101 protein-coding genes (1 of these 101 running past the window's edge) are annotated in these 112583 nt (G+C 73.7%); 44 read left to right on the top strand and 57 right to left on the bottom strand.

All coding sequences use genetic code 11. From position 1 onward, the window contains the following. Both ABWI07_RS32085 and ABWI07_RS32080 read left to right on the top strand, forming a co-directional pair. Positions 1 to 346, top strand: partial view of an ArsR/SmtB family transcription factor gene (locus ABWI07_RS32085; protein WP_149263675.1) — the 3' portion only. The gene continues 44 nt to the left of window position 1, outside the view; 346 of the gene's 390 nt are visible here — the last part of the coding sequence; the start codon falls outside the window, past its left edge; its stop codon occupies positions 344 to 346. After that, on the top strand, positions 343 to 1380 hold the full coding sequence (locus ABWI07_RS32080; RefSeq protein WP_149263676.1) for a cation diffusion facilitator family transporter: 1038 nt from the start codon (positions 343 to 345) through the stop codon (positions 1378 to 1380). The genes ABWI07_RS32085 and ABWI07_RS32080 overlap by 4 nt, the downstream gene beginning before the upstream one ends. A 124-nt stretch (positions 1381 to 1504) precedes the next feature. On the opposite strand, the gene ABWI07_RS32075 is transcribed toward ABWI07_RS32080, so the two are convergent. The 4 genes from ABWI07_RS32075 to ABWI07_RS32060 all read right to left on the bottom strand — a co-directional run bounded on the left by ABWI07_RS32075 (position 1505) and on the right by ABWI07_RS32060 (position 7051). Next, entirely contained in the window at positions 1505 to 3496 is a 1992-nt protein-coding gene (locus tag ABWI07_RS32075) for a glycoside hydrolase family 44 protein (RefSeq protein ID WP_353820861.1), read from the bottom strand. A gap of 1 nt (position 3497) precedes the next feature. Next, positions 3498 to 5000 (bottom strand): cellulase family glycosylhydrolase, encoded by a 1503-nt coding sequence (locus ABWI07_RS32070; protein WP_353820860.1) that lies wholly within the window; start codon positions 4998 to 5000, stop codon positions 3498 to 3500. A 144-nt stretch (positions 5001 to 5144) separates the two neighbouring features. Further along, positions 5145 to 6032: an amidohydrolase family protein gene (locus tag ABWI07_RS32065; RefSeq protein ID WP_353820859.1), complete on the bottom strand. Its 888-nt coding sequence runs from the start codon at positions 6030 to 6032 to the stop codon at positions 5145 to 5147. Positions 6033 to 6052: 20 nt separating this feature from the next. Then, positions 6053 to 7051, bottom strand: coding sequence for an alpha/beta hydrolase (locus ABWI07_RS32060; protein WP_200842322.1), 999 nt, complete (start codon positions 7049 to 7051; stop codon positions 6053 to 6055). Between the two features lie 185 nt (positions 7052 to 7236). Here ABWI07_RS32060 and ABWI07_RS32055 point away from each other — a divergent pair, with 185 nt between their 5' ends. After that, entirely contained in the window at positions 7237 to 8223 is a 987-nt protein-coding gene (locus tag ABWI07_RS32055; protein WP_353820857.1) for a diacylglycerol/lipid kinase family protein, read from the top strand. Positions 8224 to 8251: 28 nt separating this feature from the next. Here ABWI07_RS32055 and ABWI07_RS32050 read toward each other — a convergent pair whose 3' ends face one another. Together ABWI07_RS32050 and ABWI07_RS32045 are read right to left on the bottom strand one after the other, a co-directional pair. Next, positions 8252 to 8848 carry a PadR family transcriptional regulator gene (locus tag ABWI07_RS32050; RefSeq protein ID WP_353820856.1) on the bottom strand — a complete coding sequence of 199 codons (597 nt, stop codon included), beginning with the start codon at positions 8846 to 8848 and terminating at the stop codon, positions 8252 to 8254. Positions 8849 to 8910: 62 nt separating this feature from the next. After that, entirely contained in the window at positions 8911 to 9765 is an 855-nt protein-coding gene (locus tag ABWI07_RS32045) for an aldo/keto reductase (protein ID WP_353820854.1), read from the bottom strand. A gap of 94 nt (positions 9766 to 9859) precedes the next feature. On the opposite strand from ABWI07_RS32045, the gene ABWI07_RS32040 reads away from it, so the two are divergent. Beyond that, on the top strand, positions 9860 to 10528 hold the full coding sequence (locus ABWI07_RS32040) for a DNA-binding response regulator (protein ID WP_353820853.1): 669 nt from the start codon (positions 9860 to 9862) through the stop codon (positions 10526 to 10528). Positions 10529 to 10621: 93 nt separating this feature from the next. Here the strand turns inward: ABWI07_RS32040 and ABWI07_RS32035 are convergent, their stop codons facing one another. From ABWI07_RS32035 to ABWI07_RS32020, 4 genes are read right to left on the bottom strand one after another with little or no spacing between them, the layout of a single operon-like run. Then, positions 10622 to 11014: a hypothetical protein gene (locus ABWI07_RS32035; RefSeq protein WP_149263684.1), complete on the bottom strand. Its 393-nt coding sequence runs from the start codon at positions 11012 to 11014 to the stop codon at positions 10622 to 10624. Next, complete coding sequence (locus ABWI07_RS32030) at positions 11014 to 13344, bottom strand: DUF4132 domain-containing protein (protein ID WP_353820852.1); 2331 nt, start codon at positions 13342 to 13344, stop codon at positions 11014 to 11016. The genes ABWI07_RS32035 and ABWI07_RS32030 overlap by 1 nt, the downstream gene beginning before the upstream one ends. Next, positions 13344 to 14570 carry a DUF4132 domain-containing protein gene (locus ABWI07_RS32025; RefSeq protein ID WP_149263686.1) on the bottom strand — a complete coding sequence of 409 codons (1227 nt, stop codon included), beginning with the start codon at positions 14568 to 14570 and terminating at the stop codon, positions 13344 to 13346. Before ABWI07_RS32025 ends, ABWI07_RS32030 begins: the two co-directional genes overlap by 1 nt. Before the next feature lie 41 nt (positions 14571 to 14611). Next, on the bottom strand, positions 14612 to 16813 hold the full coding sequence (locus ABWI07_RS32020) for a DUF4132 domain-containing protein (protein WP_353820851.1): 2202 nt from the start codon (positions 16811 to 16813) through the stop codon (positions 14612 to 14614). 114 nt (positions 16814 to 16927) lie between these two features. Here ABWI07_RS32020 and ABWI07_RS32015 point away from each other — a divergent pair, with 114 nt between their 5' ends. From ABWI07_RS32015 to ABWI07_RS31995, 5 genes are all read left to right on the top strand, one after another. Beyond that, positions 16928 to 18385, top strand: a complete 1458-nt coding sequence (locus ABWI07_RS32015) for a flavin-containing monooxygenase (protein ID WP_149263688.1) — start codon at positions 16928 to 16930, stop codon at positions 18383 to 18385. A gap of 24 nt (positions 18386 to 18409) precedes the next feature. Beyond that, positions 18410 to 19177 carry an SDR family NAD(P)-dependent oxidoreductase gene (locus ABWI07_RS32010; protein ID WP_149263689.1) on the top strand — a complete coding sequence of 256 codons (768 nt, stop codon included), beginning with the start codon at positions 18410 to 18412 and terminating at the stop codon, positions 19175 to 19177. A gap of 122 nt (positions 19178 to 19299) precedes the next feature. Next, complete coding sequence (locus ABWI07_RS32005; protein ID WP_149263690.1) at positions 19300 to 20244, top strand: DMT family transporter; 945 nt, start codon at positions 19300 to 19302, stop codon at positions 20242 to 20244. A gap of 17 nt (positions 20245 to 20261) precedes the next feature. Then, a complete protein-coding gene (locus tag ABWI07_RS32000; protein ID WP_149263691.1) occupies positions 20262 to 21020 on the top strand; it encodes a serine protease in 759 nt (252 codons plus the stop codon). 73 nt (positions 21021 to 21093) lie between these two features. Next, complete coding sequence (locus tag ABWI07_RS31995; RefSeq protein WP_149263692.1) at positions 21094 to 21414, top strand: GroES family chaperonin; 321 nt, start codon at positions 21094 to 21096, stop codon at positions 21412 to 21414. Positions 21415 to 21762: 348 nt separating this feature from the next. Here the strand turns inward: ABWI07_RS31995 and ABWI07_RS31990 are convergent, their stop codons facing one another. Next, positions 21763 to 22086: a histone-like nucleoid-structuring protein Lsr2 gene (locus ABWI07_RS31990; protein WP_149263693.1), complete on the bottom strand. Its 324-nt coding sequence runs from the start codon at positions 22084 to 22086 to the stop codon at positions 21763 to 21765. Between the two features lie 408 nt (positions 22087 to 22494). Continuing rightward, on the bottom strand, positions 22495 to 23790 hold the full coding sequence (locus tag ABWI07_RS31985) for an FAD-binding oxidoreductase (protein WP_353820849.1): 1296 nt from the start codon (positions 23788 to 23790) through the stop codon (positions 22495 to 22497). A 93-nt stretch (positions 23791 to 23883) separates the two neighbouring features. Here ABWI07_RS31985 and pdxR point away from each other — a divergent pair, with 93 nt between their 5' ends. Then, a complete protein-coding gene (pdxR, locus tag ABWI07_RS31980) occupies positions 23884 to 25329 on the top strand; it encodes a MocR-like pyridoxine biosynthesis transcription factor PdxR (protein ID WP_353820848.1) in 1446 nt (481 codons plus the stop codon). On the opposite strand, the gene ABWI07_RS31975 is transcribed toward pdxR, so the two are convergent. Then, positions 25298 to 25456 carry an MFS transporter small subunit gene (locus ABWI07_RS31975; protein ID WP_160161157.1) on the bottom strand — a complete coding sequence of 53 codons (159 nt, stop codon included), beginning with the start codon at positions 25454 to 25456 and terminating at the stop codon, positions 25298 to 25300. The genes pdxR and ABWI07_RS31975 overlap by 32 nt on opposite strands. Before the next feature lie 24 nt (positions 25457 to 25480). Next, positions 25481 to 26863, bottom strand: a complete 1383-nt coding sequence (locus ABWI07_RS31970) for an OFA family MFS transporter (RefSeq protein WP_353820847.1) — start codon at positions 26861 to 26863, stop codon at positions 25481 to 25483. A gap of 138 nt (positions 26864 to 27001) precedes the next feature. Here ABWI07_RS31970 and ABWI07_RS31965 point away from each other — a divergent pair, with 138 nt between their 5' ends. After that, positions 27002 to 27619 carry a TetR/AcrR family transcriptional regulator gene (locus ABWI07_RS31965; RefSeq protein WP_149263697.1) on the top strand — a complete coding sequence of 206 codons (618 nt, stop codon included), beginning with the start codon at positions 27002 to 27004 and terminating at the stop codon, positions 27617 to 27619. Between the two features lie 10 nt (positions 27620 to 27629). Here ABWI07_RS31965 and paaE read toward each other — a convergent pair whose 3' ends face one another. The 6 genes from paaE to ABWI07_RS31935 all read right to left on the bottom strand — a co-directional run bounded on the left by paaE (position 27630) and on the right by ABWI07_RS31935 (position 32033). After that, positions 27630 to 28688: a 1,2-phenylacetyl-CoA epoxidase subunit PaaE gene (paaE, locus tag ABWI07_RS31960; protein WP_149263698.1), complete on the bottom strand. Its 1059-nt coding sequence runs from the start codon at positions 28686 to 28688 to the stop codon at positions 27630 to 27632. A 2-nt stretch (positions 28689 to 28690) separates the two neighbouring features. Further along, positions 28691 to 29194 carry a 1,2-phenylacetyl-CoA epoxidase subunit PaaD gene (paaD, locus tag ABWI07_RS31955; RefSeq protein WP_500208948.1) on the bottom strand — a complete coding sequence of 168 codons (504 nt, stop codon included), beginning with the start codon at positions 29192 to 29194 and terminating at the stop codon, positions 28691 to 28693. Further along, the gene (gene paaC, locus ABWI07_RS31950; protein WP_353820845.1) at positions 29188 to 30117 is read right to left on the bottom strand and encodes a 1,2-phenylacetyl-CoA epoxidase subunit PaaC; all 930 of its coding nucleotides are present in this window, start codon (positions 30115 to 30117) and stop codon (positions 29188 to 29190) included. The genes paaD and paaC overlap by 7 nt, the downstream gene beginning before the upstream one ends. A gap of 8 nt (positions 30118 to 30125) precedes the next feature. Continuing rightward, entirely contained in the window at positions 30126 to 30407 is a 282-nt protein-coding gene (gene paaB, locus ABWI07_RS31945) for a 1,2-phenylacetyl-CoA epoxidase subunit PaaB (protein WP_089315753.1), read from the bottom strand. Next, entirely contained in the window at positions 30404 to 31393 is a 990-nt protein-coding gene (gene paaA, locus ABWI07_RS31940; protein ID WP_149263700.1) for a 1,2-phenylacetyl-CoA epoxidase subunit PaaA, read from the bottom strand. The genes paaB and paaA overlap by 4 nt, the downstream gene beginning before the upstream one ends. 130 nt (positions 31394 to 31523) lie before the next feature. Continuing rightward, on the bottom strand, positions 31524 to 32033 hold the full coding sequence (locus ABWI07_RS31935) for an Lrp/AsnC family transcriptional regulator (protein WP_353820844.1): 510 nt from the start codon (positions 32031 to 32033) through the stop codon (positions 31524 to 31526). A 120-nt stretch (positions 32034 to 32153) separates the two neighbouring features. Here ABWI07_RS31935 and pdhA point away from each other — a divergent pair, with 120 nt between their 5' ends. Genes pdhA through ABWI07_RS31920 form a run of 3 tightly spaced genes read left to right on the top strand, consistent with a single transcriptional unit; the run spans position 32154 to position 35657 of the window. Continuing rightward, positions 32154 to 33260, top strand: a complete 1107-nt coding sequence (gene pdhA / locus ABWI07_RS31930) for a pyruvate dehydrogenase (acetyl-transferring) E1 component subunit alpha (protein ID WP_353820843.1) — start codon at positions 32154 to 32156, stop codon at positions 33258 to 33260. A 1-nt stretch (position 33261) separates the two neighbouring features. Further along, positions 33262 to 34278 carry an alpha-ketoacid dehydrogenase subunit beta gene (locus tag ABWI07_RS31925; RefSeq protein WP_353820842.1) on the top strand — a complete coding sequence of 339 codons (1017 nt, stop codon included), beginning with the start codon at positions 33262 to 33264 and terminating at the stop codon, positions 34276 to 34278. Then, positions 34275 to 35657, top strand: coding sequence for a dihydrolipoamide acetyltransferase family protein (locus ABWI07_RS31920; protein ID WP_353820841.1), 1383 nt, complete (start codon positions 34275 to 34277; stop codon positions 35655 to 35657). The genes ABWI07_RS31925 and ABWI07_RS31920 overlap by 4 nt, the downstream gene beginning before the upstream one ends. Positions 35658 to 35680: 23 nt before the next feature. Here the strand turns inward: ABWI07_RS31920 and ABWI07_RS31915 are convergent, their stop codons facing one another. Beyond that, positions 35681 to 36682, bottom strand: a complete 1002-nt coding sequence (locus ABWI07_RS31915) for an SMP-30/gluconolactonase/LRE family protein (RefSeq protein ID WP_353820840.1) — start codon at positions 36680 to 36682, stop codon at positions 35681 to 35683. A 112-nt stretch (positions 36683 to 36794) separates the two neighbouring features. On the opposite strand from ABWI07_RS31915, the gene ABWI07_RS31910 reads away from it, so the two are divergent. Then, complete coding sequence (locus tag ABWI07_RS31910; protein ID WP_200842323.1) at positions 36795 to 37247, top strand: MarR family winged helix-turn-helix transcriptional regulator; 453 nt, start codon at positions 36795 to 36797, stop codon at positions 37245 to 37247. A gap of 47 nt (positions 37248 to 37294) precedes the next feature. Then, positions 37295 to 37663, top strand: a complete 369-nt coding sequence (locus ABWI07_RS31905; RefSeq protein WP_149263706.1) for a PH domain-containing protein — start codon at positions 37295 to 37297, stop codon at positions 37661 to 37663. Between the two features lie 22 nt (positions 37664 to 37685). On the opposite strand, the gene ABWI07_RS31900 is transcribed toward ABWI07_RS31905, so the two are convergent. Further along, positions 37686 to 40709, bottom strand: a complete 3024-nt coding sequence (locus ABWI07_RS31900; RefSeq protein ID WP_353820838.1) for an AAA family ATPase — start codon at positions 40707 to 40709, stop codon at positions 37686 to 37688. Continuing rightward, positions 40706 to 41833 (bottom strand): exonuclease SbcCD subunit D, encoded by a 1128-nt coding sequence (locus ABWI07_RS31895; protein ID WP_149263708.1) that lies wholly within the window; start codon positions 41831 to 41833, stop codon positions 40706 to 40708. The genes ABWI07_RS31900 and ABWI07_RS31895 overlap by 4 nt, the downstream gene beginning before the upstream one ends. 117 nt (positions 41834 to 41950) lie before the next feature. Between ABWI07_RS31895 and ABWI07_RS31890 the strand changes: the two genes are divergently transcribed. Both ABWI07_RS31890 and ABWI07_RS31885 read left to right on the top strand, forming a co-directional pair. Then, positions 41951 to 42637 carry a RibD family protein gene (locus ABWI07_RS31890; protein ID WP_200842324.1) on the top strand — a complete coding sequence of 229 codons (687 nt, stop codon included), beginning with the start codon at positions 41951 to 41953 and terminating at the stop codon, positions 42635 to 42637. Beyond that, complete coding sequence (locus tag ABWI07_RS31885) at positions 42630 to 43058, top strand: cytidine/deoxycytidylate deaminase family protein (RefSeq protein WP_149263709.1); 429 nt, start codon at positions 42630 to 42632, stop codon at positions 43056 to 43058. Before ABWI07_RS31890 ends, ABWI07_RS31885 begins: the two co-directional genes overlap by 8 nt. Here ABWI07_RS31885 and ABWI07_RS31880 read toward each other — a convergent pair. After that, positions 43055 to 43651: a mycothiol-dependent nitroreductase Rv2466c family protein gene (locus tag ABWI07_RS31880; protein ID WP_149263710.1), complete on the bottom strand. Its 597-nt coding sequence runs from the start codon at positions 43649 to 43651 to the stop codon at positions 43055 to 43057. The two genes, ABWI07_RS31885 and ABWI07_RS31880, sit on opposite strands and share 4 nt — an antisense overlap. 131 nt (positions 43652 to 43782) lie before the next feature. On the opposite strand from ABWI07_RS31880, the gene ABWI07_RS31875 reads away from it, so the two are divergent. The 5 genes from ABWI07_RS31875 to ABWI07_RS31855 all read left to right on the top strand — a co-directional run bounded on the left by ABWI07_RS31875 (position 43783) and on the right by ABWI07_RS31855 (position 50878). Further along, a complete protein-coding gene (locus tag ABWI07_RS31875; RefSeq protein ID WP_149263711.1) occupies positions 43783 to 45225 on the top strand; it encodes an aldehyde dehydrogenase in 1443 nt (480 codons plus the stop codon). Between the two features lie 107 nt (positions 45226 to 45332). Continuing rightward, positions 45333 to 46553, top strand: a complete 1221-nt coding sequence (locus tag ABWI07_RS31870; RefSeq protein ID WP_353820835.1) for a hypothetical protein — start codon at positions 45333 to 45335, stop codon at positions 46551 to 46553. Next, positions 46550 to 47083 (top strand): hypothetical protein, encoded by a 534-nt coding sequence (locus ABWI07_RS31865; RefSeq protein ID WP_149263712.1) that lies wholly within the window; start codon positions 46550 to 46552, stop codon positions 47081 to 47083. Before ABWI07_RS31870 ends, ABWI07_RS31865 begins: the two co-directional genes overlap by 4 nt. Position 47084: 1 nt before the next feature. After that, on the top strand, positions 47085 to 47732 hold the full coding sequence (locus tag ABWI07_RS31860) for a DprA-like winged helix domain-containing protein (protein ID WP_353820869.1): 648 nt from the start codon (positions 47085 to 47087) through the stop codon (positions 47730 to 47732). Next, positions 47729 to 50878: a coiled-coil domain-containing protein gene (locus ABWI07_RS31855; RefSeq protein ID WP_353820834.1), complete on the top strand. Its 3150-nt coding sequence runs from the start codon at positions 47729 to 47731 to the stop codon at positions 50876 to 50878. The genes ABWI07_RS31860 and ABWI07_RS31855 overlap by 4 nt, the downstream gene beginning before the upstream one ends. A gap of 93 nt (positions 50879 to 50971) precedes the next feature. Here ABWI07_RS31855 and ABWI07_RS31850 read toward each other — a convergent pair whose 3' ends face one another. From ABWI07_RS31850 to ABWI07_RS31815, 8 genes are read right to left on the bottom strand one after another with little or no spacing between them, the layout of a single operon-like run. After that, entirely contained in the window at positions 50972 to 51814 is an 843-nt protein-coding gene (locus ABWI07_RS31850) for an ATP-binding cassette domain-containing protein (RefSeq protein WP_149263715.1), read from the bottom strand. Continuing rightward, a complete protein-coding gene (locus ABWI07_RS31845) occupies positions 51811 to 52863 on the bottom strand; it encodes an ABC transporter permease (protein WP_353820833.1) in 1053 nt (350 codons plus the stop codon). The genes ABWI07_RS31850 and ABWI07_RS31845 overlap by 4 nt, the downstream gene beginning before the upstream one ends. Beyond that, on the bottom strand, positions 52860 to 53849 hold the full coding sequence (locus ABWI07_RS31840) for a sugar ABC transporter substrate-binding protein (RefSeq protein WP_149263717.1): 990 nt from the start codon (positions 53847 to 53849) through the stop codon (positions 52860 to 52862). The genes ABWI07_RS31845 and ABWI07_RS31840 overlap by 4 nt, the downstream gene beginning before the upstream one ends. 45 nt (positions 53850 to 53894) lie before the next feature. Next, the gene (iolD, locus tag ABWI07_RS31835) at positions 53895 to 55745 is read right to left on the bottom strand and encodes a 3D-(3,5/4)-trihydroxycyclohexane-1,2-dione acylhydrolase (decyclizing) (protein WP_353820832.1); all 1851 of its coding nucleotides are present in this window, start codon (positions 55743 to 55745) and stop codon (positions 53895 to 53897) included. Beyond that, a complete protein-coding gene (gene iolB / locus ABWI07_RS31830; RefSeq protein WP_353820831.1) occupies positions 55742 to 56599 on the bottom strand; it encodes a 5-deoxy-glucuronate isomerase in 858 nt (285 codons plus the stop codon). Before iolB ends, iolD begins: the two co-directional genes overlap by 4 nt. Beyond that, a complete protein-coding gene (gene iolC / locus ABWI07_RS31825; protein ID WP_353820830.1) occupies positions 56596 to 57531 on the bottom strand; it encodes a 5-dehydro-2-deoxygluconokinase in 936 nt (311 codons plus the stop codon). The genes iolB and iolC overlap by 4 nt, the downstream gene beginning before the upstream one ends. Then, positions 57528 to 58379, bottom strand: a complete 852-nt coding sequence (locus ABWI07_RS31820; protein ID WP_200842476.1) for a TIM barrel protein — start codon at positions 58377 to 58379, stop codon at positions 57528 to 57530. Before ABWI07_RS31820 ends, iolC begins: the two co-directional genes overlap by 4 nt. Next, positions 58376 to 59386 carry a Gfo/Idh/MocA family protein gene (locus ABWI07_RS31815; protein ID WP_353820828.1) on the bottom strand — a complete coding sequence of 337 codons (1011 nt, stop codon included), beginning with the start codon at positions 59384 to 59386 and terminating at the stop codon, positions 58376 to 58378. The genes ABWI07_RS31820 and ABWI07_RS31815 overlap by 4 nt, the downstream gene beginning before the upstream one ends. A gap of 170 nt (positions 59387 to 59556) precedes the next feature. Between ABWI07_RS31815 and ABWI07_RS31810 the strand changes: the two genes are divergently transcribed. After that, entirely contained in the window at positions 59557 to 61104 is a 1548-nt protein-coding gene (locus tag ABWI07_RS31810) for a nitroreductase family deazaflavin-dependent oxidoreductase (RefSeq protein ID WP_353820827.1), read from the top strand. On the opposite strand, the gene ABWI07_RS31805 is transcribed toward ABWI07_RS31810, so the two are convergent. The 3 genes from ABWI07_RS31805 to ABWI07_RS31795 form a co-directional block, all read right to left on the bottom strand. Continuing rightward, positions 61064 to 61537 carry a VanZ family protein gene (locus tag ABWI07_RS31805; protein ID WP_149265037.1) on the bottom strand — a complete coding sequence of 158 codons (474 nt, stop codon included), beginning with the start codon at positions 61535 to 61537 and terminating at the stop codon, positions 61064 to 61066. The two genes, ABWI07_RS31810 and ABWI07_RS31805, sit on opposite strands and share 41 nt — an antisense overlap. A gap of 158 nt (positions 61538 to 61695) precedes the next feature. Then, entirely contained in the window at positions 61696 to 64092 is a 2397-nt protein-coding gene (gene lon, locus ABWI07_RS31800) for an endopeptidase La (RefSeq protein WP_353820825.1), read from the bottom strand. Positions 64093 to 64317: 225 nt separating this feature from the next. After that, positions 64318 to 64848 carry a hypothetical protein gene (locus ABWI07_RS31795; protein WP_353820823.1) on the bottom strand — a complete coding sequence of 177 codons (531 nt, stop codon included), beginning with the start codon at positions 64846 to 64848 and terminating at the stop codon, positions 64318 to 64320. Positions 64849 to 64944: 96 nt separating this feature from the next. On the opposite strand from ABWI07_RS31795, the gene ABWI07_RS31790 reads away from it, so the two are divergent. Continuing rightward, positions 64945 to 65955 (top strand): phosphodiester glycosidase family protein, encoded by a 1011-nt coding sequence (locus ABWI07_RS31790; protein ID WP_353820822.1) that lies wholly within the window; start codon positions 64945 to 64947, stop codon positions 65953 to 65955. Positions 65956 to 66242: 287 nt separating this feature from the next. Continuing rightward, on the top strand, positions 66243 to 67484 hold the full coding sequence (locus ABWI07_RS31785) for an MFS transporter (protein WP_353820821.1): 1242 nt from the start codon (positions 66243 to 66245) through the stop codon (positions 67482 to 67484). A 641-nt stretch (positions 67485 to 68125) separates the two neighbouring features. Here ABWI07_RS31785 and ABWI07_RS31780 read toward each other — a convergent pair. The 4 genes from ABWI07_RS31780 to ABWI07_RS31765 form a co-directional block, all read right to left on the bottom strand. After that, positions 68126 to 69049, bottom strand: coding sequence for a bifunctional helix-turn-helix transcriptional regulator/GNAT family N-acetyltransferase (locus tag ABWI07_RS31780; RefSeq protein ID WP_149265033.1), 924 nt, complete (start codon positions 69047 to 69049; stop codon positions 68126 to 68128). Positions 69050 to 69123: 74 nt separating this feature from the next. Then, positions 69124 to 69447, bottom strand: coding sequence for a DUF3817 domain-containing protein (locus tag ABWI07_RS31775; RefSeq protein ID WP_149265032.1), 324 nt, complete (start codon positions 69445 to 69447; stop codon positions 69124 to 69126). A gap of 55 nt (positions 69448 to 69502) precedes the next feature. Further along, a complete protein-coding gene (locus ABWI07_RS31770) occupies positions 69503 to 69859 on the bottom strand; it encodes a hypothetical protein (RefSeq protein ID WP_149265031.1) in 357 nt (118 codons plus the stop codon). Between the two features lie 63 nt (positions 69860 to 69922). Beyond that, complete coding sequence (locus tag ABWI07_RS31765) at positions 69923 to 71140, bottom strand: citrate/2-methylcitrate synthase (RefSeq protein ID WP_353820820.1); 1218 nt, start codon at positions 71138 to 71140, stop codon at positions 69923 to 69925. 66 nt (positions 71141 to 71206) lie between these two features. On the opposite strand from ABWI07_RS31765, the gene ABWI07_RS31760 reads away from it, so the two are divergent. From ABWI07_RS31760 to ABWI07_RS31745, 4 genes are all read left to right on the top strand, one after another. Further along, positions 71207 to 72445 (top strand): LeuA family protein, encoded by a 1239-nt coding sequence (locus tag ABWI07_RS31760; protein WP_149265029.1) that lies wholly within the window; start codon positions 71207 to 71209, stop codon positions 72443 to 72445. Positions 72446 to 72493: 48 nt separating this feature from the next. Beyond that, positions 72494 to 73867 (top strand): SWIM zinc finger family protein, encoded by a 1374-nt coding sequence (locus tag ABWI07_RS31755; protein WP_353820819.1) that lies wholly within the window; start codon positions 72494 to 72496, stop codon positions 73865 to 73867. Beyond that, entirely contained in the window at positions 73864 to 76506 is a 2643-nt protein-coding gene (locus ABWI07_RS31750; RefSeq protein ID WP_353820818.1) for a DUF6493 family protein, read from the top strand. Before ABWI07_RS31755 ends, ABWI07_RS31750 begins: the two co-directional genes overlap by 4 nt. A gap of 111 nt (positions 76507 to 76617) precedes the next feature. Further along, a complete protein-coding gene (locus ABWI07_RS31745) occupies positions 76618 to 77160 on the top strand; it encodes a methylated-DNA--[protein]-cysteine S-methyltransferase (RefSeq protein ID WP_353820817.1) in 543 nt (180 codons plus the stop codon). Between the two features lie 12 nt (positions 77161 to 77172). On the opposite strand, the gene ABWI07_RS31740 is transcribed toward ABWI07_RS31745, so the two are convergent. The 6 genes from ABWI07_RS31740 to ABWI07_RS31715 form a co-directional block, all read right to left on the bottom strand. After that, a complete protein-coding gene (locus ABWI07_RS31740) occupies positions 77173 to 78087 on the bottom strand; it encodes an oxidoreductase (protein WP_149265025.1) in 915 nt (304 codons plus the stop codon). Positions 78088 to 78371: 284 nt separating this feature from the next. Further along, entirely contained in the window at positions 78372 to 78860 is a 489-nt protein-coding gene (locus ABWI07_RS31735; protein ID WP_149265024.1) for a glutathione peroxidase, read from the bottom strand. 111 nt (positions 78861 to 78971) lie between these two features. Next, complete coding sequence (locus tag ABWI07_RS31730; protein WP_168221308.1) at positions 78972 to 79127, bottom strand: hypothetical protein; 156 nt, start codon at positions 79125 to 79127, stop codon at positions 78972 to 78974. Positions 79128 to 79295: 168 nt separating this feature from the next. Then, a complete protein-coding gene (locus ABWI07_RS31725; RefSeq protein ID WP_200842475.1) occupies positions 79296 to 79454 on the bottom strand; it encodes a hypothetical protein in 159 nt (52 codons plus the stop codon). 85 nt (positions 79455 to 79539) lie between these two features. Continuing rightward, positions 79540 to 79833 carry a hypothetical protein gene (locus ABWI07_RS31720; RefSeq protein WP_149265023.1) on the bottom strand — a complete coding sequence of 98 codons (294 nt, stop codon included), beginning with the start codon at positions 79831 to 79833 and terminating at the stop codon, positions 79540 to 79542. A 53-nt stretch (positions 79834 to 79886) separates the two neighbouring features. Then, on the bottom strand, positions 79887 to 81002 hold the full coding sequence (locus ABWI07_RS31715) for an LCP family protein (protein ID WP_235037458.1): 1116 nt from the start codon (positions 81000 to 81002) through the stop codon (positions 79887 to 79889). Between the two features lie 205 nt (positions 81003 to 81207). On the opposite strand from ABWI07_RS31715, the gene ABWI07_RS31710 reads away from it, so the two are divergent. After that, positions 81208 to 83196 carry an ABC transporter ATP-binding protein gene (locus tag ABWI07_RS31710; RefSeq protein ID WP_353820816.1) on the top strand — a complete coding sequence of 663 codons (1989 nt, stop codon included), beginning with the start codon at positions 81208 to 81210 and terminating at the stop codon, positions 83194 to 83196. Here ABWI07_RS31710 and ABWI07_RS31705 read toward each other — a convergent pair. Beyond that, positions 83193 to 86813, bottom strand: a complete 3621-nt coding sequence (locus ABWI07_RS31705; RefSeq protein ID WP_353820815.1) for an AAA family ATPase — start codon at positions 86811 to 86813, stop codon at positions 83193 to 83195. The two genes, ABWI07_RS31710 and ABWI07_RS31705, sit on opposite strands and share 4 nt — an antisense overlap. A gap of 201 nt (positions 86814 to 87014) precedes the next feature. Between ABWI07_RS31705 and ABWI07_RS31700 the strand changes: the two genes are divergently transcribed. Then, positions 87015 to 87353, top strand: a complete 339-nt coding sequence (locus ABWI07_RS31700) for an STAS domain-containing protein (protein WP_160161241.1) — start codon at positions 87015 to 87017, stop codon at positions 87351 to 87353. Positions 87354 to 87407: 54 nt separating this feature from the next. On the opposite strand, the gene ABWI07_RS31695 is transcribed toward ABWI07_RS31700, so the two are convergent. From ABWI07_RS31695 to ABWI07_RS31675, 5 genes are all read right to left on the bottom strand, one after another. Continuing rightward, positions 87408 to 88181, bottom strand: a complete 774-nt coding sequence (locus ABWI07_RS31695) for an SGNH/GDSL hydrolase family protein (protein ID WP_149265018.1) — start codon at positions 88179 to 88181, stop codon at positions 87408 to 87410. Positions 88182 to 88319: 138 nt separating this feature from the next. After that, positions 88320 to 88934 (bottom strand): GTP-binding protein, encoded by a 615-nt coding sequence (locus ABWI07_RS31690; protein ID WP_149265051.1) that lies wholly within the window; start codon positions 88932 to 88934, stop codon positions 88320 to 88322. Positions 88935 to 88968: 34 nt separating this feature from the next. Beyond that, positions 88969 to 89424 (bottom strand): DUF742 domain-containing protein, encoded by a 456-nt coding sequence (locus tag ABWI07_RS31685; RefSeq protein ID WP_149265017.1) that lies wholly within the window; start codon positions 89422 to 89424, stop codon positions 88969 to 88971. A 30-nt stretch (positions 89425 to 89454) separates the two neighbouring features. Further along, positions 89455 to 89907: a roadblock/LC7 domain-containing protein gene (locus ABWI07_RS31680; RefSeq protein WP_149265016.1), complete on the bottom strand. Its 453-nt coding sequence runs from the start codon at positions 89905 to 89907 to the stop codon at positions 89455 to 89457. Beyond that, positions 89904 to 93122, bottom strand: a complete 3219-nt coding sequence (locus ABWI07_RS31675; RefSeq protein WP_353820814.1) for a sensor histidine kinase — start codon at positions 93120 to 93122, stop codon at positions 89904 to 89906. Before ABWI07_RS31675 ends, ABWI07_RS31680 begins: the two co-directional genes overlap by 4 nt. 734 nt (positions 93123 to 93856) lie before the next feature. Between ABWI07_RS31675 and ABWI07_RS31670 the strand changes: the two genes are divergently transcribed. From ABWI07_RS31670 to ABWI07_RS31625, 10 genes are all read left to right on the top strand, one after another. Beyond that, a complete protein-coding gene (locus tag ABWI07_RS31670; RefSeq protein ID WP_149265015.1) occupies positions 93857 to 94837 on the top strand; it encodes an ABC transporter substrate-binding protein in 981 nt (326 codons plus the stop codon). A 21-nt stretch (positions 94838 to 94858) separates the two neighbouring features. Then, positions 94859 to 95668 (top strand): ABC transporter permease, encoded by an 810-nt coding sequence (locus tag ABWI07_RS31665; RefSeq protein ID WP_149265014.1) that lies wholly within the window; start codon positions 94859 to 94861, stop codon positions 95666 to 95668. After that, positions 95665 to 96513, top strand: coding sequence for an ABC transporter permease (locus tag ABWI07_RS31660; protein ID WP_235037457.1), 849 nt, complete (start codon positions 95665 to 95667; stop codon positions 96511 to 96513). Before ABWI07_RS31665 ends, ABWI07_RS31660 begins: the two co-directional genes overlap by 4 nt. Next, a complete protein-coding gene (gene mdlC, locus ABWI07_RS31655; protein WP_353820811.1) occupies positions 96510 to 98114 on the top strand; it encodes a benzoylformate decarboxylase in 1605 nt (534 codons plus the stop codon). The genes ABWI07_RS31660 and mdlC overlap by 4 nt, the downstream gene beginning before the upstream one ends. Positions 98115 to 98119: 5 nt before the next feature. Continuing rightward, positions 98120 to 98974: an ABC transporter ATP-binding protein gene (locus ABWI07_RS31650; protein WP_149265048.1), complete on the top strand. Its 855-nt coding sequence runs from the start codon at positions 98120 to 98122 to the stop codon at positions 98972 to 98974. Positions 98975 to 99009: 35 nt separating this feature from the next. Then, positions 99010 to 99993 carry an ABC transporter substrate-binding protein gene (locus ABWI07_RS31645; protein WP_149265012.1) on the top strand — a complete coding sequence of 328 codons (984 nt, stop codon included), beginning with the start codon at positions 99010 to 99012 and terminating at the stop codon, positions 99991 to 99993. After that, entirely contained in the window at positions 99990 to 100766 is a 777-nt protein-coding gene (locus ABWI07_RS31640; RefSeq protein ID WP_149265011.1) for an ABC transporter permease, read from the top strand. Before ABWI07_RS31645 ends, ABWI07_RS31640 begins: the two co-directional genes overlap by 4 nt. Further along, positions 100763 to 101623, top strand: a complete 861-nt coding sequence (locus tag ABWI07_RS31635; protein ID WP_353820810.1) for an ABC transporter permease — start codon at positions 100763 to 100765, stop codon at positions 101621 to 101623. Before ABWI07_RS31640 ends, ABWI07_RS31635 begins: the two co-directional genes overlap by 4 nt. Positions 101624 to 101723: 100 nt before the next feature. Beyond that, positions 101724 to 102524 (top strand): ABC transporter ATP-binding protein, encoded by an 801-nt coding sequence (locus ABWI07_RS31630; RefSeq protein WP_149265010.1) that lies wholly within the window; start codon positions 101724 to 101726, stop codon positions 102522 to 102524. Positions 102525 to 102533: 9 nt separating this feature from the next. Beyond that, positions 102534 to 103811, top strand: coding sequence for a flavin-dependent oxidoreductase (locus ABWI07_RS31625; protein ID WP_353820809.1), 1278 nt, complete (start codon positions 102534 to 102536; stop codon positions 103809 to 103811). Between the two features lie 6 nt (positions 103812 to 103817). On the opposite strand, the gene ABWI07_RS31620 is transcribed toward ABWI07_RS31625, so the two are convergent. After that, positions 103818 to 104429, bottom strand: coding sequence for a TetR/AcrR family transcriptional regulator (locus tag ABWI07_RS31620; RefSeq protein ID WP_353820807.1), 612 nt, complete (start codon positions 104427 to 104429; stop codon positions 103818 to 103820). A gap of 115 nt (positions 104430 to 104544) precedes the next feature. Here ABWI07_RS31620 and ABWI07_RS31615 point away from each other — a divergent pair, with 115 nt between their 5' ends. Then, positions 104545 to 105999: an MFS transporter gene (locus ABWI07_RS31615; RefSeq protein ID WP_353820805.1), complete on the top strand. Its 1455-nt coding sequence runs from the start codon at positions 104545 to 104547 to the stop codon at positions 105997 to 105999. A gap of 11 nt (positions 106000 to 106010) precedes the next feature. After that, positions 106011 to 106697, top strand: coding sequence for an SGNH/GDSL hydrolase family protein (locus ABWI07_RS31610; RefSeq protein ID WP_353820804.1), 687 nt, complete (start codon positions 106011 to 106013; stop codon positions 106695 to 106697). Here ABWI07_RS31610 and ABWI07_RS31605 read toward each other — a convergent pair. The 5 genes from ABWI07_RS31605 to ABWI07_RS31585 all read right to left on the bottom strand — a co-directional run. Then, the gene (locus ABWI07_RS31605; RefSeq protein ID WP_353820801.1) at positions 106679 to 108367 is read right to left on the bottom strand and encodes a bifunctional 3'-5' exonuclease/DNA polymerase; all 1689 of its coding nucleotides are present in this window, start codon (positions 108365 to 108367) and stop codon (positions 106679 to 106681) included. The two genes, ABWI07_RS31610 and ABWI07_RS31605, sit on opposite strands and share 19 nt — an antisense overlap. A 313-nt stretch (positions 108368 to 108680) precedes the next feature. After that, on the bottom strand, positions 108681 to 109181 hold the full coding sequence (locus ABWI07_RS31600) for a DUF4234 domain-containing protein (protein ID WP_353820800.1): 501 nt from the start codon (positions 109179 to 109181) through the stop codon (positions 108681 to 108683). Positions 109182 to 109339: 158 nt separating this feature from the next. Continuing rightward, positions 109340 to 110854, bottom strand: a complete 1515-nt coding sequence (locus ABWI07_RS31595; RefSeq protein WP_353820799.1) for a metallophosphoesterase family protein — start codon at positions 110852 to 110854, stop codon at positions 109340 to 109342. A 323-nt stretch (positions 110855 to 111177) separates the two neighbouring features. After that, entirely contained in the window at positions 111178 to 112059 is an 882-nt protein-coding gene (locus ABWI07_RS31590) for a diacylglycerol/lipid kinase family protein (protein WP_149265003.1), read from the bottom strand. A gap of 5 nt (positions 112060 to 112064) precedes the next feature. Then, the coding region (locus ABWI07_RS31585) for an FAD-linked oxidase C-terminal domain-containing protein (protein ID WP_353820798.1) at positions 112065 to 112583 on the bottom strand (519 nt) is incomplete at its 5' end.

The raw sequence follows: 112583 nt of genomic DNA, 5'->3' as shown, positions 1-112583 counted from the left end.
CCGGGTGGTCGACGCCGCGAAGGTCGCCGCCGTCTCGGCGTCCCTGCCGGACGGGGACACGATCACCGAGCTGGCGCAGGTGTTCGGGCTGCTGTCCGACCCCGGACGGCTGCGGGTGATCACCGCGCTGCTCGAAGGAGGGGAGATGTGCGTGTGCGACATCGCGGCGGCCTGCGGGCACTCGGAGTCCGCGGTCTCGCACGCCCTGCGCCTGCTGCGCGCCAACCGCGTGGTCCGGGTCCGCCGCGCCGGCCGGATGGCCTACTACCGGCTGGCCGACTCGCACGTCCGGCTGCTGCTCGATCTCGCCCTCACCCACGTCGGCCACGGGGAGGAAGGCACATGATCGGGGACCGTGAGGACGCGCCCGGCAAGCGGGGGCACGAAGGGCACGGCCACGGGCACGGGCACGGCCACGGGCACGCCGTCTCGGCGGGGGCCGACCGGCGGCTGCTGACCGGCGCGCTGGCGCTGATCGTCGCCTACATGTCGGGCGAGGTGGTCATCGGCCTGCTCGCCGGGTCGCTGGCGCTGATCACCGACGCCGCGCACATGATGACCGACGCGTTCGCGATCGCGCTGGCGCTGGTCGCGATGCGCATCGCCGCGCGCCCGCCGAAGGGCGGGTACACCTTCGGCCTGCGCCGCGCCGAGATCCTGTCCGCGCAGCTCAACGGCCTGACGCTGATCCTGCTCACCGTCTACTTCGTGTACGAGGGCGTCCGGCGGCTGATCGAGCCGCCCGCCGTGGAGGGGCAGTTCGTCTTCTGGACGGCCCTCGCGGGCATCGCCGTCAACGTCGCGGCGACCGTGCTGATCAGCCGGGCCGACCGGCGCAGCCTGAACGTCGAGGGCGCGTTCCAGCACATCCTGAACGACCTGTTCGCGTTCGTCGCCACCGCGGTCGCGGGCCTGGTCGTGTGGACGACCGGCTTCGCCCGCGCGGACGCGATCGCCTCGCTGGTGGTGGCCGCGCTGATGCTCAAGGCCGGGTACCGGCTGCTGCGGGACGCGGGCCGGGTGCTCATGGAGGCCGCGCCCGCCGGCGTCGACCCGTCCGAGCTCGGCGCCCGGCTCGCGGGGCGCCCGTGCGTGGAGGAGGTCCACGACCTGCACGTGTGGGAGGTCAGCTCGGGCTACCCGGCGCTGTCGGCGCACGTGCTCGTCGACACGCAGGGCGACTGCCACGCCGTCCGCCGCGACCTCCAGGAGCTGCTGCGCGACGCCTACGGGATCACGCACACGACGCTGGAGGTCGACCACGTGGACGAGCCCGCCGGCGGCGGGCACGGCCACTGCGACGACGCGCACGGCCCCCGCCATATGGCGGAGGCCGACGAGCCCCACGAGCACGCGGGCACCACCCCGTGCGACCACTAGCCGCGCGGTCGCGAGGGCCGGTCGGCCGCGGGGCCCAGTGGTCGCCGAGCCCTCGGGAAGCGCAGGGCCTACCGCCGGCGGGCCCCGCGGCCGGGGTGATCGGCCGGCCGGCGGGGCCCGGTGGTCAGCGGCGGGTGCAGGGGGCGCCGTTGAGGGTGAAGGCGGTCGGAGGCGGGTTCGTCCCGGCGCTCGATCCGTTGAAGCCGATCGTCACCGAGTCTCCCGGCCGGATCGTCCGGTTCCAGTCGAGATTGCGTGCGGTGACGTCCGGGCCCTTCTGCGCCCAGGCGGCGTTCCAGCCCTGGGTGATGCGCTGGTCCGCGGTGAACGAGAAGCCCAGCGTCCAGCCCGAGACGGGCGAGGCGCCGGTGTTCGCGACGGTGACCTGCGCGGTGAAGCCGCTCCCCCACTGGCTCTGCACCGTGTAGCCGACCTCGCACGCCGACGCGGCCGGGCCGTCGTCCGCGGGGATCTCGACCAGCGTGATCGAGGACGCCGGGAACGTCGAGGTGAAGCCGTCCGCGCCCACGGCCACGTCCGGGGCCCGGACGATCGCGGACTGGTCCGCGCCGCTGTACCGGTAGACGCGTCCGGCTGCGGAACCCGACCGCCCGGCGATCGAGACCGTGCTGGTGAGGTCGTCGGTGAGCGACTTGTTCACGATCATCAGGGTGAGCGCCTTGTCGGACGAGCGCTCCGCCGCGTACACCGCGAGCCTGCCCTGGTCGGCACTCGACGCGCGGACGGACGTCTCGCCGAACGAGGCCCCAGCGCCGTCGTAGTTCCGGTACATGCGGAAGGCGTAGGCGCCCGGGTCGGACGTGCCCGGCGGCGCCCACAGCGTCGCCAGGTCGAGGCCCTCGCGCCCGAAGATCCCGAGTACGTCGGCCTGGGCCAGCGCCCCGTTCAGGTGCCCGAGCGCGCCCCAGTTGTACTCGGTGATCGCCAGCTTGGTGCCCGGGTAGTTCTGCTCGACGAGGTCCCGCATCCGGGGGATGAAGTTGATCGGCTGGTTGATCCAGCTCTCGTCGGTGTAGGAGGGGTCCCACAGCTGCCGGGTCGAGCGCAGCCGCAGCTCCTGGGTCGCCGCGTCGCCGGGGTCGGTGGAGGACACCCCGGCCTGCTGCGGGTAGATGTGCTCGTCGAAGTAGTCGAGGATGCGGGTGCCGTGCTCCTCCTCGTAGGCCTTCATCTGCCGGAGGTACCAGTCCGCGAACGGGAGGCCGCCGTGCGCCGCCCGGTCCGGCGGGTCGGACCAGCAGTCGCCGCCCTCCCGGTCGCAGGTCTGCTTGTCCAGGCCCGACAGGGTGAGCGACTGGAAGCCCCAGCCGACCGGCCCGAGCGTCTCCGCGCCCGGGTCGGCGGCCTTCACGGCGGAGGCGATCGCGTACGTCTGGCGGCGCATCTCGTCGTAGCCGGCGCCGTCCGGGTGGACGTCGCGGTGGGTCGCGTGCCAGAGGTCGGGCTCGTTGTCGAGGTCGTAGAAGCGCACGCCGCCGCCGTCCGCCCGGCCGTACTTGCCGGTCAGGTGGGACAGCCAGTCGGTGACGTACTCGGGGCCCGCCGGGACGCTGGTGTCCGCGGGGTCGTTGCCGGTGACGTTCGTGCCGTCCGGCTTCACGCCGTTGCCGCAGTCGGGCCGCCACTGGGTGTCGGCGCCCTGCTGCGGCCCGTACTTGGCGATGCCGAACCCGCAGGTGTAGTCGCGGCCCTTCGGCGTCCAGCCGATGAGCGGGACGGTGAGGAGCGTGTCGGTGCCGGTCCGGCGGTCCTGCTCGGTGAACTGGTCGGTCTCGGACCCGTCGGGGAGCTTCGCGGGGTCCGGGGCCGGGCCGGGCACGTTCTCGAAGTACCAGTCCGAGCCCCGGTTGGTCTCGTCGTAGAGGTAGTTGTAGCGGGTCGTGGCGTTGCCGCCCCACCGCCGGACGGGGAGCCGCAGTTCCTTGGCGAGGGCCTCGTCGGCGAAGTTCATCCCGTAGACGTAGGGGCTGATCGCGTGCCGGGACGCGGACGGGTCGACGGTCAGCGCGGGGCCGTCCGCGGCCTGCGCCGGGGGCGCCGCCCACGGCAGGAGCGCGGCGGCCGCCACGGCGGCGAGCCAGGCCTTCCGGGTCATGTCACACCTCGCATGCCTTGTCGTTGACCTCGAATGCGGCGGGCGCGCCGCTCGCCGCACCGGTCGCCTGGAACCCGACGGTGACGGAGGCGCCGGGCGCGAGGGAGGCGTTCCAGTCCAGGCTCTTGGCGGTGACCGCGGCGCCGCTCTGCGACCAGGTCGCGCTCCACCCCTGGGTGACCTTCTGGTCGCCGGGGAACGCGAACTCCAGCGTCCAGCCGTTCAGCGCCGAGGACCCGCCGTTGGTGATCGTGACCTGCGCTGTGAAGCCGCCCGACCAGCTGTTCTGCACCGTGTAGGCGACCTTGCAGGACGTCCCCGGCGTGCCCGGGTCACCGGGGTCGCCGCTCGGGTCCCCCGCGCCGAGCAGGTAGGGGTCGAGGTAGGACTGCTTGGCCGTGTTCACGGTCGTCCAGTCGTCGTTGAGGATGCCGCCGGTGTCGCCCGAGTTGGGGTTCCACGACCAGAAGGTGAAGGAGATCCCGCCGGTGCCCTTGCCGAGGTAGGCCATCAGGGTGCGCAGCCAGGTCTGGTCGCGCGGGTCCGAGAGGGTCGTCCCGAACTCGCCGAGCAGGACGGGCGCGACGTTGTTCTTGTACAGGTAGCCCCAGTTCTTGTCCCAGATCCCGGCCAGGTTGGACGGGAAGGACGGGTCGTCGAACCACGGCTGCGGGTACACCGAGGTGGCGTAGTCGTGGGCGGAGTAGACGAGCCGGTTCGGGACGTCCAGCCGCACCGGGTACTGCGCCGCGCCCTGCAGGTTGCCGCCCCACCAGTAGTTGTCGCCGTCATGGTCGTTGACGCCCTCGACGATGATCAGCCAGTTCGGGTTGGCCGCGAGGATCGCGTTCCCGGCCCGCTCGGCGGCGAGGCGCCAGTCCCGCGTCTGGTCGCCGCAGCCCCAGCAGGCCGGCGAGTGCGGCTCGTTGTGCAGGTCGGCGCCGATGACCGTGGTGTCGCCCGCGTAGTGCCGGGCGAGCATCGTCCAGTCGGAGATCCAGCGCGACTCGGGGTAGGCGGCGGTGTACCAGAGCGCGGACTGGCCGCCGGAGTCCGGGCGGTGGCGGTCGAGGACGACCTTCAGCCCGATCCGCCCCGCGTAGGCGATGATCTTGTCGAGGATCTGCAGCCCGTTCAGGCCCTGCAGGTCGGGGTTCTTGGCGTAGTCGATGCTGTTCGGGCTGCTGCCGGAGTCGAACAGCTGGCTGCTGTAGGGCAGCCGCAGCGTGTTGTACTTCAGGCTCTTGATCTGGTCGAGCATGTCCTTGTAGCCGCGCGACCAGAGGCCGTGCGGGGCGTAGTTGGACGTCTCGGCGCCGAACCAGTTGATGCCCGTCATCCGCACCGGCTGCCCGTTCGCGTCGAGCAGCTGCCGGCCGCTGGTGTGCCAGTAGCCGGCGCCCGCCGCCTGCGCCGGGCGCGGCACGGCCTGGACTAGGGCCAGCGCCAGCAGCGCGGCCACGAGGATCGGGACGAGCCGGATCCGCCGGAGTCTCGCGGTCATGGTCGTTCTCATGCGGGGTCCTCGGTCGAGCCAGTGGGAGCGCTCCCAAGGTCGCGACCGGCGACCGGCCTGTCAAGGACGCGGCCGGGCGCCCCGCGGTGACCAGGCGTCCCGCGTGAAAACCCGTGAAACGGCGGCGCGCCTCTACGAGAGCCCGAACAGCTCGGCCGGGCCGCGCCAGCAGACCGACCGCAGCCAGTCGTCGCCGAGGTCGAGCGCGGCCAGCGACTCCAGCTGGTGCGCGTACTCGTAGGGGATGTTCGGGAAGTCGGTGCCGAGCAGAACGCGCCCCTCCAGGCCGAGGTCGCGCAGCCGGGGCAGCAGGGCGTCCGGGAACGGCGCCAGCGCGGCGAAGCGGGTGAAGATCATCGTCGTGTCGAGGTGGACGCGCTCGTAGGCGTCGGCCAGGGCGAAGAAGCCGTCGAACTCCGGCGCGCCCAGGTGGGCGACGATCGCGGTCAGGCCCGGGTGGCGGGCCAGGACCTCGCCGAACGGGCCGGGGCCTGTGTAGCCGTTGGCGACCGGCCCGGACCCGGCGTGCACGAGGGCGGGCACCCCGGCGTCGGCGAGCATCCCCCACACCGCGTCCAGTTCCTTGAGGCGCGGGTCGAAGCCGCCGACCTGGAGGTGGACCTTGAAGACGCGGGCGCCCGCGTCCAGCGCGCGGCGTACGTACTCCTCGACCCCGGGCTCGGGGTAGAACGTCGCGGTCTGGATGCATTCGGGGACGCGGGCGGCGAACTGGGCGGTCCACTCGTTCAGCGACTCGGCCATGCCGGGCTTGTGCGGGTAGGTGAGCGAGGTGAACGCGCGGACGCCGAGCCCGCGCAGGAGGCCCAGCCGCTCCTGCTCGGAGTCGCGGTAGCGGATGGGCCACTCGGTGCCGATCAGCGGACCGGCCTCGTCGAAGTACCCCCACACCGCGCTCATCAGGCGCGGCGGCATGAAGTGGACGTGGACGTCGATGATGCCGGGCAGCCCGAGCGAGCGCCAGAACGCGGGGACAGCTGAATCAGAACGGGGTTCGGCCACGACCCGACCCTAGCCGCCGCTCAGGTGATCTCCGCGAGCAGGGCGGGCAGCGTGGCCCTCAGTTCGCGGCGCCAGTAGGGCCAGGTGTGGGTACCACGGTAGAAGTGCGTGGACACCGGGACGCCGAGCTTCCTCAGCTTGCCCGCGAACTCCCGCGAGACGGTGTGGGCGAGGGCCTCCAGCACGTCGCGGGGGGCGGCCTCCCGGGACGCCGGGCCGTGGTCGAAGGGGCCGGGGGTGCCGTCCCCCGCGCTCACGTGCACGCGGACGCCCGCCAGCCGGCCCGCGAGGTCGTACGGGTTGTGCTGCCGCCACACGACGCGCTGCGCCTCGGGGTCGCCCCACACGTCCGTCCAGTCGAGGGACGGAGCGCCGATCGCGACGCTCAGCTCGACGAGGTCGGCCACGTCGAGCCCGGACGGGTCGCGGTGCAGCGTGTGGACCGGCCCGCTGAACGACGCGGCCGCCCGGAAAAGGCCGCGGTGCCTGGCCGCATACGCCAGCGCGCCGAGCCCGCCCATCGCGTTGCCCGCGACGGCGCGCTCGGCCCCGGCCCGGTATCCGCGCTCCAGGATCTGCCTGAGCTCGGCGAGATGGAAGGTCTCCCACTTCGGCGCCCCGCCGCCGCCGCGGTTCCACCAGTCGGTGTAGTTGCCGCACGGGCCGCCGTCCGGCATGACGACGATCACGTCGGCGTCCTCGGTCAGCTCCTCGATGTCGCTGTGCTCGCTCCACGCGGTGTGGCCGTCCCGGCCCGCGCCAGCTCCGTGCAGGAGCCAGAGCACCGGCCAGGTGCGGGAGGCGTCCCGTGACCAGCCCGGAGGCAGCAGGAGGCGGGCATGGGCGACGCTCTCCAGGACGGGGGAACGGACCGCGAGGTCGAGGACGCGGCGGCGCGGGCGGCGCTCGCCGACCACGGCCGCGCCGTCGTCGGCGGGGGCGCCGGCCGGGGCCGTGCCGCCCGCCGCGATCGACGCGGTCAGCCCGGCGACCGCCGCGATGAGACCCGCACCCGCCAAGCCGCGCATCCACATGTCCACGCCCCGGTCTTCCAGAACTCGCCTTCTGTAAAGGTTCCCTCTGACGGGAATGTTTCAACGCTGTGTAATCGGTTTATAAAATGTCGGGCCGGGAGTTCCGGTCCACGTTCCTTGTAGGGTGACGCGGACGAAGGGGGCGACCGGCGGAGATGCGGAGCGTCCAGATGCGGAGCAAGGCGGAGCTGCAGGCGGCGATCGCGGACGGCGGACGCGCGGTGCTCGTGATCAACTCCCGCTCCCGGCGGGGCCGGCGGCTCTACGGCACGGCCCGCCGCCTGCTGCGCGAGGCGGGGCTGGAGTTCCCGCACGTGTTCCCGGTGACCGACCCCGCCCGGCTGCGGGAGCTGTTCGCCGACGTCCTCGCGCTGGAGCCCGACCTCGTGGTCGTCGGCGGCGGGGACGGCACGGTCGCCGAGGCGGTCGGGCACCTGGCGCACCGCGACATCGCGCTCGGCGTGCTGCCGCTCGGCACCACCAACAACTTCGCCCGCAGCCTGGAGCTGCCGCTCGACCTGCCGGGCGCGGTCGCGACCCTCGCCCTCGGCCGCCCGGACGCCGGCAAGGTCGCCGACGTCGACGTCGGCTGGTTCGAGTCGACGGGCGACCCGCAGGGCGAGGGGCCGGGCGCCGACCGGGAGCACATCTTCGCCAACATGGTGAGCCTCGGCCTGTCGGTCGAGGTCGCCGAGCACGTCCCGCACACGCTCAAGCGCTTCATCGGGCGCCCGGCGTACGCGCTGACGGCGGCGCGGCTGCTGCCCCGGCACGAGGCGTTCACCGCCCGCATCACGATCGACGGCGAGACGCACGAGGTCGCGACGCACCAGCTCAACATCGCCAACGGCGCGCACCACAGCGGGCAGCGGATCGCCCGCGACGCCAGCCCGGACGACCGGCTCCTCGCCGTCTACCGGCTCGGCGACGAGCGGCGGCTGCGGCTGGCGTCGGCCACGGCCCGGCACGTCCTCACCGGTCCGTGGCGGTCCCTCGAGGACGACGCCTTCCTCACCACGGCGCACGTCGAGGTCGAGACCGACCCGCCGATGCAGGTGGACGTGGACGGCGAGGTCCGCGGCCGCACCCCGGTGTCGATCAAGCTGCGCGGCAACGCCCTGCGGGTGATCGTCCCGCAGTCGTTCGTCGACACGTGACCGGCCGGGAAACCCGCGCGGCCGGCCGCTACCGCGCCGTCGCCCCGGGCACCTCGCCGGGCCGGCCCGGCTCGCGCTCGTCGGCCATGACGTAGGCGCCCGCCTCCAGTCGCTCGATCAGGCCGAGCGTCCAGGCCGTGGCGGAGTCGGCGGAGTGGACCCACCAGCCGAGCAGCTCGCGCAGGTGGTCGGAGGGGTTCAGCTCGTCCAGGTGCGGGGCGACGGAGGCGCGCCAGCCGGCCAGGCCGTCGAGGCGCTCGCGCAGCAGGGCCAGCGCCTCGGCGCGCGGCAGCTCGGTGAGGAACCCGAGGCCCGCGGTGAGCATCTCCGGGTGCCGGACGTCGACCGCGGCGAGGGCGCAGCGCAGCAGCCGGTGGAACTCCTCCCGGCCGGCCTCGGTGATCTCGTAGTCGGTGTGCGGCGGCCCGGCCTCGCTCTCCTCCACCTCGTGGGCGTGCAGCAGGCCCTCCTTGGCCAGCTGCCTGAGCGCGTGGTAGATCGAGCCCGGGTTGACGTGGGCCCACTCGTCCGAGCCCCAGGAGAGCAGCTCGCGGCGGACCTCGTAGCCGTGCGCCCGCCCGAACCGCCGCACCCCGCCGAGCACCAGCAGCCGCGTCGTCGACATCCTCTCCCCCTGATCGCAAACCTGTTCAGGGTAGAGGGTCCCGCGCGCGCCGCGCGCGCGGGTCACCGCTTCAGGGCGTCGAGATCCTCGGGGGCGAGCGCCAGGTCCGCGGCGGCGACGTTCTCCTCCAGGTGGGCCGGGGAGCCGGTGCCGGGGATCGCGAGCATCACGGGCGAGAGCGCGAGCAGGCCCGCGAGGAGCACCTGCGGCACGGTGGCGCCGTGCCGGGCGGCGACCGCGTTCACGCGCGCGTCGTCCGGGATGCCGAACCCGCCGAGCGGGAAGTAGGGCGCGTAGGCGATCCGGTCGCGCTCGCAGGCGGCCAGCAGCTCGGTGTCCTGCGGGAGCGTCACGTCGAACCGGTTCTGGACGGCCGCGACGGGCGCGATCCGCCGCGCCTCCTCCAGCTGGGCGTGGCTCACGTGGCTGAGCCCGAGGTGCCGGATCAGACCCTCCTCGCGGAGCCCGGCCAGGACGGCGAAGCGCTCCCCGACCGGCTCCTCCGACGGGGCCTCCAGGCCGCCGGGCCGCAGGTAGACGAGGTCGAGCCGGTCGAGCCCGAGCTCGGTGAGGTTGCGCTCCACCTCGGCGCGCAGCCCGGACGCCGGGACCTGCCCGGTCGGCATCGGGTCGCCCGGCCCCCGGTACGGTCCCACCTTCGTGGCGATGACGAGGCCGGGCGGGTAGGGGGCGAGCGCGGCGCGGATCATCTCGTTGGCCGCCAGGCCGTCCTGGTGGTAGTAGAACGCGGCCGTGTCGACGTGGTCCACGCCCAGCTCGACGGCCCGCTGGAGGATCTTGATCCCGATGTCCCGGTCGTTCGGCGGCCCGCCGAGGGTGCTCACGGGCAGCCGCATCGCGCCGAAGCCCATCCGGGAGATCCGCAGATCGCCGCCGAGATCGAAGTGTCGTGTCATGCGGTCCACTGTGCTGCGCCCGCCCGCCGGGGGCGAACGGCTGGCAGCTTGCTGCCACGGCGGCGCGGGGCGGGCCGCGTGGCAGACTGGATCCGTGAGCGTCGACCTTGACCGGAACGTCGTGCTGCGCGGCGAGGCGGAGCTGGTCGAGCGCGCCGGACCGCTGTTCCTCGCGTGCGAGGAGTTCGCCTGCGCGGCGACCGACCAGAACACGTGGGCGCTGCCGGGCCTGCGGGAGCGGATCGTCGCCGAGCGGCGCCGGATCCGGCCCGCGCCCGCCGTCCGCAAGCTGTACACCCCGGCGGCCCTCGCCGATGAGGAGTCCGAGCGGCGGCTCCTGGAGGTCGCCGCCGCGGGGGTCCTCGTGCGGATCTGCCCGACGCCGCTCCCGCACGAGACGATCATCGTGGACCGCAGGGTCGCCATCCTCGCCGGACCGCCCGAGGGCGGCGTCCGCGAGTACACCGTCGTCCGGTCACCGGGCGTGGTGAAGGGCGTCGTCTCGCTGTACCAGGCGACGTGGGAGACGTCGGCGGAGCTGGTCGACCACCGGCGCGGCCGGCCGCCCGCGCTGGGCGAGGAGAGCCTGCGCATCCTGCGGCTGCTCGCCGGCGGGCTGAAGGACGAGGCGGCCGCGCGGCGGCTCGGCATGTCGCTGCGCACCTACCGGCGTCGCGTCGCGGAGATCCTCGTCCTCCTGGACGCCGACTCCCGCTTCCAGGCGGGCCTGCGCGCCCACGAGTTCGGACTCATGCGGCGGTGAGATTGGGGGCGTGGGGGCACCCCCCCACAATGACTCGCCTGACCCCTCAGCCGGTCAGGCCCTCGGCCGGGCAGGGCCGCAGCCGGGCAGGGCTCAGCCGCCGACGAGCGGGACGAGCCTGATGAAGACCAGGTCGGGGTCGCCGGTGAGGTCGATCTCCTCGTCGAGGTCCTCGACCTGCCGGTCGCCGGCGAGCACGAAGAAGCCGTTGCCGAGGAAGGCCCGCTCGGCGATGTCGGCCTGCCGCTCCCAGTCGAGGCGGCGGGGCTCGCGGAGCCGGTAGCCGTTCAGCTCCGCCTCGGCGCCGTCCGGGCGGACCAGGCCGTTGAACCGGTCGGACGGGCGGGCGTTGTGCCGGGCGACCTCCTCGCGGACCCGGAGCCTGATCAGCTCCCGTACGGTCATCCGGTCGGGCAGCCCGGCCACCTGGAACCCGGCGACGGGCGCGCCCGCCGCCGTCTCGTCGCGGAAGGTCACCGCGGGCATCAGGCACCTCTCTTGATCTGCGCCAGGATGGACTCGTCCTCGATCGCACCGTCGGCGGCGAGGAGGAACGCCTTGCTGAGGATGAGGGAGAGCCGCTCGTCCTCGAACGGCAGGAAGACCTTGGCGCCCGTCTTGCGGCGCTCGGGAACGATGCAGAGGTACGTGTCGTCCGGTTCCATCGCGATGTTGGCCGAACCGAGGTGGATCCTGTAGGTGCGCAGGTCGCCGCGGACGACCAGGTGGCGGCCGTCGATCGTGCAGCGGTCGGCGATCTTCGTGCGCGGCAGGACGCGCTCCAGGGCGTCCCTGCGGGTCCGGGTCGACTCGGCCAGGTCGGCGTGCCACTCGCGCACCCAGTACTCGTGCGCCTCGCCGTCCTCCCACATGGGGTCGGCGGCGATGGAGGTGACGCCGACGAACAGGTCCACGTCCCGCATCGCCTCGCTGAACACCAGCGGGGGGACGTCGGCGAGCGCCGCCTCCCGCCAGCCGCCGCCGTCGGCGCGGCGGTCGAACATGACGCGGTTCGTGCCGGCGATCTCGTGCTCGCCCTGCCAGTCGGCCAGGACGTGGGAGAACCTGACCCGCCACTCCCCCGCCGCGAGCGTCCGGGCCGCCTCGTCGGAGCCTCCGCCGTCCCAGGGGCCGAGCAGCGCGCTCGTCCAGCCGCGGGCCCGGAAGAGCGCGAACATCCGCCGGTAGTGGACGAGGTGGGCCGCGAACCGGTTGGAGTACGTCCCAGTGCCCTCTTCCGCCGGGGTGAGCAGGTAGATCTCGCGGAACGCCTGCTTGAACGGCTGCCGGATCCGCCGGTCGACGAGCAGGTCGCGCCACGCGCGCACCTCGTCCGGCCGCGACCTGATCGGGTGCCACAGCCGGACGGCCGCGTCGTCGGCGGCATCGGGCATCTCGTCCGTCTCGGGCAGGATGGTGCGCCGGTCGCCGGGGGCGACCTCGATCTCCCAGAGGAGCACGCGTACCGTCGGCCCGGCGATCGGATGGAGCAGGAGCGTGTCGCGCCAGTGGCCGAACGGATGGACTGCGTCGACGGTGAATCCGGCCTCCAGCGCCCGTGCGAGCGTGACGAGCTGGGCGTTGACGCGCGCGACGAGGTCGCGGAGCTCCTTGAGCTCGTCCTTGTGGTCGCGGCGGGCGGCGGCGGGGACGCCTTTCAGGGCCTTGCCGTCCTTCTCGAAGGCCAGCTCGGCCTTGCCTGCGACGGTGACGACGGCGGTGTGGCCGCCGAGCTCCCGGCGCAGGACGCCGCCGGGCCCGAACCCGTGGTCGGGGAGGCGCAGCGCGACCTCGGTCCGCTCGGCGAGGGCGGCCTCGACCTTCTTGAGCATCTTGTCGAGCTGCTTGGGCACCCCGGCGTGCCGGACGTTCCGGCGGACGTTCCGGACGGCGGTGACCAGCTCGGGCGTCGGGAACTCCTGCGCGGCCCGGACGATCTCGTAGAGCAGCGCCTGCGACGGCAGCGTCTTCGCCTGCGTCGGCGCCACGGAGATGTCGGGCAGGAGGCGGTCGAACAGGGCGGGCAGCCACGGCTCGTCACGCAGCAGCGCGATGCGCGCGGCGAGCCCGACGGCGGCGACCTCGTCCCCGGTGAACGCGCTGTCCGCGCGGAACGGGATCTCACCCTCCTGGACGGCGCGGGCGCGGGCGGCGGCGGCCTCCAGGGCCCGGCGGGCGAACTCGGCGCAGGCGGGGACGGCGGCGACCCGCTCCCACACCTCCGGCGGGACAGGCGGAGCGTTGAACGACCGGTTCTCGGCCACCTGGGCCAGCAGGACCCGTTCCACCGGGGCGAGGCGCAGGACGGCGTCCAGTTCATCGTGCACGATCGGCCCTTTCCAGACCTGGTGGAGGCGCCCGGCGACCGCGCGCAGAACGTCGTCGCCCGCGAGGCCGCCGATCGCGAGCAGCGCGAAGGGCTGGTCGAGGCGCTTGCGGCTCAGGAGGTACTCGACCAGCGTCCGGGCCGGGCCCGAGACGTCGGGCCAGGGCCCGGTGCAGCGGACCAGCGCGCCCGCACCGAGCTGGATGTCGGCCCACTTGCGCTGGGCCAGCCCGCCGACGAGCGCCTGGAACATCCGCTCGCACGCCTCCGGCGTGTAGCGCGGCTGCCTGTTCTTGGCCTCGTCCTCGATCCTGAGCCGGACGGACATCGACACGAACGGGGCCTCACGGCCCACCGCGTAGGCGGCGGGCACGAGAGCGCCGAGGTCCTGGTCGGACAGGACCGACAGGTCGGGATACCAGGTGCGGAACTCCTCGTCCTCCGGCGCCGGGTCGGTCATGGCGCGCAGCAGCCGCGCGGGCAGGTCCATCAGGCGCCCCTCTTGATCTGCCGGAGGACGGACTCGTCGGTGATCCGGTGGTCGGCGGCGAGCAGGAACGCGGTGCCGAGGATGCGCGTGAGCCGCTCGTCCTCGACCGGCAGGAACAGGCCCTTCTGCCGGGCCCGCCGGACCGGCTCGACCAGCAGCCGGTCGTTGCCCGGCTCCATCAGCACGCCGCCGGAGCCGAGGTGGACGCGGTAGGTGCGCAGCCCGCCGCGGACCACGAGGAACCGCCCGTCCACCGAGCAGCGGTCGGCGATCTTCGTGCCGGGCAGGACGCGGCGCAGCACGTCCCCGCGGATCTCGGCACTCGCGGACGGCTCGCCGAACGGGTCCTCGTCCGCGGCCGGGGCGGCGCGCAGGAACAGGTCGGCCTCCCGCATGCCCTCGCTGAACACCAGCGGCGGGACCTCCCGCGGCGGCACGTCCCGCCAGCGGCCGGCGATCCGCCGCTCGAACGCCACCCGCGCCGGCCCTCCCCCGCGGCCGACCCGCCACGCGCCCCCGGCGATGACGTGCCGCAGCCGCGCGTCGAGGCGGCCGCGGCGCAGGTCCGCCCCGGCGCCGGACGGGCCGGGGCGGTAGGTCTCGCGGAACGCCTGCCGGAACGACTGCGTCATCCGGTTGCCGGTCACGAAGGCCCGCCAGGCCCGGACGGCGCCCGGGAACGCCCGCGCCGGATGCCACAGCCGCACCCGCGCGCCGCGCGGCGGGACGGGCAGGGCGCGGCCGTCCACGGTGACCAGCACGTCCTCGCCCGGGGTGGCGGCGTGCCAGTGCCCGTCCGGCGTCTCGAACTCCCAGACCAGGCCGGACGCGACCGCGCCGGTGACCGGATGGTCGCGGTAGTGCCGGCACCACTGGCCGTACGGCCAGGTCCGCTCCAGCGCCATCAGCGCCTCGACCCGCGCCCGCTCGGCGGCCAGCGTCTCCCGGACCTGCTTCACCAAGGCCTTCGTCTCCTTGACCTGGGCGGCGAACGGCACCCTGAGCGCGCCCGGGACGGTCGGCAGCGGGCGGCCGTCCGCGCCGATGAAGGTGAGCCGCACGGTCAGCGGGTCGGTGATGGCGAGGACCGCCTGGTAGCCGCCGATGTCGCGGGCGAGCGAGCCGTCCCTGCCGAGGCCGTGCGCGGGCACGGCGGGCTCGTCGGGGCCGGACGGGCGGTCCAGGAGGGCGAGCGCGGCCGGCGGCGCGTGAAGGTCGTCGGACATGAGGTGATCTTTCCAGATGGAAGCTCCGGTTCCGGGGCGTTTCAGGTGATCACACCCCCGATCTGGCGGCGGATCGAGGCGTCGGTGATCTTGTGGTCGGCGGCCAGCAGGAACGCCTTGCTGAGGATGAGCGAGAGCCGCTCGTCCTCGAACGGCAGGTACAGCGTGCCGGGCGGCCGGCGGCCCTGGACGATGCACAGGTAGGCGCCGTCCGGTTCCATCAGCACGTTGGCGGACCCGAGATGGATCCGGTAGGTGCGCAGCTCGCCGCGCACCACCAGGTGGCGGCCGTCGAGGGCGCAGCGGCCGGCGATCCGCGTGCGCGGCAGGATGCGCTCCAGCGCGGCGCGGCGGACCTCGGCGCTCGCGGTCAGCGCGCCGAAGGCCGCCGCGCGCCGGTAGGCGGCGTGGCGGTCCTCGCCCCGGTCGGCCCAGTCCGGGTCGGCGGCGATGGAGGTGACGCCGACGAACAGGTCCACGTCCCGCATCGCCTCGCTGAACACCAGCGGCGGGACGTCGGCGAGCGGCGCCTCACACCAGCGCCGGCCGTGCCTGCGCTCGAAGCGGACCTGGTCGGTCGCGGCGTGCTCGACCGTCCAGTCGCCGCCGTCGTCGACCGGCTCGTGGTAGAAGCACGCCCGCCATTCGCCGCCGCCGAACTCGCCGCGCGCCTCGCCGTTGTAGCCGCCGTCGTGCGGGCCGAGGAAATTGGCCTGCCAGCCCCTCTCCTTGAACAGGGCGTACAGCCGCCGGTAGTGGACGATGTGCGCCGCGTACCGGTTGGAGTAGGTCGCGGTCTCCTCTTCCGCGGGGGTGAGGAGGTAGATCTCGCGGAACGCCTGCTTGAACGGCTGCCGGATCTCCTCCTCGACGACGCGCTCCCGCCATGCCCGCACCTCGTCCACGGCCGCCCGGATGGGATGCCAGAGCCGCACCCGCGCGGCACCGCCGCCGGCGGCGCCGGAACCGACCGGCAGGGACGCGCGCCAGACGCCGTCCTCGCCCTGGAACTCCCAGATGAGGCCGCGGACGACGGCGCCGGTGATCGGGTGGTCGCGGTAGTGCTCGCACCATTCGGCGTAGGGCCAGACGCGGTCCTCGGACATGAGGCCCTCGACGCGCGCCCGCTCGCTCGACAGCGTCGCCCGCACCTCCTTGGCGAGCGCCTTGAGCCGCCTCAGCTCCTCGGGGAAGCCGTCCTTGACCGCGGCCGGGGCCGTCCGGGAGGCGCGGCCGTCCGCGCCGGTGAAGGTCATCCGGACGGTCGCCGCGCCTTCGACCGCGACGCGCGCCCGGTGGCCGCCGAGCGTCCGCTCCACCGCGCCGTCCGGGCCCAGGCCGTGGGCGGGGACGGTGCGCTCGACGAGCTGCGCCCGCGTGATGCCCTGCCGCTCGGCCGCCGCCTGGAGCGCCGTGTCGAGCTGCTTGCGCAGCGCGCGGTCCCTGATCGGCGCGCGGAGCCGCCACAGCGCCTCCAGCGCGCGCGGATCGTCGATCGCGCCCAGCGCGTTGATCGCGGCGCCCGCGACCTTGAGATCCCTGACGACGTCGCCGGACACGCTCGCGCGCAGGGCGAGCGAGCGCAGGCGAAGCACGGCCTCCGCGCCGCCGGTGAGGGCCCCCGCCCAGACGATTCCGCGCGCGACGTCCCCATGGTGCGGTTCGACCAGGTGGTGGTACCAGCAGGACCGGTCGGTGCCCGGGGCGTCGTCGTGGGGGCAGTACGGCGCGTCCTCGGCGAGGGCGCGGAGGCACTCGGCGACGTCCTCGCGCGCGGCCGCCTCGTCCATGAGGGCGACGCACGCGCGGTGCCACTTCAGCGTGGGGCGCGGCGCCGAAAGGCTCGCCAGGTGCCGGACGAACCGGGCCAGCTCGGCCGACGGCGCCGCCCGCGCACGCTCCCGGAGCGGGGCGGCCCACGTGCCGTGGACGGGGAGCACCCCTTCGGGCAGGTACGCCTCGTCCACGATCGCCAGCAGCGCCTGGAGGCGGCGGTCGACCCGCTGCCGGTACCCGATCGGGACGTCGGCCCGCGCGAAGCTGCCCTCGACCCGCTTCAGCAGCGGCGCCAGCCCGCGCAGAGCCCCGGCGTCGAGGCGCTCGGCGGCGGGGAGGACTTCTTGGAGGAGCAGGGCGAACCGGTAGCCGTCCTCCCCGGACTCGCAGGCGCGCGCCAGCAGCGCCTGGACCGTTTCGAGGCCGTCGCGCGTGCGCGCTTCCGTGGCGGGGGTGGCGTCGGGCATGCCGGGATGCTGGCAGATCCGACCGACAAAACGCGCCGCGGCGACACCTGTTCAGTGACTTCGTGGTCACCTACGCTCGGGGGGTACCGAGACAGAATGAGGTTCGGGGCGGCCATGGCGCACAGCGTTGTGATCATCGGGAGCGGGTTCGGCGGGATCGGGATGGCGATCCGGCTGCGGCAGGCCGGCGTCCACGACGTGGTGGTCCTGGAGAAGGCCGGCGACCTCGGCGGGACCTGGCGCGACAACACCTACCCGGGCGCGGCCTGCGACGTCCCCTCCCACCTGTACTCCTTCTCGTTCGAGCGCAAGACCGACTGGTCGCGCCGATTCCCGCCGCAGGCGGAGATCCTGGAGTACCTGCGGCACTGCGCCCGCGAGTACGGCGTGCTGGAGAAGATCCGGTTCGGCGCCGAGGTGACCGAGGCGCGCTTCGACGAGGACGCGGCGCTCTGGCGGATCTCCACGACGACCGGTGACCTGGAGGCGCGGGTCCTGGTCTCGGCGTGCGGGCAGCTCAACCGGCCCGAGCTGCCGCCGATCGAGGGGCGCGAGTCGTTCGCCGGCCCGTCCTTCCACTCCTCCCGCTGGGACCACGGCACCGACCTGCGGGGCAGGCGCGTGGCGGTGGTCGGGACCGGGGCGAGCGCGATCCAGATCGTCCCGGAGGTCGCCGCGCAGGCGGCGGAGCTGCTGCTGTTCCAGCGGTCCGCGCCGTACGTGATCGACAAGCCCGACCGGCCGTACCGGGCCTGGGAGCGCGCCGCGCTGCGGGCCGTGCCGGGGCTGTACGCGCTGAGCCGCGCCCGGATCTACGCGCTGTTCGAGGCCCGCGCCCTCGGCTTCATCCGGTACCCGCGGCTGATGGGGGTCATGGAGCGCGGCTTCCGCCGGTTCCTGGCCGAGCAGGTCGCCGACCCCGCGCTGCGCGCCGAACTCGTCCCCGGATACCGCATGGGATGCAAGCGGATCCTGCTGTCCGGCGACTACTATCCGGCGCTGACCAGGCCGAACGTCCATCTGGTCACCGACCCGATCGAGCGCGTCACCCCGGCGGGGATCCGGGCGGCGGGCCGCGCGCACGAGGTGGACGTCATCGTGTACGCGACCGGGTTCCGCTCCACCGAGTTCCTGTCCCCCATGAAGATCGTCGGACGGGACGGCCGGGAGCTGAACGAGGCGTGGCGGGACGGCGCGCAGGCGCACCTCGGCATCACGGTCAGCGGGTTCCCGAACCTGTTCCTGCTGTACGGCCCCTACACCAACCTCGGGCACAACTCGATCATCTACATGCTGGAGTCGCAGTTCCGGTACGTCCTCGGCTGCGTGGAGGCGCTGCGCGGCGCGGGCCTCGACTGGATCGACGTGCGGCCGGACGTGCAGGACGCCTTCACCCGGGACATGCAGGAGCGGATGCGCTCGACCGTGTGGCAGGCGGGCTGCCAGAGCTGGTACATGACGGCCGGCGGCAAGATCGTCAACAACTGGCCGGGCTACACCTTCGCCTACCGCCGCGCGACCCGCCGCCCCGACCCGCGGCACTTCCGCGCGCGCCGCGCTACCGTCCGGTAGCCGACGCGGCCTAGGCTCGGTGCCATGCCGACCGCCTTCATCACCGGCGCGACCGCGGGGATCGGTGCCGCCTTCGCCCGCCGCCTCGCCTCCGACGGGTTCGACCTGGTCCTGCTGGCCCGCGACGCCGAGCGGCTGGAGCGGACCGCCGCCGACCTCCGCGCCACCTACGCCGTGCGCGCCGAGACGCTGCCCGCCGACCTGTCCACCGACGAGGGGCTCGCCGCGGCGGAGGAGCGCGTCCGCAAGGACGTCGACCTGCTGGTCAACAACGCCGGGTTCGGCAACAAGGGCGTGTTCCTCGACGTGCCGGTGTCGGACGAGCTGACCATGCTCCGCGTGCACTGCGAGGCCGTCCTGCGGCTCACGCACGCCGTCCTCCCCGGCATGCTGGAGCGCGGCCGGGGCGGCGTCGTCAACGTCTCGTCGGTCGCGGCGTTCGCGACGCGCGGCACGTACGGGGCCTCCAAGGCCTGGGTCGTGAACTTCAGCCAGGGCGTCGCCGCCGACATCCGGAACCGGTCGCGGGGCAAGGTCCGGGTGATGGCGCTCTGCCCCGGATACGTCCACACCGAGTTCCACGACCGCGCCCAGATGGACATGTCAGGCGTGCCGGAGTTCCTGTGGCTGGACAAGGACGACGTCGTCGCCACCGCCCTGCGCGACCTGCGCCGCGGCGTCCAGGTCAGCGTCCCGGGGGCGCAGTACAAGGCCGTCGTCGGCGCCACGCGGCTGCTGCCGCGCGGGCTCATCGCCCGCCTGTCGTCCACCACCGGCCGTAAATACGATTGATCATTTAGTCAAGGGTCACGGCCTTGTCACGGGCGGTGCGACAAGGCAAGGTGGCAGGGAAGTCGATTCGATGGCGCGCCGGACGACTCTTCCCGCCCCCGTCCGCCGAAGGGTCTTTCCCGATGGGTCACGACCTGGGCTACGCCGCCCTCGCCCTGCTCGCCACCACCGTCTACTACATCGCCTTCCTCGTCTTCCGCGTCTCCGCGCGCCGGATGGAGCCGCTGCGCGGCAGCCGCCCCTTCCGGGTCGCCCGGCTCATGCTGACCGACCCCGTCTGGCTCGGCGGCGGCCTGCTGCTGTTCCTCGGCCTCGGCTACGAGGTCGTCGCCTTCTCCGCGATACCGCTCGCCGTCGCGCAGCCCGTCTTCGCCCTCGGGCTGGTGTTCCTCGTCGCCTTCGCGGTGGGGGTCCTCGGTGAGCGGCTGAGCGTGCGCGAATGGGCGAGCGTCGCGCTGTTCGTCCTCGCCACGGGGCTGATCGGGCTCTCGGCCACGGCCGAGGGCGAGCCGCACGCGGACGCCACCCTCACCGGGACGCTGACCCGCCCGTGGCCGATGCTCGCCGTGTGCGCCCCAGCGGTCGTCGTCGCGGCCCTGGTGTGGCTGGTCGGCGACCGCCGCACGGGCGGGCGGCACGCCCGCAAGCTCGCCGGGGTCGCCTACGGGATCGGCGCCGGCGCCTGCGCCGGGCTGGCCGAGGCCGGCATCCGCGGCATCTCGATCCTCTACGAGGACACCGGCAGCGTGCGGGCCGTGCTGGAGTCCCCCTACCCGTACCTGACGCTCGGCCTCGCCGCGATCGCGCTCGGCCAGTTGCAGGTCGCGCTGCAGCGCTGCCGGGTCGCGATCGTCGCGGTCGTGCTGACCGTCATCGGCCGGACGTACCTGGTCGTCAGCAGCACCGTCCTGTTCGGCGAGCAGTGGCCGCGCGACACCGGGCCGTTCGCGCTGCGTGCGGGCGGCTTCGCGCTGGCGCTGGCCGCGCTGGCGCTGTTCCCCCGGTACGAGGACCCGGTCGCGCCGGTCCGCGCGGCCGCCGGGAAGGGCGTGCGCGCGACCCCCTGATCGCTTACAGTGCCGGGATGGCGCTGCTCTCCCGCCGGCTGCTCGGCACCGCACTGCTCGGAGCCTCCCTGGGGCTCGCGCCGCTCGCCGCGCCGCCCGCGAACGCCGTGCTGGGCGGCGCCCCGGTGCCCGCGGCGCGGTACCCGTGGCTGGCCGCGGTCGGGTCGCCGATCTTCTTCGTCCGGCCGTCCGGGCAGTTCTGCGGCGGCGTGCTGACCGCGCCCGACCGGCTCCTCACCGCGGGCCACTGCGTGTCGATGTTCCGCTCGGTGCCCGGCGTCCTGACGGTCACCTTCGGCCGCGACGACCTGACGAACCGGGGCGGGGAGACGGTCACGGTCAAGTCGGTGCGCGTGCACCCGAAGTACCGCGAGACCTCCTTCAAGGGCGAGACCGTCAGCCACCACGACCTCGCCGTCCTGACGCTCGCCCGCCGCGTGAACCGCCCGTCCGCACCCCTCGGCGCGCCCGGCGACGCCCGCACCGGCGAGATCGCCGGGTGGGGCTTCACCTCCGAGAACGACCTGTTCAACACCCGCCTGCGGGCGGCCCGCGTGCCGCTCCCCGGCGACGCGGCATGCCGGCGCGCGTACGGCGACTCCTTCGACCCGTCCGACATGCTGTGCGCCGGATCGGCCAAGGCCGACTCCTGCCAGTTCGACAGCGGCGGCCCGCTGATCGCCGGCGGGCGCGTGGCCGCGCTCGTCTCCTGGGGCTACGGCTGCGGCAAGCCCGGATACCCCGGCGTCTACGCCAAGCTGGCCTCCATGCCCTGACCCGGCACCCCGGCCGGACGACGGAACCGGCCGCGGAACGTTCCTACCCGCGCGGACGGATAAACTCGCCCGCGTGTCCGAGCCGAAGTTCGAAGTCCAGATGCTGCACGACCGGGTCATGATCAAGACCGAGAAGGACAGCGGTGAGCGCCGCAGCACCGGCGGCATCGTCATCCCCGCGACGGTCGAGCAGCAGAACCGGCTCGTCTGGGGAGAGGTCTGCGGCGTCGGCCACCACGTCCGGATCGTCAAACCGGGCGATCGCGTGCTCTACCACCCCGGCGACCAGTACGAGGTCGAGATCCAGGGCGAGAACTACCTGGTCATGCGCGAACGCGACCTCCACGCCATCGCCAGCGAACGCCCCGAGCACGGCACCGGGCTGTATCTATAGCCTTTCTCTCCTCCTTCGGGCCTTGAAGGCCCTCCATCGTCGAGAAACGCGGGCGATCGCTGGCATCGCTCCGTCTCGCCTTGGCGGCTCGCTGCGCGATCAGATTCTTGCTTCGCTCGAATCTGCCTTCGGACGCGATCGCAGAGGTTGGGGTCGGCGCGTGGTTGCGGTGCCGGTTGAGGTCGCGGCTTTCCTGAAGGCCTCGACGCTCTCGCGGTCGCCTCTTGCCGTGCGGCGGCGGGTGCACGACGTTGTGGAGCGGTCGGCACCCGCACTCGCAGCCGTTTGGAGCCGGGCATCTGCCTGGCTGCCACCCACTCGGTCCGACCCGGCGTTCCGGGCGGCGGGTCAGTGCGCGGCCTCGAACTTCTGGATCACGTCGGCCGGGATGCGGCCGCGGTCGTTGACCGGGATGCCCGCCGACCGCGCCCACCGGCGGATCTCGGCGCTGCGCTCGCGGCTGCCCGCCGTGCGCGCGGCGGGCCGGCCCGCGGTGCGGCGCGCCTTGCGGGCGTGCTCCCGGTAAGGCTCGATGACCTTGCGCAGTTTGGCGGCGTTCTTCTTGTTCAGGTCGATCTCATAGGCCTTACCGTCGAGCGCGAACGCGACGGTTTCCACGGCCTCCCCACCGCTGATGTCGTCGACCAGGTGAACCTTGACCTGCTGCGCCATGAATTGCCTTCCCCTTCGGTCAGTGACGAATGACGGTCCCGTCTTCCATACTAGGCCGCCGGGGAACAGACCAGGTCATCGACGCTGTGCCGGGCATGGCCGCGGCCGCGCGAGGCACCGCCCCATGTCCCGGTATAAAGGCAGCGGACCGGCACACGCGCGACGCCTCTGCAATTCGAACCCTGCCTTGGGGATCTTATTGCCTTTCTGTGTCTATTGCAGCGCTCTCCTCCTTCGGGCCATGGCGGCCCTCCATCGTCGAGCACTGCGGCGATCGCTGGCATCGCTCCGACTCGCCTTGCGGCTCGCTGCGCGATCAGATTCTCGCTTCGCTCGAATCTGCCTTCGGACGCGATCGCGGGCCCCCGGGTTGGTGCGTGGTGCTGTGGTGGTTTCGGTCTTCGGTTCTCAGGGGGTGGCGGGGAAATTGCTGCGGAAGACGTTGTGGGGGTCGTGGTTCGTCTTGATGCCGCGCAGGCGGGTCAGGGTCTCCGGGGTGAACGCGTTCGCCGCGGTCTCCTCGGGGTTGAGGAAGGTGTAAGGCTTGCGGCCGGTGGTGGGCAGTTGGCCGGCCAGCGCGGCCTGCTTCGCGGCGACGGCCTCGGCGGTCGCCGGGTCGGACGGGATTCCGAACATGTAGAGCGCGTAGGGCTCGGTGAGCGGTCCGTGCGGGCTGTCGGACGGCCGGGCGAACGCGCCCTCCAGGTGCCGGATCTGCACGCTCAGCAGGGGGGCGACGGGGTCGGCCAGCAGCGCCTTGACCGCGCCGTCGTCCAGGGCGGTGAGCAGTTCGGCGCGCGAGCGGCCCGCGCCGGGGTCGGTGGGCTCGGCCGTGATGGCGCCCAGTTCGGAGACCGGCATGACCGCCCTGCCGTCGGACAGGGGCCGGGGCAGCCCGTCCAGGGGCCGCAGCAGGTCGCGCGCCTCGTCCGCCGGGCCGAGGTAGGTGGCGTCCACGGCGACCATGGGGTCGGCGCCGGGGAAGTGCAGCAGGTCCAGCCATGCGGTCAACGCGTCCGGGGCCGCGGCGGTGATCCGGCGGTAGGCGTCCATCACCTCGGACGCGTGCTCGGCCGACCACAGCACCCGGCCGCCGTAAAGGTGCGGTGCGGGGTGGAGGGCCAGTTCCAGGGACGTCACCACGGCGACGTCGCCGCCTCCGCCTCGTAGCGCCCAGAACAGGTCCGGGTCGGTGTCCGCGGCGACGCGGCGGCGGCGGCCGTCCGCGTCGACGATCTCCAAGGCGGTGACGGAGTCGGCGACCCAGCCGTGGGCGCGGCCGAACCAGCTCAGCCCGCCGCCGAGGGCGACCCCGGCGACGCTGACCACGGGAGAGCTTCCGGGCAGGCCGGTCAGGCCGTGCGGCGCGACCGCCGCCTGGAGCCGTCCGGAGGCGACGCCCGCGCCGACGCGGGCGCGGCGGGCGGCGGGGTCGATCTCCAGGGCGTCCAGCCGCCGGGTCCGCAGCAGGATCGCGCCCCCGGTGCGGCCCGTGGCACCGTGCCCGTTCGGCTGGGTCGCCACGCCCAGCCCGGCCGCGCGGGCGTGCCGGACGAGCGCGGCGACGTCATCGGCGTCGGCGGCCTCGACCACGGCCTCGACCGGCTGCTCCACGGCCAGGTTCCAGGGGCGGCGCGCGGCGTCGAATTCCGGGTCGCCGGGCAGCAGGACCCGGCCACGGACGGCGGATCGCAGGGCGTCCATCATGTTCCTCCGTAGTTCCAGTTCAGGTGTGCGGAGAACGATCTCCGCAACTCAATCTAGGAGGAAAGAAGACCGGCGATAGAGTGCAATCCCATGACGGAAAACTGGGTCAATCTGGCGGAGCGGATCGGAGCCGACCTCCATCTGGAGCTGCCGGGCGGCGGCGGGCGCCGGGCCGCGCTGACCCGGGCGCTGCGCGCGGCCGTCCGCTCCGGACGCCTGGCCCCCGGCACCCGGCTGCCGCCCTACCGGTCGCTGGCCGCCGACCTCGGCCTGGCCCGCAACACCGTCGCCGACGCCTACGCCGAACTCGTCGCCGAAGGCTGGCTGACCGCCCGCCAAGGCTCCGGGACGCGCGTGGCGCTCGGCGCGCAGCCGGCCCCGGCGCGCCAGGCGGCGCGCTCCGCCGGCGGCCGTTCCCCCGGACCGGCGCACGACCTCCGGCAGGGGCAGCCGGACGCCTCGTCCTTCCCGCGCGCCGCCTGGCTGGCATCGGCCCGCCGGGCGGTGACGGCCGCGCCGAACGAGGCCTTCGGCCCCGGGGACCCGCGCGGGCGCCCCGAGCTGCGCCGCGCGCTCGCCGAGTACCTGGCCCGCACGCGCGGCGTCCGGACCGACGCCGACCGCATCGTGGTCTGCTCCGGCTTCGCGCACGCCCTGCGCCTGCTGTTCGGCGGCGGCCCGCTGACCGGTCCCCTGGCGGTCGAGGGGTACGGCCTGCCCTTCCACCGGGGGCTGCTGGAGCAGGCCGGCGTGCGGACCCGCCCCCTGACCGTGGACGGCGACGGCGCCCGCGTCGACGAGCTCTCGAAAGTGGAGCGCGCCGTGCTGCTCACCCCCGCGCACCAGTTCCCCACCGGCGGTCCGCTGCATTCGCGCAGGCGCACGGCGGTGGTGGAGTGGGCCGCCGCATCGGACGGGCTCATCCTCGAAGACGACTACGACGGCGAGTTCCGCTACGACCGCCAGCCGGTGGGCGCGGTGCAGGGTCTGGCCCCCGACCGCGTCCTCTACATCGGGTCCGCCAGCAAGAGCCTGTCCCCCGCCGTCCGGCTCGGCTGGATGGTGCTGCCCGACCATCTGGTGGACGGCGCGCTCAAGGCCAAGGGCGAGCGCGAGGCGTGGGCGGGCGTGCTCGACCAGCTGGCCCTCGCCGACTTCCTCGACTCCGGCTCCTACGACCGCCACGTCCGCCGCATGCGCCAGCGCTACCGCGCCCGCCGCGACCGCTTCGTCACGGCTCTGGCCGAGCAGGCCCCCCACGTCCACGTGACGGGGATCGCGGCCGGCCTGCACGCCGTCCTGCGCCTGCCGCCCGGCACCGAGACCGCGGCCCTGGAGGCCGCGACCCGGGCGGGAGTGGCCGTCGACGGCCTGTCGATGTTCCGCCACCCCGCCGCCCGCCTCCCGCCCGAGGACGGCCTGGTGGTCGGCTACGCGACACCGCCGGACCACGCCTTCGAGAACGCGCTGCAAGCCCTCGTGCGGGTCCTCGCGCGCCCCGAGCTCAGCCGCCGAACAGGGGCAGGGTCGCCCTGACCGTCTCCACCACGCCGTAGATCAGCGGGATGCCGACGACGGCCCAGGAGACGACGAGACGCGGCACGGCCGTGTCGGTGGCCGTTTCGGGGTTCTCCTCCGGCGCGGGGCCCGGCGTTGACGCCATGGTGCTTCTCCTTCGCTGTCGGGGTCAGGTTGCCGGGCTGGGGTCGGAGACGCGGGCCTCGGCTTCCGCCGCGCGGTGCCGCTCCGCCACCGGGCGGATCAGCAGGTTCGCGGCGAAGCCGATCGCCAGGACCCCGACCATGGTGAACAGGGCGGGCCGGTAGTCGGCGGCCACGAGCGCGCCCGGCTCGCCGCGCGCGTCCAGGAACCGGTTCACGATCAGCGGCCCGGCGATGCCCGCCGCCGACCAGGCGGTCAGCAGCCGGCCGTGGATGGCCCCCACCTGGTAGGTGCCGAACAGGTCCCGCAGGTAGGCCGGGACTGTCGCGAACCCGCCGCCGTAGAAGGAGATGATCAGCGCGGCGAGGGCGACGAAGAACGCGGTCGAGGCGTCCCCGAAGAGGGCCAGCAGGACGTAGGCGGCCATGCCGACGCCGAGGTAGCCGACGTAGGTGCGCTTGCGGCCGATGTAGTCCGAGGTCGAGGACCAGACGAACCGCCCGGCCATGTTGAACATCGACAGCAGGCCCACGAACCCGGCGGCCTCGGTCGCCGACACCGACGTCGAGCCGCCGGAGCGGAAGAAGTCGCCGATCATCGGACCGGCCTGCTCCAGGATCCCGATGCCGGCGGTGACGTTGCAGAACAGCACCGTCCAGAGCAGCCAGAACTGCGGCGTCCTGATCGCGGACGCCGCCGAGACGCCGCGCGGAGCGACTGGCGCCCTGGAGGGCTCCGCCGCGGGCGCGAATCCGGCGGGGCTCCATCCCGGCGGCGGGACCCGCACGGTGAACACGCCGAGCATCATCACCAGGAAGTACGCGGCGCCCAGCGTGACGAACAGCAGCGCGACGGCGCCGCCGGACGCGGGGTCGCCGCCCGGGTCGTACAGCGCCAGCAGCCGGCGCGACAGCGGCGAGGCGACCAGCGCACCGCCGCCGAAGCCCATGATGGCCATGCCCGTCGCGAGGCCCGGCCGGTCCGGGAACCATCTGATCAGGGTCGACACCGGTGAGATGTAGCCGATGCCGAGCCCGATGCCGCCGACGAAGCCGTAGCCGAGGTAGACCAGCCAGAGCTGGCCGAGGGCGATGCCGAGCGCCCCGACCAGGAAGCCCGACGCCCAGAAGCACGCGGCGGTGAACATCGCCCGGCGCGGCCCGACGCGGTCCACCCACGTGCCCATGACCGCCGCGGACGCGCCGAGCATCACGATCGCGATGGAGAAGACGACGCCGACCGCGGTGAGGCTGGCGTCGAAGTGCTTGACGAGCGCTGTCTTGTAGACGCTGGTCGCGTAGGCCTGACCGATGCAGAGGTGCACGGCGAGCGCGGCCGGTGGAATGAGCCAGCGGTTGTACCCCGGTTTCGCGACGGTGTGCCGCAGATCGAGGAAGGAGAGCGCCACGGCGGGCCTCCGGTTCGGGAGCGGATCCGGACAGGTGGTGCACCCCCGACACCGACGACCATAAACACAAACGTGCTACATGAAAACCCCTCCCCGCCACCCATCTGTCGACCGTGCCCCTTGTGGAATCATGAACTCATGTCCGAGCCGGTCAGCGCGCGTCCCCGGGGCCCTGGGCGTCCGGGTTACGACCAGGCGACCGTGTTGCGGCGGGCCATCGAGCTCTTCAACCGGAAGGGCTACGAGGGGACCAGCATGGGCGACCTCGCCGAGGAGCTCGGGGTCGGCAAATCGGCGATCTACCACCACGTGCCGGGCAAGACGCATCTGCTCGCGCTGGCCCTCGACGAGGCCCTCGACGAGCTGACCGCGGTGATCCGCGCGGCCCAGGACGAGTCGGGCGGCACCGCCTACGAGCGGCTGCGCCGGGTGGTGCGGAAGAGCGTCGAGGTGCTGGTCGCCCACCAGCCGGCGGTGACGCTGCTGCTGCGCGTGCGCGGCAACAGCGAGGTCGAGCTCGCGGCGCTCCAGCGGCGCCGCTGGATCGACGCCCGGCTGGCGGAGCTCGTGCGCGCGGCGGCCGCCGAGGGGGCGCTGCGCGGCGACGTGCCGCCCGAGCTGGTGAGCAGGCTCCTGTTCGGCATGGTCAACTCGCTAGTCGAGTGGTACCGCCCGGGGGGCGAGGTGAGCGCGTCCGCCCTGTCGGACGCCATCACCACGATCGCGTTCGACGGGCTGGCCGCGCCGCCGTCCTGAGCCGGCCCGCTCAGGCGTCGAAGTCGACGGTGACGGCGGCGCTGACCGGGTGCGACTGGCAGGTGAGCACGAACCCCGCCTCGACCTCCTCGGGTTCCAGGGCGTAGTTGCGGACCATGTCGACCTCGCCCTCGGTGACCTTGGCGCGGCAGGTGCCGCAGACGCCGCCCTTGCAGGCGAAGGGCAGGTCGGCGCGGGTGGCCTGGGCGGCGTCCAGGATGCGCTCGTCGCGCGGCATCGGGGCGGTGCTCGACCGGCCGTCCAGGACGACGGTGACCTTGCTGGTCTCCCCGGTGACGACCGGGCCCTCGCGCCGCACCTCGGGGGGCGGCTCGTCGACGTAGAACAGCTCGACGTGCACCTTCTCGCGCGGGACGCCGAGCTCGGACAGGACGTCGCGGGCGCCGGTGACCATCGGCAGCGGGCCGCACAGCCACACGTGGTCGACGTCGTCGACCGGCGTGACGGAGGTGAGCAGGCGGCGCAGGCGGTCGGCGTCGAGCCGGCCGGAGAACAGGTCCACCTCGCGGGGCTCGCGGCTCAGCACGTGCACGAGCTGGAACCGGGGGCCGTAGCGGTTCTTGAGGTCGCCGAGCTCCTCGGCGAACATGACCGTCCCGCTCGTGCGGTTGCCGTACAGCAGCCGCACGTGGGAGCCGGGGTGGGTGAGCACGGTGGCCGCGATCGAGATCATCGGGGTGATGCCGGAGCCCGCCGCGATCAGCAGGTGCCGGCCGGGCTCGGAGGGGTCGGCCCGCAGGCTGCCGGACGGGACCTGGACCTCGATCTCGGTGCCGGGGCGGACCTCCCGCACGAGCCAGGAGGAGAACATGCCGTCGGGGATCTCCCGGACGCCGATCCGCGGCCGGGCGCCCGCCGGCGCGCAGATCGAGTACGACCGGCGGTGCTCCCGGCCGTCGACCGTCCGGCGCAGCGTGAGGCTCTGGCCGGCCGCGAACGCGTAGTCGCCGGCGAGTTCGGGCGGGACGTCGAACGTCACCGCCGCCGAGTCGTCGGTCAGCCGGTCGACCGCGGCGACCTTGAGTGGGTGGAACGTCGCAGCCGCCACCGCTAGATCTCCTTCACGTGCTCGAACGGCTCAAGGCAGGCGGTGCACCGGTACAGCGCCTTGCAGGAGGTGGAGCCGAACTCCGAGGTCAGCTCCACGGAGTCCGACCCGCAGCGCGGACAGCGCAGCCTGCGGCGGGTCGGCGCGAGGGTCAGCGCGACGGGCCCGGAGCGCTCCGGGGCCGGGCCGGGCGGCGAGATCCCGGCGGCGGCGAGGGCCGCGCGGCCCCGCTCGCTGATCCAGTCGCTGGACCACGCGGGGGTCAGCTCGATCTCGACCCGCACGTCGGCGTATCCGGCGTCGGTGAGCCGGTGGACCAGGTCGTCGCGCATCGTGGCGAGCGCGGGGCACCCCGAGTACGTCGGGGTGATCGCCACGGTGACCGCGGAGCCGTGCTCCTCGACGCGGCGCAGCACGCCGAGGTCCTCCAGGGTCAGCATCGGCATCTCCGGGTCCCGGACGGACGCGGCGACGGCGTGGGCGGTGCCGGGCACGGCGCTCACCACCGTCCCAGCGGGTGCGCGCGGGCGACGACCTGCATCTCGGCCAGCATCCGGCTCAGCGCCTCGGTGTGGACGCCGTCGCGTCCGGCGCGGCCGGCGAGCATCCCGGTCTGCGGCACCTCCGGCCGCTCGACCCCGCTCGCGGCGAAGACCTGCGCGAGCACGGCGTCGGCGTCGTCCGCGGTGGCGGCCGGGTCCGCGGCCACGCCCGCCTCGGCGAGCGCGCGCTCCACCGGGTGGGTGCGGAACAGCTCGTCGTGGTGGCGCCACACGTCGTCGAGCCCGGCGAGGACGCGGCGGCGCGACTCCTCGGTGCCCTGCGCCAGGGTGAGGAACCACCGGCCCGCGAAGTCGCGGTGGTAGGCCAGTTCCTTGACCCCCTTGGCCGCGACCGCGGCGAGGACGGCGTCGCGGCTGCCGGTGAGCCGCTCGAACAGCGCCAGCCGAGCGGTCGCGAACACCAGGACGCGGGCCATGGTGTGCCCGAAGTCGCCGTTCGGCAGCTCGGCGAGGCGCACGTTGCGGAAGGCGTCCGCGTCCCGGAAGAACGCCAGCGCGTCTTCGGCCGGGACCGGCGAGCCCTCCGGCAGCGCCGGGACGACCGACGGGTCGGCGGTGGCCGCGCGGGCGAGCAGCAGCCGCGCCTGGCCGAGCAGGTCCAGCGCGATGTTGGCGAGGGCGATGTCCTCTTCGAGGTCCGGCGCGTTGCTGCACCACTCGGAGAGCCGGTGCGACAGGACGAGGGCGTCGTCGGCGAGCATCAGGCAGTACGTCGCGAGCGCGTGCGGGTCGACGCCGTCCGGGACGGCCGTGTCGACGCCGGCCAGCGGGTCCTCGAAGTCGGTCCCGAACGCCCACTGGGAGCTGTCGCCGTCCAGAAGCCCGTCGTACACGGAGCCGTGCTGAGAGGCGTGCTGATTCTCCATGGCGGCCTTCACATGTGGGGGACGTTCTCGGGGATCTCGTAGAACGTCGGATGCCGGTACACCTTGTCGCCGCTGGGGGCGAACAGCGGGTCCTTCTCGTCCGGGCTGGACGCGGTGATGGCGTCCGACCGCACCACCCAGATGCTCACGCCCTCGTTGCGGCGCGTGTACACGTCGCGCGCGTGCCGGACGGCCATCTCGTCGTCGGGGGCGTGCAGCGACCCGACGTGCACGTGGTTGAGGCCGCGCTTGCCGCGCACGAACACCTCGTAGAGCGGCCACTCGCTCATGCCTCGGCTCCTTCCTCGCGCCCTGCGTCCGCACTGCTCCGGGCCGCCTGCTTGCGCGCGAAGGCGGTCGCCGCCTCGCGCACCCACGCGCCCTCCTCGTGGGCGCGGCGGCGGTGCGCCAGCCGTTGTGCGTTGCAGGGGCCCTCGCCCTTGATGACGGCCGACAGCTCCGACCAGTCGGGCTCGCCGAAGTCGTGGGCCTGGCGCTCCTCGTTCCACCGCAGGTCGGGGTCCGGGAGCGTGACGCCGAGGGCCTCGGCCTGCGGGACGGTCATGTCGACGAAGCGCTGGCGCAGCTCGTCGTTGCTGTTGCGCTTGATGCCCCACGCCATGGACCGCTCGGAGTTCGGCGAGTTCGCGTCCGGGGGCCCGAACATCATCAGCGACGGCCACCAGAACCGGTTCACCGACTCCTGGACCATCCGGCGCTGCTCGTCGGTGCCGCGCATCATCGTCATCAGCAGCTCGTAGCCCTGCCGCTGGTGGAACGACTCCTCCTTGCAGATGCGGATCATCGCCCGGCCGTAGGGGCCGTAGGACGTCCGGCACAGCGGGACCTGGTTGCAGATCGCCGCGCCGTCCACCAGCCATCCGATGGTGCCGACGTCGGCGTAGGAGAGCGTGGGGTAGTTGAAGATCGAGGAGTACTTCTGCCGGCCGGTGAGGAGCATCTCGGTCAGCTCGGCACGGGAGACGCCGAGGGTCTCGCACGCCGAGTAGAGGTAGAGGCCGTGGCCGGCCTCGTCCTGGACCTTGGCCAGCAGGATCGACTTGCGGCGCAGCGAGGGGGCCCGGGTGATCCAGTTGCCCTCCGGCTGCATCCCGATGATCTCGGAGTGCGCGTGCTGGGCGATCTGCCGGACCAGCGTCCTGCGATAGGCGTCGGGCATCCAGTCGCGCGGCTCGATCCGGTCGTTGCGCGCGATCGTCGCCTCGAACTGCTCGGCGGGCGCCGGCTGCGGCGCGGCCTGCGGCGTCGTCGTCATGGGCTCCTCCCGCTGGGGACCCGGCTGAACTCGGCCTATTTACTGACCGAGCGGTCTGTATTCAGCGTGACACAGGCCGCGCGAGGGTGCAAGAAGGGCGGCACGCCCGGCCCGCGGGACGGCCGGGACCTCAGTCGTCCCAGCTCTCCCACTGCGCTCCCCGGCCCCGCGCCTCGTCGAAGACCAGCCAGGTGCGCGTCGCCCGGACGCCGGGGATGTCCTGGATGCGTTCCAGCACCACGTGCCTGAGCGCCTCGTTGTCCGGGGCCCTGACCAGGGCCAGGACGTCGTAGTCGCCGCCGACCATCGCGAAGTGCTCGACGTAGGGGGTGTCCTGGAGCCGGGCCGAGACCGAGCGCCAGGAGTTCTGCTCGATGGTGACCGAGACGTACGCGCTGGTGCCGAGGCCGGCCTTGTGCGGGGCGAGCTCCGCGGTGAAGCCGGTGATCACGCCCTCGTCCGTCAGGCGGGTCAGCCGCGCGTAGGCGTTGGCGCGCGAGACGTGCACGCGCTCGGCCAGCGCCCGCACCGAGATCCGGCCGTCGCGCAGCAGCTCGGCGATGATCGCGCGGTCCACGGCGTCCAGCCGCGCGGCAGAACGTCCGGGCCGGATGCCCTCAGCCCCCGCCTCCGATGACAATTGGTGCCCCCATAGCCGCCGAACAAGCCATTTGTCGCCCATTGTGCCTGATGTCTTGAGCAGATCGTCGTCCGAGCGGACGATCGAACCGACAACCGTCCACAGGAAGGGAGCGGCGCCATGTCCGTGCGGACACCTCACCAGGAGGCCGAGGGCCTTCTCCCCTCCCCCGTCCCGGTGCGCTTCGTCGCCGAGGACGGCACGGACGCCGGAGCGCCCGCCGGATACAAGGCGCCGGAGGACGGCGCGCTGGTCGAGGCCTACCGCCGGATGGTGCTCGGCCGCCGCTTCGACCGGCAGGCCACCGCGCTGACCAAGCAGGGCCGGCTGGCCGTCTACCCGTCCAGCCGCGGTCAGGAGGCCTGCCAGGTCGCCGGGGTGCTCGCGCTGCGCGAGGACGACTGGCTGTTCCCGACGTACCGCGACTCGGTGGCGCTGGTCGCCCGCGGCATGGACCCCGTCGAGGTCCTCACGCTGCTGCGCGGCGGCTGGCACTGCGGCTACGACCCCGTGGCCACGCGCGTCGCGCCCCAGTGCACGCCGCTGGCCACCCAGACGATCCACGCCGTGGGCATGGCCGACGCCATGCGCCGCAAGGGCGAGGACGGCGTGGTGATGGCGTTCGTCGGCGACGGCGGGACCAGCGAGGGCGACTTCCACGAGGCGCTCAACTACGCCGGGGTCCTGCGCGCGCCCGTGGTGTTCTTCGTCCAGAACAACAAGTACGCGATCTCGGTGCCGCTGGCCAAGCAGACCGCCGCGCCCGCGCTGGCCTACAAGGGGGTCGGGTACGGCATCCGGTCCGAGCAGGTGGACGGCAACGACCTGGTCGCGGTGCTCTCGGTCCTGACGGCCGCCGTCGAGCACGCCCGCTCCGGCGGCGGCCCGTTCCTGGTCGAGGCGCACACCTACCGCATGGACTCCCACACCAACGCCGACGACGCCTCCCGGTACCGCGAGGACGAGGAGGTCGCGCGATGGGAGGCCGCCGACCCGCTCGCGCGGCTGGAGACGCACCTGCGCGGGCGCGGCCTGCTCTCCGCGGAGGACGTCGCCGCGGCGCACGAGGCCGCCGAGGAGTACGCCGCGCGGCTGCGCGACCGGATGGCCGCCGACCCGGAGGCCGACCCGTTCGAGCTGTTCGACCACGTCTTCGCCGAACCCACGCCGCAGCTGCGCGAGCAGCGCGCCCTGCTGGCGTCCGAGATGATGCCCGGAGAGGACTGACATGCCCGCGATGACGATGGCGCAGGCGCTGAACACCGCGCTGCGGGACGCGCTCACCGAGGACGAGCGGGTCCTGGTCTTCGGCGAGGACGTGGGCCCGCTCGGCGGGGTCTTCCGCATCACCGACGGGCTGACCCGCGACTTCGGCGAGGACCGCTGCTTCGACACCCCGCTGGCCGAGTCGGGGATCGTCGGCCTGGCCGTGGGCATGGCGATGGGCGGCTTCCGGCCCGTGGTGGAGATGCAGTTCGACGCCTTCGCCTACCCCGCCTTCGAGCAGATCGCCTCGCACGTGGCCAAGTTCCGCAACCGCACCCGCGGCCGCCTGTCGCTGCCGATGGTGATCCGCATCCCCTACGCGGGAGGCATCGGCGGCGTCGAGCACCACTGCGACTCCAGCGAGGCCTACTACGCCCACACGCCGGGCCTGAAGGTCGTCACGCCGGCCACCGCCGACGACGCGTACTGGCTGCTGCGCGACGCCATCGCCGACCCGGACCCGGTCGTCTTCATGGAGCCGAAGCGGCTGTACTGGGCCAAGGGCGAGGCCGACCGCGAGAACCGCCGCGCCGCCGGGTTCGGGCGCGCCGAGGTGCGCCGCGAGGGGCGGGACGCGACGCTGGTCGCCTACGGGCCGAGCGTCCCGGTTGCGTTGGAGGCCGCCGAGGCCGCCGCGCGCGAGGGCCGCGACCTGGAGGTGGTGGACCTGCGCACCATCGTCCCGTTCGACGACGGGACCGTCGCCGCCTCGGTGCGCAAGACGGGCCGCTGCGTGGTCGTCCAGGAGGCCCAGGGCTTCGCGGGCGTGGGCGCGGAGATCGCGGCCCGCGTGCAGGAGCGCTGCTTCCACTCGCTGGCCGCGCCGGTGCTGCGCGTCTCCGGCTTCGACATCCCCTACCCTCCGCCGAAGCTGGAGCACTCGCACCTGCCGGACGCCGACCGCGTCCTCGACACCGTCGACCGGCTCCAGTTCGACGACACGCCCGACCTCCTGCACCTGGACAGGGAGGCCTCATGACCGCCGCCGCGACCCGGCAGGTGTTCCGGCTGCCCGACCTCGGCGAGGGCCTGACCGAGGCCGAGATCATCGAATGGAAGGTCGCCGCGGGCGACACCGTCGAGGTCGACCAGGTCGTGGTGGAGGTCGAGACCGCCAAGGCCGCGGTGGAGGTGCCCGTCCCCTTCGCGGGGACCGTCCTGAAACTGCACGCGGAGGCGGGCGCGATCCTCGCGGTCGGCGAACCGCTCATCGAGGTCGGCCCGGCCGGCGCGGATTCCGACGCGGGGTCCGGCACGGCGCCGGTCGCGGCCGTGCGCCCCGCCCCGGACCTCCACCCCGACGCGGCCCAGTACCGCGAGGAGGAGCAGGCCGGCTCCGGCAACGTCCTGATCGGCTACGGCACCGGGCACGGGCCCGGTCGGCGGGGACGCCGCCGCGCGGGCGGACCGAAGGCCCCGGCGGCGGCCGCCCCCGCGGCGGCTCCCGCGCCCGTGGCCCCGGCACCGCCTCCCCGCCCGGCGGAGGCCCCACGCGTGATCTCCCCGCTCGTCCGCAGGATGGCGCGCGAGCACGGGCTCGACCTCGCCGGCATCCCGGCCACCGGGCCCCAGGGCGTGATCCTTCGCCGCGACGTCGAGCAGGCCCTCGCCGACGCCGCCGGGACGCCGGCGCCCGCCGAGGCGCCGGCGCCGGCCGCCCGTCCGATGCCCGAGCGCATCCCGCTTCGCGGGCTCCGCCGCGCGGTGGCCGACAAGCTCACCCGCAGCCGCAGCGAGATCCCGGACGCGACGACCTGGGTGGACGCCGACGCCACCGCCCTTGTCGAGGCCAAGGACGCGCTGCGGCGGACCCGCCCGGACGCCGGCATCGGGCTGCTGGCCATCCTGGCCCGCATCTGCCTGGCGGGCCTGGCGGAGTTCCCCGAGCTGAACTCCTCGGTCGACGCCGACCGGCAGGAGATCGTCCGGTACGGGCACGTCAACCTCGGCTTCGCCGCGCAGACCGAACGCGGCCTCGTCGTGCCGGTCGTCCGGGACGCGCACCTGATGACGACCGCGCAGCTCGCCGCGGAGCTGGCCCGGCTCACCGGCCTCGCGCGCTCGGGCGGCCTGCCGCCCGAGGCGCTGACCGGCGGCACGTTCACCCTCAACAACTACGGCGTCTTCGGCGTCGACGGCTCCACCCCGATCATCAACCACCCGGAGGCGGCGCTGCTCGGCGTCGGCCGGATCATCGACCGCCCCTGGGTGGTCGGCGGCGCGGTCGTGCCCCGCAAGATCACCCAGCTCTCGCTGACGTTCGACCACCGGGTCTGCGACGGCGGCGCGGCGGGCGGGTTCCTGCGGTTCGTGGCCGACTGCGTGGAGAACCCCGCGGTCCTGCTCACGAACCTGTGACGGCGGGCCCGTGACTGCGGCGGTCAGAGGCCCCGGACGGCAGCGACGGTGAACGGGATCTCCGGGGTGCCGTCGCCGAGCGGGCCGCCCTTGTCGAACTGCGAGCGGACGACGTAGAGCGTCCCGTCGCGGCGGACGAGCGTCGTCGGGAGCTGGAGGGACGGGTCCGCCAGCGTGCGCTCGAGGCGGGCCCTCGTCCCGTCCCGCGCGACGCGCCAGCGGGTGAGGACGTTGTCGACGTTGTTGGCCGTCCAAAGGCGCCCGTACTGGAGTTCGAGGCCGTCGGCGTTGTGCATGTCGCCGCCGCTCAGCGCGACCTTGCGGACGGCGCCGGTCGCCGGGTCCAGCCGGTAGAGGTCGCCGCCGAGCATGTCGTCGGTCAGCAGGAACCGGCCCGCGGGGTCGGCGACGATCCCGTTCAGCGTGAAGTCGGTCGGCTTGTGCGGCTCCAGGACGCCGCTCAGGTCGAAGGCCGGCGCGAGCGTGCCGATCCCTCCCCTGGCGGCGTCCAGGTCGTGCGGCGTGACCCGGTAGACGACGGCACGGGTGCTGTCGGTCAGGTAGACGGCGCCGTCCGGGGCGACGGCGAGGTCGTTGACGAACCGGGCGCCGTCGCCGGGAACGACGAACCGCGCCAGCAGGGCGCGGCTCCGTGCGTCGTAGACCGCGACGCCGGACGTGGAGTCGATGACCCACAGCCGTCCCGCGAAGTCGACCTTCAACCCGTTCGCGGTGCGGCGGCCGTCCGCCCCCGCGGGCAGGAACACCTCCGCCGTCCGGTGCCCCGGACGCATCCGGTAGACGGTGCCGTCGGCGAAGGACCCGGCGTACATCGCGCCGCCGCGCGGGTCGGCGGCGATGCCCTCGGGGTACACGCGGTCGCCCGGCAGGACGTAGGCGGTGGAGATCCGCGCGGCGGCCGCCCGCGCGGCGGCGGCGGGCGGGGCGGCGGCCAGGGACGCGGGCAGCACCGCGACGGCGAGCGCCGCGGCCGCGGCCGCGGTGGTGCGCTGGATGCGCGTCATTGTTTCTCCGTTCGAGTTAGCTCGTTAGGACGCGTACATACGATAGTTAGAACCCTAATGCTCGTCAACGGTCTTCTGTCGGAAGGCTGAACAGGCTCGATACCATGCGGGCATGACCTCGTTGCCCGTCCCGGAGCGGCTCGGCTCCCACCTCAAGCGCGCGGAGCAGGCGCTCAACGGCGCCAAGCAGGCGGCGATCAAGCCGAGCGGGCTCACGGTCCCCCAGTACGCGGCCCTGCTCCACCTCGCCGACAACCCGGGCATGTCGGCCGCCGCGCTGGCCAGGGCGTGCGCGGTCACCCCGCCGACGATGAACACCGTCCTGAAGAACCTCCAGGAGCGCGGGCTGATCGAGCGGACCCCGCACGAGTGGCACCGCAACATCCTGGAGACGCGGCTCACCGCCGAGGGCGCGGCGGTCCTGGAGAGGGCCGACGTCCGCGCGGTCAAGGTCGAGCGGGGGCTCGCCGCCGAGTTCACCGAGGCCGAGCGGGCGACGCTGATCGAACTGCTCGGCCGGTGCGTCGGCTTCCTGGAAGCCGCCCGGTCCACCCCCGGCGGCTGAGACACTCGCTACGGAACGGGACGAATGCCACGAGCACCGGAGGAGCCATGGGAGACGGGGTCGAGCACGACAGGTCGGGGCAGCTCAAGCAGATCGAGAGCGGGCTGCTGCCCGGCGAGCAGATCATCGCCGTCTACGACGCCGTCGGCACGGGCACCGGGTTCATCGGGCTCACCGACCGCCGGGTGATCGTCCAGGACCGCAGCTTCGCCGGCAAGAAGTACGCGATCACCAGCATCCCCTACTCCAGGATCACCTCGGTGAGCGTGGTCAGCAACAAGTCGTGGGCCGGGTCCTACTTCTCCACCGGCTCGATCGCGATCAACGTCGGCACCCACACCTACGAGGTCGAGTTCCGCGGCGCCGACAAGAGCCACCACGTGCACAACGTGATCCTGCAGTACATCTCCGGCTGACCGGCTCCGACCGGCGCCCGCGTCAGACGACGACCGCGGCGGTGGAGCCGGCGCGGTCCTTGGTGACGCGGAGCTGGGCGGGGATGCGGGCGCGCAGCTCGGCGACGTGGCTGACGATGCCGACCGCGCGGCCGCCGTCGCGCAGGCCGTCGAGGACGTCCATGACCTCGTCGAGGGTCTCCTCGTCGAGCGTGCCGAACCCCTCGTCGACGAACAGGGTGCCGATCTCGGTGCCGCCCGCCTCGGCGGTGACGACGTCGGCGAGCCCGAGCGCCAGCGCCAGCGAGCTGATGAACGACTCGCCGCCCGACAGGGTCACCGGGTCGCGCTCCAGGCCCGTCCAGGAGTCGGCGACGCGCAGGCCGAGGCCCCCGGCGCCCTTGGAGCGGTCGCCCGCAGCCTTGTCGGTGGTGTGGACGAGGGCGTAGCGGCCCCCGGACATGCGGTGCAGCCGCTCGTTCGCGGCGGCGACGACCTGTTCGAGGCGGGCGGCCAGCACGTACGCCGACAGCGAAATGGAGTGCCGGTTCGCCGCGTGCTTGCCCGAGGCGAGGCCCGCGAGCCGCTCGGCGACCTCGTGGCGCGCGGCGGCGGGGCGCCACTCGCCGACGGCGGCGGCGAGCTCCATGCGCAGCTCCGCGAGGCGCTCGCAGCGGTGCCGCGCGCGGTCGGCCGCGTTCGCGGCCCCGGTGTGCGCCGCGTCGGCCGCGGCGACCGCCGCCTCCAGGGCGGGCAGGTCGGGGGCGGGCGCGGCGGCGGCCGCGACCAGCTCCGGGTCGGCGAGCAGGGCGCGGACCTCGGCCTCCTCGTCGTCGAGCTTGCGGACCCGGTCGCGCAGGACGCCCTGGTCCTCGTCGGAGAGCGCGGCTTCGAGGACCTCCTCCGGCGTGCGGAACCCCTGCTCCGCGGCCTCCTGCCCCGCCTTCGCGCGGGCGGCGGCCAGCTCCTCGTCGGCGCGCCCGTGCGCGCGGACCGCCTCGACGGCCGCGGCGAGCGCGTCGGCCTCCTCGCCGAGCCTGGCGATGCGGGCCTCCAGCGTCGGGTCGCCGCCGCGCGCCTCGTCCAGCTCGGCGGCGAGCCTGGCCTGCTCGGCGGCCAGCTCCCGGTCGTGGGTGCGGTTCTCGGTGAGGGCCCGGCCGGTCTCCTCCTGCGCGGTGCGGACACGGTCGAGCTCCTGCTCGTGCCGGTGCAGCTCCGCCTCCAGGCGTTCGGCCTCGGCCGCGCGGGCCTCCGCCGCCGCCAGCGCCGCCTGCGCCTCGGCGAGCTCGGCCGCGAGGGCGTCCGCGTCCGCCTCGCCGGCGATCTCCAGCAGCTTGTCGCGCTCGGTGCGCAGCTCCCCGACCGCGGTCGCGGCCTGCTCCCGGACGTCCTGGGCGCCGTCGGCCTCCGCCTGCGCCTCCTCCACCTGCTCCTCGGTCGGGATGATCGCGAGCGAGGTGACGGGGGCCGGGTGCTCGGTGGAGCCGCAGACCCGGCAGGGCTCGCCGTCCACCAGCTCCTCGGCGAGGACGGCGGCCATGCCGTCGAGCCGCGCCTGGCGGAGGTCGAGGACACGCTGGCGGGCGTCCTGGGCGGCGTCGACCGCCGTCCGGTACCCGGCCTCCGCCTCGGCGAGCCGGTGCTCCACCTGGTCGCGGCGCTGCGCCGCGTCGAGACGGCGCCCGGCGTCCTGGACGGCGGCCGCGGCGCCGGAGCGCCCGGCGGCGGCGAGCCGGGCCTCGTCCAGCTCGGCGCGGCGCCCTTCCACTAGCGCGGGCAGTTCGGCGAGGGCGGCGCGGATCCGCGCGTCCTCGGGCTCCAGCCGCCGCAGCTCCCCGGCCAGCGCCTCGCGGTCGCGGCCGATCTGGCGGAGGCGGGCGGCGGCGGCACGGCGGCCCTCCAGCGCGGCGACCTCGTCGCGGCGCTGGCGCTCGGCCTTGGCGAGGACGTCCTGCGGCGCCTTCGGCGGCAGCAGCGCCGCGACCCGGGAGCGGGTCTCCTCGGCCCAGCGCCGGGCGCGGGCCGCCTCCCCGTGCCGGGCCTGGACGTCCCTGACCAGCGGGACGACCCGGTCGGCGCGGGCGGCGGCGTCGAGCCGCGAGGCCAGCCGCGACTTCTCCTCCGCACGCTGGGCCAGGGCGTCGCGCCTGGCGAGCGCGTCGGCGTGGCGGCGCCGCCGGTCGGCGAGCGCCCTCGCCTCCTCCAGCGCCGCGCGCGCCGCGTGCGCGGCGGCGGCGACGCCCGCGCGCAGTTCCTCGACGACCGCGCGGACGTCCTCCTGGCCGCCCGCCAGCTCGGCGGCCCACGCGGGCAGCGCCTCCACCTCGGCGAACGGCTCGACCACGGGCTCCCCGCGGCGGGGCGCCGGGACGGCCGGACGGGGCCCGCGCGGCGACGCGGCGCCGGTCGTCTCGCAGATCCGGTCGGCGATCGAGACTGCGCGCGCCCCGAGCTCGGCGGCCTCCCGGCCGGTCGCGGCGCGCCGGTCGGCGAGCCACTTCTCGACCTGGGCGAACACCTCGGCGGCGAACAGCCGCTCCAGCACCTTGCGGCGCTCCTCGGCGCCGGCGCGCAGGAACCCGGCGAACTCCCCCTGCGGCAGCATCGCCACCTGGCAGAACTGGACCGCGGTCATTCCGAGCATCCCCGACACGAGGTCGCCCGCCTCGTCGATCCGGGTGCTGAGACCCACCCACGCGCCGTGCTCGAACTCCTCCAGGATCACCTTGGCGTGCTCGGTCGTCGTCCCGGACCCGCGCAGCTTGGGACGCTCCCAGGCGGGCGAGCGCGTGATGCGCATGCGGCGGCCCCGGATGGTCGTCTCCAGCACCACGCGCGGCCCGGCGCCGGGCGGCGCGTGGTCGCTGCGCAGTCCCTTGACCGCGTTGCGGACGCCGGGGACCTGGCCGTAGAGCGCGAAGCAGACCGCGTCGAGGATGCTCGTCTTGCCCGCGCCCGTCCGGCCCTGGATGAGGAACAGCCCGGCGTCGGACAGCGCGTCGAAGTCGATGACCTCCGTCCCCGAGAAGGGCCCGAACGCCGCGATCTCCAGCCGGTGCAGCCTCACGCCATGGCCTCCTTCCGGCGGCACGCCTCGAAGGCCTCGTGCAGAAGCGCGCGCTCGGCGTCGGTGGCGGGCCCGTCGGTGACCTCGGCGACGAAGTCGCCCGCGACGTCGAGGGCGGAGCGCTCGCGGACGCGGCCCGACCACGTGCGGGCGCCGTCCGCGCCGCCGCCCTCGGGCTCGAAGCCGAGGACGAGCGTGTGCGGGAACCGGCGGCGCAGCCGCTCCATCGCGGCGGACGGGCGGCGCTCGTCGGTCAGCGTGACCTGGAGCCAGCGGTCTTCGAGCTCGTCGTAGGACGGGTCGGTGAGCAGGTCGTCGAGGCGGCCCCGAACCCGGGCGAGGCGACGCGGGACGGGCGCCTCCACGAACTCCGCGGCGACGCCGTCCGCGCGCAGGTCGACCAGCCAGGAGCCCTTGACGTGCTTCTCCTCGGAGAACGAGTACGCCAGCGGGGAGCCCGAGTAGCGGACGCGGTCGGTGATGCTCCAGCGGCCGTGCAGGTGGCCGAGCGCCGCGTAGTCGACGCCGTCGAACACCGACGCCGACACCTGCGAGGACCCGCCGACGGAGATGTCGCGCTCGCTCTCGCTGGACTCGCCGCCGGTGACGAACGCGTGCGCGAGCACGACCGAGAGCTCGTCGCGGCGCGCGGCGTCGGCGCGGACGCGGCGCATCGCCTCGGTGAGCGCGGCGGCGTGGCTGCGCTCGTCCAGCTCCCACGGGTGGCGGACGAGCTCGGGCTCCAGGTAGGGGATGCCGTAGATCGCGGCGTCGCCCACGACGACGGGCTCCCCCACGGTCGCGAATTCGGTGCGGACGTGCACGCCGGCGGCGTCCATCAGCCCCGACCCGAAGCCGAGGCGGCGCGCGGAGTCGTGGTTGCCCGCGATGACGACGACCCGGGTGCGGTCGGCGAGCCGCTTCAGGGCCTCGTCGCACAGCCGGACGGCGTCGACGGCGGGCAGGGCCCGGTCGTAGACGTCCCCGGAGACCAGCACGCACTCGACCCGCTCCGCCTCGACGGTCTCGACCAGGTGGTCGACGAACGCCGCCTGTGCGGCCAGCAGGTCCTCGCGGTGGAACGATCTGCCGAGATGCCAGTCGGAGGTGTGCAGGATTCGCATGTCGCAGCAACCATAGGCACCCCCTCCGACACATCCGGCGCAGAAACGCCGAGTCGCCTCAAACGATCTCCGTGGGCGGTGGCGTCCGCGGGCGCGGCGCTCCCGTAGGGTGGCGGCGTGAGCGAGCGCCCCTACGTGCTGCTGAGCTGCGCGATGTCCGCCGACGGCTACATCGACGACGCGACTCCGGAGCGGCTGCGGCTGTCCAGCACGGCCGACTGGGACCGGGTCGACGCGGTGCGCGCCGGCTGCGACGCGATCCTCGTCGGCGCGGGGACCGTCCGGGCCGACGACCCGAAGCTGCTCGTGCGCTCCGCGGCGCGGCGGGAGCAGCGCGTCGCGCGCGGGCTGCCGGGCGACCTCACCAAGGTGACGCTGACCTGGAGCGGCGACCTCGACCCGGGCGCGAAGTTCTTCACCACGGGCGAGTCCCCGAAGCTCGTGTACGCCCCGACCGGCACCGCTCCGGAGCTCGCGGCCCGGCTGGGCGGCCTCGCCGATGTCGTGGACGCCGGCGACCCGCCCGCACTCAGCGCGGTGCTCGCCGACCTCGCGTCCCGGGGCGTCCGGCGGCTGATGGTCGAGGGCGGCGGCGGGATCCACACGCTGTTCCTCACCGCCGACGCGGTGGACGAGATCCAGCTCGTCGTGGCGCCGTTCTTCATCGGCGACCCGTCCGCGCCGCGCTTCGTCCGGTCCGGGGTGTTCCCGCAGTCGCCGGCCCGCCCGATGCGGCTGGCGGAGGCCACCCGCATCGGCGACCTCGCCCTGCTGCGCTACCTGATCGGAGGCGCGCGTGGATGACCTCGGCTGGCTGGCGCTCGCCTGCGACCTCGCGGCGCTGTGCCCGCCCTCGCGCACCGCGTTCTCGGTGGGCGCGGTCATCGTCGGCGCGGACGGGCTGGAGATCGCGCGCGGCTTCTCCCGCGAGGACGACCCGCACGACCACGCGGAGGAGGCCGCGCTCGCCAGGACCGGCGGGGACCTCGCCGGCGCGACCGTCTACAGCTCCCTCGAACCGTGCGGGCACCGCGCGTCGCGCCCCCGCACGTGCGCGGAGCTGATCGTCGCCTCGGGCGCCCGGCGCGTCGTGTTCGCCTGGCGCGAGCCGGCCCTGTTCGCCGCGGGCACGGGCGCGGAGATCCTGGAGGCCGCGGGCGTCGAGGCGGTCGAGCTGCCCGCGCTCGCCGAGCGCGCCCGCCGCCCGAACGCCCACCTGCTCTAGGAGGGGTCGGGGTCGGCGTGCGGGACCCCCTTGAGCTCGTGGAAGCCGGGCACCCCGGCGACGAGGAGCGTCCCGTCCCAGAGCCGCCCGGCCTCCTCGCCGCGCGGGATCCGCGACAGGACCGGCCCGAAGAACGCGACCTCGCCGACCGCGACGACGGGCGTGCCGACGTGCGGGCCGACCCGCGCGAGCCCCGCGGCCGTCGAGGCGCGGACCGCGGCGTCGTAGCGGTCCGACAGGGCCGCTTCGGCGAGGCCCGCGGACAGGCCCGCCTCGGCGAGCGCGTCGGGGATCGTCTGCGGCCCCGTCTCCTTCCGCTCGTGGACGCGGGAGCCGAACGCGGTGTAGAAGCGGCCCAGCGCCTCCTGCCCGGCCTGCTCCGCGACCGCCGCGCAGACCCGGGCGGGCAGCCACAGGTAGCCCTCGGGGTCGCTCTCGGGATCGTCGTCGCGGCCCTCGTTCAGCGCCGCCAGGCTCAGCAGGTGCCAGCGCGGCTCGACGGGCCGGGCCCGCGCGGCCTCCAGCAGCCACCGCGACGTGATCCAGGTGTACGGGCAGGCGGGGTCGAACCAGACGTCCGCGATCTCGGCCATGGGCCCGTTCTATCAAATGAGACTCCAGTCTCATTTGCTCTTGCCAACGCCCGGGGACGTCATGCGATGCTGTGGCCAAGCAAGCATTCGGTTACCCGCGTCGGCCCTTCGGGCAGGGGAGGCACAGCAGCATGCGCGAGCACGATCGGCTGTTCATCGGAGGCGAGTGGGCCGCACCGGCCGGCACCGGCGTGATCGACGTCGTGTCCCCGCACACGGAGGAGGTCATCGGGCGGGTGCCCGAGGGCACCGAGGCCGACATCGACGCGGCCGTCGCGGCGGCGCGGCGCGCCTTCGACGAGGGCCCCTGGCCGCGGATGACCCCCGCCGAGCGCGCCGAGATCGTCGGCCGGCTCTCCGCGATCTACGCCGAGCGGCAGCAGGAGATGGCCGACCTCGTCACCGCCGAGATGGGCTCGCCCATCATGTTCTCGGTGTTCGGGCAGGCCGCCATCCCGCAGATGGTGCTCCAGTACTACGTGGACCTCGCCGCCGCCTACACCTGGGAGGAGGAGCGGCAGGGCATGCTGGGCCCGGTCACGGTCACCCAGGAGCCGGTCGGCGTCGTCGCGGCGATCGTCCCGTGGAACGTCCCGCAGTTCACGCTGATGCTCAAGCTCGCCCCCGCGCTCATCGCCGGCTGCACCGTCGTGGCCAAGCCCTCCCCCGAGACCCCCCTCGACACCTACCTGCTCGCCGAGTGGATCCGCGAGGCGGGCATCCCCGAGGGCGTCGTCAACTTCGTCCCGGCCGGACGCGAGGTCGGCGCCTACCTCGTCGCGCACCCCGACGTCGACAAGGTGTCCTTCACCGGCTCCACCGCCGCCGGACGCAAGATCGGCGCGGTCTGCGGCGAGCAGCTCAAGCGGGTCACCCTCGAACTCGGCGGCAAGTCCGCCGCGATCATCCTGGACGACGCGGACCTCGCCGCCACCGTCGAGGGCTTCAAGCTCGCCTCGCTGATGAACAACGGCGAGGCGTGCGCGGCCCAGACCCGCATCCTCGCCTCCCGCCGCCGCTACGACGAGGTCGCCGACGCGCTCGCGACCATGGTGAGCGGCCTCAACGTGGGCGACCCCGCCGACTACGGCTGCGAGATCGGCCCGCTGGTCGCCAAGCGGCAGCAGGAGCGCGTGGAGAACTACATCCGGATCGGCCAGGACGAGGGCGCCAAGATCATCACCGGCGGCCTGAACCGCCCGCACGACCGCGGCTGGTACGTCGCGCCCACCGTCTTCGGCGACGTCGGCAACGACATGCGCATCGCCCGCGAGGAGATCTTCGGCCCGGTCCTCGTCCTCATCCCCTACGAGGACGAGGCCGACGCCATCAAGATCGCCAACGACAGCGACTACGGCCTCGGCGGCTCGGTGTGGACCTCCGACGTCGACCACGGCGTGGAGGTCGCCCGCCGCATCCGCACCGGGAGCTGCGGCGTCAACATGTACACCCTCGACCCGAACACCCCGTTCGGCGGCTACAAGAACAGCGGCCTCGGCCGCGAGCTCGGCCCCGAGGGCCTGCACGCCTACCTGGAGCACAAGTCCATCCCCCACCCGGCCCCCGCCGGCTGACCTCCGCGGTTCCCGCGCGCCCACCGGGCGCGCGGGAACGCCCGCAGGCCGGGGCGCGACCGCGCCGATTCCACCTTGGCGGCGCGGTGGCCGTACCGTAGTGCGCCGTGTCCTCTGCGTCCCCTGCCTCCGACAACGCGGCCGCCAGCCTCGACGACGTCCTGGTCGGCGAGGCCGTGCTGGGCGTCTACCGCCAGATGTTCGCGGCGCTGGCCCGCGACAGCGGCGCCGTCGTCGACGACCCGGAGCTCGTGGACGTCGCCGAGACGCTGCTCGCGGCGTTCGCCGACGCGGGCGAGGACGGGCTGAGCCGCGAGCAGATGCGGTACGTGTGCCGCCGCTACCCGGCCGAGGTCTTCGAGAACCGGCTGCGGGTGCTCAAGGGGCTCGGCGCCGTCCGCGAGGTGTTCCCCAAGCCGAACCAGCTGCGCTACAGGGCCTCGTTCACGAGCGTCGTCGGGCTGATGTTCGTCCGGCGGATGATGCTTGACGGCGGCCAGAGCGAGATGCACCGGCTCCTCGCGCTGGAGCAGCTCAACGTGGCCGACCCGCGCATGACGCCCGAGCAGGCCCGCGACGGCGCGGACGGCCTCGCCCGCGCGTTCCGGCTGTGGAGCGTCGAGCTGGTCACCCTCACCAACGGCACCATCGAGGAGCTCCGGGAGCAGGCGCCGAAGCTCTGGGGCACCGAGGAGATCCTGCTGCGCGCCGAGCGGCTGCACGGCGCGATCCTGCGCCGCTGGCCGCAGCTCGACCGCACCTGCACCGACCTGCGCGCCGCCATCTACGCCTACGGCGACGCCTCCCGCCGCGCCGCCGCCCGGCTGTCGGACTCGGCGGGCACGACCCGCAACCTCACCCTCCTGCCGCCCGAGACGTGGCGCACCTTCACCCGCACCGCGTCCCGCGAGGACCTCGCCGCCGTCCTGGACGGGTTCGTCTTCGACGCGCCCGCGCCGTGGCACGAGCCGTCCGCCGTGGTGACGGCCGTGGAGGACGGCCCGCGCGCCACGCCCCCGCGTCCCGCGCCGCCCCGCCCGTCGGTCCCGGACCCGGGCCTGTCGGGCGACACCGGCTCGGACACGGCCGCGGCGGAGAGGCTCCGCGGCCTGGCCGAGCAGATCCTCCGCGGCCACGACGCGATCGCGGTCGAGGACGTCCTCGCCCACGACTGGGCCACGGCCCGCCGCATGCTCGCGGACCTGTCGTCCATCCACCTGCACCCCGAACTGCCCTACCGCCTCGTCTGGTCCGACGGCCTGGCGGTGCGTCCGGAGGGCTCCCCGACATGGGTGTCCCCGGGCCGGTTCGAAAGGACGGACCGGTGACCGTCGACCCGCATGTCCTGGCCCGCGCACGCGCCCGCGTCCTGGGCGGGCCGTCCGTCCCAGTGTCCGAACCGGTGCCGCCGGGGACGGTCGCCGCGGCGGACGGCGACCGCGTCTGGCTCCTGCCCGAGTGGCCGGACGGCGCGACGCCCGCGCTGCTGGAGGAGTACGACACCGCCCCCATGCCCCTGGACCGCGCCGGCCAGGCCCGCCGCGTCCTCGCCGCGGCCCTGCGCTGCTGCTGGACGCGCCTGGACGACGCCCCCTGGCCGGGCTCGCCGTCCACGGTCGCGGACGTCCTGGAGGTGTACGCGGGCATGACGCGCGGCGACACCGACCTGGCCCGCCGCTGGGCGACCGGCGAGCTCCGCCGCCTGTCCGACACCGGCTGGCTGCTGCTGGACGAGTCCTCCGGCACCGTCCGCCCCGGTCCGCGGGTCGCGCTCTGGCCGGAAGGCTCCCTGGGGTCGCTGCGCGACCTCCTGCGCCGCCTCCCCGAACCCGGCACCGGGGAGGACGCGGGTGAGTGACATGTTCGAACCGGTGCTGCGGCCCTACGACGAGCGGCGCCGGGCGGAGCTCGTGGCGGCCTACATGGCGGTCGAGCACGCCGCCGAGCCGGTCTCGGAGGTGCGGTTCGCGGCGCTGCGGGAGCCGGCGCTGCGCAGGACGGTGGAGCAGATGCTCGCCCTGAGCGGGCGGACCCTCATCCGGTCGGAGCAGACCCGCTGGATCTCCGGCTACCGCGACGACGTCGCCGCGGAGCTACCCGCCGACCCCGAGTGCGTCCCGCCGGTGCGGGAGCGGGCCGTCCTGACCCTGGTGCTGATCCACTCGGTGGCGATCCCGAGGGCGGCGGGGCTGCTGGAGGACGACTCGTGGCTGTCGCCCCACCCGACGCCGCTGGACGAGCTGCGCCGCCGCACGCAGCTGCCGGTCGGGGAGCTGGAGTCGGCGCTGCGGCGGCTGCGGCTGGCCGGGCTGGTGTCGCAGGTGAAGGCGGGGGCGGACGACGCGGGAGGGTTCGTGCCGGGGCCGCAGTTCCACCGGCTGACCGGCGCCGCGCGAAGGCGTCTGCAAGAGGAGCTGATCCTGGCCGCCGGGCCGGACTCGCCGCTCGCGGCGGCGATCCGGGCGCGGCGCAGGGGGCGGGAACGCGAGCAGGGGGAGCACACATGACGGCGGTCCTCGAACCGATGGTGACCGCGCGCGACGCCGAGAACGTCGTCGGCGACCGGACCCTCGTGGCCGTGCAGGCGGTGAACATCTCGCGGCTGTCGACGCATCCGGTGCCGACCGTCCCGGGGACGCTCATCGTTGTGGCCGGGCAGGGGCCGAAGGACTCCAACGGCGCGGGCAAGTCATCGTTCATCGCGGCCATCACCGCGCTGCTGGGGGACGAGCAGTGGCGGTTCGCATCGGGCGCGCGTGCGGTGGCGGAACTGCTGTTCAACGCGGAACTGGCCGCGCAGGGCGACAGCCAGTGGGCCAGCGCCGACCACGGGTACATCGTCGGGGTATTCGACCACGCCGAGCCCCCGGAGGGCGGCGGGGCCGCGGCGGAGGACGGGACCTCGGAGGACGGGACCGCGGACGAGCACGGCGAGACCGCCGTGACCGTGTGGCTGCGGGTGAACGTCGACGCGCCGCACCTGGAGATCCGGTGGCGGCAGGGCGTCTACCTGGCGTCGGCCCCGTCCGAGGCCGACCGGGTGTCGCTGGCCGACCGGCTGTGGGCGAGCCTGCCGCGCAGCGCCGGGCGCCGCGACCTCGTCGCGAAGGACCTGTCCCGCGTGCTGTACGGGGGGCAGGTCCGGTGCGTGTCGTTCCTGTCGACGTCGGTGCGGTCCAAGGTCGCGACGAACCTGCTGTCGCAGCCGCTGAACGAGATCAGCCCGGAGCGCATCTTCAGCGCGATCGCGGCGCTGACCGGGCTGGACCGGGAGCTGGAGGCAGAGCGCAAGTCCCGCGCGGAGGAGCACCGCGAGCGCGCCAAGGCCGCGGAGGCGGCCGAGCGGCTCGCCGAGTGGGAGCGGGAGGCGGCGAGCCTGCTGAAGACGTTCGACCGCCGCGACCGGGCCCGCGACGAGGTGGCCGCGGCCGTGCGGCACTGGCGGACGCGGCAGGCCCGGCTGCTGGCGGACGCGGCCGAGGCCGACGCCGCGCACGCCGCCGACCAGGAGCGGCTGCACCGGGAGGGCGAGGAACTCGCCGCCGCGGCGAAGGCCGCCGAGAAGGAGATCGAGCAGCTCACCGGCGGCGCCCTGGAGGCGCAGCTCCAGGAGGCGGGCGCGGCGCTCGCCGAGCTGAAGGGCCAGGCCGACAAGCTCGGCGCCGACAAGGCCGTCGCCCGCAACCGCCTGGACGAGCTGCGCCGGCGCGTGTCGGCGCTGGAGGAGCGCCGCCGCGAGGCCGACGGGCGCGACCGCGACACCGCGCGCGCCGAGCTGGCGGAGGCCGAGGCCCGCCGGGACGAGGCCCAGCAGGAGTACGGGATGGCCAAGGGCGCCGTCGCCCGCGCGGAGCGGTCCCTGGCCGAGGCGGAGGCGGGCGAGGGCAGCGCGCCCGCGCAGATCCGCGCGCTGTCCGCCGCGGGCATCGCGGCGGTGGGCCTGCTGGACGCCGTGGAGCTGGCCGAGGACGTCCGGGAGCGGTGGGAGGCCGCCCTCTGGCCGTACCGGGAGGCCGTCGTCGTCGGGGCGGACGACCTGGACGCCGCGGTCGCCGCCCTGGAGGGCATGCCCGGCTCCATGATCGTGCCCGCGGACGGCCCTGGGCCGCTCCCGGAGGGCGTGGCCTGCGAACCCGCGCCGGCCGGCTTCTTCGCCGCTCTCGAAGGGGACGGCACGGGGGCCGTGGTCGTCGGCGGGTTCGAGGAGCCCGTCACGGGGCGCGTGGCCCGGGTCCAGGCGGCCAGGACGGCGGTGGAGTCCGCCAAGGAGGCGTTGGAAAGCGCGCGGCAGGCCACGGCCGACGCCGCCGCCGACGTGGCGCTGGCCGGGCGGCGGCTCGCGGGCGCGCGGGCGGCGGCCGAGCTGGAGGAGGTCCGCTCGGCGATGGCGGGGCTGCGCGAGGGCCTGGAGGAGCTGGGCGGCAGCGAGTCGCGGCTCGGCCCGCGCCTCGGGGCGGCGGAGCAGGCGCTGCGGCGGCTGCAAGCGAAGGCCGACACGCGCGCGCTGGAGGTCGACCGGCTGCGCGGCCGCAAGGAGGGCCACGAGCGCGAGCGCGACAAGGTCCGCCGCGCCGCGTCCGAGCTGGCCGACAGGCGCGCCGCGCTCGGCCTGGACGACCTGGAGAAGGCGTGGGGCGGCTCCCGCGAGGGCGCCGCCGAGTGGCTGTCCGGCCTGGACGAGGACGAGGCCACCTGGACGCCCGCCGAGTGGTGGCACACCGCCGAGAAGCACCTGTCGGAGGCGCTGCGGCGGGTCTTCCCCGACGGCCCGTCCGACGAGGACATGCCCGAGGAGATGCGGTTCCTGCTGCGCGAGCGCGCCGAGGGCGAGGGCCGCCGCACCGACCGCGAGCAGGCCACGTTCCCGCGCCTGGTGAAGGCGGTGGAGAGCTACCTGCGCCAGCAGGAGGACTACGAGAAGCACCAGCGACGGCAGATCGAGGTGCAGCTGTCGGCGCGCCGCGCCGACCTGGACAAGGCGCAGAAGGGCGCGACGGAGGCGGCCGGCGCGGCCGAGGCGCACCGCACGGCGCTGACGGCCGCGATCCGCGCGCGCCTGCAGCGGGTGTCGGAGGAGTTCGAGAAGCTGGACGTGGCGTACGGAGGGTACGGCGCGACGCTGGAGTTCCCCACGCCGGAGCAGCCGGGCGACCCCGAGCAGGAGTGGCGCTGGCGCGTCACGCCGAAATGGCGCCGCTCGGACGGGCAGCGGTACGTCCCCTACAACCGCCGCGCCAACACCGCGCTCATGGACGAGAAGGCCGTCAAGCTGGTGTGCGCGGCGGCGCTCGCCAGCTCCGGCGGCGGCCGGCTGTGCCTCGTGCTGGACGAGCTCGGCCGCAACCTCGGCAAGGAGCACCGCAAGGAGGCGGTGGCGCTCTTCCGCAAGATCGGTGAGACGCACGGCATCACCGTCATCGGCGCCCTGCAGGACGACATGGAGCCGTACGCGATCGACGCGTGCGGCCAGTACGTGAAGCTGCGCCGCTCGTCCGACACGATGCCCTACAACGAGCCCCCGGTCGTCGTCGGCTACGACGAGCACGAGGCCCGCGTCCGCAAACTCGCCGACCACATCACCGCCGCCCGCCCCGACCCGGCCACGCCCGACCCGACCGCCCCCGAACCTCGGCGGCCCCCCGAGGCGCGGTGACGAGCCGGGCTCCGGTGTCCGGCCCGGAACACGACGACCGCGCCCCGGGCCGCGGCAGCGGCCCGGGGCGCGGTGAGCGGCACAGGGGTGTCGTCAGTCTTCGGTGAGGCCCAGGCTTTCGGCCTCCTTCGTCACCTGGGCTGCGGCGGCGGACGAGCCCGCCGCGTCGAGTTCGTGGGCGAGCTCCTCCAGTTCGCTGCCCCCCGCCATGAGGGCGGTCAGCTCCTCGCGGGTGATCTCCTCCTTGGTGTGGTAGCCGATGCTGCGCCCCCGGTTGAGGATCAGGAAGCGGTCGCCGACCGGGTAGGCGTGGTGCGGGTTGTGGGTGATGAAGACGACGGCGAGGCCCCGCTCCCGCGCCTGGACGATGTAGCGCAGCACCACCCCGGCCTGCTTGACGCCGAGCGCGGCGGTGGGCTCGTCCAGGACGAGGGCCTTCGCGCCGAAGTGGACGGCTCGGGCGATGGCCACGCACTGCCGCTCGCCGCCCGACAGCGTCCCGATGGGCTGGTCGACGTCGCGCAGGTCGATGCCCATCGCGGCCATCTCGCGGTGGGTGGTCTCGCGCATGGTCCCGACGTCCAGGCGGCCGAAGCGCCCGCGCAGCTCCGAACCGAGGAAGAAGTTGCGCCAGACCGGCATGAGCGGCACGACCGCGAGGTCCTGGTAGACGGTCGCGATGCCGCGGTCGAGCGCGTCGCGGGGCGACCCGAAGGCCACCTTCTCGCCCCGCACCTCGTAGGTCCCGCTGTCGTGGCGGTGCAGCCCGGCGACGACCTTGATGAGCGAGGACTTGCCGGCCCCGTTGTCGCCGAGGACGCAGGTGACCTCGCCGGCGGACGCCTCCAGGTCGACGTCGCGCAGCGCGATGACGTTGCCGTAGTTCTTGCCGACGCCGGTCAGCCTGATGAGCGGCGCCTCCTTCGCCTCCGTCATACCGACCGCTCCACCCTGCGCCGCACGACCAGGTTGACCACGGTGGCGACCAGCAGCATCGCGCCGAGGAAGAACCGGAACCAGTCGGGGTTCCACTCGGCGTACACGATGCCCTTGTTCGTCATGCCGAAGATGAACGCGCCGATCGCCGCGCCGATCGCCGAGCCGTAGCCGCCGGTGAGCAGGCACCCGCCGATGACCGCGCAGATGATGTAGAGGAACTCGTTGCCGATCCCCTCCCCCGACTGGACGGTCGCGAACGCGAACACCAGGTGCATCCCGGAGAACCACGCGCAGAACGCGACCCCCATGAACAGGCCGATCTTCACGCGGTCGACGGGCACGCCCACCGCGCGGGCGCTGGCGGACGCCCCGCCCACCGCGAAGATCCAGTTCCCGAGGCGGGTGCGCAGCAGGAGCCAGGTGGCGACCGCCGTGAACAGCAGCCACCAGAACACCGTGATCTTGACGTTGACGCCGAGCACGTCGACGTCGGAGGCGAAGACCGCGCGGGCGGAGGAGAAGCCGTCCATGTCGCGGACGGAGTCGCTCGCGACGTTGCCGGTGAGCGCCTTCGTCACGCCGAGGTTCAGGCCCGCGAGCATGAAGAAGGTGGCGAGCGTGATGATGAAGCTCGGCAGCCGCGTCCGGACGTACAGGACGCCGTTCACCATGCCGAGCGCCAGCGTCAGCACCAGCGAGATCACCACGCCCGCCCACACGTTCAGCGTGAACTGGTAGGCGGTCAGCGCGGCGATCAGCGCCGAGGAGGTCACCATCACCCCGGCGGACAGGTCGAACTCGCCGCCGATCATCAGCAGCGACACCCCGACCGCCATGATCCCGAAGGTGGAGGCCGCGTAGAGCACGGTGGAGAACGACCCGGCGCGCAGGAACGCGTCGGCGACGACCGAGAAGAACACGAACAGCGCCAGGGCGCCGAGCAGCGCGCCGAGCTCCGGGCGGCCCAGCAGCCGCCGCAGCGGCGACCGCCGGGCCAGGCGCTCGTCGGGGCGGGCCACCGGCGGCTCGGCGACCGCCTGGGTCACCGCGTCCCCCGGTTCGCGAACGCCTCGAGCTGCCCGGCGTTCTGCTTGGTGACGATCGCGGGACCGGTCAGCACGGGGCGCCCGCCGCCGAGCACGTTGCCGTTGTTCTTCAGCAGCCACAGCTCGTCGACGGCCTCGTAGCCCTGCAGGTAGGGCTGCTGGTCGACGGCGAACTCGATCGCCCCGGAGTTGATCGAGGCGATGAGGTCCTTGTTCAGGTCGAACGTGCCGACCTTCGCCTTGCTGCCGGTCTCCTTCACCGCGTCGACGGCGGTCGCGGCGAACGGGGCGCCGAGCGTGAGGATGCCGTCGATGCTCTTGTCGGCCTGGAGCTTGGCCGTGATGGACGACTTCACCTCCGGCATGTTGGTGCCCTGGACGAACAGGTTCTGCAGGTCGCCGCCGAACGTCTTCTTGGCTCCGGCGCAGCGGTCCTCCAAGCCGACGTTGCCCTGCTCGTGGACGACGCACAGCGCCTTCTTCGCGCCGATCTTCGCCAGTTCCGTGCCCGCCGCCTCACCGGCGATCGACTCGTCCTGCCCGAAGTGCGCGACCGCGCCGAGCTTCGCCGACTCCTCGGCGCCGGAGTTGATCGACACGACCGGGACCTTCGCGGCCGCGGCGCGGGCCAGCACGTCCTTCATCGCGTCCGGCTTGGCGAGGGTGACGATGATGCCGTCGACCTTCTTGTCGAGCGCGGCCTGGACGAGCTGGGCCTGCTTGCCGCCGTCCGGGTCGGCCGAGTACAGGAACTCGACGTTGTCCTTGGCGGCGGCGGCCTTCGCGCCCTTCTGGACGATGTCCCAGAAGGTGTCGCCCGCGCCGGAGTGCGTGACCATCGCGATCTTCAGCCGGGGGCCGGCGCCCTCCGGCGTCTCCTCGGACTTCTTGCCGCCCGAGCTGCTGCAGGCGCTCAGCGCCAGCAGCCCCGCGGCGGCCAGCACAGCGAGACCCCTGGACGTCCCGCGCGCGAAAACGCCTCTCATCGGCTGCTCTCCGTTTCTCCCCGAATGGTCGGTCTGAGGAGTTGATCACAGATGATGGCGGCGCGCTCGTCTATCCCTTTCATACCGGGCGCGAGCCTCCCGGGTGGAGTCCAGCGCCGACACCTCCGCGACCGGGACGTCCCACCATGCCGCACTGTCGGGGGTGCCTGCCAAGGGGTTCGTCTCAATGTGGATAACCGTGGTCCGGGGGGACTTGCGCGCCTGGTGGAGCGCGTCGCGCAGGTCGCCTGGGGCGGACGCGCGGATGACGTCGGCGCCGAGGCTGGCGGCGTTGGCGGCGAGGTCGACGGGGATGGGGTCGCCGTCCAGGCCGGTGCCGGTGCGCAGGCGGTGGCGGGTGCCGAAGCGCTGGGCGCCGACCGATTCGGACAGGTTGCCGATGGAGGCGTAGCCGTGGTTCTGGACCAGGACGACGATCAGTTTGACGCCTTCGGCGGCGGCGGTGGTGAGTTCCTGGGCCATCATCAGGTAGGAGCCGTCGCCGACCATGACGAACACCTCGCGGTCGGGCGCGGCCATCTTCACCCCGAGCCCCCCGGCGATCTCGTAGCCCATGCAGGAGTAGCCGTACTCGACGTGGTAGCCCTTGGGGTCTCGGGCCCGCCACAGCTTGTGCAGGTCGCCGGGCATCGACCCGGCCGCGCACACCACCACGTCCCGCGGACCGCTGACCTCGTTGACCGCCCCGATCACCTCGGCCTGGGTCATCAGCTCCCCGCCCTGGGGCCCGCACGCCAGGTCGGCCTTGGCGTTCCAGTCGGCCATCAGAGCCCGCGCGCGGTCGGTGTGCGCCTGCGGGACGGTGTAGCCGTCCAGCGCGGCGTCCAAGGCCCGGATGCCCTCCCGGGCGTCGGCCACGACGGCGCAGCCCGCGAGCTTGACCGCGTCCGACCGCGCGACGTTGATGTTGACGAACTTCACCGCCGGGTCGGCGAACAGGCTGTGGGAGGCGGTGGTGAAATCGCTGTAACGGGTCCCGATCCCCACCACCACATCGGCCCGGCGCGCCAGCGCGTTGGCCGCCGCGGTCCCGGTCGCACCGACCGCACCCACCGAACAGGAGTGGTCCCACGCCAGCGCGCCCTTGCCCGCCTGGGTCTCGGCCACCGGCACACCCGTCCGCTCGGCCAGCGCCCGCAACTCCTGCGTCGCGCCGGAGTAGATCACCCCGCCCCCCGCCACGATCAACGGACGCTCCGCCGCCCGCACCAGCGCCGCCGCCTCCGCCAGCACGGCCGGCTCGGGGACCGGACGCGCGATCCGCCACACCCGCTCGGCGAACAACTCCTCCGGCCACTCGAACGCCTCGGCCTGCACGTCCTGCGGCAGCGCCAACGTCACCGCCCCGGTCTCGGCGGGATCGGTCAGCACCCGCATCGCCGCCAGCAACGCCCCCGGCAACTGCTCCGCCCGATTGATCCGATCCCAGAACTTCGACACCGGCCTCAAGCAGTCGTTCACCGACACATCGAACGACCGCGCATCCTCCAACTCCTGCAGCACCGGGTTCGCCGGACGCGTGGCGAACACATCACCGGGCAGCAGCAGCACCGGCAACCGGTTGATCGTGGCCAGCGCCGCACCCGTCACCATGTTCGTCGCACCCGGCCCGATCGACGTCGTGCACGCCAACGTCGACAACCGGTCACTCATCCGCGCGAACCCCGCCGCCGCATGCACCATCGCCTGCTCATTACGCGCCATGTAGTACGGCAGCCCATCACCGTGCTCCAGCAGCGCCTGCCCCATCCCCGCCACATTGCCGTGCCCGAAAATCCCGAAACACCCGGCGAAGAACCGCCGCCGCGCCCCATCACGCTCGCTGTACTGCGCCGCCAGGAAACGCACCAGCGCCTGCGCCACCGTGAGTCTCATGAACGTCCCTCCGCCGAGGTGAGCGGCAGCCTCGGGTCGACCGGCTGCCCCTCCCAGGTGTCCCGGATCCAGGCGTGCGCCGGGTCGTCGCAGATGCGCCACGCGCGTTCCGGCGACGGCCCGGCCATCACGTTGAGGTAGTACAGGTCGTGCCCCGGCGGAGCCATCGACGGGCCGTGCCAGCCGTGCGGGATCAGCACGGCGTCGCCGCTGCGGACCTCCGCCAGCACGTCGATCGGACGTCCCGGCGACCCGTAGACGCGCTGGTAGGCCATGCCGTCCCGGGCGACCTCGAAGTAGTAGATCTCCTCCAGGACGGCCTCGTCCGCCGTCTGCTCGTCGTGCTTGTGCGGCGGGAACGACGACCAGCAGCCCGCCGGCGTGAGCACCTCGCACGCGATCAGCTTCTCGGCGAACGGGAACCCCTCCGGCGTCCCGAAGTTGTTGACCTGCCGGCTCGCCGACCCGGCGCCCCGCAGCTCGACCGGAACCGCCTCCGCGGGCCCGTAGCGCGGCGCGAGCCGCCGCTCGCACCGGGCGCCCGCCAGCGCGAACCGCCCGTGCCCCCGCACCGTCACCCGCGCGTCGCGCGGCACGTAGGCGAAGTCGCTGACCCGGGCGAAGACGTCCTCGCGGCCCTCAAGCCCGAACCGCTCACCGTCGCACTCGACCACGCACGACCCCGCCAGCGGCAAGACGATCATCTCGAACTCGCCGGTGCCGAACTCGTGCGACCCGCCTTCCGGGAGCTCCAGCACCCGCAGCGACGAGTACGCCCACCCCGCCGACTCGGGGGTGACGACCAGCCCGTACGGGGCCTCCGCGGCGGTTCCGGCGGGCAGGTGGTACTTCATCGCGGCTCCTTCAGCAGTTCGTCGACCTCGTCTTGGGTGGGCATCGCGTCGGAGCAGGCGATGCGGGACGCGACGATCGCCCCTGCGGCGCCCGCGAACTCGATGAGCCGCCGCAGGCCCCAACCGGCGAGGAGCCCGTGGCAGACGGCGCCGCCGAACGCGTCCCCGGCGCCGAGTCCGTTGACCACGTCGACCTTGACCGGCGGCACCTCCACCACCTCGTCGGCGGTGGCCGCCAGCACGCCTTCCGGGCCCATCTTCACGATGGCGAGTTCCGGGCCGCGGGCCAGGATCGCGCGGGCGGCGGCATGCGGCTCCCGCTCCCCCACGGCGACCTCGCACTCCTCCAGGTTCCCGACGGCGACCCTCGCCCGTTCCAAGGCGAGTCCGGCCCAGTGCGGAGCCTCTGAGGGGTCCTCCCACAGCATCGGCCTGTAGTCGAGGTCGATGACGGTCTGTCCGGGGTGCTCCCCCAGCGCGGCCAGGGTCGCCTCCCGGCTCGGCTCCTGCGAAAGGCCCGTGACCGTGGCCCAGACGATGCGCGCCGCGCGGATCGCGTCGAGGTCCAGCTCATCCGGACGGATCTCCAGGTCGGGAGCCTTGGGGTAGCGGTAGAAGTACAGCGGGAAGTCGTCCGGCGGGAAGATCTCGCAGAAGGCCAGCGGTGTCGGCAGGCCGGGGACGGCGGTGACGTACCGGTCGTCCACGCCGTAGCCGCGGAGCGCCTTGTGGACGAACCGGCCGAAGGGGTCCTCCCCCGTGCGCGTGACGACGGCGGCGCTGCGGCCGTACCTGGCCGCCGCCACGGCGACATTGGTCGGGCTCCCGCCGAGGTACTTGCCGAACGATTCGACGTCCTCCAGCGGCGTGCCCACCTGGTCCGGGTAGACGTCGACGCTGACCCGCCCCATCGTGATGAGGTCGAACGTCATCGGGCCACCCCGGCGAGGTAGTCGAGGCTCCGGCGGACGTCGCCGTACGGCCCGTCGCCCGGCGCGGGCTCGCCGGTCAGGACGGTGTCCTGCTCCATCACCCACCAGCCTTCGTAACCGGCGATCTCCAAGGTGCGGATGATGTCGGGGATGTCGATGTCGCCCTCCCCTAGCGGCCTGTACAAGCCGTCCCGCACCGCGTTCGTGTAGGTGACGCCGCCCTTGAGCACCCGTTGGGCGAGCTCCACGTCCACGTCCTTGAGATGGACGTGCGCTATGCGCGGCGCCGCGAAACGCGCCAGCCACACCGGATCGGTCCCGCCGACCAGCAGGTGGCCTGTGTCGAGGCAGAGGGGGATGCTGCATCCCCCCAGCACGCGTTCGACCTCGTCGCGCCGCTCCACGACCGTTCCGACGTGCGGGTGCAGCGTGACGAGCCTGCCGCGGGCGGTGGCGCGCGCAGCGATCGCGTCCAGGTTCGCAAGCAGCACCGACCACGCCTTGGTGTCGAGGACGGGACGCTCGTCATACCCGTCGAGGCCGGTTGCGGCCGCCAAGACGAGGACGCCGTCGATGTCGTCCAAGGCTCGCTCGACCAGAGGCATCGGGTCGAAGTCGGAGTCGTGCAGCACGACGGGTACGAACGCCCCTACAAGGCCCAACCCGAACGAGGCCAGCAGTTCATTCCGCTCTTGCGCGGCCCTAGGGAGGAAGCCGTCCGGCCCCAGCTCGGTCGCCGCGAGACCGAGGTCGTGCATCTCGGCGAGAACTCGGCCCGGTTCCATCTGGTGGCCCCAGCCTGGCACCTCGCACACGCCCCAGGAGATCGGGGCGCCGGCGACCCTCACCGCCGCACCTCCTCGACGCCGACGATCCGGCCCTGCCGCATGGACAGCTCGCACGCCTCGGCGAGGTAGAACGCCTCCAGCGCCTCCTCCGGCGGGCACGGGTTGGCGCGGCGGCCCGCCACGACGTCCGCGAAGGCCCGCAGCTCGGCGTCGTAGGCGTCGGAGAAGCGCTCCATGAAACCGGCGTAGGGGGCCTTGGGCTGGTCCCCGTCCGGAAGCGCGGTCGCGGGCGTCCGATCGTCCAGGCCGGTGATGACGCTGTCCTTGGACCCGAACAGCTCCAGCCGGGCGTCGTATCCGGCGGCGTTGTAGCGGGTGGCCGAGACCTGGCCCAGCGTCCCGTCGTCCAGGATGAGCAGCGCGGAGCCGGTGTCGACGTCGCCGGCCTCGCGGAAGAAGTCGTCGCCCCGGTTGGCTCCGGCGGCCATCACGCGGACGACCTCGCGGCCCGTGACGAACCGGATGAGGTCCAGGTCGTGGATGAGGCAGTCGCGGAACAGCCCGCCGGACGCGGGGACGTACTCGGCCGGCGGGGGCGCCGGGTCGAAGCTGCACGACCGGACGGTGTGCAGCCAGCCGAGCCGTCCGGACGCCAGGGCCTCGCGCGCCGCCGCGTTCCCCGCGTCGAACCGGCGCTGGAACCCGACCTGCACCGGCACGTCGGCGGCGGCGGCCGCATGGACGATTTGGAACGTTCCATTTAGATCGGAGGCGAGCGGTTTCTCGCAGAAGACGGGAGTTCGCGCGGCGACGGCCCGCTCCACCAGGCCCGCGTGCGCGTCCGTGGCCGCCGCGACGACCAGGCCGTCCAGTCCGGCGGAGAAGAGGCCGTCGACGGCGTCCAGGGCGGTGACCTCGGGCCGCCCCCCGCCCAGTCGCGCGGCGAGGTCGCGGGCGCGGCGCGGGTCGGCGTCCGCGACGACCACCGCCTCCACCTCGGGCAACTCTCGCAGCGCGGCGGCGTGGCGCGCACCAATGCGCCCCGCGCCGGCCAGTCCGATCCTCATCGATCCCCTCCCGGTCGGCCGTCAGGTGGAGACACCGAGTCTGATGGAGCGTTCCAGAAGCGTCAACGCCCCGACTGTCCGCCTCTCCGGTAATGGAGTTGTCCGAAACCGGGACGGGTACTCGGGACTCCGGCTGTCGCGGGGGTCATACCAAGCGCTAGTTTTGCCCTATGCGGATCTTCGTCACCGGCGCCTCCGGATTCGTCGGGTCCCATGCCGTGCGCGCCCTGCTCGACGCCGGGCACCGGCCGCGCGCGCTGGTCCGCGACCCGGAGAAGGCGGCGAAGGTCCTGCGCGCGGTGGGCGTCGACGCCCGGGACGTGGAGCTCGTCCGCGGAGACATGCTCGACGAGGACCGCGTGGCCGAGGCGCTGCGGGGCTGCGACGCCGCGATCCACGCCGCCGCGGCGATCGGGGTGACCGGCGGCGCGGGCGACCTCGTGAAGGTGAACGTCCAGGGCACGCGCAACGTGGTCGGCGGGGCCGTCGCCCAGGGCCTGGCCCCGGTGGTCCACGTGTCGACGGTCGCGGTGTTCGTCCCGCCGTCCGGCCCGGTCATCACCGCGGGCGACGCCCTGGCGAACCCGCGGACCGACTACGGCAGGTCCAAGCTCGCGGCCGAACGCTACGTGCGCGGCCTCCAGGAGGACGGCGCTCCGGTCACCATCGTCTACCCCGGCGGCGTGTGCGGCCCGAACCAGCCGGCGCTGGACGCGCTGATGGAGGGCCTCGCCGCCGCGCTCGGCAAGGTGTGGCCGCTTCCGGGCGGCGGCGTGTCCGTGCTCGACGTCCGCGACCTGGGCGAGGCGTTGGCACGTTCCGTGGAGGCACGGCAGGGGCCGAGCCGCTGGGTGCTCGGCGGCCACTACCTGACCTGGCCGCAGTACGCCGACCTGTGCGACCGGCTCACCGGGGTGCGGTGCCGCCGCGTCCGCGTCCCCAGCCGCGCCATGCTCGCGCTGGGCTCCGCCCTGGACGCGGCCAAGCGCGTCCGCCGCTTCGACTACCCGCTCACCCGGGACGCCGCCGAGTTCATGGTCACGCTGGTGCCGACCGACGACCGTCCCGTCCTGGACGCGCTCGGCCTCACGCTGCGCCCCGTCGAGGAAACCGTCGCCGACGGCCTGCGCTGGCTGGCCGAGAGCGGACATCTGAACCCGCGCCGGGCCGGACGGCTCGCCGCCAAGGAGGCCCCGATGCCGACCCTCGTCCAGCGCACGTTCGGACCCGTCTTCCACCGGGTCTCGGGCTCCGAGTGGTTCTCCAAGGTGGGGCCCAAGGTCGTCCCGCCCGTCGACCGGACGCTGCACAGGCTCACCGGAGGAAGGCTGCTGCTCGGCCAGCTCCTCGTGCCCAGCCTCGTGCTGACGACGACCGGCGCCGTCAGCGGGCTCCCCCGGCGGACTCCGCTCGCCTGCCTGCCCGACCAGGCGGGCGGCTGGTACGTCGTCGGCTCCAATTTCGGTCGCGAGAAGCACCCCGCCTGGACGGGCAACCTCCTCAAGAACCCGGAAGCCGAGGTCAGCTTCCAGGGCCGCTCCGTCCCCGTCACCGCCCACCTCCTGGACGACGTCGAACGCAAGGAGATCTGGCCTCGCCTCATCGCCGTCTGGCCCGTCTACGACCGTTATGTGGAGCGCACGGAACGGCAGCTGAGGGTCTTCCGCCTGACCCCCGCTAACGGCCGCGGAGGGTCAGGGAAAGTCGCCGGCCGATGAGCAGATAGGCGAGCACGACACCGGCGACGTTGAGGATGACATCGTCGACGTCGAAGGCCCGTCCCATCACGAACGCGCCCTGCACCGTCTCGATGGCCAGCGAGAGCATGCCGCTCACCAGGGCCAGCCGTACCGGGCCGCGGAGGGACGTCCAGACCAGGGGCAGGAGCACGCCGAGCGGCGCCAGGAGGATCACGTTGCCGCCCACCTGGAGGAGCGCGTCCTTGATGGGCTGGTCCATATAGAACCGGAGCGATCGGCCGGGATCGGTGTTCCCACCGGCCTGGCCGTTGTCCTGGACGGGGGTCAAAGTGAGCTTGAAAGCGAAGTAGAAGAAAACTCCGAGGAAGCCCAACGCGATGATCACTACCACCACGCGCAGGGCGACGACGTACCAGGGGACCCTCTCGCCCGCCGCTGCGGGCTGCCACATTTCCACCAACACTCGGCGCGGTCTCCCCAGTTCGCCGCGGTCCATGCATGCCCACGGGTTTTGGGATGACCGGATAGTCCATTGATGTCGAAATGCCCGGATGGTACGGAAACGCCCGCGCCGGGACGAACCCGGCGCGGGCGTGCGCTCCGCTCCGATCAGGCGGCGACCGCGGTGGTGGCCGGCTCCAGGGCCAGGTCCAGCACCTCGCGGACGTCGCTGACGGCGAACACCGTCATCTTCTCGAGCACCTCGGCCGGGACGTCCTCGAGGTCCGGCTCGTTGCGCTTCGGCACGATCGCGGTGGTGATGCCGAGCCTCGACGCGGCCAGCAGCTTCTGCTTCAGGCCGCCGATCGGCAGCACCCGCCCGGTCAGCGACACCTCGCCGGTCATCGCCACGTCCGAGCGCACCGGCCGGCCCGACAGCAGCGACGCGAGCGCCGTCGTCATCGTGATGCCCGCGCTCGGGCCGTCCTTCGGGATCGCGCCGGCGGGCACGTGGACGTGCACGCCGCGGTCCTTCAGGTCGCCGACCGGCAGCTCCAGCTCCGCGCCGCGCGAGCGCAGGTAGCTGAGCGCGATCCGGGCCGACTCCTTCATGACGTCGCCGAGCTGGCCGGTGAGCGTCACGCCGGTGTCGCCCGTCTCCCGGTCGGCCAGCGACGCCTCGATGTAGAGGACGTCGCCGCCCGCGCCGGTGACCGCGAGGCCCGTCGCCACGCCCGGCACGCCGGTGCGGCGCTCGTTCCTGCTCAGCTCGACCTCCGGGGTGAACCGCGGCCGGCCGAGGTAGTCCTTCAGGTCGTCCGCGCCGATCCGGACGGGCAGCGCCGACTTGCCGAGCGCGACGTTGGCCGCGACCTTGCGCAGCACCCGCGCGATCGAGCGGTCCAGGGACCGGACCCCGGCCTCCCGGGTGTACTCGGCCGCGAGCAGCCGCAGCGCGTCGTCGCCGAAGGCCACCTCCGACGCCTCCATGCCGGCCTTGTCGAGCTGGCGCGGCAGCAGGTGGTCGCGGGCGATCGTGACCTTCTCGTGCTCGGTGTAGCCGTCCAGCTCCACCAGCTCCATCCGGTCGAGCAGCGGCCCGGGGATCGCCTCCACCACGTTCGCGGTGGCGAGGAACAGCACGTCGCTCAGGTCGAGCTCGACCTCCAGGTAGTGGTCCCGGAAGGTGTGGTTCTGCTCGGGGTCGAGGACCTCCAGCAGCGCCGCGGTCGGGTCGCCGCGGTAGTCGGCGCCGACCTTGTCGACCTCGTCCAGCAGGACGACGGGGTTCATCGAGCCGGCCTCCCGGATGGCGCGGACGATGCGTCCCGGAAGCGCGCCCACGTACGTTCGGCGGTGACCCCGGATCTCGGCCTCGTCACGGACGCCGCCCAGAGCGACCCGCACGAACTCGCGGCCCATGGCCCGCGCGACCGACTCGCCCAGGGACGTCTTGCCGACGCCGGGAGGGCCGGTCAGCGCCAGCACCGCGCCGCTCCTGCGCCCGCCCACGACGCCCAGGCCGCGCTCCTCGCGCCGCTTGCGCACGGCCAGGTACTCGACGATGCGCTCCTTGACGTCGTCGAGGCCCGCGTGGTCGGCATCGAGGATCTCCCGCGCGCCCGCGATGTCGTAGGCGTCCTCGGTCCGCTCGTTCCAGGGGATGTCGAGGACGGTGTCCAGCCAGGTGCGGATCCAGCCGCCCTCGGGCGAGGCGTCGGACGACCGCTCCAGTTTGTCGACCTCCTTCAGCGCCGCCTCGCGCACCTTCTCGGGGAGGTTCGCGGCCTCGATCCGGGCCCGGTAGTCGTCCTCCTCGTCGGCCGGGTCGCCGTTCAGCTCGGCCAGCTCCTTGCGGATGGCCTCCTGCTGCTGGCGCAGCAGGAACTCGCGCTGCGTCTTCTCCATGCCCTCCTGGACGTCCTTGCGGATGGTCTCCGCCACGTCCAGCTCGGCGAGGTGGTCGCGCGTCCACCCGATCACCAGGTTGAGCCGCTCCACCACGTCGACGGTCTCCAGGACCTCGATCTTCTGCTCGTCGGTGAGGTACGGCGCGTACCCGGCGTTGTCGGCCAGCGTGGACGGGTCATCGATCTGCTGCACGACGTCCACGACCTGCCAGGCGCCCCGGTTCTGCAGGATCGCGCTGACCAGGCCCTTGTACTCCTTCGCCAGCTCCTGCGCGCGCCCGGAGGCGGGCGGCGTCTCGACCGGCGTCCCCTCGACCCACAGCGCCGCGCCCGGCCCGGTCGTCCCGATGCCGATCCGCACCCGCTGCACGCCGCGGACGACCGCGCCCGGCTCGCCGCCGGGAAGCCGCCCCTCCTGCTCGATGACACCGAGCGTGCCGAGGCCGGCGTACTGCCCGTTCAACCTGGGCACCAGCAGCACCCGCGGCTTGGCCGCCGACCGGATGCCCGGCCCCTTGGCCTGCGCCACCGCCCGCGCGGCCTCGACGGCGGCCCGGACCTCGCCGCTCTCCGACAGGTCCAGGGGCACCACCATGCCGGGCAGAACGACCCCGTCGTCGAGGGGCAGCACCGGCAGCGTCAGGGTCTCGCTCATGCTCAGCTCCAAGTCAGTAGACCGACCCAACCACGGGTTGAGTCATACTCACTCAAGAAAACGGAGCACCAATTTGTTTCCGCAGCAACGTTCGCTCTCAGCGATCACCCGCCGCGTGCGCGCCACAGGGCCGGCGAGTGCGCGGCCAAGCCGACACGTGGGCGAGACCGGGGTCCCCGCGGCCGACGACCCGGCAGAATGCCCGCGCACGGCCGCGACGCCCTGTCAGAGGGTGTCCCACCAGCGTGGAGCCGAGTCATCAGGTTCGTCGGGGCTTGCGAAATGGAACGGCACGCCCAATCGTCCTGCCAGCGCCGCGCCGATCCTGCTCGCCTCTTCCGCCTCCGGCCAAGGGGGCACCTCGCCGTTGAACGCGCGGATGTCGTTCCCGTGCTGGACGGTCGCGAGGTGGTGCTCGGTGTTCGGGTCGCGCGTGACACCGAGCACCACCACGAACCACCCCTCGGTATCGCCATCCCAGAGGGCCTCCACCGCAGCTGGAGGCCGCGGCAGTTCCTGGACCTTCCTGATGAGGTCTTCAAGATCCAGAGGAGCGGTCGGTGACCGATGGAAGCCTTGCCCCAGAGCCGCGTACCGTTCGGCGACCAGCCGATGACACTCATACAGGCCCGCCCGCGGCTGCCCGGAGCCGTCGAGGACCGCCTTGACCGCAGAGAGCCTCTGGTCGTCTGCGACAAGCGCGTCGACCTGATCCCGCACCTCTGCCGGCAGCCTGTTCCACAGCGGATTCTCCATGAGCGCATTCAAGCGGGAAAGCTTGCCGGTGCGGGAAAGTGGCCGGGACGGCGGCGAACCCGGCGTAAAGGGCGAGCGTCATAAAGTGGCGTGATCATGACCACGATCCTGCGGCCGCGGCGGTGGGGGCGGGGGTGGCGATGGGGTGTCTCGTTGGCCCTGGCCCCCGTCCTCGCGGCGTCGGCGGCCGTGGCTGTGGCGTACGGGAAGGCCGGGGGCTGGTACGGCGTCAACGTGATGCTGCGCCGGGGCGCCAGCATCTGGGTCGACGTCGCTCCGGACGATTCCCGGCTTTCCCCGGGCATCCGGTTGTCGCTGGCCGGGCGGCGCACGCCCGACGCGCCCGAACCGGTGCGCTGGCGCCAGGCCGCCGCGGGACTGGACGTCGCCGAGCTGCCCGTCCGGGTGGGCGGGCGGCCCGTGGACGCCCTGCTGCTCACCCGGATCGACCCGGCCCGGTACCGGTTCCGGGTGCTGAGCCGCCCGGCCGGCGACCGGGAGGTCGGCGACTGGATGGAGGCCACCGGGGCGGCCCTGGTCGTCAACGGCAGCTACTACGCCCGCGACGGGAGCCCGGACACCCCCGTCGTCAGCGACGGGCGCCGGCTCGGCCCCTCGTCCTACCAGGCGAGGCACGGAGCGTTCCTGGTCGACGGGCCGGGCGGCGCCCGCCTGGCGGACCTCACCGGCACGGACTGGCGGCCGGTCACCGAAGGCGCGAGCCAGGCCATGGTCTCCTACCCGATGCTGCTGGGAGCGGACGGGCACGGCCGGACCGGCGGCCAGGACGAGCGATGGCTGGCCAACCGCAGCTTCCTCGGGCAGGACGGCGCCGGGCGGATCATCGTCGGCACCACCCGGGACGCCTACTTCTCCCTGCCTTCGCTCGCCGCCTTCCTCCCGCGTTCGGGACTCGGCCTGCGCCTCGCCCTGAACCTGGACGGCGGACCGGTCGCCTGCCAGAAGGTGTCGGCCGGCGGCTACCGGCGCGACTTCTGCGGGCGCTATGAGACGGCCGTGCACGACGGCCGCCTCCAGTTGCTGCGGCCCCTGGTCGACTTCCGCCGCAACGGCCTCCCGATAGCCCTCGTCGCGGTCCCCCGCTGAACCGCTCCCGCCCGATCGCCAGCCCCACGGCCTCCGGACGGAAAACCGCTTGCGGGAGGAGCGGGGGCGTGCAAGGGTCGGCGCGGAGATCTTGGGTGCGCTTCGGGAGGTCGCGCGTGTACACCGCCAACGGCAAGGCCACGACCGGCGTCCCGGCGGCGGAGGGCGCGGCGGCCTAGAGGCCGGCACCGCTCCACGACGCCGGGACGGTTCCCGCGCGGGGGTTCGGCCCCGCGGTTCCCGCCTGCGCGGATCACGCGCGGGCGTCGACTCGACGTGGAGCATCCTTGTCTTCTTCCCTGCCCTCGGCGCACGCCCCTCTCGGCCGCCGAATGATCTTCCTTCTGGCTCTGACCTGCGGCGTCGCCGTGGGGAACATCTACTTCCCGCAGGCGGTCAGTCCGCTGGCGGCGGCCGGGCTGGGCGTGCCGCCCGACTCGGCCGCGCTGGTGGTGACCGCGGCGCAGTTCGGGTACGCGGCCGGGATCTTCCTGCTCGTGCCGCTCGGGGACCGGTTCCCGCACCGCCCGCTGATCGTGGCGATGCTCGCCGTCACCGGCGCGGCGCTGCTCTGCGCGGCGGCCGCGCCCGGGCTCGCGGTGCTGGTCGGCGCGAGCGCCGTGGTCGGGGTCGCGACCGTGGTCGCCCAGGTCATCGCGCCGATGGCGGCCGGGCTCGCGGCCGAGGACCGGCGCGGCGCGGTCATGGGGACGCTGCTGGCCGGGTCGATCGGCGGCATCCTGCTGGCCCGGACGTTCGGCGGGTTCGCCGCCGAGTGGCTCGGCTGGCGGGCCCCGTACCTGATCGCCGCGGCCGCCACGCTGGCGATCGCGGCCGCGCTGGCCGTCGCGCTGCCGGCGACCGTCCCGCCGTCGCGGCAGTCGTATCCGGCGCTGCTGGCCGCGCCGCTGCGGCTGCTGCGCGAGGAGCCCGAGCTGCGGCGGTCGTGCTTCTACCAGGCGACGGTCTTCGGCGGCTTCCAGGCCGTCTGGACGGGCGTCGCGCTGTACCTGACCGGCCCGGCGTACGGGCTCGGCGTCCAGGCGGTCGGCCTCCTGGCGCTGGTCAGCGCGGCGACCATGGCCGCGACGCCCGTCGCGGGACGCCGGGTCGACCGGCGCGGCCCGGAACCGGTCACCCTCGTCGCGATCCTCGGGACGATCGCGTCCACCGGCGTCCTGGCGCTGGGCGGACTCGGGGGCGCGCCGGGGCTCGTGGCGCTCGGAGCCGGGACGCTGCTGCTGGACGTCGCGATGCAGTCCGGCATGATCGCGAACCAGGCGCGGATCTTCGCGTTGCGCCCGGACGCCCGCAGCCGCATCAACACCGCGTACATGACCTGCGCCTTCCTCGGCGGCAGCACCGGGTCGTGGCTCGGCGCCCAGGCCTGCACCCGGTTCGGCTGGACGGGCGTGTGCGCGCTCGTCGCCCTCCTGGCCTGCCTTGCCCTCGCCCGGCACCTGGCGCACCGGCCGGCCCCCGCGGGCCTGCGGGGCAACGCCGAGGCAAAGGCGCCTTCGCGATCCTGATTCTTTGCCCGGGTGCCGGTTTACGCGCGCATGACGCGGGGGTACCTAACGCAACGAGATCGTGACGCAGGGTGAACGACAGGTCATCGGGGCGGCAAAGCCCCAGGTCGATAGGCGGGAGGCGGCGGATGCGACGCAGCGAGCGCGCGACCCGGGCCGTCTCCGCGTCCCCTTCCCCGCGCGGCCCGGTCCGTACGGCCGAGAACGTTCGCGACGTACCGCTCCGCGGCCGGCACCGCCCCCCAGCGGCGGCCGCGGAGGCGGGGCGCGGCGACACACCTCGGGTCCTCGGCCGTACCGGACCGGCTCCGCGCCGACGTCCTCCCCTGGGCCCGGTGCCGCCCGCCCCCGCGGCACCGGCGCCCCCACCGGCCGGACCCGCCGCGGCGGTGGGCCGCGCCGCCGGTCCGGCCGCAGGCTTCCGGGCGCCGCGCAGGCGCCCTCCCCCGAGCGCCGGGCGAGCGCCCGCGTCCGGCGCGGCGTGGAAAGGAGGTGGGAACCAGAGCGGATCCGAACCGGCGTTGCGCCGGTGAACCCAGGCGGCCGGTACTCCGTCCGACCCCCGTCCCGGCCGCCCTACGCAGTAAGGGATCGCTGCGGAGCAGGGCCCGTGGAGGAGCGACACACTCCACGGGCCCCGCTCAAAGCTTCTTGCGCCAGACCTGGCCGTGCACGACGTCGCCGAAGCGCTCCACCGGCGGCTCCTGCTCCTCCAGGACGAACCCGGCGCGCTCGTAGAGGCGGTGCGCGGGACGCTGGAGCGCCGTCGTCCACAGCATGATCTCGGTGTAGCCCGCAGCGGCGGCGAAGTCCACGCACGCGGCGACCAGCGCCGCCCCGACGCCCGTGCCTCGGGCCTCCGGTTCGACGTGCAGCAGCCGGAGCTGCGCGACGTCGTCCTCGCGGCGGACGCAGAACACCGCGCCCAGCCGCTCCCCTCCCGACTCGGCGATCCAGGCGTTCTCCCTCTCCGGGTCGTGCCCGCGCACGTAGTCGGCGAGGACGGAGGCGACGAGGGCCTCGTAGGTGCGGTCCCAGCCGCACTCGACGTCGTAGAGGGCGCCGTTGCGCTCCACCACCCAGCCGAGGTCGCCGGGGCGCAGCGCCCGCAGGACGAAGCCGTCCCGGCGCGGACGCTCCCCGAGGACGTCCTGGACGGTGCGCATCGCGGCGAGCAGGCGGCGGCGGTCGGCCGGGTCCAGCCCGTCCAGCATCTCGCGGATCTCGGCGATGGAGCGCTCGTCCAGCATGGCGAACACCTCGCGGCCGCGCGGGGTGAGCCGGACGATCTGGCGCCGGGCGTCCCCGGGCGCGCGCTCGCGCGCGACGAGCCCGTCGGCCTCGAACCGGGCCAGCATCCGGCTGAGGTAGCCGGCGTCGAGGTCGAGGGCGCGGCGCAGGGCCAGCACCTCGCTGTCCTCCCGCTGCGCCAGCTCGAAGATCACGCGCGCCTCGGTGAGCGAGTACGGCGAGCGGACGAGCCCCTCGCCGAGCACCCCGATGACGCCGGTGTAGAAGCGGTTGAACGCGCGGACCGTGCCGACGTCCTCCCGGGTCGCCTTCATACCCGCCCCTCCTAACGTTTGACTGAGTCAAACATTAGGCGACGGAGCGGCCGCGCACCAGTCCCCGGGGACGGTCAGACCTTCGCCTCGGCCTCCGCGGGCCGCAGCGCCCGCGCGTCGCGGACCACGCTGCGCTCGACGAAGAAGGTCATCAGCGGCACCACCCCGCCGAGCACGATCACGACCATCCGGCTCAGCGGCCAGCCCGTGCGCCGCCACAGGTCGAAGGCGGCCACAAGGTAGACCATGTAGAGGAAGCCGTGGACGGGCGCCACGATGCCCGCGAGCGCCGGCATGTCGGTGGGCCCGTACTTGAGGATCATGCCGATCGTCAGCAGCACCAGCAGGGTGCCGACCACCAGCGCCAGGATCCGGTACCTGGTCACCGCGCCTTCCACAGCAAACGCACCTTTCGTTCAGCGGCCCCTCGGGGCGGGGTGTGCGGGACGCGGGTCAGCCGCGCCCGCGGCTCTCGGAGTTGAGCCGCGCGAGGTAGCGGTTGTAGGCCGCGAGCGCGGGGTCCTCTTCCTCCTGCTGCCGGATGATCTCCCGCTTGACCTCGGCCTCCGCGGGCTCCTCGATGCTCCGCGGGGCGGGCCGCACTCCGGCGCGCTCGTCCCGGATCATCTTGACCCACATCACGATCACGAAGATCGCGAAGATCGGCCACTCGAACGTGTAGGCCCAGCTGCGGTCGTTGCCGCCCTGGGCGCGGTCGAACTGCCACCAGCCGAAGCCGATGAACGCGCCGCACAGCACGATCGCGAGCGCGTGCAGCCCGAGCCAGCCTGGGGTGAGGAACCGTCGCACGTCAACGAGCCTACCCCCGCCCGCGCGGACCGCGGCCCCGGCCCCGCCCCGGCGCGCGGACGATCAGGACGGCTCCGGTCCCGTGTAGACCGCGCGGGGACGCAGCGGGCCGCGCCGGCCGTACTCCTCCAGCGCGTGGGCGAGCCAGCCGGCGGTCCGTGCGACGGCGAAGAGGGCCTCGCCGGCCCCCGGGACGAGCCCCGCGACCGCGCCGAGCGTCGCCAGGGAGAAGTCGACGTTGGGCGCGGGGAGGCGGCGCCGGGCGGCCTCGTCCAGGACGGCCTCCGCGGCGGCGAGCCGGTCGTGGCCCGGCGCCGCGGCGCGGACGAGGTCCATCAGCAGCGCGGCGCGCCCGTCGCCGGACTTGTAGACGGCGTGCCCGAACCCGGGCACGCGCTCGCCGCCGCGCAGCCGCTCCCCGATCACGCGGGACGCCGACGCCGGGTCGGAGACCTCGGCGAGCAGGCGTTCCGCACCGTAGGAGGCGCCGCCGTGCAGCGGCCCGCTCAGGACCCCGAGGCCGGACGCGACGACCGCGTAGGGGTCGGCGCGCACGGACGCGGCGACCCGCGCCGCGACCGTCGACGCGGCCAGTTCGTGGTCGGCCAGCAGGATCATGGCGGCCTCGAAGGCGCGCAGCAGCCCGGCGTCCTCGGGCGGGCGCGGGCACAGCCGGTTCCAGAGCCGCTCGGCGACGCGCTCGGCGCCGGGGGCCCGGTTCGCGGCGGGCAGGGCCTCGACGAGACCGGCGATCAGCGCCCGGCCGGTCGCGGTGACGCCCTCGGGGTCGAGGTGGTGGCGCAGCGGGTCGGTCGCGGCGAGCGCGGCGACGATCAGGTGGAGCCGGTCGAGCGGGAGGAGGTCCGGCGGCAGCCCGGACTGGGCCGCGACGGCCGCGGCGACGCCGTCCGCCCTGGCCCGCCAGGGCTCCTCGCGCGCGTCGCGGCCGTGCCACAGCCATCTCGCGACGTCCTCGAACGCCCGGCTCCCGGCCATCTCCAGGGCGTCGCGGCCCCGGTAGTAGTGCCGGTCCGCGCCGAGCGCGGTGATCGCCGACTCGATCGCCAGCTCGCCGGGGCCGGGCGGGCGGCGGGGCCTGCCGCGCCTGGCGAGCTCCTCCACCTGGGCGGCGTCGAACAGGCTCCGGCGGCCGTCCGGCGCGTGCCTGCGCCGCAGGACGCCCCGGCTCACGTACGCGTACAGCGTGGCGGGCTTCACACCGAGGCGTTCCGCCGCCGCCTTGGCGTCGATCCACCCGCTGAGCTGCTCTTCCTCCGCCATCCCGCTCCCTGAATATTGATTTTCGTCAATATTGATACATATCGTTGCCGGTGTCAATCTGAGGGCATGCCACAGATTCACTTCCTGGACGTCACCAACCGCGACGGCGTCCAGACGGCCCGGACGGGCCTGTCCAAGTTCGGCAAGACGATGGTCAACTTCTACCTGGGACGGCTGGGCGTGGCGCAGTCGGAGATCGGCTTCCCGTTCCTGTTCCACGAGGTCCCCTACGTCCGGGCGCAGATCGCCCTGGCCGAGGCGGGCGCGTTCGGGGGCCTGCGCCTGTCGGGGTGGTGCCGGGGCGTCGCCGCGGACGTCGAGAAGGCCGTTCGGGTGCGGGCCGGGGAGACCGGGCTCGCGCACTACAACCTGTCGATCTCGACGTCCGACTACATGATCGCCAACAAGTTCCGGGGCCGGCTCGACCGCGACGCGATCATCCGGGAGATGGTCGCGGCCGTCCGCGCGGCCAAGGCGGGCGGCGCGCGGACGGTCGGTGTCAACGCCGAGGACGGCTCGCGCACCGACGACGGGTTCCTCACCGAGTTCGCGCTCGCCGCGAAGGAGGCCGGCGCCGACCGCGTCCGGTACTGCGACACGATCGGCGGCGACACGCCGGAGCGCATCCGGGAGCGCTTCGCCAAGCTCGCCTCCGCCACGGCGATGCCGGTCGAGACCCACTGCCACAACGACCTCGGCATGGCCGTCGCCAACTCCGTCAGCGGCGCGCTCGGCGACCTGGAGGCCGGGCAGGACGCCTGGATCAACACGTGCGTGAACGGCATCGGCGAGCGTTCGGGCAACGCCGACCTGCTGTCGACGATCCTCGCGTTCCGGCACGGCTTCGGCCTTGAGGGGCGCGCCGAGTTCGGCGATCCGATCGACCTCGCGTGGGCGCGGCGGTTCGCGCTGTGGGCGAGCTACGCGTTCGGCCAGCCGCTCCCCTACAACCAGGTCGGCGTCGGGCGGAACGCGTTCGCTCACGAGTCCGGCATCCACGCCGACGGCGCGTTGAAGGACCACGGCAACTACGAGCTGTACGACGAGGCGACCCTCGGCCCCTTCCCGGCGGACTGGCACGCCCGTCCCGGACGCGTCGTGCTGACCGGCGAGTACGGCGGCAAGGCGGGCTTCCGGCACGTGATGGACGGCCTCGGCGTCGAGCCCGCCGACGAGGACCTCGCCTTCCAGCTCGTCCAGCTCTGCAACGCCCAGACGGGCCGTCCCCTGACCGACGACGAGCTCCGCCTCATCGCCACCTATCCGCGGGAACTGGCGCTGCTCTTCCCCGGCCAGCTCCCGTGATCGCGGATCCGCTCTGATTTGTCGGTACCGAGCCCTACGTTTCCCGGCATGGCGAGCAGCACGGTGGCGGCAGGGGCCGCGCAGTCGTACCGGTACACGAAGCCGTCCGGCCTGGACGAGGGGCTCCTGGGGCTCTCCACGTCCGGCGGGACGACGAGCAGCGGGCCGCAAGCGAACCCGCACTTCTTCAGCGGCGTGCTGACGCAGGCGGCGCCCGCGGCGGCCGGCCTGCTCGCGCTGGCCGACGTCGCCCAGACCAGGTACCACCAGCCGCGTCCCACCGCGTTCCGGGATCCGGTCGTCACGTGCAGCGGCGACCGGATCCGGATGGAGTCCTTCTCCGCCTGCGGCGGCGTGTACGCGCGGCTGGACGTCCTCGAACCGGCGCTGGACGGCGACGTCCACGAGCGCGGCACGACGAACGTGGACGTGAACGGGCCCCTGCGCGAGGCGCTCGCCCGGGTGGGGGGGTCCGATCCGCTGCACCTGGCGGTCGGCGCCGGGGAGATGGCCGTCACCACGCTGGACGGGGCCGTGGTGGAGAAGAAGGTCCCGCTGCCCGACCGCTGGCTCCGGGGCTTCGCCGAAGTCCAGGTCATCACGGCCGGGTTCGACCCGCGCGGGGAGCTGAGCGCGGCCGACGCGGTGCGGTTCCTGCGGTCGCTGCCGCGCGGGGGGCGCGAGCCGCTGTGGGCGGTCCCGGCGGGCCGGACGCTGCGGGTCGCGGCGCGCCCGTCCCCCGGCGCGGTCTGCCTGGCCGGACCCGACCGGCTCCGGACGATGCAGCCGCTGCTGCGCTTCGCGAAGGCGCTGCGCGTCTACGGGCCGCCCGTCGCCGCCGGGAGCGGGCCGGTGGCGAGCGTCTGGGAGCTGGAGCTGCCCGGCATGCGGTACGTCCTGACGCTGTCGCCGCAGCACTCGCGCGGCTTCTCCGGGGAGGGCGCCGTGCTGGACGCCGTCTCGACCGACGAGGCGGCGGCGGACGCCGACCTGCTCGGCGCGCTGCTGTCCTTCGAGCCGCGGGTGGAGCCGGGCCTGCTGGCCGAGCGGTCGGGGCTCACCCCCGCGCGGACGAGGGCGGCGCTGGTCCAGCTCGGGACGTCCGGCCGCGTCGGCTTCGACGCCGCCGAGGCCGCGTTCTTCCATCGCGAACTGCCCTACGACCCGGCGCGGGTGGCCGACCTCAACCCGCGGCTGCGTTCGGCGCGCGCGCTGGTCGCGGAGGGCGCGGTGCGGTTCACCGCCGAGGACGCGGCGGTCGTCCTCAGCAACGGCGGTGAGCGCCGGGTCCGCTTCGACGGCGACCGGGCCACCTGCACCTGTCCATGGTGGTACGACCATCGGGGCGAGCGCGGCCCGTGCAAGCACGTCCTCGCCGCGCGGATCGTCCGCCGCGAGACCGCTGTGGAGGCCGTCCGATGAGGGCCCCGGACGAGTTCCAGAAGGCGATCGACGCCGGCGACCTGGCGCAGACGGTGCGCCTGGCCGGCGAGCTCGACGAGGCCGGCCGCCGCGCCATCGCGAAGGACCTGCCCGACCGGCTGAAGGCGATGCGCGCCGCGACGGAGTACGGCTGGCTGGACCGCGAGGCGTTCGGGCCGCTTCTGGTCCTCGGGGCGGGCACGTTCGGCGGTGCCGCGGCCGCGGCCGCGTGGCTGTGCCGCCGGGAGCTGCGGCTGTGGTGGACCCGGGACGACTTCGCCGACTTCCGCGCGGCCCTGTGCGAGGTCACCGCCGCGCGCCCGGACGAATGGCGCGCCGACGTCGCGCACCGCGTCGCCGCCCGCATCCGCCTGTCCGGCGGCGAGCGGGCTCAGTGGCACATCGCGGCGACCCTGGCCAAATCGGCCGGGATCGTCCCAGAATCTGACGGTTTCGTCGTCAGCTGGGTGACCGAGCGCGCCCTTCCCCGGGCCGACGACCCGTTCCTCGACGTGCTCGTCCCGAGGCTGTTCGAGGTCGAGGCCGTTGGCGGCGCCCTCGCCGAGGACGAGGCGAGACTCCGGTGGGACAGGGCGCGCAAGGGCACCTGGGCCGGCACCCTGGCCGCCATGGCCGAAGCCGGGCGGCTCGACCGCACCCTCCTGCTGGACGGCTGCGTCAGCCGCTTCCTTCGCGGCGGCACCGCCCGCGACCTGCGCTGGTTCATCGCGCTGCACGACGCGCTGGAGCCGACCGACGACGAGACGGCCGCCCGCGCCCGCGACTACGTCCGCCTGCTCCCGGCCGCGCCCTCCACCGTCGCCGGCCTCGCCCTGCGCCAGGTCCGCCGGGTCGACGACCTGGGACGGCTCGACGCCGGGTTGTTCGACGAGGCCGCGGGCGCGCTGCTGTTCCGCCCCGAGAAGAAGCTCGTCCAGGCCGCGCTGACCTGGCTCGACCGCACGGCCCGCAAGCGCGACCGGGTCGACGCCACCCTGCGCGCCGTCACGGCCGTGTTCACCTCGGACGCCCTCGACCTGCGCGAACGCGCCGTCGCGCTCGCGGTCAAGCACGCGGGCCACGCGAGCAAGGCCGTCCACCAGGAGATCCGCGCCGCCGCGGGCGACCTGCCGGCCGTCCTGCGCGAGCCGATCGCGGGGGCGTTCGGCGAGGTCGAGGCGGCGGCCGCTCCCGAGCCGTCCCCCGGCCCGCCGCCCTTCACCCCGCGCGAGGCGCCCGTCCCGATCGGCTCCCTCGCCGAACTGGCCGAGGAGTTCGCGGTCCTGCTGCGGGCCGACGAGGAGTGGCGCACGTCCGAACGCTTCCTGGCCGCGCTCGTCGAGTTCGCCTACCGCGACCCGGAGGGGACGCGCGCGGCGCTCCGGAAACCCGCCGCCGACCGCGCGCGCTGGATCCTGGACGGCGACGACCACGCGTACTGGCGCAACTTTGTCCGGGCGAGCTGGATCGCGTTCCCGGTGCAGAGCCTCCTGCGCCCGCCGAGGTCGCACGGCCTTGTCGAGGCGCTCACCTCCCTGCTGAAGGGGCGGTCCCGCAAGTCCGGGACGGTGTTCGACCCGCAGCTGGAGCGCTTCCTCACCCTGCGCAGGCACGAGATCGCGTCCGCGGTGGGGAGGGTGCCCGTCCTCCTCGCGACCCCGACCGAGGGCAGCGGCCACGTCGACCCCGGCGTCCTGGTCGCGCGGCTCGAGAGGATCGAGGCGGCGGGCGCCGAGCCGGGGCGCGCCGACCTCATGCAGGCGATGCTGCGCGTGCCCCGCGAGATCGACCCGGCCGCCGCGGCGTGCGCGGGACAGCTGGAGTCCAAGGCCGGCCAGACCCTCGCGGCGTGGCTGGCGGACGGCGGCCTAGCCGACCCCGCCGTCGAGTGCGCGATCCTCGACAAGCCCCTGGCGGCCGTCCGCGGCCGGACGGTCCGGCTGCCGAGCCGGGTCCTGTCCACAGTGGACGTCCCCGGTGGCTCCGACATCGCCCACCTGTGCGCCTTCCCCGAAGACGGCTGGACGGACTTCGGGACGGCGGGGATCAGTTCGGCCCAGGGGTTCTGGCCGTCGGTCCTGCCGTCCCACCGCGAGGTGGCCGCCGCGCATCTCGTCCCCCACCTGGCGGGAGCGGACGAGATCGACCTGGACCAGGGCGCCATCATGCTCGACCTGGCGGAGGCCGACGGGCCCACCGGTTCCGCCACCGGGACGCTGCTCGCCCACGTGCTCGCCCACCAGAGCCAGAACGAGCGCGCCGACGCGGTCGAGGCGCTCCTCGTCCTCAGCGCCCGGGGCGCCCTGCCCGCCGCCGAGACGGGAACGGCCCTCGGACGCCTCGCCGCGCTGAAGCGCCTCGTCCTCCCCCGCGCCGTCAAGGCCCTCACGGCCGCCGCCGACGGCGGCGGGCACTCCGGCGTGTGGACGATCCTCGCCGCGGCGCTCCCGCACGCGCTGCCGGCCCCCGGCGAGCGCGCCGCGACCGGCATGCCCGACCTCCTCGCCCTGGCGACCCGCCTGGCGGAGGCGACCGGCGCCAGGGGCGCGATCCCGGCCGTCCAGGACGTCGCGGCGCGCGGCGGCTCCAGCCGCCTGGTGAAGGAGTCCGCCCGCCTGCACCGCACGCTCGCAACGTGAGGGCCCGCGGCGGTGTTGACCCGAGTACCGGTGTTGACCCGAGTACACGGTGTTGACGGAAGCGCCGGTCCGATATGGGACGCTGAGCCCGGCGGGAAGGAGCGCTGAACAATGACCGAGACCCTTGCGTTCGGCACGGTCGACACCGTGCTCGGCCGCCTGCTCGTCGCCGAGACCGAGACGGGCGTCGTCGCGCTGCACTTCCACGACACCCCGGCCGCCCGCGCCCGCACCGCCAAGGCGGCCGGGCTGCCGGTCGTGGACGCCCCCGGCCGCCTGGCCCCCGCCCTGGCGGCGCTGCGCGACTACTTCGCCGGCGACCTGAAGCACTTCGAACTGCCCATCGACTGGCGGCTCACGTCCGACGTCCAGCGGCAGGTGCTCTCGACGCTGTACGAGACCGTCCCGTACGGGCGGGTCCTGACCTACGGCGAGCTGGGAGAGCGCAGCGGAACCGGTGTCCATGCCCAGGTCATCGGCCAGGTGATGGGCAGCAACCCGATCCCCCTGATCGTCCCGTGCCACCGCGTCGTCGCCTCGAACGGCCTCGGCGGCTACAGCGGCGGCTCCGGCGTGGAGGTCAAGCGCTGGCTCCTCACCCTCGAAGGCTCCGTCCCCGCCACCCTCGACTGGGACATCAGCCGGGGCCCGTGACCACGGGCCGCGCTAGGCGGGCGTCTCGGCGTAGGTGACGCCCGTGAGGGCCTCGGACACCTCCCAGAGGCGCTCGCCCAGGCCGGGCTGGTCCGCCTGCTTGGGCGTGGCGACCTTGGCCGGGGCGCCGCGGTACTGGAACAGGCGGGGCCCGTAGCAGGCGCCGCCGCGCACGTCCGGCGCCGTCGCGGCGTAGAGGGACGGGAGCGCGCCCGCGGCGGCGGACTGCGCGAACACCGCGTTGCCGAGTCCCGTGGCCTTCTCCATGAGGGTGCTGCCCTGCATGCGCGGCCCCGTCTGCTGGAGGTTGGTCGCGGCGTACCCGGGGTGGGCGGCGACGCTGGTCACCTCGGGGACGCGCCGGTCCAGTTCCTTGGCGAAGACGAGGTTGGCGAGCTTGGCCTGGCCGTAGGCGGCCCACTTGCGGTACCGGCGCTCGCCCTGCAGGTCGTCGAAGTCGAGGCGGCCCGTCCAGGCGAAGCCCGAGGTGACGGTCACGACGCGGGCGGACGGGGCGGCGCGCAGCGCGGGCAGCAGGAGCCCGGTCAGCGCGAAGTGGCCCAGGTGGTTGGTGCCGAACTGCATCTCGAAGCCGTCGGCGGTGGAGCGGCGCGGGATCGCCATGACCCCGGCGTTGTTGACCAGGATGTCGAGCGGGGCCTCGCCGTACCGGGACGCGAAGTCCCGGACGGACGCCAGGTCGGCGAGGTCCAGGGAGGCGAGGACGAGATCGGCCTCCGGCGCGGCGGCCTTCATCCGCTCGACGGCGGCCCGGCCGCGTTCGGCGCTGCGGCAGGCCAGCACCACGGAGGCGCCGTGCCGCGCGAGCTGGAGCGCGGTGTGGTAGCCGATGCCGCTGTTGGCGCCGGTCACGATCGCCCGCCGCCCGCGCAGATCCGGGATGTCGCGGGCCGTCCATCCGCCCATGGGGGCACCTCCACGTCATATCGCGAACCCACAAGCTAGACGCGCCATCGAATAGGAGGCAACGCCTCCGCGCTGTGGCGCGATTCACACCCGGACGCATGCCCCCGCTCGCCGAGACCACGCCCCCGCACGGCCCGGTCAATGACCGGGAGGCCGCCCAAGAGCACGTCCGCGCTCCGCGCACGCCGAACCCGCGCACGGACCCTGTCCGTGCGCGGGAGGCGGTCCCTGCACGGGACGCGGCCCGTGCGCGGGGACGCGGCCCGTGCGCGGGGAGCGGGTGGTCAGGCCGGGAGGGTCTTCTCGATGGCGGCGACGACCTCGGCGGACTCCGGCTCGGCCTGGGGCGCGAAGCGCGCCGCGACGGCGCCGTCCGGGGCGATCAGGAACTTCTCGAAGTTCCAGCGGATGTCGCCGGTGTGGCCCTCGGCGTCAGGGACGTCGACGAGCTCGCGGTACAGCGGGTGGCGGCCCTCGCCGTTGACCTCGACCTTCTCGGTCATCGGGAAGGTGACCCCGTAGGTCGTCGAGCAGAACTCGGCGATCTCCTCGGAGCTGCCGGGCTCCTGGCCCATGAACTGGTTGCAGGGGACGCCGAGGACGGTGAAGCCGCGTCCGGCGTACGTCTCCTGCAGCTTCTCCAGGCCGGAGTACTGCGGAGTGAGGCCGCACTTGGAGGCGACATTGACGATCAGCACGGCCTTGCCCCGGTACTGCCCGAGGTCCGCGGGTCCGCCCCGCAGGGCCTCGATCTCTACGTCGAAGACAGACATGTGGCCGATCCTAGGAGATCGCTCCGCGGATCGGCCCCGTCCACGCCGCCGATGCCGCCGGCGGCCGGGGTGCCCGCGCCGCCGGCCGCGCTCACGCGCCCAGGGCGCCCGTCACTTGCCCAAGGCGTTCACGAAGGAGGCGAGCTGGTTGCCCGCGTTGCCCAGCTGGTCGAAGGCGTTGTTGACCACTCCTGCCGCATCCGTCGGTGAGCTCAGCAAGTAGAAGATGACGAAGGCGATCGCCACATAGCGGAGGTTCTTCTTCATCCGTAACGCCGTCCCTTTTGTAGCGCGCGACACAATCGACCCGATCCCATTGTGCCCCGCCGCGTCTGCCCGCAAAGCGCGATTTTACTGTGACGTGTGGGCAACCGCTTGGTGGCGTCCCGTTGAGAACCCCCGCACCGGCGGGGCAGGGAGCCGGAGAGCCGGCCGTCAGTTCGGAATGGCGCTCATGAACTGCGACAACGACTCGGCGGCGTTCCCGAGCCCGCTCAGGGCGTTGTTGACGAGGTGCGCCGCCCCCTGGGGCCGGCTGATGACGTACCACGCCACGAAGGCGATGGCGGCGACCTTCATGTACTTCTTGTTCACTACGACCACCCTCTGCACTGGATCACTTACTCTCCGTGATTCCCCAGGGTGGCCGATGAGAGATCAAGAGGGGACAAAGGGCGGGTCAGGTCCCCTTGGCGTGCCGCGCGAGGTAGTCGATGTAGAACGGCCGCAGCGCGTCCGCCATCTCGCCCTCTCCGGCGTGCGTGAACTCCTCCAGCAGCGACAGGCCGTGGAAGAGGTCGAACTCGGCCCGGTCGACCTCACCCGTGGCCGCCGCGGCGGCCGGGATGGCGCGCAGCAGGTCCCACAGGAAGCCGACGTCGTGCCGCTCCTTGGCGAGACCCATCGCTCGCTCGTACAGCTCCTTGGACGTCAACTCGTCCAGGTTCCCGCCGTCTGGCGTCGCTTCGGACATGCCCCGACTCTATTGCAGCGCCCGACCCGTCACTCCGCGCCGGGCGCGGCCCGTCACTTCGTGATGACGTTCGGCGGGATCTCCTGGTCCTGCTTGAGCGCGCCGAACAGCGTGGACGCCTTGGACCTGTCCCACGTGATGTAGGAGCCCGCGGCGGCCGAGCTGCCGCTGCCGCCTATCGGGACGGTGGTCGTCACGCCGCTCCCGCCGCTGACGCCCTTCATCGCCCACATCATGCGGACCAGGTCGTACAGGTGGTCGCCGTCGTCCACCAGGAAGTTGCTGGTGGCGTTCATGGCCAGCGGGACGCTGCGGAACGGGTTGAGCATCGTGCCGGGGCTCGTCGCCTTCTTCATCAGCGCGCCGAAGAACTGCCGCTGGTGCTCCACGCGTTCGAGGTCGGCGCGGGCGAAGGCGCGGGTCCGGACGTAGCCGAGCGCCTCGCCGCCGTTCAGCGTCTGGCATCCCGCCTTGAGGTTCAGCCCCGCCTTGCGGTCCTTGATGTTCTCCTTGACGCAGATGTCGACGCCGCCGACGGCGTCCACGACGCCCACGAAGCCGCCGAAGCCGATCTCGGCGTAGTGGTCGATGTGCAGCCCGGTGGCCTTCTCCACGGTCTGGACGAGCAGCTTGGGGCCGCCGAAGGCGAAGGCGGCGTTCAGCTTGTTCGAGCCGTGCCCGGGGATCGGGAGGTAGGAGTCGCGCGGCAGGCTGATGAGCGACGTCCCGCCGGAGCCGTAGTGCAGCAGCATCATCGAGTCGGTGCGGCGCCCGGAGGCGAACCCGGTCGCGAGGCGCTTCTGGTCGTCCTTGGACAGGCCCTCGCGGCTGTCGGACCCGACGATCAGCCAGTTCGTCCCCGGGGTGTCGGCGACCCGGCCCGGGTAGTCGACGAGGACCGACTCGCGCTTCAGCCGGGAGTCCAGGTAGAAGTAGCCGCCGACGACGACCACCAGGAGCACGGCCAGCAGGGCGCCGAGCACGCGCGGCCAGCGCCGCCGGCGCCGCCGCCGGTAGGGCGCGCCGCCGTAGGGGCCGCCCTGCTCGACCCGTCCCCCGGCGAGCTGGTCTCCGGCGTACGGGTCGTCGTACGGGTCCTCGTAGGTGTCCCGCCCGTAGGCGGCGTGGTGGTGCTCCGCGCGTGCGGAGTGGTCTCTGCTGCGCGCCACGCGGCCGCCCTCCTTACGTGTCCGGCCGTCCGGCCAGCCGTCCGTCATGGCGTAGACCCTAGACAACCCGGGCGCGCGCCGCGTCCGTCCGGCGCATGATTGTCCACACCCACAAATCACCGTCCTCTGTGAGAAAAGAAGCGGACATCGTCCCCCTAAGGGCGCACACTGCCCGTGGCCGGTAGTACGCGCGGAGGGGCGGCGCATGGGCACACGACGGCTTTCTCCCAGGGGATCCAGACCGCGCCGGACGTTCCGGCGCCGCCGCCACCGCCCGGAGGCGGTCCCCGACCAGGGGTTCCCCGAGGTGATCCTCACCTGGCACGCGAAGGACAGGGAACTCACCGAGACGGGGATGGCCACGATCGCGCGGCGGCTCCCGTCGATGATCGTCCAGGCCGCGGGGCTGGCCTGGCGGGCGAGCCGCGCCGACGCGCTCGCGACCGTCTCGCTCAACATCGCCGCGGGGTTCTTCACCGCGTTCTGGCTGCTGGCCACGACCGGCGTGCTGACCGCGCTGTTCAGCGAGGCGCCGACCCCGTCGCGGGTCCGCGACGCCCTGCCGTCGCTGGCGATGGTCGCGGGGGCGGTGGCGCTGCGGGCGGGGCTGCTGGCGGGCGCGGGCTGGGCGCAGGCCCGGCTGGAGCCGCAGGTGGAGCGGCTGGTCGAGCTGCGGCTGTACGAGACGACGACCGCGGTGGACCTGACCGCGCTGGACGACTCGGACTTCCTGGACGACCTGAAGCGGGCGGAGGGGCGCGGCATGATGTCGGCGCCCCAGGTGGTCCGGCACGCCGTGGACGTCCTGACGGGCCTCATCGGCATGGTCGCGGCGGCCGGGACGCTCGGCGTGCTGCATCCGATCCTGCTGCCGCTGCTGCTCCTCACCGCCGTGCCGGAGGGCTGGGCGTCGGTCCGCAGCGCGCGGATGCGGTACCTGATGATGCTGTCGCTGATCGGGGTGACGCGCCGCAAGTGGATCCTGTCCGACCTGATGGTGGAGCGGCGGCACGCCGCCGAGGTGCGCTCGTTCACGATGCGGCGCTTCCTGCTGGACCAGTACGACCGGTCCGCCTCCCACCAGCGGCGGGTCGAGCTGGACGTGGCCCGCAGGCAGACCGTCGTGAAGGTCACCGGAGACGTGGGCAAGGGCGTGGCGACGGCGCTGGTCTACGTCGCGCTCGGCGTCATGCTGTGGAAGGGGGCGGTGCCGCTGGCGGTCGCGGGCACGGCGGTCCTCGCCATCCGCTCGGGCCAGTCGTCCCTGGCCAACCTCGTGTTCGCGGTCAACCGGTGCTACGAGGAGGGGCTGTACTTCGGCGACTACCTGGAGTTCTGCGACGCCGCCGAGCGGCGGATCCCGCGCCGCGCGCTGCCCGCCGCCGCGGAGCGTCGCGCGCGGCTCCCCGACGACTTCGGGCTGATCAGCGTCCGGGACGTGGAGTTCACCTACCCGGGCGCCGAGACGCCGTCCCTCAGGGGCGTCTCGCTGGACCTGCGCAAGGGCGAGGTGGTCGCGCTCGTCGGCGAGAACGGCTCCGGCAAGACGACCCTCGCCAAGATCATGGCGGGCCTGTACGACCCGGACGCGGGCGAGGTGCGCTGGGACGGCGTGCCGCTGGCGGAGGTGGACCCGGCCGAGGTGTGGGAGCGCGTCGCCGTCATCGCGCAGGAGTACACGCACTGGCCGATGACCGCGCGGCAGAACATCACGATGGGCCGCGGCGGCGAGCCCGCCGAGGGCGGGGACGAGGACCCGGCGATGCTCGGCGCCGCCCGCGCCTCCGGCGCCGACGAGGTCGTCGCCGGGCTCGCCCTCGGGTACGGCACGCTGCTGGACCGCCGGTTCAAGGGCGGCGCCGAGCTGTCGGGCGGGCAGTGGCAGCGGCTCGCCGTGGCCCGCGGGTTCTACCGGGACGCGCCGCTGCTGATCTGCGACGAGCCGACCGCCGCCCTGGACGCCCGCGCCGAGCACCAGCTGTTCGAGCGGATCCGCACGCACGCCGACGGCCGGACCGTCCTGCTCATCACCCACCGGCTCGCCAGCGTCCGCTACGCCGACCGGATCTACGTCCTGGAGCACGGCGAGGTGATCGAGGAGGGCGGCCACGCCGCGCTGATGGCCCGGGGCGGCCTCTACTCCGACCTGTACTCGCTCCAGGCGTCGGCCTACGGGGCGGCCGGGCCGCCCTAGATGTAGGGGCCGTAGCCTCCCTCGTCCTCGCGGGGCGGCGCCTCGGGCAGGTCCTCGGGGCGCAGCAGCGCCACCTCGGCCGGGTCGATCTCGCCGGGCGCCGCGTCCTCCTTGGCAGTGATGCGCTGCGCCTGCCGGGAGATCGCCGCCTCCAGCAGGTTGCGGACGAGCCGGGCGTTGCCGAACGAGGAGCCGCGCGGCTGGGCCGCGACGAGGCGGCGCAGTTCTTCCAGGATCCCGGGGGCGAGCGCGAACCCGTCCTCCGCCGCCATGAACTCGAAGATCGTGACGAGCTCGTCGTCGGTGTAGTCGGGGAAGCGCAGCCGCTTCGGGAACCGCGACTTCAGCCCCGGGTTGGCGTCCAGGAACCGCTCCATCTCGGCGTCGTAGCCCGCGACGATGACCACCAGGTCGCCGCGGTGCTCCTCCATCAGCCGCAGCAGCTCGGCGATCGCCTCGTGGCCGAAGTCGCGCCGGTCGCCGCCGCCGGAGGCCAGCGTGTACGCCTCGTCCACGAACAGGACGCCGCCGAGGGCGCGGCCGACCGCGTCCCGCACCCGCGGCGCGGTCTGCCCGATGAACTCGGCGACGAGGTCGGCGCGGGTGACCTCCACCAGGTGCCCGGACGACAGCAGGCCGAGCCGGGCGAACACGGCGGCGATCAGCCGCGCGATCGTCGTCTTGGCGGTGCCCGGGTTGCCGGAGAACACCATGTGCCGGGCCGGCGGCGCCGGGGAGACCTTGGCGTCGCGCCGCAGCTGCTCCGCGCGGACCTCGGCGACCAGCGCGGCCACCTCCCGCTTGATGTCGGCCAGGCCGATCAGCCGCTCGATCTCCGCGAGCGGGTCGCCGGGGACGTCGTCGCGGCCGCGGGTGAGGGTGTCGGGGACGTCCTCCGTCAGGATCACGTCGAGGGACTCGTCCTCGTCGACGATCCCGTCCGCGAGGACGCGGCGCCCCTGCATCGCGACGGCCCGCTCCAGCAGGTTCGTCATGATGCGGACGTTGCCGATCCCGCGCTCGCGCGGCGCCGCCTCGACCAGCGCGCGCACCTTGTCCAGGACGCCGGGGGCGAGCTCGAACCCCGAGTCGGCGGCCTTGGCGGTGAACACCTTCACCAGCTCCTCGTCGGTGAGGTCGGGGAAGCGGAGCGTGCGGGGGAAGGCGGCGGCGAGGTCGGGGTGCGCCTTCAGCAGCCCGTTCATCTCCGCCTCCGGGCCGGTCAGCACGACGACGAGGTCGTCGGTGTGCGCCTGGACGCTGGTCAGCAGCACGTCCAGCACCTCGCGGCCGCGCGCCGCGTCGGCCGCGGCCGACACCAGGGCGTGCGCGTCGCGGACGACCAGGACGCCGCCGTGGGCCTGCTCGACCGCCCGGCGCACGCGCAGCACGCTCTCGCTGGCGTACTCGCCGAGCAGGTCGGCGCGCTCCACCTCGACCATGTGGCCGGACGACAGCACGCCGATGTCGGCGTAGATCCGGCCGAGGATCCGCGCGACCTTGCCCTTGCCGGTTCCGGGGTTCCCGGTGAAGACCAGGTGCCGCAGCCGCGTCCGCGCCGTCATGCCCGCCTCGCGGCGCAGCCGCGCCGCGTTGGCCTCGGCGATCAGCGCCTCGACCTCCCGCTTGACGGGCTCGATGCCGACGCAGGCGGCCAGCTCGGCGAGCGGGTCGGACTCGTCGGGACGGCCCGCGATGAGCCGCTGCGGCAGGTCGGCGGCGGTGACCTCCAGCGGCCCGGCGTCCATCTCGTCCGGTCCGTCCTGTCCGTCCGGTACATCCGGTGCGTCCGCTGCTTCCTGGCGGGCCCGGCGGTCGGCGGCGGCGACGGCCTGGGCCGCCATGTGCTCCACCAGCCGGGCGCCGCGCAGGTTCAGCAGCGGCGGGGTGCGGCGGAGCAGGGCGCCCGCGGCCGCGGCGACCTGCTCGCCGGCCCGCGCGCCGCGCCGCGCGACGGCCAGGGTGAACAGCTCGGCGAAGTCGTCCTCGGTGAAGTCGCGGGTGCGGGCGGCCTCGAACGCCCGGACCAGCGCGGGGTTGGCGTCGAACAGCCGCCGGTCGCCGCCGGGGCGGCACAGCGCGACGACGTTCAGGGACGGCGAGCGCGCCATGAGCCGGCGCAGCTCCTCGGCCGCGGCGGCGCCGCAGCGCTCGTGCGCGGCGAGCTTCTCCAGGTCGTCCACGACCAGGAGCATCCGGTGCTCCAGGCACTCGCGGACGCGGGCCTGCAGCCACAGGACGGCCTCGCTCACGCCGAGCGAGGCGAAGACCTGGTCGGAGATCCACAGCGCCTCGCGGACGGCGCCGCGCCCGGCCAGCAGCTCCTCGACGATCTCGGCCGCGGTGCCCTTCCCGGTGCCCTCCGGCCCGGCGATCAGCAGCCGGACCGGCCGCTGGTCGGCCAGCCGCGCCGCCACCGCGTCCTGCACCGCCCGCGCCAGCTCCGGCTGCCCGACCAGCCGCGCCCCGCCCTCGGTCACGGGCTCGGGCTCGGTCCCGGACGTCCGCTCGTCGCCCTCGCCGCCGCCGAACTTCAGGGTGTTGAAGACCCGGCGGACGGTGAACAGGCGCCGCAGGTCGACCTGGAACGGGCGCACCGGCACCCGGCAGCGCGGGCTTACCGGCGCCTCCGGCAGGCCCTGCACCGCGCCGGTGAACCGCACCGCCATGTCCAGCCAGGCGCGGGCCGCGTCCGCCTCGCCCGCGACCAGGCCGCGCGCCAGCCACGCCCGCACGTCGTACTGCCACGCCTCGGCGGCGAAGCCCTCCCGCGCCGCGCGGAACCGCTCCTCCACGTTCTCGTAGCGGGGGCCGCCCAGCACGACCGCCAGTTCGGCCGGGACGACCGCGGCGTCCGCCGCCAGCAGCAGGCGCGCCAGGGCGTCGTCGGGCCCTTCCCCGTCGGCCACGGCTCCGGCCAGCCGCTCGTGCGCGGCGTCCAGCCCCTCGCACACCCAGCCCAGGTAGCCCACCGGACCGGCGAGCTCGGGCAGGACGGCCAGTTCCTCGTCGGTCAGGCCGGAGACCCACACCTCCTCCAGCCGCCGGTTGGGGACGGTCATGTCCGCCTCGCGCAGCGCCGGGTCGGCGGCGCGCCGGTCGAACAGGCCCATCAGCGCCCGCCGGCGCCGCTCCAGCGGCTCCAGGCCCTCGAAGACCTCCAGCCCGGCCCGCGCCAGCTCGTACATCACCGCGCGGCGCTCCCGGTCGTCTCCGGCCGGCTCGGGCAGCCACAGGCCCGGCGGACGCCACCGCCCGCCCTGGGTGAACCACGCCACCGGGTCCCGCACCGCCGACTCGGGCGTCGCCAGGAAGTCCGACAGCAGCTCGTAGTCGACATCGCCGCGCGACCCGCCGCGCACCGCCGACGCGCCCAGCAGGAACGTCAGCAGCGACCACTGCTCCGCCCCCGCGGCGCTGGTGTCGCTCCCGTAGAAGTCGCTGAGCTGCCGCGTCAGCACGAGGGCGCGCTGGTCGGTGTTGTAGGCGACCGCGCGCTCGCGCATCTTCTCGTACAAGCCGTCAGGCACGCGCCAGGGGCCGTACGCGTACACGTCGAGGACCGGCTCCTCAGTGAGCAGCACTTCGAGATGGTCCGGCAGCCGGGGGGAACTCACCTGGGGTCGTCTCCTACGCAGCGGATCGAGGCAATCACATCCGACAGCACCTTACGGCGCGTCACGATCACGCACACCCCCGTTGCGGCGGGTTGGCAGGCGGCCCGGCGTCCGCGATAGTTGTCGGACGGAAACTATTCGCCGGACGAAGTCCGGCCAAAGCAGCACACAAGAGGGGAACCCCCCGTGTCACCTTTGGAAGTGACCACGCGGTCGGACGGTGGACGCGCCGTCCTCAGGCTGTGCGGAGAACTCGACGTCGCCGGCTCCGAGGAGCTGCGCGTCCGACTGGAGGAGGCGCGCCGCGAGCACGGCGACCACCTCGTGCTGGACCTCACCGACCTCGAGTTCATGGACTCGGGCGGTCTCTCGGTCATCGTCACCTGTTACAAGGCCGCCACCGCGGCGGGCGGCAGCCTCGTCCTCGCGGGCCCCCGGCCCATCGTCCGCCGCGCCCTGGAGATCACGGGGCTGCACCGGCGCATCCCCGTGAAGCGGACCCTCCAGGAGGCCCTCGCGGCCGAGCCCGACCCCGCCTGAGGCGACCGGCCCGGCGGCGGCCGGGCCGGCGGCGGCCGGGCCGGCGGGCCCCGCCTAGAGCGGCAGGGGGGTGGGGCGCTTGGGGCCGCGGCCGTCGCCCGAGGAGCGGCCCGTGGCCCGGCGGCCGATCCACGGCAGGAGGTAGGTCCGGGCCCAGTGGACGTCCTCGCGCCTCATCGTGAGCCAGTCGGCGCGGTCCAGGGGCGGCCAGGGCTCGCGCCAGTCGCCCTCCACAGGGACGCCGATCGCCTCCGCCACGTAGAGCGCCATGCGCCGGTGCCCCTCGGGCGACAGGTGCAGGCGGTCCTCGTACCAGGCGCGCGGGTCGTGGAAGACGCGCAGCGGCCACAGGTCCACCACCGAGCAGCCGCGGTGGTCGGCGATCGCGCGCAGGTGCATGTTGTAGGTGGCGGCCTTGCCCCGGATGCGGCCGCCGGAGCGCAGCCCGCGCGGATCGAACCCGGTGAAGACCACGACGCGGGCCCCGGTGCCGCGCAGCCGCCGGACCGCGTCGTCGAACACGACCGCGGCCGCGTCGGGATCCGCGCCGGGACGGATCATGTCGTTGCCGCCGGCGCAGAGCGTCACCAGGTCGGGCGCGAGGTCCACGGCGATCGGCACCTGGTCGTCCACGATCTGGCGCACGAGCTTGCCGCGGACGGCGAGGTTGGCGTAGCGCAGGCCCGGGTTCAGCACGGCGATGTGCTCGGCGAGCCGGTCCGCCCAGCCGCGGAAGACGTCGTCCTGGCCGGGATAGGGGTCGTTCATGCCCTCGGTGAAGCTGTCACCGATGGCCACGTACTTGCCGATCTGCTCCACTTCGCTCATCGCAGCCCCCAACGCGGATTCATGGTCGATCACGACGAACAATCATGCATCGTGCACACGACCTACGCGACCGTAGCCCGGCGGCCGGACCGCGCCGCGCCCCCCGCGCGCGGCGCCCGCATCACCGGGAGGACGGGCTCAGGTCCAGCTCGGGGACGTGGTGCCGAGCTGGCCGCCGGGCGCGCCCGGCGCGGGCGCGGCGGCGTGCGCTCCGGCGGCGTGCACCGTCATCGCGTGCTTGACCAGCGTGATCAGCACCTGCTTGGTGGACTCGCGGCTGCGCGCGTCGCACTGCACGATCGGCACGTGCGCGCTGATCGACAGGGCCTCGCGGATGTCCTCGACGGCGTACTGGAACTCGCCGTGGAACCCGTTGACGCCCACCACGAACGGCAGGCCGAGCTCCTCGAAGTAGTCCACCGCGGCGAAGCAGTCCTCCAGCCGGCGGGTGTCGACCAGGACGACGGCGCCGATCGCGCCGCGCACCAGGTCGTCCCACATGAACCAGAAGCGGTGCTGCCCCGGGGTGCCGAACAGGTAGAGGATCAGCTCGCTGTCCAGCGACACGCGGCCGAAGTCCATCGCGACCGTGGTGGTCGTCTTGTCCGGGACGGCCGACAGGTCGTCCACGTCGGCGCTGGCCGCCGTCATCACCGCCTCGGTGGTGAGCGGCATGATCTCCGAGACGGAGCCGACGAACGTGGTCTTGCCGACGCCGAAGCCGCCACCGACGACGATCTTGACCGAGGTCAGCTCGGCCTCCCCGCCGTGCGGCCCCGGGACCTGGTCAGAGCTTCCGAAGGCCACTGAGCACCCTTTCTAGCAAGCGGAGGTCCGGCTGTCCGCCGGCGGTGGTGGGGGACTGCGACTGGTGCAGGCGCAGCAGCCCCTCGACGGCCATGTCGGCGACGAGGACCCGCGCGACCCCGAGCGGCAGGCGCAGCAGCGCGGAGACCTCGGCGACCGAGCGCGCCGAGCGGCACAGGTCCATGATCGCCCGGTACTCCGGGGTCAGCACGGCCACGTCCCGCGGCGGGTAGGGCGCCGCGGTGACCAGCGCCTCGATGGCCAAGTCGTAGCGCGGCTTGGTGCGCCCCCCGGTGACCGCGTACGGGCGCACGAGAGAGCTGCCCTCGCTTTCCTCCCGCTCCGGGGGCCGGCCCTGCACGGGGACGCGCCCCTGGTCACCCGGCCAGCGGCCGCCGCCGCCGGGACCGCCCCCGAAGGGACTGCCTCGATCCATGTCGCCGACCTCCGTCAGAGTCAGTCACGGTCAATAGCGGGCGGGCCCCGCGCCCATCTCGGTCACGGAAGGCCCCGAGTACGGGGGCTGCTGCTGCTCCTGGGTGCGCAGGGCGGGCGTCAGCACCCGCCCCACCCGCTCCACCAGGAGCGTCATCTCGTACGCCACCAGCCCGAGATCGCAGTCGGGGGCCGCGAGCACCGCGAACACCGACCCGTTCGTGATGGACATGACGAACAGCAGTCCGCGGTCCATCTCCACGACGGTCTGGCTCACCCCGCCGGCGTCGAAGATCTTCGCCGCGCCCTGCGTCAGGCTCATCAGTCCCGAGGCGATCGCCGAAAGCTGGTCCGCCCGCTCGGGCGGGAAGCCCGCCGAGTACGCCATCGGCAGTCCGTCCGAGGAGACCACGACGGCGTGCGCGACCTTCGGGACACGGTCCGCGAAGTTCGTCACCAACCAGTTGAGATCCTGCCCGCTCACCGGGTGCCTCCTGTCTCGCCGTCACCCTGTGACGGCGCCTCACCTGACGTGCCTGCGCCGCGAGCCTCGTGGCGTCCGCGGTGGACGCCGCGCTGCAGGCTCGCGAAGCGGTTGCGTACAACGTCGGCCGACTGGCCGTGGCCCTGCGCCTGCTGCCCCTGCGGGATCTCGGGCGGCAGGCCCTGCGCCTGCTGCCCGAGGACCGGCTGCCCCTGCGGCCGCCGGGCGCCCTGCGGCGGGCCCGCCGGCGCCTGGGGCGCGTCCTGCGCCCCGCGGCCGACGGCCCCGGGGATGCGGTTCTTGCCGGGCACCCGCTTGGGCAGTCCGACGTTGGTGCGGCTCGCCGCCACCGGTTCGCGGGCCGCCTCGGCCGCGCGGAAGCCCGCGTCGGCCGGGGACTCCCAGCCCTTGGACGGATCCTCGCCGCCCGCTTCGCCCGACCTGCGCTGGAACCACTCCGACTGCATCGCGTCGAAGATGGGCGAGCGCTCGGGCAGCCGCGGCGGGGCCTTCGGCTCCGGCTGTGCGGCCGCCGCGGCCCGCACGGCCGGTTCGGGAACGGGTGGTGGTTCGGGGATGGGGCCCTCCGGCATGTTCGGAGCGGACATGGGCGGGACGTCCTCGGCGTAGGGGTCGGAGGCCCCCGCCGGGTTCGGGCCGACCTGCTCCAGCGGCCCGGTCTCCCACGGGATCTGCCGCGCGCCGCCGGACTCGGGCACCATCGGCTGCGCCTCCGGCACGACGGACTGCGGCCCGGTGCGCCCGCCCGGCCCGTAGGCCCCGTTGGCGCCGGTGTCCGCGACCTCCTGCGAGCGCTCGTTGCGCGGCTGGAAGAGGCCGTTCGAGGAGCCGCCGTCGGACGGGCGGCCCTGCAGATGGGTGCCCGGCTCGCGGACCGGCAGCTCCCCCGGCCGGCGCGGCGCCTGCCGCTCGCCGGTCACGTAGGGGTCGTCGGACGGGACCCGCCGGTCCCGCGACGGGGGCCGCTCCGCGGGCGGGACCGCGGGCTGCGCGCCGGTGGTGTAGGGGTCGTGCAAGCCCTGGGCCGGGATCGGCCCGGTCTCGGTGACGCTCGGCTGCGGGCCGGTGGCGCCCCGGACCGCGCGCAGCGGACCGGTGCCGCCGACCATGGGGTGGGCGCCCGTGCCGCCGGCCATGGGCTGCGGACCGGTGCCGCCCCCCATGGCGGGGGCGGGCCCGTAGTCGTCCTGCCGGAACGCGCCCGCGGGCGGCTCGCCGGCGGTCGTGAGCGCGGCGAGCTGGCCGTGGGCGCCGGCCTCGCGCGGGGCGAGGCCGGGCCGGGTGCCGATGCCGCCGGACTCGCCCGGCGTGACCACCGCGTCCGGCAGCACCACGAACGCGGTGAGGCCGCCGCCCTGGGCGGCCCGCAGCTCGACGCGGATCCCGTGCCGGACGGCCAGGCGGCCGACCACGAACAGGCCCATGCGGCGGGCCGCGGAGAAGTCGATGACGGGCGGATTCGCCAGCCGCCAGTTGGCCTGCTCCAGCTCCTCGGGCGACATGCCGACGCCGTTGTCGGTGATCTGCAGCATGCAGCCGCCGCCGCTCAGCATCTGCCCGGAGACCGTCACCCTGGTGTTGTCGGAGGAGAAGACGGTGGCGTTCTCGACCAGCTCCGCCAGCAGGTGGACGAGGTCGTTGACGACCGGGCCGACGACCGTCATGTCGCCTTGAACCCGCAGCGCGACGCGCTCGTACTGCTCCACCTCGGACAGCGACGCGCGGACGACGTCGATCAGCGGGACGGGCTGGTTCCACCGGCGCACCTGCTCCTGGCCGCCGAGGACGAGGAGGTTCTCGTTGTTGCGACGCATGCGGGTGGCGAGGTGGTCCAGCCGGAACAGGTTGCCGAGCTGCTCCTCGTCGCGCTCGCTCTGCTCCAGCTCCTCGATCAGGCGCAGCTGCCGCTCGATCAGGGACTGGCTGCGGCGGGAGAGGTTGACGAACATCGCGTTGATGTTGCCGCGCAGCACGGCCTCGTCGGCGGCCAGCCGGACCGCCTCCCGGTGGACCTCGTCGAAGGCCCGCGCGACCTGGCCGATCTCGTCGGTGGAGTCGATCTCGATCGGCTTGACCTCGATGCCGCCGGCGGCGGCCTCGGGATCGCGCAGCCGGTCGACCAGGCCGGGCAGCCGCGCGTTGGCCACGTCGAGCGCGCCCGACTGCAGCCGGCGCAGCGGCCGCACCAGCGACCGGGCCATCACGATCGTGATCAGCAGGACGATGAGCAGCAGGACAGCGACGACGACCGCGTCGATGGCGGCGGCGGTCCGCGCGTCGGCGACGCTCTGCTCGCTCTGCGCCTCGATCCGGTCCCCCAGGTACCGCTCGACCGCGCGCATCTGGTCGATCATGGAGGTGAGCGAGGCGCGGATGAGCTTGGCGGACCCGGAGGTGGCGAGCGGGAGGGGCAGCAGGCCGCCGCTCGCCGTCGTCGCCTGGATCACCCGCTGCCGCAGGTCCCGCGCCTGGTCGATCTTGGTGCCGACGACGGTGTCCTCGAACCGCTGGATCTGCTCGAGGGAGGCCGAGCCGCGGAAGGCGGCGAGCTCGCTGTCCTCCTGGGAGCGGGCGGCGGTGAGAGCGTTCAGCTCCTGGGAGTCGAGTCGCCGTTCCCGCGCGGCGATGAGGAGCAGGGCCCGCTGCCGGGAGACCGCCTCCTTGGCGCGGGCCAGGGCGCCCAGCGCACGGCTGGACTCCGCGAGCGTGTCGTCGGCCACGTTCTGCGAGATGCCGTCGAGGACGCCGGTCAGCTCCTGGGCGGACTCGGTGTACTTCTGCAGCACGATGAAGGCGGGGACCTTCGTGCCGACCACCAGGGAGCGCAGCGCCTTGACCCCGTCGACACGGCTCTTGACCGTGGTGGCGTCGCGGACCGCCTCGGTGCCGTAGGAGCCGTCGATGGGGACGGTCAGCGCCCGCACCCTGGCGACCAGGGCGTCGGTCTTGCGCTGCTGCGCCTCCAGGGGCTGCAGGAGCACCTCCGGCCGGCCGGCCGCGATGTACTCGACCGCCAGGTCCCGCTCCGCGGAGAACTCCTGGACGAACTCGGTGATCCCCTGCCCGAGCTCGGCCATCCGCTCGACGCGCCCGTACGTCTCCGCATCGCTGACCGAGCCGGAGATGCGCAGTCCGGAGAGCACGACGGCGGCGACCGTCGGGACCAGGATCAGCACGATGAGCCGCTGCGGCACGCGCCAGTTCCGCAGGCTCAGCCTGCCCGACCGTCTCGAATGGTCCGACCGCACCTCGACGTCACCAGGCCGAGGATGGTCGCGACCCTCGTCGCTTGGTTGCATCCGCCGTTTACACCCTCTCCCTCACAATGCCGCACTCTCCGTGACGTCGCCGCCGCGAAGGGTTAATGCAACATCGTCTCCGCCTCCGGCGCACGACATTGCAGCACATCCACGGATAGGCCGCAAAGGACCATAGGGGAGTCGATATCTTCCAATGACTCGATCATGACTTTATGCCTATATGTCCGATTCGCTGAGCATGCGGGGTCACGCTGCGCACAGGGACGCTTCGTGATCACTCGACCGCGAAAAGTGACGCCACCTGCTCGCCTTCGCCGGGGCGCCCCGGAACGCGGGCCTTCCGGCGCCACAGGACCTCGGTCCGCTCACTCTGCGAATAGGCTCGGGCGTGGATCGTCACCAAGCCCCGCGGGAAGCCTTTATCCGGCGCATTTTGCGAACGGCCGCGCACGCTTCCGGCGATTGGCCGGGGGCCTCCCAAGGACACAAGAGAGTCACACAATTCAGACCGAATCGCCTTCGACCGGGGGGTCCGCGATACGCTCCCGGCGCACGTGATCTTCGGGCACGGCGGGTGTCGCGGCTACAGTCGGTCCCCCTGGCTCGCATGCCTTGGTCGGCCCATGCCCTGCCGAAGCAGCTTCCCCCTTCGAGTTAAGGAGTGCCCAATGCGGCAATCCCTACGTGTTTCAGCGCTGGTCAGCGCGCTCACCCTGGTCGCCTCGCTCATGACGGGCTGCGGCGGAGACGACTCCTCCGGCGGCGGCAAGGGCTTGGAGAAGGACTCCATCAAGGTGGCCTCGCTGCCGCTGGTGGACGGCGCGGCCCTGCACATCGCCCAGAAGGCGAAGCTGTTCAAGGAAGAGGGCCTGGACGTCAAGATCGTTCCGGTCCAGCAGAGCATCAAGGCGCTGCCCGCCCTCAAGGCCGGCGAGGTGGACGTCATCGCCGGGGCGAACTACGTGTCGTTCATGCAGGCCAACGAGAAGGGGGCGCTGAAGCTCAGCATCCTGGCCGAGGGGGCCCAGCTCACCTCGAACATGATGAACGTGCTCGTCATGCCCGACTCCAAGATCAAGTCCGCCAAGGACCTGGAGGGCAAGAAGGTCGCGGTCAACATCCTGAACAACATCCAGTCGCTGACGCTGGACGCCATTCTCAAGGCCAACAACGTCGACCCGAAGAAGGTCCAGTACGTCCAGGTGCCGTTCCCGGCGATGGCGCCCGCCCTGCAGAAGGGGGACGTCGACGCCATTCACACCGTCGAGCCGTTCCTGTCCGACAGCGAGAAGAAGTTCGGCGCCCGGGTCGTCGTGGACGGCGGCAGCGAGCCGGTGACCGGCCTTCCCATCAGCGGCTACGTGACCACGCAGGAGTTCTCGCAGAAGTACCCGAAGACGGCCGCCGCCTTCCAGCGGGCGATCATCAAGGCGCAGAAGATGGCCTCCCAGGACCGCAAGAAGGTCGAGGAGGTCCTGCCCTCCTACGCCAAGATCGACCCGCAGGTGGCCTCGGTCATCACGCTGCCGGCCTACCCCACCTCGCTGAGCACCACCCGCATGCAGCGGGTCGCCGAGCTGATGCAGACCTCGGGCCTGCTCACGCAGAAGCCGGACCTCAAGACGATCCTCTTCCACCCGACGTCGTGACCCGGGGACACTGATCAGCTCATGGCACACGAGCCCACGCCGCCCCGCGGCCTCTCGCGCCCAGGAGTCTGGGCGCGGGGGGCCGCCGGGGTGGCGGTCCTGTTCCTGGCGAGCGAGCTGCTGGGCCGCGCCGGGATTGTGGACCGTTCCTTTCTGCCCCCCGCCTCCAGCATCACCGCCCGCGCGTTCGAGCTCGCGGGCGACACCGAGTTCCTGTTCAACGTCCGGGTGACCCTCACCGCGTGGGCGCTCGGCCTGCTGATCGCCTGCGCGGTCGCGATCCCGCTCGGGCTGCTGCTCGGCAGCGTCCCCGCGGTGAACACCGGGGTCCGCGCCATCGTGGAGTTCCTGCGCCCGATCCCGTCGGTGGCGCTCATCCCGCTCGCCGCGCTGGTCCTCGGGTCCGGTCTGGAGATGGAGGTGCCGCTGATCGTCTACGCGTCCAGCTGGCCCATCCTGTTCAACACGATCTACGGGCTGGACGACGTCGACCCCACGGCCAAGGAGACGCTGCGCAGCTTCGGGTTCAGCCGGTTCCAGGTGCTGCTGCGCGTGTCGCTGCCCAGCGCCGCCCCGTTCATCGCGACGGGTGTGCGGCTGGCCGCGTCCATCGCGCTCATCCTGGCCGTCGGCACCGAGATCCTCTCCGGCTTCGGCGACGGTCTCGGCATGTTCATCGCGACGGCCGGCAACGTCCCGGACGGGACCACCGACGTCCTCGCCGGTACGGTGTGGGCCGGCTGCCTCGGCCTCATCATCGACACCGTGCTGGGACAGGGCGAGGACCGCGTGTTCCGCTGGCACAAGGCCCAGAGGAGTGGTGCATCGTGACCGCGGCGACCATCGGCGCGCCCCGCGCCCGCACCCGCGGCGCGGCCGCCCGCATCGCCGGCGGCCTGCTGCACCGGCTGCTCCCGCTGGTCCTGCTCGTCGCGGTCTGGGAGGCGGCGACGCGGGCCGCCGACAGCACCTTCTTCCCCCCGCCCTCGGAGATCGTCCGGCGGATGCGGGAGCTGTGGCTGTCCGGCCCGGCCGACCACCTGTACCTCACCTCCGAGGCGGGCGACTCCATCGCGCCCAGCCTCGGCCGGATGTTCCTGGCGCTGGCGATGTCGATCGTGGTCGGGGTCGTCCTCGGCATCGCGCTCGGCCGCTCCCAGCGGGTGCTGGCCTACCTGCAGCCGCTGCTGCAGTTCGCCCGGGTGATCCCGCCGCCGACCCTGGTGCCGGTGTTCATCGTGCTCTTCGACCTCGGCACGCAGATGCAGGTCGCGTCGATCATCTTCAGCGCCATCTGGCCGATCCTGCTCAACACCGCGGACGGCGCCCGCAGCGTCGACCCCGTGCAGATGGACACGGCCCAGGTGTTCCGGCTCTCCGCGCTCGACCGGATCCGGTTCGTCATCGTGCCGTCGGCGCTGCCGAAGATCTTCGCCGGGCTGCGGCTCGCGCTGTCCCTGTCGCTGATCCTCATGGTGTTCTCCGAGCTGCTGCCCGGCACCTCCGACGGGCTCGGCTTCCTGCTGACCAACGCCCAGAGCCAGTCCGACCTCGGCACCCTGTGGTCGGTGATCGTGCTCCTCGGCGTCCTCGGCTACCTGTTCAACTCGATCCTCCTCGTGGTGGAGCGGCGCGTCCTCGCCCGGCACCGCGGGGCCCGAAAGGCCAACGCATGACTACTCGGCTCACCGTCCGGGAAGCCTTCTTCGACTTCTGCCGGAGCGTGGGGATGACCACCGTCTTCGGCAACCCCGGATCGACCGAGTTGCGGATGTTCCGCGACTTCCCGGACGACTTCCGGTACGTCCTGGCCCTGCAGGAGACCGTGGCGGTCGCGGCGGCCGCCGGGCACTCGCTCGGCACCGGCGGCGCGACCCTGGTCAGCCTGCACTCGGCGGGCGGCGTCGGGCACTCCCTCGGCGCGGTCTTCAACGCCTACCGCGACCGGGTCCCGGTCGTCATCATCGCGGGCCAGCAGTCCCGCGCGATGCTGCCGACCCGCCCGTTCCTCGGCGCCGACGAGCCCGCCCAGTTCCCCCGCCCGTACGTCAAGTGGAGCAGGCAGCCCGAGCGGGCCGAGGACGTGCCCGCCGCGCTCGCCGAGGCGTACCGGGTGGCCATGACGCACCCGCGCGGCCCGGTGTTCCTGTCGGTGCCCGAGGACGACTGGGACCGGCCCGCCGAGCCGGTCCCGCACCGCGAGGTCCGCACGGACTTCACCGCGTCCCCCGCCGCGCTGCGGGAGGTGGCCGCGGCGCTGGACGAGGCCGCGAACCCGGTCCTCATCGTGGGCGCCGGGGTCGAGGACGAGGGCGCGCTGCCCGGCGTGGTCGAGCTCGCCGAGCGGACCGGCGCGCCGGTGTGGATCAGCCCGCTGTCGGGCCGCTCCGGGTTCCCCGAGGACCACGCGCTGTTCCGCGGCTTCCTGCCGCCCGTGCGCGACCAGCTCTCGGCCCGGCTCGAGGGGCACGACGTCATCCTCGCCCTGGGCGCGCCGATCTTCACCTACCACGTGCACTCCGAGGGGCGGGTCATTCCCGAGGGCGCGCGGCTGTTCCACTTCGACTGCGACCCGGCGACGACCGCGTGGGCGCCGGTCGGCACCAGCGTCCTCACCACGATCGACGCGGGCGTGTCCGGGCTGCTGGAGCTCGTCGCCAAGGCCGACCGGCCGCGCCCCGAGCCGCGCGAGCGGCTCGCCAAGCCGCAGGCCACCGACCCGATCGACCCGGCCCTGGTCATCGAGACGCTCCGCGAGCGGATGCCCGAGGACGCCGTCATCGTCGAGGAGTGCCCGAGCCACCGGGACCTGTTCCACGCGCGGATTCCCATCACCCGGGCCGGGGGCTTCCTGACCACCGGCAGCGGCGCGCTCGGCTGGGGCCTGCCCGTCGCGGTCGGACGGGCCGTCGCCGGCTCGGGTGAGCGCATCGTCTGCGTCATCGGCGACGGCTCGACCATGTACTCGGTGCAGAGCCTCTGGACGGCCGCGCAGCACCGGGTCCCGATGACCGTCCTGGTGCTCAACAACCACGGGTACGGCGCCGTCAAGGCGCTCGGCCGACGGATCGAGCTGGAGACCGTCCCGGGCACCGACATCCACGGCATCGACTTCGTGGCGCTCGCCCGGAGCCTCGGCTGCGAAGGCAGGACCGTCACCCGCGCCGCGGACGTGGAGGCCGCCATGGCCGAGGGGCTCGGCCACGATGGCCCGTTCGTCATCGACGTGCGGGTCGCGCCCGACGACTCCGCCGCCTACACCCCGGAGGCGAAGTGAGCGGCATGCTGGAGGTCTCCGGCCTCGGCCACGCCTACGGCGAGCACCGCGTCCTGCAGGGCATGGACCTGTCGATCGGCGAGGGCGAGCTCGTCACCATCGTCGGGCCGTCCGGGTGCGGGAAGTCCACGATGCTGCGGTGCATCGCCGGGCTGATGGCGCCGAGCGAGGGGAAGGTCGTGCTGAACGGCACCCCCATCGACGGCGTCCCAGACGACCTCGCCGTGGTGTTCCAGGACTACAGCCGCTCGCTGATGCCGTGGCTCACCGTGCGCGACAACGTCGGGCTGCCGCTGCGCCGCCGCGGCCTCGGCAGGTCCGAGCGGCGCGCCAGGGCGGCCGAGGCGCTGGAGTCGGTCGGCCTGAAGGACGCGGCGGGCAAGTTCCCGTGGCAGCTGTCGGGCGGCATGCAGCAGCGCGTGTCGATCGCGCGGGCCCTCGCCTACCGGCCGTCCCTGATGCTGATGGACGAGCCGTTCGGCTCGGTCGACGCCCAGACCCGCGAGGACCTGGAGGACCTGGTGCTCCAGGTCCACCGGAGCCAGGGCGTGACGATCCTCCTCGTCACCCACGACATCGACGAGAGCGTCTATCTCGGCGACCGGGTCGTGGTCCTCGCCCGCGACCCGGGCCGGATCCGCGCCGAGCTGCCCGTCGGGCTGCCCGCCGACCGCGACCAGATCGGCACGCGGTCCGACCCCGAGTTCGTCCGGCTGCGCGCCGAGGTGGGCCGGCTGGTCCGCGGCGTCGCCGGGGGCGATGCGGCGGACGGGCCCGCGGAGTCGGACGAGCCGGCGGAAAAGGACGAAACGGTGGGCGCCGGGACCCATTCCGGGGCGCGGGGAACTGTGAAAGGTTAAGCCTTCCAAGATCCCCCCGCGCATGGAGCATTCCTATGTCTGCTTCCCGTCCCCGAGCGGCCCTCGCGGGTGTGCTCGCCATCGCGCTCGTGTCCGGATCCGCCTGCGGCGGATCCGGCGGCAAGAAGTCGGCCAACGGCCTTGAGCAGTCCGAGGTGAGGCTCGGCACCATGACGGTCGCCGACACCGCGCCCGTCCAGATCGCCCTTTCCAAGGGACTGTTCAAGGCCGAGGGCCTCACCGTGAAGACCCAGGTCATCCAGGGCGGCGCCGCCGGCGTCCCGCTGCTGAAGAGCGGTCGGCTCGACTTCAGCTTCGGCAACTACGTCTCGCTGCTCACCGCCGGGACCAAGGACCCCGGCTTCAAGCCCAGGATCGTCGCGGACGGGTTCCGCAGCGCGTCCAAGACCCACACCCTGATGGTGCGCGGCGACTCCCCCTACCGGACGATCAAGGATCTGGCGGGGAAGAAGATCGGCGTCAACACCAAGCGCAACGTCAGCACGATGCTGGTCCGCGCTGCGGCGCAGCCCCAGGGCGTGACCTTCGACGAGGACAGGAACTTCGTGGAGATCGCGCCGCCCGCCATGGAGCAGGCGCTGAAGTCGGGGAGCGTGGACGCCGTCCAGGCGATCGAGCCGTTCGGCACCCAGATGCGGACGTCGATGGGCGCCCGCCTGGTCGCCGACCTGTCCACCGGCGAGACGGACGGGCTGCCGATCGCCGGCTACGCCGCCACCGAGAAGTTCGTGAAGGAGAACCCGAAGACGGTCGCCGCGTTCCAGCGGGCGCTCCAGAAGGCGCAGGGAATGGCCGCGGGCGACCGCAAGCTCGTGCAGAGCATCCTGCCGACCTACGCCAAGGGCATCAACGCCGAGGTGGCCGCCGGCATGAGCTACGGGACGTACCCGACGTCGGTCGACACCGCCGCGCTGCAGCGCGTGGCCGACCTCATGCAGCGGTTCCAGTACGTGGACAAGAAGATCGACGCCGCGTCGTTCGTCGCGCCCGCTCCATGAGGTACCGCCGCGTCCTTCTCGGCGCCGCCGGGGCGGTGGGCACGGCCGCCGCCGTCGAGGCCCTGAGCCGCGGCGGCCTCGTGGACGCGACCGCGCTCCCCCCGGCGTCCGCCGTCGCCCGGGAGGCCGGGCGGCTGGCGGTCGACCGGGAGTTCCTCGTGGACGTGGCGGCCACCCTCAAGGCGTGGTCCGGCGGGCTCGTGCTGGCGGTGCTCGCGGCGGTCCCGCTCGGGGTCCTGCTCGGCTCGGTGCCGTTCCTCGGCACGGCCGCGCGCGCCCTGGTCGAGCTGCTGCGCCCCATCCCGTCGGTCGCGCTCATCCCGCTCGCCATCATCGTGTTCGCGGACCCGACGCGGGTGGAGATGTCGCTGGTCTTCTACGCCTGCCTCTGGCCGATCCTCATCAATACCCTGTACGCGCTGCGCGACGTCGACCCGCTGGCCAAGGACACCCTCCGCGGCTTCGGGTTCGGGCCGCTGTCGGTGCTGTGGCGGGTGTCGCTGCCGAGCGCCGCCCCGTTCATCGCGACCGGCGTCCGGATCGCCGCGTCCGTCGCGCTCATCGTCGTGATCAGCACCGAGCTGTTCGCCGGCGGGGTCGACGGCATCGGCATCTACCTGAGCGAGACCCAGTCCGGGGGCGGCAACAGCGACCTGCTGCTGGCCGGGGCCTGCTGGGCCGGCGCGCTCGGCCTGGCGGTGAACACGGGCCTGCGCGGGCTGGAGCGGCTCGCGTTCCGCTGGCACGGCGCCCGGGTCGAGGGGGTCGCGTGAAGACCGAGCCGAGGCGGGCGGCGGGCGGGGACGTCCGCGCGGCGGGGGCGGGCGGCAGGGCCGCGGGCGCGGTGCGAGGGTTCGCCGAACGCGCCTGGCTGGTCGCGCTCGTCGCGGTGCTGTGGGAGCTCGTCACCAGGGCCGTGGACGAGACCTACTTCCCGCCGCCCACGACGATCCTGACCGCGCTGCACGAGCTGTGGTTCTCCGGCCCGGCGAGCCACCTGTTCTTCTCCGGCAAGGCGCTCGACGACTTCTCCACCAGCCTCGCCCACCTGTTCACCGGATGGGCCGCCGCGGGCGCCGCCGGCGTCGTGCTCGGGACGGCGATCGGGCGCTCGCGGACCCTGTTCGACCTGCTGAACCCGGTGCTGGAGTTCCTGCGCGCGGTGCCGCCGCCCACGCTGGTGCCGTTCTTCATCATGGTGTTCCAGCTCGGCGCGACGATGCAGATCGTGACGATCGCGTTCGGCGTCGTCTGGCCGGTGCTGCTCAACGCCTGCGACGGCGTCCGCGCCGTGGACCCCCTGCACCTGGACACGGCCCGGGTGTTCGGCCTCGGCCGAGTCCGCACGCTCGTGACCGTCGTCCTGCCCGCGGCGGCGCCCAAGATCTTCGCGGGGCTGCGCGTCGCGCTGTCGTTCGCGCTGATCCTGATGGTCCTGTCGGAGCTGTTCGGCAGCACCGCGGGCATCGGCTCCGAGCTGATCGGCGCGCAGCGCTCCTTCGAGCTGCCGCGGATGTGGGCGGGGATCGTGATGCTGGGCATCCTCGGCCTCCTGTTCAACACCGTGTTCCTGCTCCTGGAGCGGCGGCTGCTGGCCTGGCACGCCGGCGCGCGGCGGCTCCAAGACTGACGATGTCCCTTACCGACCAGTCCCCCTACCGACCAGTCCCCCGACCGATGAGATTCCGACCGACGGCGCTCATGACGCACACACAGAAAAGGCGGCCGCGATGCTGGAGATAACCGGCCTCACCCACTCCTACGCCGACGGGCACCTGGCCCTCGACGGCCTGGACCTCCGCGTCCCGGACGGCGAGCTGGTCAGCATCGTGGGCCCGTCCGGCTGCGGCAAGTCCACCCTGCTGCGCTGCATCGCCGGGCTGATCCGCCCGACCGGCGGGACGCTGACGCTGCACGGATCGGCGATCGACGGGGTCCCCGGCGACCTCGCCGTGGTGTTCCAGGACTACAGCCGCTCGCTGTTCCCCTGGCTGACCGTCCGCGACAACGTGGCGCTGCCGCTGCGCCGGCGCGGCAAGTCGCGCCAGGAGCGGCGCGCGGCGGCGCAGGAGGCGCTGGAGTCGGTGGGGCTGCCGGACGCGGGCCGCAAGTACCCGTGGCAGCTGTCGGGCGGCATGCAGCAGCGCGTCTCGATCGCTCGGGCCCTCGCCTACCGGCCCTCCCTGATGCTGATGGACGAGCCGTTCGGGTCCGTCGACGCGCAGACGCGCGAGGACCTGGAGGACCTCGTCCTGCAGGTGCACCGGACCCAGAAGATGACGATCCTGCTGGTCACCCACGACATCGACGAGAGCGTCTACGTCGGCGACCGGGTCGTCGTGCTCAACCGGTCCCCCGCCCGGGTGCACGCCGACCTGCCGGTGGACCTGCCGTCCGAGCGCGACCAGATCGAGACCCGGGGGCTTCCGGAGTTCGTCCGGCTCCGGGCCGAGGTGGGACGGCTCGTGCGGGGCGGCGCCAAGGTGCCGGGCGCGGCGCCCGCCGCGTCGGCGACCCGACTGGACAAGTAAGGGGAAGTGATGCGCGTACTCATCGTCGGAGCCGGGATCGGCGGGCTCACCACCGCGTTAAGCCTGCACCAGGCGGGCATCGAGGCACTCGTCGTCGACTCCGCCGTCCGGCTGCGGCCGCTCGGCGTCGGCATCAACCTGCTCCCCCACGCCGTCCGCGAGCTCACCGAGCTGGGCCTCGGCGACGCGCTGGCCGAACTCGCGATCCCCACCGCCGAGATGGTGCACTTCGACCGGTACGGGGGCCGGATCTGGGGGGACCCCCGCGGCCGCGCGCTGGGGTACGCCTGGCCGCAGTACTCGATCCACCGCGGCGAGCTCCAGATGCTGCTGCTCGACACCGTGCTGGCGCGGCTCGGTGAGGGGGCCGTCCGCACCGGGACCCTCTTCGAGGGGTTCGAGCAGGACGGCGACAGGGTCCGGGCCCGCCTCCTGGACCGCGCGTCCGGCACCGCCGAGCCGTTCTCGGCGGACGCGCTGGTCGGCGCGGACGGCCTGCACTCCGCCGTCCGGGCGCAGCTGTACCCGGACGAGGGCGCGCCGTTGTGGAACGGGATCCGGATGTGGCGCGGCCTCACCGAGGCGGAGCCGATCCTGACCGGGCGGACCCTGGCCGTCGCGGGCAGCAACGCCGCCGCCAAGATGGTCGTCTACCCGATCTCCATGCGCGCCGAGCACCGGGGCAAGGCGCTGCTGAACTGGGTGGCCGAGGTGCGGGTCCCGGGCGACCCGCGGGACGGCGCCGCGGACTGGAACCGGACCGGCCGACTGGAGGACGTGCTCCCCCACTTCGCCGACTGGCGGTTCGACTGGCTCGACGTCCCCGCGCTGCTCTCCGGCGCGGAGCAGATCCTGGAGTACCCGATGGTCGACCGGGAGCCCGTCGACCGCTGGACGTTCGGACGGGTCACGCTGCTCGGCGACGCCGCCCACCCGATGTACCCCATCGGCTCCAACGGCGGCTCCCAGGCGGTGCTCGACGCCCGGGTCCTGGCGTACGAGCTGGCCACCGCCGCGAGCCCGCCGGAGGGGCTCCTCGGCTACGAGAAGGAGCGCCGGGAGGCGGCCAACGCCGTCGTGCTGGCCTGCCGGGAGATGCCCGCCGAGCGCGTCCTGCGCCTCGTCGCCGAGCGGGCGCCGCACGGCTTCGCGTCCATCGAGGACGTCCTTTCCCCCGAGGAGCTGACGAGCATCACCAGCGCCTACCTCCAGACGTCGTTCACCGACGTCGAGGTGCTGAACACCCGGCAGTCCTACACGGTCTCGGGCCGAACGCAGCCTCCGTGAGGGCCGTCAGGCGGCGGTGACGGCGGCCAGCCGCGTGTTCACGGCATGGGCGGCGCGGTCGTAGAGGGACGGGTCGTCGTGGAGCAGCGCCTGCGCGGCGCCCGTGCGGCAGAGGGCGTCCAGCTCGAAGGCGAGCTGCGGGACGTCGGTCGCCGCGTCGATCTCGCCGAGCTCGCGCGCCTCGCGGAGGCAGCGCTCCACGAAGGCGCGCCAGTCGAGCTGCGAGGCCGCGATCGCGTCGCGGACGCGGCCGGGCCGGGCGTCGAACTCGGCCATCGTGGAGTGGAAGAAGCACCCGCCGGGGAAGACGGGCTCGCGCTGGTAGCGCTGCCAGGCCTCCAGGAGCGCGCGGACGCGGCCGAGCCCCTCGGGCACCGCGAGCGCGGGTTCGGTCACGTGCGCGCGGAACACCTCGACCGCCTTGCGGACGGTCGCCAGCTGGAGCTCCTCCTTGGAGCCGAAGTGGGTGAACACGCCGCTCTTGCTGATCCGCAGCTCGGCGGCGAGCCGGCCGATCGACAGGCCCTCCAGTCCCTCGGCCGAGGCGATGTCGGCGGCGCGGGACAGGATCGTGCCGCGCGTCTGCTCTCCCTTGAGAAGCCGTCCGTCGATGGTCACGCCGATTAATCTGCACGACCGTTCGTTCAAAGTCAATGCGGCGAACCCCTTGACGCGGACCCCTCGACCAGAAGAGTGTACGACCGTTCGTTTATTTTTCTGGAGAGGTCCGCCCATGACCACCGAGACCGAGCCGACCGGGACCAGCACCACCGGGACCAGCACCACCGGGACCAGCACCACCGGGACCAGCACCACCGGGACCGGCGCGCCGCCGGGGCCGGCCGCGCGGCGGGACGTCCCCTGGCTCGCCGCCGGGGCGACGTTCCTGGCCATGCTCGACGCGACCGCCGCCAACCTGGCCGTCGCCGACCTGCACGCCGACTTCCCGGGCAGCACGCTTTCCGGCCTGACCTGGGTGATCACCCTGTACGCGGTGCTGTTCGCGGCGCTGCTCGCCCCCGCCGGCCGGTTCGCCGACCTGGTCGGGCGGCGGTCGCTGTACCTGTGGGGCACCGGGCTGTTCACGCTGGCGTCGCTGGCGTGCGCGGTCGCGCCGAACGTGCCCGTCCTGCTGGCGACGCGCGCCGCGCAGGGCGCCGCCGCGGCGGCCCTGATCCCCGCCTCCCTCGCGCTGCTGCTGCACGACACGCCCCCCGAGCGGCGCGCCCGCAGCATCGGGCTGTGGAGCGCGGCGGGCGCGTTCGCCGCCGCGATCGGCCCGGGCCTCGGCGGGGTGCTCGTCGACCTGTCCGGCTGGCGGTCCCTGTTCGTCATCAACGTGCCGATCGGGCTGGCGATGCTGCTCGGCGGCCGCCGCCTCCCCCGGGCCGAGGGCGGCGCGGGACGGCTGCCCGACCTCGCCGGGACGGTGCTGCTCGCCGCCGGCGTGGGCGGCGTCGCGCTCGGCGTGACGCAGAGCCGGGACTGGGCCTGGACCGACGCCCGGACGCTCGCCCTGCTGCTCGGCGGCGCCGTCCTGGCCGCCCTCGCGCTGTGGCGGTCGGCGCGGCATCCGGTGCCCGCGCTGGAGATCTCGCTGTGGCGCAACCACCGGTTCGCCGCCGCGAACGCCGCCTCGTTCCTGTACGGGACGGCCCTGTACGCGTGGCTGCTCGTCGGCGTGCTCTACCTGACGACCGAGTGGCACTACTCGATCGTGAAGGCGGGGTTCGCCTCGACGCCCGGCGCGTTCACCGCCACCGCGGCGGCGATCGCGACGGGACGGCTCACCGCGCGCCTCGGCGTCCGCCCCGCCGTGACGGGCGGCGCGCTGATCATGGTCGGGTGCGGGGTCTGGGCCGTCGCGGCCCTGCCCGCCGAGCCGCACTTCCTGACGTTCTGGCTCCCGCTCGGCCTCGTGGTCGGGACGGGGATGGGGATGATGACCACCGGCACCGCCACGGGCGCCGCGCTGTCGGCCGGCCCGCTGCGGTTCGCGGGCGCCACCGGGCTCAACACCACGGCGCGGCAGCTCGGCGGCGCGCTCGGCATCGCCGTCCTCGCCGCGCTGCTGCCGGAGCGGGCGGCGCCCGGCGACTACACGTCCGTCTACCTGTTCTGCACGATCGCCGCCGCGGGCGCGGCCGCCGTCGGCCTGCTCCTCGCCGCGCGCCCGGCGAAGCCCTGAAGGAGGACACCGTGACCGAGACGCTTCCGACCGAGTGGACCGACCCCTCCGTGCTGCCGGCCGCCGACGCAACCGCGCTGCTGGCCGACGCCCCGTGGAGGCGGATGGTGACGATCGGCGACAGCGTCGCCGAAGGCGTCCGCGAGCCCGTCCCCGGCTATCGCGACCTGTCCTGGACCGACCGCGTCGAGGAGGCGCTCGGCGCGGTCGACCCCGGGTTCACCGCGCTGAACCTCGGGCGCCGGAACCTCGTCGCCGCGCAGGTGGCGGCCGAGCAGCTCCGGCCGGCCCTGGCGTTCCGGCCCGACCTGGCGTTCGTGGTGGCCGGGGGCAACGACATGCTCCGCCCCGACTTCGACGCGGACGGAGTGCGCCGCGAGCTGGCCGCGATGGTCTCGGCGTTCCGCGCGGCGGGCGCCGACGTCGTCACGATCGGGCTGCTGGACATCACGGCCGCCGGGCTCGGCCCGTCCCGCTACCGGGAGGTCATCTCGGCGCGGACGCGGCGGCTGGCCGAGCTCACCGCCGAGGTCGCGGCCGAGCACGGCGCCTGCCACGTCGACAATCCGCACGGGCACCCGGTCGCCGCCGACCCGGGCATCTACTGCGGCGACCAGCTTCATCTGAACGCCCGGGGGCACGCGTTCGCCGCCGCCAACACGATCCGCGCGCTGGCCGCTCACTTGGCGTCGGCGTAGCGGTCGACGACGGCGATCTCCATCGGGAAGACGACCGGGGTGTCGCCGAACAGCAGGCCGCGGGCCTCCTCCGCCGCGGCGCGCACGGCGGCGGCGACCTCGTCGGCCAGCTCGGCGGGGCCGTGCACGATGACCTCGTCGTGCTGGAAGAACACCAGGCGGGGCGAGCCGAGGGCGGTCAGGCGGCGGCGCAGGGAGCCCAGGAGCGCGAGCGCCCAGTCGGCGGCGGTGGCCTGGACGACGAAGTTGCGGGTGAAGCGGCCCCGGCCGCGCAGCGCCTGGGCCGCCGTCCCCTGCCGGGGGCCCGGGGCGTCGTCGTCGCCCGCCGAGGTCAGCTCGCGCCACCCGGCCGACGGCGGCGGGCACGTGCGGCCGAGCCGGGACCGGACGAGCCGGCCGCGCTCCCCCGCCCGCGCGGCGGCCTCCACGTACTCGAACGCCTGCGGGAACCGGCTCCGCAGGACGCCGAGGAGCTGCACCGCGTCGGCCGTCCCTCCCCCGTACATGGCGGACAGCAGGGCGATCTTGGCCTTGTCGCGCGCGGTGCGCCCGCCGTCGGCGTCGTCCTGGAAGGCGTCGGACAGGGCCGCGTAGAGGTCGCCGTGCGCGGCGGCCTCGGCGAACGCGCGGTCTCCGGCGAGCGCCGCCAGCACGCGGGGTTCGAGCTGCGCCGCGTCGGCCACGACCAGGGCCCAGCCCGGGTCGGCGACGACGGCCTTGCGCAGTACGCGCGGGATCTGCAGGGCCCCGCCGCCGCTCGTCGCCCACCGCCCGGACACCACGCCCCCGACGACGTACTCGGGACGGAACCGGCCGCCGCTCACCCACGTGTCGAGCCACGTCCAGCCGTGCGCGGTGTGCAGCCGCGACAGCTCCTTGTACTCCAGCAGCAGCGGGACGGCGGGGTGGTCGAGCTGCTTGAGGACGTGCGCGCGGGTGGAGGGGATCGGCAGCCCCGCCGAGGCGAACGCCCGCAGGATCTGCGCCGGGGAGTCGGGGTTGACGTGCACGCGCGGCCCGAACGCGGCGCTGATGCGGTCGGCGAGGTCCTGCAGCCTGCGGGGCCGCAGGCCGCCCGAGGGGCGCGGGCCGAGCAGCTCGGTGAGCAGCGCGTCGTGCTCGGCGGCCGACCAGGGCAGCCCGTCGTGGCCCATCTCGGCGGCCACCAGCGACCCTGCCGACTCCGCCGCCGCGAGCAGCGCGAACCCGTCGAGCCCGGCGATGGCGCGCTGCTGCTCGGCGTGCACCGCGACGATCTGGCCGAGGTCGTCCGCGGCCTCCTTGCGCCCGGCGTCGTCGTCGAACAGCGACGGCTGCGCCGACGCCTCCCGGGACGGCGGCGGGTCGGCCGGGACGGGCTCGCCGCGCAGCCGCGCCCACGCCGCCCGGACCGAGCGCGGCTCCCCGTACCGCCCGGCATGGCCGAGCAGCAGGTTCTCGACCAGTTCGAGGTCATGGCAGCGCGACACCCGCACCCCCGCCTCCAGCAGCCGGGGGTAGAGCCGCGCCGTGGACGGCCACACCCACCGCGGCGCGCCGTCGCGCTCCCGCTCGGCGACCGCCGAGACCAGATCGGGGACGTCCTGGACGGGCCCCGCGGGCGCCCCGTCCTCGGCGACCGCCCGCAGCGAGCCCCCGCCCCCCGCCCCGGCCGCAACCGCGATCCTCACGCGCCCATTCTGACCCCGCCCACCGACAAACCCGCCTCCCGCACCACGACGAAGACCCCTCCGTGAGGGATCACGGAGGGGTCCAGCGCGAATCGATTCAGCAGGCCAGGGCCGCGGCCCGCTGCTCTCGCAGCGTTTGAAGCTCAGCCGGCGCCGGCCTCACCCTTGCGATCGCGTCCGAAGGCAGGTTCGAGCTTGCGAGAACCTGATCGCGCAGCGAGCCGCCAAGGCGAGCCGGAGCGATGCCAGCGATCGCCCGCATTTCTCGACGATGGAGGGCCGTCAGGCCCGAAGGAGGAGAGAAATGCGATGACTACGCGGCGAGCGAGACTTGCTGGCCGGCCGGGGTGTCGCCGTAGCGGTCGGTGACCTTGTTCAGCTGGAGCTGGTAGTACAGCACGCCGAAGCCGAAGATGCCGAGCAGGAAGCCCATGCCGCCGCTGCAGCTCGGCTGGAGGCCGGCCGCGCGCTGGGCCTGGGCGATGCGCCCGCCGAGCTTGACCCACATGACGAGGGGCCAGATCCCGAGGGTGATGCCGCCGAACAGCATGGACAGCAGCGCGCTGGTGGCGGCGTTGTCGATGCGGCGGTCGTACTCGTGCAGCTCGTTGTGGACCTTGAAGAACCAGACGAGGCCGTAGATGCCGAAGGTGATGATCGGCAGGCCGAGCCAGGCGCCGACGGGGTTGCGGCGCTTCATGTTGAGGCCGGTGCCGACGGCGGCGGGCGCCTGCTGCTGTGCCGGGGCGGGCGAGTAGCCGCCCTGGTACGCCTGCTGCTGTTGCTGGCCCTGACCCTGCTGGGGGTGACTCATTTGAGAAGCTCTCCTGAAGGACGCGGTCGTTCTCCGGCCGACCGTCCGTTACCGTTCACCGGTGTGGTGAGCCACGACTGTAACGGCATCGGGGCACGTCGCGAGGCAAGATCGCCTAGATTTCATCTATTACTGGCGGATTCTCCAAAGCGTTCGGGCTAGCGCAACGGGATCGTCACCTCGTCCTCGCACGGCGGCGCCGTCTCGTGGTCGCCGCACCCCGTCGCGGCGAAGCAACGGATGCGCAACTGCGACTCCGTCACGTCCAGGCGGAGGAAATTCTTGAAGAACGGCGGCCGGTCCCAGTCGGCCAGCTCCGAACGGAACCGCTGCGGGATCCTCCGGACGGGGAGCCGCAGGAGCCGGCGGCGGCCCCGGGCGCTGCGCGGAACGCCGAGGACGGACGCGACGAAGCGCGCGCGGCGGGACGGGGCGGGGCCGTCGTACCCGCGCCCCGGCCTGATGCCGAGTCGGTGCTGGACCGCGGCGGTGGCCTCCTCCGGGGTGAGCTCGAAGAGCCCCGGCATCCGCAGCCACCGGCCGTACAGCTTGCTGTAGCGCGACAGGGAGTCGCCGCGCAGCGGGTAGCAGCGGAACTCGTCCTCCTCCACCGTCCGGGTCCGCGGGATGACGTGCGTGGCGTGCATGAAGGCCCCGCCGCCGCCCGAGACGATGTACTGGATGGTCCGGCCGTCGCCGGTCCGCACCGGGTAGCGCTGGTAGTTGTGGATGTCGCCGCCGATCGCGGCCACGTAGTGGTGCGCCGGGTCCTGGACGATCTCGTCGACCGTCCCGCCGCCCTCGATCGGCCCGGGACGGTGCTCGTCGTCCACGTACAGCGGCTTTCCGGTCACCAGCAGCTTGGGTTTCGGACCACCGGACACCTCGCGCAGCCAGCGGCCCTGGGCGCGGTCGAGCCGGCCGGTGATCCCGGTGTCGATGCCGATGACGCGCAGCGAGGGGGTGTCGATCGCCCAGTACGGCCCGGGCTGCACGGCCTGCTGGCCGGGTGCGCCCCGGTACAGCCGGCGGGCCTCCGCGAGCGCCTCCGCGTCGACCTCCCCCGAGTGGCGCCACAGCGTGCGCGGGACGAACGCGAGCGGGCCGCGCCACGGCGGCGGCGAGCAGTTCTCGTCCAGGCCGCAGAAGACGTGCAGGAAGCCCCGCAGCCCGTCGTACCAGTCGTGGTTGCCGGGCACGGCGTAGATGGGGGCGGGGTAGTCCTTGTAGGGGCGGAAGAACTTCTCGGGGTAGTCCGCCGCGTCGCCGGTCGGGTAGATCACGTCGCTGGCGATGACCATGAAGTCGGTGCCCGCGGCGGCGTGCAGCAGCGGCGGGACCACCGCGTACTGCGAGCGGTCGCCCTCGCCCGTGTCGCCGACCAGCGCGAACGAGAACTCGGGCGCCGGGCGGTGCACGGTGAACGCGGCGGGCGTGCCCCGTTCGCGCAGGGCCGCCACGCAGCGGCGGCGGATCGCGTTCGTCGGGTCGCCGAACAGCCGCGCCAGCACGTCGTTGCGCGAGCGCCACAGCACCGAGGGGCGGCGCCAGGAGAAGTCGGGGACGCGGGCCGGGAGCAGCTCGTTGAAGCCGCCCGGCCTCCCGCAGGCCCAGCCGGCTCCCTCCTCCGAGCTGCGCGAGTTGGCGGGTCCGGGGGGGACCTCGGCAGACACAGAATGCCTCCGGGCTGTGAGGGGGTCCTCACAGCCTTTCCAGAGGCAGGTTCGACGTCAAGCCGACACGACGCCAGGAAGCCGACAGACCGTCAGCCGAGCGCGGTTGACGCCGGCGCCACCCCCAAGGACGCCGGCGCCACCGCGACGAGGGGGCCTGCGGTCATCATGAGTCCCCCCAGAACGGCGAAAAGTCGCCTTCTCATGATGCCTCCACAGACAACCCCAAGGTCCCGTAGCGGGACGTAACCGACACTATCCGGAGAGCCGTAATGGGCGCGTAAACCGCCCTAAACACGCGGCCAAATCCTCGTCGCGGCCGGTCAGGGCGCCAGGACGCGCAGGGCGCCGGGCAGCACCCGCGCGGTGACGGGAAGCACCCCGGGCAGCTCCCCGTCCGCGCCGTACGGGAGCGTCCTGCCGGTCCCGCCGGCGAGCTCGATGCGCACCTCGCGGCCACGCAGGACCTCCACCTCGGGCCGCCGGACGTGCGTCCCGGCCTCCAGCTCCCGCATGACCGAGAAGAACAGCGTCCTCGGCGCCTTGCGGATGAGCACGACGTCCAGCAGCCCGTCGTCGACGCGGGCGTCCGGCGCGATGTGCTTGCCGAAGCCGTAGTAGCCGGAGTTGGCGGCGACGACGGTGTAGCCCTCCCGCCGGTGCTCCTCGCCGTCCACCGTGATCAGGTAGTCGGCGTGCCGCCACGTGGCGATCGCGCGCAGCGCCCCGACGTAGTAGGCGGCCGAGCCGCGCAGCAGCCGGGTCCGGTTGGCGTTGTCGTTGGCTACCGCGTCCACTCCCGCGTAGACGCTGCCGAGCACGGCCGTCCCGTTGGCGTCGATGGCGTCGACCTCGCGCGGCTCCCCCTCCAGCAGCAGCGGCGCGAGCCGTTCCGGGTCGGACGGGACGCCGAGCTGCCGCGCGAAGTCGTTGCCCCGGCCGGCGGGGACGATCCCGAACAGCGCGCCCGTCCCGGCGAGGGCCCCGCCGACGCAGCCGACCAGGCCGTCCCCGCCGACGCCGAGCACCACGCGGCCGGCCTCGCCGGCGGCGCGGGCCACGTCGGCGGCGTGCTCCATCCCGCGGCTGTACTCGACGTCGACCTCGGCGCCCGCCTCGCGCAGCAGCCGGGCGAGCGGCATCAGGCAGGAGGCGGACGCGGACCCGCCCGCCGCCGGGTTGACGATCGCGGTGAACGCGCGCACGGCGCTCACTCCCTTCCCGCGGGGGGCACCAGGACCCCCGGGTTGAGGATCCCGGCGGGATCGACCCGGTCCTTGACGGCGCGCAGCACCGCGGCGCCGAGCGGCCCGATCTCCCGGGCGTACCAGTCGCGGTGGTCGGTGCCCACCCCGTGATGATGGCTGATCGTCCCGCCCGCGGCGAGGATCGCGTCGCAGGCCGCGCGCTTCGCGGCGGCCCAGTGTTCGACGGGGTCCTCGCCCTGCGCGGACACGACCGTGAAGTAGAGGGACGCGCCGGCCGGGTACACGTGCGAGATGTGGCACATCACCAGCGGCGGCGTCCCGGCTCCCGACAGCGTCCCGATCAGGGCCTGCCGGACGGCCTCGTACAGCGCGGGCACGTCCGACCAGAACGCGGCGGTCTCCAGCGTCTCGACGAACGCGCCGACGTCCAGGAGGGAGTCGCGCAGGTAGGGGGCGCTGAAGCGGCCGTGCTCCCACTTCTCCCCCGGCCCGGCGCCGAGCGGCTCGCCGCCGGCGCCGCG

It is taken from the genome of Actinomadura sp. NPDC000600 (assembly GCF_040492135.1).
Taxonomy (GTDB): Bacteria; Actinomycetota; Actinomycetes; order Streptosporangiales; family Streptosporangiaceae; genus Spirillospora.
Note: the sequence above shows the minus strand (reverse complement) of the source record. Positions and strands in the feature narration are given on the sequence as shown.

Excerpts from the sequence above, each read along its gene's own strand:
- ABWI07_RS31665 (WP_149265014.1), top strand. The coding sequence starts at position 94,859 with ATGGCACACGAGCCCACGCCGCCCCGCGGCCTCTCGCGCCCAGGAGTC.
- ABWI07_RS31760 (WP_149265029.1), top strand. The coding sequence starts at position 71,207 with ATGCCACAGATTCACTTCCTGGACGTCACCAACCGCGACGGCGTCCAG.
- ABWI07_RS32030 (WP_353820852.1), bottom strand. The coding sequence starts at position 13,344 with ATGGACCTGCCCGCGCGGCTGCTGCGCGCCATGACCGACCCGGCGCCG.
- ABWI07_RS31765 (WP_353820820.1), bottom strand. The coding sequence starts at position 71,140 with ATGGCGGAGGAAGAGCAGCTCAGCGGGTGGATCGACGCCAAGGCGGCG.
- ABWI07_RS32080 (WP_149263676.1), top strand. The coding sequence starts at position 343 with ATGATCGGGGACCGTGAGGACGCGCCCGGCAAGCGGGGGCACGAAGGG.
- ABWI07_RS31910 (WP_200842323.1), top strand. The coding sequence starts at position 36,795 with ATGACCTCGTTGCCCGTCCCGGAGCGGCTCGGCTCCCACCTCAAGCGC.
- ABWI07_RS31630 (WP_149265010.1), top strand. The coding sequence starts at position 101,724 with ATGCTGGAGATAACCGGCCTCACCCACTCCTACGCCGACGGGCACCTG.
- ABWI07_RS31695 (WP_149265018.1), bottom strand. The coding sequence starts at position 88,181 with ATGAGCGAAGTGGAGCAGATCGGCAAGTACGTGGCCATCGGTGACAGC.
- ABWI07_RS31805 (WP_149265037.1), bottom strand. The coding sequence starts at position 61,537 with ATGTGGCAGCCCGCAGCGGCGGGCGAGAGGGTCCCCTGGTACGTCGTC.
- ABWI07_RS31920 (WP_353820841.1), top strand. The coding sequence starts at position 34,275 with ATGACCGCCGCCGCGACCCGGCAGGTGTTCCGGCTGCCCGACCTCGGC.
- paaB (WP_089315753.1), bottom strand. The coding sequence starts at position 30,407 with ATGAGCGAGTGGCCGCTCTACGAGGTGTTCGTGCGCGGCAAGCGCGGC.
- ABWI07_RS31755 (WP_353820819.1), top strand. The coding sequence starts at position 72,494 with ATGGCGAGCAGCACGGTGGCGGCAGGGGCCGCGCAGTCGTACCGGTAC.
- ABWI07_RS31745 (WP_353820817.1), top strand. The coding sequence starts at position 76,618 with ATGACCGAGACCCTTGCGTTCGGCACGGTCGACACCGTGCTCGGCCGC.
- ABWI07_RS31855 (WP_353820834.1), top strand. The coding sequence starts at position 47,729 with ATGACGGCGGTCCTCGAACCGATGGTGACCGCGCGCGACGCCGAGAAC.
- ABWI07_RS32050 (WP_353820856.1), bottom strand. The coding sequence starts at position 8,848 with ATGTCGACGACGCGGCTGCTGGTGCTCGGCGGGGTGCGGCGGTTCGGG.
- ABWI07_RS32005 (WP_149263690.1), top strand. The coding sequence starts at position 19,300 with ATGGGTCACGACCTGGGCTACGCCGCCCTCGCCCTGCTCGCCACCACC.
- ABWI07_RS31925 (WP_353820842.1), top strand. The coding sequence starts at position 33,262 with ATGCCCGCGATGACGATGGCGCAGGCGCTGAACACCGCGCTGCGGGAC.
- ABWI07_RS32070 (WP_353820860.1), bottom strand. The coding sequence starts at position 5,000 with ATGACCGCGAGACTCCGGCGGATCCGGCTCGTCCCGATCCTCGTGGCC.
- ABWI07_RS31795 (WP_353820823.1), bottom strand. The coding sequence starts at position 64,848 with ATGGAGAATCCGCTGTGGAACAGGCTGCCGGCAGAGGTGCGGGATCAG.
- ABWI07_RS31850 (WP_149263715.1), bottom strand. The coding sequence starts at position 51,814 with ATGACGGAGGCGAAGGAGGCGCCGCTCATCAGGCTGACCGGCGTCGGC.
- ABWI07_RS32010 (WP_149263689.1), top strand. The coding sequence starts at position 18,410 with ATGCCGACCGCCTTCATCACCGGCGCGACCGCGGGGATCGGTGCCGCC.
- ABWI07_RS31780 (WP_149265033.1), bottom strand. The coding sequence starts at position 69,049 with ATGAAGGCGACCCGGGAGGACGTCGGCACGGTCCGCGCGTTCAACCGC.
- lon (WP_353820825.1), bottom strand. The coding sequence starts at position 64,092 with ATGAGCGAGACCCTGACGCTGCCGGTGCTGCCCCTCGACGACGGGGTC.
- ABWI07_RS31740 (WP_149265025.1), bottom strand. The coding sequence starts at position 78,087 with ATGGGCGGATGGACGGCCCGCGACATCCCGGATCTGCGCGGGCGGCGG.
- ABWI07_RS31840 (WP_149263717.1), bottom strand. The coding sequence starts at position 53,849 with ATGAGAGGCGTTTTCGCGCGCGGGACGTCCAGGGGTCTCGCTGTGCTG.
- ABWI07_RS31710 (WP_353820816.1), top strand. The coding sequence starts at position 81,208 with ATGGGCACACGACGGCTTTCTCCCAGGGGATCCAGACCGCGCCGGACG.
- ABWI07_RS32075 (WP_353820861.1), bottom strand. The coding sequence starts at position 3,496 with ATGACCCGGAAGGCCTGGCTCGCCGCCGTGGCGGCCGCCGCGCTCCTG.
- ABWI07_RS32035 (WP_149263684.1), bottom strand. The coding sequence starts at position 11,014 with ATGCCCGCGGTGACCTTCCGCGACGAGACGGCGGCGGGCGCGCCCGTC.
- ABWI07_RS31685 (WP_149265017.1), bottom strand. The coding sequence starts at position 89,424 with ATGGATCGAGGCAGTCCCTTCGGGGGCGGTCCCGGCGGCGGCGGCCGC.
- ABWI07_RS31975 (WP_160161157.1), bottom strand. The coding sequence starts at position 25,456 with ATGGCGTCAACGCCGGGCCCCGCGCCGGAGGAGAACCCCGAAACGGCC.
- ABWI07_RS31880 (WP_149263710.1), bottom strand. The coding sequence starts at position 43,651 with ATGGCCGAGATCGCGGACGTCTGGTTCGACCCCGCCTGCCCGTACACC.
- ABWI07_RS32025 (WP_149263686.1), bottom strand. The coding sequence starts at position 14,570 with ATGTCCGACGACCTTCACGCGCCGCCGGCCGCGCTCGCCCTCCTGGAC.
- ABWI07_RS31790 (WP_353820822.1), top strand. The coding sequence starts at position 64,945 with ATGACCACGATCCTGCGGCCGCGGCGGTGGGGGCGGGGGTGGCGATGG.
- iolC (WP_353820830.1), bottom strand. The coding sequence starts at position 57,531 with ATGACGTTCGACCTCATCACGATGGGGCGGGTCAGCGTCGACGTCTAC.
- ABWI07_RS31815 (WP_353820828.1), bottom strand. The coding sequence starts at position 59,386 with ATGAGGATCGGACTGGCCGGCGCGGGGCGCATTGGTGCGCGCCACGCC.
- ABWI07_RS31670 (WP_149265015.1), top strand. The coding sequence starts at position 93,857 with ATGCGGCAATCCCTACGTGTTTCAGCGCTGGTCAGCGCGCTCACCCTG.
- ABWI07_RS31735 (WP_149265024.1), bottom strand. The coding sequence starts at position 78,860 with ATGTCTGTCTTCGACGTAGAGATCGAGGCCCTGCGGGGCGGACCCGCG.
- ABWI07_RS31650 (WP_149265048.1), top strand. The coding sequence starts at position 98,120 with ATGCTGGAGGTCTCCGGCCTCGGCCACGCCTACGGCGAGCACCGCGTC.
- ABWI07_RS31625 (WP_353820809.1), top strand. The coding sequence starts at position 102,534 with ATGCGCGTACTCATCGTCGGAGCCGGGATCGGCGGGCTCACCACCGCG.
- ABWI07_RS32000 (WP_149263691.1), top strand. The coding sequence starts at position 20,262 with ATGGCGCTGCTCTCCCGCCGGCTGCTCGGCACCGCACTGCTCGGAGCC.
- pdxR (WP_353820848.1), top strand. The coding sequence starts at position 23,884 with ATGACGGAAAACTGGGTCAATCTGGCGGAGCGGATCGGAGCCGACCTC.
- ABWI07_RS31905 (WP_149263706.1), top strand. The coding sequence starts at position 37,295 with ATGGGAGACGGGGTCGAGCACGACAGGTCGGGGCAGCTCAAGCAGATC.
- ABWI07_RS32020 (WP_353820851.1), bottom strand. The coding sequence starts at position 16,813 with ATGCCCGACGCCACCCCCGCCACGGAAGCGCGCACGCGCGACGGCCTC.
- ABWI07_RS32055 (WP_353820857.1), top strand. The coding sequence starts at position 7,237 with ATGCGGAGCAAGGCGGAGCTGCAGGCGGCGATCGCGGACGGCGGACGC.
- ABWI07_RS31730 (WP_168221308.1), bottom strand. The coding sequence starts at position 79,127 with ATGAAGAAGAACCTCCGCTATGTGGCGATCGCCTTCGTCATCTTCTAC.
- paaA (WP_149263700.1), bottom strand. The coding sequence starts at position 31,393 with ATGACGACGACGCCGCAGGCCGCGCCGCAGCCGGCGCCCGCCGAGCAG.
- ABWI07_RS31985 (WP_353820849.1), bottom strand. The coding sequence starts at position 23,790 with ATGGACGCCCTGCGATCCGCCGTCCGTGGCCGGGTCCTGCTGCCCGGC.
- ABWI07_RS31895 (WP_149263708.1), bottom strand. The coding sequence starts at position 41,833 with ATGCGAATCCTGCACACCTCCGACTGGCATCTCGGCAGATCGTTCCAC.
- ABWI07_RS31990 (WP_149263693.1), bottom strand. The coding sequence starts at position 22,086 with ATGGCGCAGCAGGTCAAGGTTCACCTGGTCGACGACATCAGCGGTGGG.
- iolD (WP_353820832.1), bottom strand. The coding sequence starts at position 55,745 with ATGAGACTCACGGTGGCGCAGGCGCTGGTGCGTTTCCTGGCGGCGCAG.
- ABWI07_RS31640 (WP_149265011.1), top strand. The coding sequence starts at position 99,990 with ATGAGGTACCGCCGCGTCCTTCTCGGCGCCGCCGGGGCGGTGGGCACG.
- paaC (WP_353820845.1), bottom strand. The coding sequence starts at position 30,117 with ATGGAGAATCAGCACGCCTCTCAGCACGGCTCCGTGTACGACGGGCTT.
- mdlC (WP_353820811.1), top strand. The coding sequence starts at position 96,510 with ATGACTACTCGGCTCACCGTCCGGGAAGCCTTCTTCGACTTCTGCCGG.
- ABWI07_RS31600 (WP_353820800.1), bottom strand. The coding sequence starts at position 109,181 with ATGAGTCACCCCCAGCAGGGTCAGGGCCAGCAACAGCAGCAGGCGTAC.
- ABWI07_RS31645 (WP_149265012.1), top strand. The coding sequence starts at position 99,010 with ATGTCTGCTTCCCGTCCCCGAGCGGCCCTCGCGGGTGTGCTCGCCATC.
- ABWI07_RS31750 (WP_353820818.1), top strand. The coding sequence starts at position 73,864 with ATGAGGGCCCCGGACGAGTTCCAGAAGGCGATCGACGCCGGCGACCTG.
- iolB (WP_353820831.1), bottom strand. The coding sequence starts at position 56,599 with ATGAAGTACCACCTGCCCGCCGGAACCGCCGCGGAGGCCCCGTACGGG.
- ABWI07_RS31915 (WP_353820840.1), bottom strand. The coding sequence starts at position 36,682 with ATGACGCGCATCCAGCGCACCACCGCGGCCGCGGCCGCGGCGCTCGCC.
- ABWI07_RS32045 (WP_353820854.1), bottom strand. The coding sequence starts at position 9,765 with ATGACACGACACTTCGATCTCGGCGGCGATCTGCGGATCTCCCGGATG.
- ABWI07_RS31965 (WP_149263697.1), top strand. The coding sequence starts at position 27,002 with ATGTCCGAGCCGGTCAGCGCGCGTCCCCGGGGCCCTGGGCGTCCGGGT.
- ABWI07_RS31615 (WP_353820805.1), top strand. The coding sequence starts at position 104,545 with ATGACCACCGAGACCGAGCCGACCGGGACCAGCACCACCGGGACCAGC.
- ABWI07_RS32015 (WP_149263688.1), top strand. The coding sequence starts at position 16,928 with ATGGCGCACAGCGTTGTGATCATCGGGAGCGGGTTCGGCGGGATCGGG.
- ABWI07_RS31810 (WP_353820827.1), top strand. The coding sequence starts at position 59,557 with ATGCGGATCTTCGTCACCGGCGCCTCCGGATTCGTCGGGTCCCATGCC.
- pdhA (WP_353820843.1), top strand. The coding sequence starts at position 32,154 with ATGTCCGTGCGGACACCTCACCAGGAGGCCGAGGGCCTTCTCCCCTCC.
- ABWI07_RS31860 (WP_353820869.1), top strand. The coding sequence starts at position 47,085 with ATGTTCGAACCGGTGCTGCGGCCCTACGACGAGCGGCGCCGGGCGGAG.
- ABWI07_RS31875 (WP_149263711.1), top strand. The coding sequence starts at position 43,783 with ATGCGCGAGCACGATCGGCTGTTCATCGGAGGCGAGTGGGCCGCACCG.
- ABWI07_RS31720 (WP_149265023.1), bottom strand. The coding sequence starts at position 79,833 with ATGTCCGAAGCGACGCCAGACGGCGGGAACCTGGACGAGTTGACGTCC.